Source organism: Streptomyces sp. NPDC003691 (genome assembly GCF_053981115.1).
Genome location: NZ_JBSFNQ010000016.1, coordinates 1 through 113,063, shown reverse-complemented (window position 1 = coordinate 113,063; position 113,063 = coordinate 1). Strand labels below are relative to the sequence as shown.

Genomic DNA, 113,063 nt, shown 5'->3' with positions numbered 1-113,063 from the left:
CGTCGTCCTGGCCACGGGCGTCACGTTCCTGTTCGAGGACTCGGGCCTCATCTGGGTCTGGCCGGCCCTGGTCACCGCGCCCGTCAGCCTCTTCCTGATCGCGGTCGGCGGCTCGGCCATACCGGACGGGACGCTGTTCTTCTGGCCCGCCTATCTGGGCCTGGTCGCGGCCGGTGCCCTGGTGCAGTCCACCGTCCTGGGCGCGCTCTGGCACGGACTGCGGCTCGGCGCCCGCAGGCTGACCACATCCGGCTGACCGTGTCCGGCTGACCTCGGTCCGCCTCCGTGCCGGTCCGTGCGATCCGCGCGGCCCAGAGCGGCTTCGCGCGGCTATGAAGCCGCCCGCGGACCGAACTCCGCCACCGCCTCCTCCACGATCCGGGCCAGCTGGGCGTGGTGGGCACCGCGCCAGTAGACACGGGAGCAGTCGGCGCACTGCGCGAAGACGTCGTACGTCCGCCGCGTCCCCTGCTCCAGTTGCTCCCGCACGGTGTCCTTGTCCGCCTCCACCAGCCGCCCGTTGCACGCCGTGCAGCGCGTCCAGGGCGCCAGCTCGGGGGCGAACCGGCCCAGGACGTCCCGCACCTGGTCGTCGGGGCGGTCGCTGTAGACGTACGCCCCGGCCCACAGCTCCCGGCGCCGCAGCAGCCCCCGGTCCCGGGAGAGCAGCACCCGCCGCTCCCGGGCGGAGAGCGCCGCCAGCGCCGGGTCGCCGATGTCCTCGCTCTCGTACGCCGCGTCCACGCCCAGCAGCCGCAGCCGCCGTGCCAGCGTGCCCAGATGGACGTCCAGCAGGAACCGCAGGGGCGCGCCCGGCACCTGCTGCGGGCGCTCGTGGGGGAACACCTCGACCTGCTCGCCCGCGCCCGGGATATGCGATACGGCGACCGTACGGCCGTCGACCACCAGCCGCCCGGCCTCCGTCAGCGGCACCCCCAGGGATTCGACGACGTGCCCGAGGGTCGAGGAGCCGTCGGTCGCCAGTTCCGACGGTCCCTCCCGGTGGGCCGACGGGACGAAGAGCCGCAGCTCGGGGGCGATGCTGAGATGGATACGCGGTCCGTTCACGCGGTCAGCATGTCACCGGATTCCGGGCCGGGCACCGGAATTGTCCGCCCCGGCGGCCGGGCCTCGGCTCGTTCCTACGCCCCGGACGGCGCCCCCGCCGGTATCTCCTCCGCCGGTATCTCCCCGGCCGCCGCCTCCCCCGGCCCGTCCTCCGGCCCGTCCTCCGGGCGCAGGTCCAGCCACCACTCGTTCGACCTGATGGGATTCCCCGCCGGATACTCGAACCCGACCTCGCCCCGCAGTTCGAAGCCCAGCTTCCGGCAGACCGCGTTCGACGCGCCGTTCGTCACCTTCGGATACGCGACCAGATACCGGTGCCGCCCCCGGGCCCGCGCCTCCGCCGCCACCAGCCGCATCGCCGCCGACGCCAGCCCGCGGCCCTGGAAGGCGACCAGGACCCCCCAGCCCGCCTCGTACACCGGCCTGCCGTCCGAGGTCGCCGTCTGCTCCCAGAAGCCGACCGTGCCCACCCGCTCGCCCGTCGCGGCCAGCACGATCGCGTACATCCGCCCCTTGCCCGAGGTGTCCGCGGTCAGTTCCACATATCTGCGGTGCCGGGAGAGCACCTTCTCCTCGCTCTCCGGACCGCCCAGCTCCACCGTCATCTCCGGGGCGTTCGCCGCGCGGAGCAGGGGGAGATCCGCCTCCGACCAGGGTTCGATCCGTACCGCGGCGTCTGTGGTCTCCATGACCACCAGACTAGGACGAGGGTCCGACAACGCCCCCGGAACCGCCCCCCGGCAACCCCCGCCGCCGACCAGCCCCGTACCGCCCCACCAGCCCCGTACCACCCTGTCAGCCCCGCTCCGCCCCCTTCCTCAGCACCTCGACGACGCTGCCGAAGCTGTCCTGTCCGTGCCCCTTCGCGTTCGCCTCCAGCATCAGCGTCTTCAGCAGCTCCGGCAGCCGGTTGTCCACGCCCCGCGCCTCCGCCGCGTGCAACTGGTGCTCGATGGTGGCGATCTGTACGTCGACAGTCGCGTCGTCACCCGGATAGGCACCCTCGTCGACCTGGGCGGCGTACCGCCGGACGAAGCTGTTCACCGTCCCCAGCCAGCGGATCGCGACCTCGGTGAAGTCGACCGCCTTCGTCCCTTCGGCCGTGACCACCGCCGTACCGTGCAGCCAGCCGGACATGGTGGCCCACATCAGCCCGAGCAGATTGACGTCGTAGAGGGCGGCCAGGCCGGGCTCGGTGCCCAGATAGAGCGGCTCCCCGAGGGCGTCCAGGGCGGCGTGGTGCACGTCGAAGACGGCCCGTTCGCCGCTGTACAGGAACATCACCTCGCGCGTCCCGACTCCCGGCGGAGTCGTCATGATCGCGCCGTCCAGGTAGGCCACCCCGTGCCGCGCGGCCCACTCGGTGGCCTCTCCGGCCTGCTCGGGCGACCCGCTGGTGAGATTGACCAGCGCCTTGCCCCCGAGCCCGGCCCCGGCCGGGTCCAGGACCTCGTACAGCGCCGGGTAGTCGAGGACGACGGCGAGCACCAGCGTGCTCGCGGCGACGGCCTCCGCCGGGGTACCGGCGAGCACGGCGCCCTTCGCCACGAGCGGCGCGGCCTTCTCCGGGCTCCGGTTCCAGACGGTCGTCGGATGACCGGCGGCCAGCAGCGCCTCGGCGATCGCGGTACCCATCCGGCCGAGGCCGAGGACGGTCACCGCCGGTCGGCCCGCGGTCTCCTGGCTCTCTCCGGCGGCGGTGTTGTTCGTAGCGGCAGACATGCCCGTATCCCCATCCATGGTGTGGTGCGGAGGACTTGACCTGCGCTTCCAGGTGAAGTCCCGTTCGGCTGCACCCACTTTCGCCCGCCGCCGCGGCCGTCGGCAGTGACAGTGGTGACGACTGTCACCAAATTCCTGCCACCTGCTCCTGACGCCCCGCCGGGGCATCCCCTAGCCTTCGAAGGCATGAGCGCTGGAACCGTCGCCGTCGTCGCCCCCGGGGAGTTCGGCGTCCCGTCCTGGGATCTGTACGAGCTGAGCATCCCGTGCACGGTCTTCGGCAAACCGCAGCCCGACCTCGCCGACTCCTGGTACGAGTTCCGGCTCTGCGGCACCGGCGAGACCGACCCGGACACGAACGACCCCGCGGCCTTCCAGGTCCGTACGGACTACGGGCTCGAAGGGCTCACCGGCGCGGACACCGTCATCGTCCCGTCCGTCCCCGACGCCTGTATGGACGGGGAGCGGCCGGTCTCCCCGGCCCTGGTCGAAGCGCTGCGCGCGGCGCACGAATCGGGCGCCCGGATGGTCTCCCTCTGCAACGGCGCCTTCGCGCTGGCGGCCGCCGGGCTGCTGGACGGCCGCCGCGCCACCTGCCACTGGCTGCACACCGCCCAGCTGGCCCGCCGTTATCCGAAGGTGCTGGTCGACGATTCGGTGCTGTACGTGGACGACGGTGACGTCCTCACCAGCGCGGGGCTCTCCGCGGGCCTCGACCTCTGCCTGCACCTCGTCCGGCGCGACCTCGGCGCCCGGATCGCCAACCAGCTCGCCCGCCGGATGGTGGTCCCGGCCCACCGGCCCGGCGGCCAGGCGCAGTTCATCGACCTGCCGCTGCCGCCGGAGGACGACGAGGGCCTCGCCCCGGTACTGGAATGGGTACGGGAGAACCTGGACCGCCCGCTGACCGTCGCCGGGATGGCGCGCCGGGCCGCCATGAGCCAGCGCACCTTCTACCGCCGTCTCCAGGCGGCCACCGGCACGACCCCGCTGCAGTGGCTGCTGGCCCAGCGGCTGGGCCGGGCGAGGGTGCTGCTGGAGTCCACCGACCTGCCGGTGGAGAAGATCGGCGAGCTGAGCGGCCTGGGGACGGCGAACAACTTCCGCCACCACTTCCTGCGGCAGGTGGGGGTCACCCCGGGCGACTACCGCCGGGCTTTCCCCCGTACACCCGCACCCGCCTTCGTCCCGGCGCCCGCCCCGGGGCCGGGCCCGGGTTCCGGTCCGAGTTCGGGCCCGGGCTCCGGCCCGGGTTCCGGTCCTGGCTCGGGTTCCGGTCCGGCTGCGGGCCCGGCTCTCGCGGCGCTCGGGACACCCGGGGCGCCGCCGGCCCCGTAGCGCCGCCGGGCCCTCAGAGCCGCCGCCCGCCGGACCTCAGGGCCAGACCAGGCAGTACGGCTGGTGCCCCGCCTCGTGCAGCCGGTGCGAGAAGTCCTGCCACTCGTGGAGCAGCCGGTAGACGTTGAACGCGTCGCGCGGGCCGCCGCGGTCGGGGACCGTGGACCAGATGAACGCCGCCGCGCCGACGGACTCCTCGCCGACGCCGCGCAGCGGGTCGACGACGGTCATGGGCAGCTTGACGACCGCGTAGTCGGGATGGAGGACGACCAGCTCCAGCGGGGGGACCCGGTGCAGGGGCATGCCTTCTATACCGGTGAGGACCATCGCGGCTATGGTCTCGGGCTTGATCTTGGTGAAGAGCCCGCCCATGCCCAGCTCGTCGCCGCCCAGCTCCTCGGGGCGCATCGAGATCGGCACTCTCGCCGCCGTAGCGCCGTCGGGTGCGCCGAAGTACTTGTACGTCACTCCCACGCGGGCGCTCCTGCCTGACATGGCGCCCGCGTCGAAGGCGTTCGCACGTGCGTTCGCATCTGCATGTGCGTCGGAGTGGGGGTCCCCGGCACCACCGCGCCGGTGCCTTCCCCGTCCGGTGGGCTCGGGGCCCCGGTCACCGGTCCCCTCGCCCAGTCCGCCACCGCGATACATATCTCCACCCGACCACTCGCCGGCCCCGCCGTGCAACCCGATCATCGTGACAGTTGCCTCCCCCGCGGACGAACGGTGAAACACCCTGTCCGCGAGGAACGGCGAGGGCCTCTGACACCATGGATTCCATGAGTCTTCCCTGTGTGGCCCCAGTTTCGCAGATGCGAGGAGGCTGACGCCGTTTCGTAATACGAGGAGTACCCCCTCCTCGCTCAACCGTGGCCGAGATCAACCGCCCGACGGGCCCCCGGCCGCCCCCACCCTCGAATCGCAGATCAGGACAGAGTGGCCAAAGTGTCGTATCCGTACGAAGCCCCAGTCTCCCAGGCGCTGTTCGACCGCGCCTCCGTCGTCACCCCCGGCGGTGTCAACTCTCCCGTGCGCGCCTTCCGTGCCGTGGGCGGTACGCCCCGGTTCATGGTGTCCGGCTCCGGCCCGTATCTGACCGACGCGGACGGCCGCGAGTACGTCGACCTCGTCTGTTCCTGGGGACCGATGATTCTCGGCCACTCCCGGCCCGAGGTCCTGGCCGCGGTCCAGGAGGCCGTGGCCCGGGGTACCTCTTTCGGTACGCCGGGTGAGGGCGAGGTCGCGCTCGCCGAGGAGATCGTGGCCCGGGTGGCCCCCGTCGAGCAGGTACGGCTGGTCTCGTCCGGGACCGAGGCGACGATGTCCGCGATCCGGCTGGCCCGCGGCTTCACCGGCCGCGCCAAGGTGATCAAATTCGCCGGGTGCTACCACGGTCATGTGGACGCGCTGCTGGCCGCCGCCGGTTCCGGGGTCGCCACCTTCGGGCTGCCCGACACCCCGGGTGTCACCGGTGCCCAGGCGGGCGAGACCGTGGTGCTGCCCTACAACGACCTCGAAGCCGTCCGGGCGGCCTTCGCCGCGCACCCCGGCGAGATCGCCTGTGTGATCACCGAGGCGTCCCCGGGCAATATGGGCGTCGTCCCGCCGCTGCCCGGCTTCAACCAGGGCCTCAAGGACCTCTGCCGGGAGAACGGCGCGCTGTTCATCTCCGACGAGGTGATGACCGGCTTCCGGACGAGCCGCGCCGGCTGGTACGGCGTCGAGGGCGTCGAGCCGGACCTGCTGACCTTCGGCAAGGTCATGGGCGGCGGCTTCCCGGCCGCGGCCTTCGGCGGCCGCGCGGACGTCATGGGCCATCTCGCCCCGGCCGGACCCGTCTACCAGGCGGGCACCCTCTCCGGTAACCCGGTCGCCACCGCCGCCGGGCTCGCCCAGCTCCGGCTGCTCGACGAGGCGGCGTACGAGACCGTGGACGCGGTCTCCGCCGAGATCCAGGCGCTGGTCACCGAGGCCCTGGCCAAGGAGGGCGTGGCCCACCGGCTCCAGACCGCGAGCAATATGTTCTCGGTCTTCTTCACCGCCGACGAGGTCCGGAACTACGACGACGCGAAGCGGCAGGAAGCCTTCCGCTTCAATGCCTTCTTCCACTCCATGCTCGCGAACGGCGTCTACCTGCCGCCGTCCGCCTTCGAATCGTGGTTCGTCTCCACCGCGCACGACTCCCGCGCGGTCGAGCGGATCGCCGCCGCCCTGCCCGCCGCCGCCCGCGCCGCCGCCGGGGCCACGGCATGAGCGGGGCGCCCGGCGTTCCGGTGAACGGGGGAGCCGGACGCGAGGCCGCGGGGGCCGCGAACGGACAGGTGGCCGTACGGGCGGACGGGAAGCCCGTCCGTACCGTCGTCCATGTCCTGCGGCACGGCGAGGTCCACAACCCCGACGGCGTCCTCTACGGCCGCCGCCCCGGCTACCACCTCTCCGAGCTGGGCCGGCAGATGGCGGACACGGTCGCCGAATCCCTCGCCGGACGCGATATCAGGCATGTCGTCTCCTCCCCGCTGGAGCGCGCGCAGGAGACCGCGGCCCCGGTCGCCGAGGGACACGGTCTGGAGATCGTCACCGACGACCGGCTGATCGAGGCGGGCAACGTCTTCGAGGGCAAGACCTTCGGGGTCGGGGACGGCGCCCTGCGCAAGCCGGGCAACTGGCGCCATCTCACCAACCCGTTCCGCCCCTCCTGGGGCGAGCCTTATATCGAGCAGGTCGTACGGATGATGGGCGCGCTCGACAGCGCGCGCGACGCGGCCCGCGGCCATGAGGCCGTCTGCGTCAGCCACCAGCTGCCGATCTGGATCGTCCGCAGCTTTGTGGAGCACCGGAGGCTCTGGCACGACCCGCGCCGCCGCCAGTGCACGCTCGCCTCGCTGACCACGTTCACCTACGAGGACGACAAGATCGTCTCGGTCGCCTATACGGAACCGGCGCTGGACCTGGTCCCGCCGCATCTGCGGGCCGGGGCGAAGCCGGTCAAGGGGAAGTCGAAGGCCTTCGGCGCCTGACGCCGTCACGGGCCCGGGCAGCGGTGAGGCGCCCGGCCCCCCGGCGGCTCAGGTTCCCCGGCGGCTCAGGTTCCTCGGGCTCGGGCTCCCGGGCTCCGGTGACGCGCCGGCCCGGGACCGGACCCGCCCGGCCCCCCGGCGGCTCGGGATCCCGGGCCCGCAGCCCCTCGGCCTGGACCGGCCTGGACCGGCCTGGACCGGATCGGCCGACACCCGCCGGGACCGTACCGTCCCCGCCCGACGGAATTCCGGGGAAAAGGGTTCCGGATCACCCCCGACTGTTGATCCTTTGTCGCCGGACCGGGCCGAAAGTCCCGGGGCCGGATGTGCGGAACGACCCGTACATCCGGCCCTTCGGCATTTCCGGGCCTTGTCCAGGAACCGCCCCGCCGTTTCCGCCCTCTCATTTCACGTTCGTGGATAACCCGGACGGACCGGAAGAGGCGGGAACGATCAGCATGAATGACAACGGCCGTATACCGCTGAGCCGCAGGGGGCTTCTGGGAGCGGGACTCACCGTCGCCGCGGCGACCGGCCTCGCGGGCTGCGGAATGCTCACCGGCGAGGAGAAGAGCGGCGGCGGCGCAACGGCCGGGGGCGGCCGCCCGACGCCCAAGGGCTCGCCCTCCGGCCGCCCCGTCAAGCCGATAGGCGACGGTTCCACCGCCGATACGGGCCCCCAGCCCAACCAGCCCCCGCCGCCCGTCCGGCTGCTTCCCGGACAGGCCCCGCCGCAATTCGTGGTCTTCTCCTGGGACGGCGCCGGGGACGTCGGCGACGGACAGTTCCCCCGCTTTCTCAAGATCGCCGAAGAGTACGGCGCGAAGATGACCTTCTTCCTCTCCGGGATATACCTCCTGCCGGAATCGAAGAAGAATCTCTACCGGCCGCCGAACAACCGCGTGGGCGCCTCCGACATCGGCTATCTCACCGACCCCCATATCAAGGACACCCTGAAGCTGCTGCGGCAGGCGTGGCTCGACGGGCACGAGATAGGCACCCACTTCAACGGCCACTTCTGCGGCGAAGGCCCGCGCTCCGTGGCCCGCTGGACCCCCGCCGACTGGGAGAACGAGATCTCCCAGGCCGTGGACTTCGTCACCAAATGGCGCACCCACACCGGCTGGACCGACGTCGAACCGCTCCCCTTCGACTACCGCAAGGAACTGGTCGGCGGCCGCACCCCCTGTCTGCTGGGCCAGGAGAAGCTCCTGCCGACCGCGAAGAAGCTCGGCTGGCGGTACGACGCCAGCTCGCCCGGCGGCCGCCAGGTCTGGCCCGTCAAGCGCAAGGGCGTCTGGGATCTGCCGCTCCAGTCGCTGCCGTTCCCCGGCCGGGGCTTCGAGGTGCTCTCCATGGACTACAACTTCATGGTCAACCAGTCCGGCTTCTCGTCCAACGGCGTCACCGCCAAGCGCCCGGGCTGGCGCAAGCAGGCCACCGGTGCGTATCTGAAGGGCTTCGAGCGCGCCTACCAGGGCAATCGCGCCCCTCTCTTCATCGGAAACCACTTCGAGCAGTGGAACGGCGGCATCTATATGGACGCCGTCGAGAACGCGATCAAGGGGATGGCGGGCAAGAAGGACGTCCGGCTGGTCTCCTTCCGCCAGTTCTGCGACTGGCTCGACGTCCAGGACCCCCAGGTCCTCGCCAAACTCCGCTCCCTCGACGTCGGGCAGCGCCCCGAGGGCGGCTGGAACACTTTCCTTAAGGCCGTCTGACAAAGGGCGCCCTGTCCCCAATGGGGTGTTTGCGGGCATGGAGGGGGGCCGGAAAGATCGCCAAAACTCCCATGCGAAACTTTTCACATGAGCCATCGCCGTGCGCATCGCGCTGCCCTGACGGCCGCCCTGGTCGCGGCCGGGGCGCTCGCCCTGTCCGCCTGCACCGACGGCGGTACCTCCGGCGGCGGCGGGCAGACGAAGTTCGTCACCAACACCGGCGGCATCTCCACCGTCGCCAAGGCGGACCGTGAGCCCATCGCGGAGATCGCCGGCAAGACCCTGGAGGACGAGCCGCTCGACGTCGCCGACCTCAAGGGCAAGATCGTCGTTCTGAACGTCTGGGGCTCCTGGTGCCCGCCCTGCCGCGCCGAGGCGCCCGCCCTGGCCAAGGTCGCCAAGGAGACCAAGACCGACGGCGTCGAGTTCGTGGGCATCAACACCCGCGACTTCAACAAGGGCCCGGCCATCGAGTTCGAGAAGGACTACGGGGTCACCTACCCCAGCCTCTACGACCCCAAGGGCAAGCTGATCGTCAGCGGCTTCCCCAAGGGAACCCTCCTTCCGCAGGCCATCCCCTCCACGGTCGTCCTCGACCGGGACGGGAAGATCGCGGCGCGCTCCCTCAAGGCACTGTCCGAGAAGGAACTCCGCTCCATGATCGACCCGCTGATCGCGGAGAAGTGACCCCGTGACGTACGTGGAGCCGGCGGTCGTCCTGGCGTCGACCGACATCAACACCACCGTGCTCGGCGGCACCCTGCTGCTCGCCGTGCCGCTCGCGGTTCTCGGCGGACTGGTCTCCTTCTTCTCCCCGTGCGTCCTGCCGCTCGTCCCGGGCTACCTCTCGTACGTCACCGGGACCGGCGGCACCGACCTCGCCGACGCCCGCCGCGGCCGGATGCTGGCCGGTGCCTCCCTCTTCGTCCTCGGCTTCTCCGCCGTCTTCGTCTCGGGCGGCGCCCTCTTCGGCTACTTCGGCGCGACGCTCTTCGAGCACCAGGAGACCCTCACCCGGGTCCTCGGTGTGCTGATGGTGCTGATGGGCGCCTTCTATATGGGCGCCATGCCCTGGCTGACCCGCCGCGAGTACCGCTTCCACACCCGCCCGGCCACCGGCCTGGCGGGCGCGCCGATACTGGGCGCGCTGTTCGGCGTCGGCTGGACCCCCTGTATCGGCCCCACGCTCTCGGCCGCGATGTCGCTCGCCGCGGAGCAGGGCAGCGCGGGCCGCGGCGCCGCGCTCACCTTCGCCTACTGCCTCGGTCTCGGACTGCCCTTCATCCTCACCGCCCTCGCCTTCCGCAAGGCACTCGGCGCGTTCGCCTGGGTGAAGCAGCACTACGTCTGGGTGATGAGGATCGGCGGCATCATGATGATCGCGACCGGCGTGCTCATGCTGACGGGCGTCTGGGACGTCATGATGCAGCAGGTGCAGGTCTGGACGAGTGACTTCACGGTAGGGATCTGACCTCCATGAGCAACACGGATACGCAGGGCCGCGACCGGGCGGCCGAGCAGCCCGACGAGGAGTCCCGGGAGGCGGCGGCCGGAGCCCAGCTCACCACCGCCCCCCGCGAGGAACTGCTCGCCACGCTCAGCAGCGGCCCCTCCCTCGGGGTGATCGGCTGGGCCCGCTGGTTCTGGCGCCAGCTCACCTCGATGCGGGTCGCGCTGATCCTGCTCTTCCTGCTCTCCCTCGCCGCGATCCCGGGCTCCCTGATCCCGCAGCGCATGGTCGACGACCTCAAGGTGCAGACCTGGCAGGAGAACAACGAGTTCTGGACGCCGATCTTCGAGAAGCTCCAGCTCTTCGACGTCTACAGCTCGGTCTGGTTCTCCGCGATCTACATCCTGCTGTTCGTCTCCCTGATCGGCTGCATCGTCCCCCGGACCTGGCAGTTCGTCGGCCAGCTGCGCAGCCGCCCCCCGGCCGCCCCCGGCCGGCTGAACCGGATGCCCGCGTACACGACATGGCGTACGGACGCCGAGCCCGAGCAGGTCCGCGAGGCCGCGCTCGCCCTGCTCACAAAGCGCCGCTTCCGGGCGCAGATCACGGGCAACGCGGTCGCCGCCGAGAAGGGCTACCTCCGCGAGGCGGGGAACCTGGTCTTCCATGTCGCTCTGATCGTGATGCTGCTGGCGTTCGCCGCGGGCCAGCTCTTCAAATCGGAGGGCGGCAAGCTGATCGTCGAGGGCGACGGCTTCGCGAACACGCTCACGCAGTACGACGACTTCCGCTCCGGCTCCCTCTACGACACGGAGAACCTCGACCCGTTCTGGTTCGACCTCAAGAGCTTCGACGCGACCTACGAGAAGAGCGGCCCGCAGAAGGGGACCGCCCGCACCTTCGAGGCGGCCGTCCGCTGGGGCAAGCCGGGGCAGCCGGAGAAGGACGCGGTCATCGAGGTCAACAAGCCGCTGACCATCGACGGCAGCAAGATCCACCTTCTGTCGCACGGGTACGCGCCCGTGGTCACCGTCCGGGACGGCCGCGGCAAGGTCGTCCTCGACAAGGCCGCCGTGCCGCTGCTGCCGATCGACGGCAACATCACCTCCAGCGGTGCCATCAAGGTGATGGACGGCTACCGCGACAAGAACGGCAAGAAGGAGCAGCTGGGCTTCAAGGCCTGGTTCGTGCCGACGTTCGGCAGCAAGGAGGAGCACGGCTCGGGCACCTCGGCCCGCAACCCGATGTTCTCCACCTTCCCGGCGCTCGACTTCCCCGTCCTCGCGGTCAACGCCTACCACGGGAACCTGGGCGTCAACGCGGGTCTGCCGCAGAACGTCTACCAGCTCGAAACCCGCAAGCTCACCCAGTTCAAGGACGAGAAGGGCGAGATCCTCAAGGCCCTGCTGATGCCCGGCGAGTCCATGCAGCTCCCGAACGGCGCCGGCTCCATCACCTACGAGCGCACCGTCGAGTGGGCCAGCTTCCAGATCTCCGAGCGCCCCGGCAACGGCTGGGCGCTGGGGGGCGGCATCGCCGCGATCGGCGGTCTGGCCGCGTCGCTCTTCGTCCAGCGGCGCCGGATCTGGGTGCGGGCCGTCACCGGCCCGGACGGGGTGACCGTGGTCGAGATGGCCGGACTGGGCCGCAGCGAGTCCGCGAGGCTCCCCGAGGAGCTGGGCGGACTGGTGGAGATCCTGCACGGGCAGGCCCCTTCGGTGCCGGACCGGGCACCGGAGGAGAATGACGCCGGACCGGCACCGAAACCGGCGGCCGACGCCCCCGATACCACCGACACCACCGCCGCCACTGACGGGACCGACGTCCCCGACACCACCGACACCACCGACGGGACCGACCCCGCCGACCCTCACGATCCGGAAGTAACTGCCGAAGGGGCTGAGAAGTGAATCTCGCCGCCGCGACGAACGAGACCTTCGCCGAGTACAGCAATACGCTGATCTACTCCGCGATGGCCGTGTACACCCTCGCCTTCCTCGCGCACATCGCCGAGTGGATCTTCGGCAGCCGCAGCAAGGTCGGCCGTACCGCGGCCGCCCTGACCGCGGCCTCCGCCGGGTCGGGCGCGGCCGCCCCGGCCGTCCAGGTCCGCGGCAAGGAGAGCGGCAAGGACGGCGGCACCGCGGTCCTGGACAAGCCGAAGGTCGTCACCCGCTCCGCCACCGGCAGCCGTGACGTCCCGGACGGACCCGGCGCCGCGGGCGGTACCGAGCAGGGCGACCTCTACGGCCGGATCGCGATCTCCCTCACGGTCCTCGCCTGGGCCCTCCAGACCCTGGGCGTGGTCAGCCGCGCGGTCTCGGTCCAGCGGGTGCCGTGGGGCAACATGTACGAGTTCTCCATCACCTTCGGCGCGGTCGCCGTCGGTACCTACCTCGCCTTCCTCGCGGCGAAGAAGAACATCCGCTGGATGGGCCTCCTGCTCACCGGCACGATCCTGGCCGACCTCGGCCTGGCGACCACCGTCTTCTACACCGAGAGCGACCAGCTCGTCCCGGCGCTGGACTCGTACTGGCTGGTCATCCACGTCTCCACCGCCATCTTCTGCGGCGCGGTCTTCTACCTCGGCGCGGCCGGGTCGGTGGCGTACCTCTTCCGCGACTCGTACGAGGCCAAGCTCGCCCGCGGCGACCAGCCGAGCGCCTTCGCCACCTCGGTCCTGGACCGGCTGCCGTCCGCCGCGACCCTCGACAAGTTCGCCTACCGGGTCAACGCGGCGGTCTTCCCCCTCTGGACCTTCACGATCATCGCGGGCGCGATCTGGGCGGGCGACGCCTGGGGCCGCTACTGGGGCTGGGACCCCAAGGAGGTCTGGTCGTTCATCACCTGGGTCGCCTACGCCTGCTACCTCCACGCGCGCGCCACCGCGGGCTGGAAGGGCCGCAAGGCCGCGATCCTCGGCCTGATCGCCTTCGCCTGCTGGCTGTGGAACTACTACGGCGTGAACATGTTCGTGCAGGGCCTGCACTCGTACGCGTAGGACCCCCGCCGCCTCCCGGAAGCCCGTGCCGCGTTCACCGCGGCGCGGGCTTTCCGCGTCTCGTACGCAGCCGATGCGTACGGGCCCCCGATCTGGACGTTCCGTAAACACCTCGTGACTATCGGTGAGAGAGTGCAACGAGGCACGTGTGCGCGGGAGGTGTCCGTCATGACGGACGGGACGAACGGGTCGAACGAGCCCGAGAACCACGAGGAATCCGAGGACCACGAGAACCCCGAGGAACTCGAAGAAGACGAGGATGAACAGGACGCGGGCCCCTGCGGCCGGGAGCCCGAAGGGTCGGACAGCCTCAGGGTCTTCGGCGCGGTCCTCAAAGCCTTCCGCAAGAGAGCCGGACTCTCCCAGCCGGAGTTCGCCCCGATGGTGCGGTACTCGGTCCAGACGGTCGCCTCCGTCGAACAGGGCCGCCGGTTTCCGCCGAAGGACTATGTCGAGCAGTCCGAGGAGATCCTGGACGCCTTCGGGGCGCTGGAGGCCGGGGCGAAGTGTCTGTCGAGGCGACGGGGGCTGGCGCAGTGGTTCCGCCAGTGGGCGCGGCTTGAGGAGGAGGCGATCAGCCTCTACACGTACGAGAACAGGCTGATCCCGGGCCTGCTCCAGACCGAACCGTACGTGCGCACACTCTTCGACAGTCGGTTGCCGCCGCTGGGGGACGACAAGATCGAAGAGCAGTGGGCCGCGAGGGCTGAGCGCCAACGCCTGCTGAAGGACCGCCCCAACACCGCGTTCAGCTTCATCATCGAGGAACACGTAATCCTGCGTGGTACGGGCGGCCCCGAGGTCACCCGAGGTCAGATCGACCGCCTGCTGGAGGTCGCCCAGTACCGCAATGTCGAGCTCCAGATCATGCCGCTGGCCCGGGCGAACCATGCCGGACTGTCCGGCCCGATCCGTCTGTTGGAAACCCCGCAGAACAAATGGTTCGCCTACTGCGAGGGTCAGCGTGGCGGCCAGTTCATCTCCGAGTCCAAAGAAGTCAGCATTCTCCAGATGCGCTATGCCAGGATGCGTTCACAGGCCCTTACTCTGGACGACTCCGTGGGTCTGTTGAAGCGGATGCGAGGAGCGCAATGAGCATCGAAGAACTGGTCTGGTTCAAGAGCAGCTACAGCAGCGCTGATGGAGACGACTGCGTTGAGGTCGCCCTGTCCTGGCACAAGTCCAGCTACAGCGGCGGATCCGCCGGCGACTGCGTCGAGGTCGCCACCTGCCCCGGCACGGTCCACGTCCGCGACTCCAAGATCCAGGACGGCCCCCAACTGGCCCTCCCCCCGGCCGCCTGGAACACCTTCCTCACCTACGCCACCCGGCACTGACACCCCCGTACACCCGAGTGCCCCCGCCCGGACCAGGTCCGGGCGGGGGCACTCGTACATCCGCGGGGGAGGGCTACTTCGAGCCGTCGCTCCCGGGCTCCTCGTCCTTCGGGTCCTTGGGCTTGTCCTTCTTGCCCTCGTCGTCCAGGGACTTCAGGAAGTCCGGGTTGTCGTCCGGGGCGACCCAGCCGCCACCGCGGCGGCCCGAAGAGAAGGAGCCGCCGCCACCGCCGTAGGCGGGGGTACGGCGCGGGCGGCCCGCGACGAACCAGGCGATCGGGCCGAGGAGGACCTCGCCGAAGAGCAGGACGATGATCACCCAGGCAACCTTGGGGAGGTTGCGGACCTCCTTCTCCGGGGTGTTCAGCACATCGATGAAGGCATAGATCCACAGCGCCAGGACCAGCAGGAACGGCAGATACCGGAACATGCGCGGGCGGTCCTTCGGCGAGAGGCGGCGGGGCGCGGGCGGCCCCGGTGACGTTGCCAGGGTAGCCGGTACCGGATACTGGGCCCATGGCATATGAGGATCTTCGTTCCCTGCTCAGGGCCCTGGAGCGCGAGGGAGACCTCAAGCGCATCAAGGTCGAGGTCGACCCGCACCTGGAGGTCGGCGAGATCGTCGACCGGGTCAACAAGGCGGGCGGGCCCGCGCTGCTCTTCGAGAACGTGCGCGGGGCCTCGATGCCGCTGGCGATGAACGTCTTCGGGACGGACCGCCGGCTGCTGAAGGCGCTGGGGCTGAAGTCGTACTCCGAGATCTCCGACAAGATCGGCGGGCTGCTGAAGCCGGAGCTGCCGCACGGTTTCATCGGGGTGCGGGAGGCGTTCGGCAAGCTCGGGTCGATGATCCACGTACCGCCGAAGAAGGTGAAGGACGCCCCCGTACAGGAGGTCGTCCTCGAAGGCGACGAGGTGGACCTGGACCTGCTGCCCGCGCTGTTCACCTGGCCCGAGGACGGCGGCTCCTTCTTCAACCTGGGGCTTACGCACACCAAGCACCCGGAGACCGGGGTACGGAACCTGGGGCTCTACCGGCTCCAGCGGCACGACCGCCGGACCATCGGGATGCACTGGCAGATCCACAAGGACTCGGCCAACCACTACCAGGTCGCGGCCCGGCGGGGCGAGAAGCTGCCGGTCGCCATCGCCTTCGGCTGCCCGCCCGCCGTGACGTACGCCTCCACCGCGCCGCTGCCCGGCGATATCGACGAGTACCTCTTCGCGGGCTTCGTCCAGGGCAAGCGCATCGAGATGGTCGACTGCAAGACCGTGCCGCTCCAGGTGCCCGCGCAGGCCGAGGTGGTCATCGAGGGCTGGCTGGAGCCGGGGGAGATGCTGCCCGAGGGTCCCTTCGGCGACCACACCGGCTTCTACACGCCGCAGGAGCCGTTCCCCGCGCTGAAGATCGACTGCATCACCATGCGGAAGCGTCCGCTGCTCCAGTCGATCGTGGTCGGCCGGCCGCCGACGGAGGACGGTCCGCTGGGGCGGGCCACCGAGCGGTTCTTCCTGCCGCTGCTGAAGATCATCGTGCCGGACATCGTGGACTACCACCTGCCCGAGGCCGGCGGCTTCCACAACTGCGCGATCGTCTCCATCGACAAGCGCTACCCCAAGCACGCGCAGAAGGTGATGTCCGCGATCTGGGGTGCGCACATGATGTCCCTGACGAAGCTGATCATCGTGGTGGACAAGGACTGCGATGTCCACGACCTCCACGAAGTCGCCTGGCGGGCCTTCGGGAACACCGACTACGCCCGTGACCTGACTGTCGTGGAGGGCCCGGTCGACCATCTCGACCACGCCTCCTACCAGCAGTTCTGGGGCGGCAAGGCGGGTATCGACGCCACCACGAAGTGGCCCGAGGAGGGCTATACCCGGGGCTGGCCGAACATGGTCGAGTCCGACCCCGGCACCGCGGCGCTGGTCGACCGGCGCTGGAAGGAGTACGGCCTGTGACGGCGGCCGGGTCCGCCGTCGGAACGGGCGAGGGAGCCGCGGGCCCGGCGGGCGGCGGCAAGGTGCGGGCCTTCCTGAAGCTCGTGATGATCGAGCACTCGGTCTTCGCGCTGCCCTTCGCCTATATCGCGACCCTCACCGCGATGTACCAGGTGGACAAGAGCGTCCACTGGGCCGAACTGCTGCTGGTCACGGTGGCGATGGTCGGTATGCGGACCTTCGCCATGGCCTGCAACCGGATCATCGACCGCGAGATCGACGCCCGCAATCCGCGCACCGCGGGCCGGGAGCTGGTCACCGGCGCGGTGAGCGTACGGTCCGCCTGGACCGGCGCGCTGATCGCGCTGGCCGTCTTCCTGGCCGCGGCCGCCGCGCTGAACCCGCTCTGCCTGATGCTGGCGCCGCTCGCCGTCGTACCGATGGTGGTCTATCCGTACGGCAAGCGGTTCACCGACTTCCCGCACGCCATTCTGGGGCTGGCCCAGGCGATCGGGCCGATCGGCGCCTGGCTGGCGGTGACCGGTGCCTGGTCCTGGGACGCGGTCATCCTCGGCCTCGCGGTCGGTATCTGGATCGGCGGCTTCGACCTGATCTTCGCCACCCAGGACGTGACCGCCGACCGGGCGGAGGGCGTCCGCTCCTTCCCGGCCCGCTTCGGCGTCCCGGCCGCCCTCCACGGCGCCCGCCTCTGCCATCTCGTCACCCTGGCCCTGCTGGTCTGGTACGCCCTGGCGACGGACGCGGGAGCCTTCTTCTGGGTGGGGCTGGCGATCGTCGCGGGGGCGTTCGTCTACGAGCACACCATCGTCCGGCCGCACGACCTGTCCCGGCTGAACCGGGCGTTCTTCACGGTCAATGGGTTTATCGGAATTACCCTTTTCGTGTGCGCTCTGGCGGATCTGGCGGTGCGCGGTCTGACGGTGTAGCCAGGGCGCGACACGGTTCCGTACGGCGGCGAGGTCACGGTGGATACAACGCTGGGGGAGCTGAGCTTCGATACCTCGGTGCTGCTGTCTGGCCCCGGCGAGTAGGTTCCCGCCCGGCCGAAGCGTACGGGTACGTCCTGACACATCGGCTATGACGGGCGCCGGATAGGCTCCCCGTGTGGAGCCAGCACAAGTGCCAGCACGAGAAGAGCCGCGGGACGGGGTCCGGCGGCCGTGGGTCGTCGGGGTGTCGGGCGCGTCCGGGACGCCGTTCGCCGCCGCCGTGCTGCGGGGGCTGATCGACGCCGGTGAGGCCGTGGACCTGGTGGTGTCGCGCGCGTCGCGGCTGACCCTGCTCGACGAGACCGGGATCGCCTTCCGGGACGCCCACTGGCAGGACGGCCTGCGGGAGTGGCTGGGCCGGGGCGCGGACGGGAAGCCGCGGGTCTTTCCCGAGGCCGATCTGACGGACGTCCGCTACTGGAGCGCGGGCGACCTCGCGGCCGGGCCGTCCTCCGGGTCGTACCCCGCAAAGGGGATGCTGATCGTGCCCGCGTCCACGGCCGCCGTCGCCGGAGTGGCGCTCGGGCTCTCCAAGGATCTGCTCCAGCGGGTCGCGAGCGTGACCCTGAAAGAGCGCAGGCCGCTGGTGGTGGCCGTACGCGAGACCCCGCTCAACGGGCAGACCCTGCGGCACCTCGTCACCCTCGACGACGCCGGAGCGGTCGTCCTGCCCGCCTCGCCCGCCTTCTACGCCGGGGCCACGCATATCCAGGACCTGGTGGACTTCGTCGCCGGGCGGGCGCTCGACGCGGTGGGTGTGCCGCACACGCTCTACCGGCGGTGGGAGGGCGAACTCGGCGCCGCCGCCCGCGGAGACGGGGACAGGGCGGACGGGGAGAAGCCGGACGGGGACAGGGCACACGGGCAGCAGGAGCACGGGCAGCAGCCGGGGCCGCCGGCCTGAGGCGCTGAACGGGGGGCCGTCCCACGCGTGCCCGGCGCGTACCCGGAAGGACGGACGGACCAACGGGCCACCTGACCAGTGGGCCGCGGACGGACCCCGGGGCGGCAGACGGAGACATTCCTAGACGTATTCGGGATCGCAGGGGGAGCCTCCTGCGTGCCTTAGTTTCATTCTGATACTCGCTGGATTGCTGAATAATGGAAGGCACCAGGTTTATGGACGCGGTGGACAGGCAGCTCATCCAGGCCCTACGCGAGAACGGCAGGGCCTCTTACGCCGAGCTGGGACGGCTCGTCGGACTCTCCGGGCCCAGTGTCACCGACCGGATCAACCGGCTGGAGGCGGCGGGTGTCATCACCGGCTACCGCGCCACCGTGGACGCCGCCTCCCTCGGGCTCGGTGTCACCGCCCTGATCGGTATCTCCCTCTCCGACGCCGCCGATCACGAGGACGTCGCCCGCAGGCTCCGCGACCTCGACGAGATCGAGGACTGCTGGTTCATCGCGGGCGACGACTCCTACATGCTCAAGGTGCGGGCGTCCGACGTCGACGGTCTGGAGAAGACCATCCGCCGCCTCAGCGGCACCCGGGGCGTCTCCCGCACCCGGACGACCATCGTGCTCTCCACCAAGTGGGAGAACCGGGTCGGGGACCTGCCCGCCCAGGAGTGACCCCGCCACGGCCCGGCGACCGGCGCGGCGGGGGCACTCCCGTCCGCCGGGCGCGGGCAAAGTACCGTGGACGGGGCCCGAGGTACGAGGCTCGATGGATGAGGAAAGTGGGAGGCGGGCGCATGGACGCTGGGCTCAAGCGCGAGCTGGAGGAGAAGGTCCTCGCCGGTGAGCGGCTGACCCGTGAGGACGGGATCGCGCTCTACGACTCCGACGACCTGGCCTGGCTCGGCGGCCTCGCGCACGAGGTGCGGACCCGGAAGAACGGCGACGTCGTCCACTTCAACGTCAACCGTCACCTCAATATGACGAACGTGTGCACCGCGTCCTGCGCGTACTGCTCGTTCCAGCGGAAGCCGGGCGAGAAGGACGCGTACACGATGCGCATCGAGGAGGCCGTCCGCCTCGCCAAGGCGATGGAGAACGAGAACCTCACCGAGCTGCACATCGTCAACGGGCTCCACCCCAACCTCCCCTGGCGCTACTACCCGCGCTCGCTGTCCGCGCTGAAGGAGGCCCTGCCGAACGTCTCCCTCAAGGCGTTCACGGCCACCGAGATCCACCACTTCGAGACCATCTCCGGGCTCTCCGCCTCCGAGATCCTCGACGAGCTGATCGAAGCCGGTCTGGAGTCCCTCACCGGCGGCGGCGCGGAGATCTTCGACTGGGAGGTCCGGCAGCACATCGTCGACCACCGGACCCACTGGGAGGACTGGTCGCGCATCCACCGCCTGGCGCACAGCAAGGGTCTGAAGACCCCGTGCACCATGCTGTACGGGCATATCGAGGAGCCCCGCCACCGGGTGGACCACGTTCTGCGGCTGCGGGAACTCCAGGACGAGACCAACGGTTTCCAGGTCTTCATCCCCCTCCGCTACCAGCACGACTTCGTCGATATGAAGGACGGCAAGGTCCGCAACCGCCTCCAGGCGCGGACCACGATGGCGACCGGCGCCGAGGCGCTGAAGACCTTCGCCGTCTCCCGTCTCCTCTTCGACAACGTGCCGCATGTGAAGGTCTTCTGGGTGATGCACGGCGTGCAGACCGCGCAGCTCGCGCTCCAGCACGGCGCCGACGACATGGACGGCTCGGTCGTCGAGTACAAGATCACCCACGACGCCGACAACTACGGCACGCCGAACAAGCTCACCCGTGACGATCTGCTGGAGCTGATCCGCGACGCCGGCTTCCGGCCGGTCGAGCGGAACACCCGGTACGAGATCATCCGCGAGTACCCGGGCCCGGACGCGGACCGGCGCGAGTCGCCGCAGCCGATGCGGGTCTGAGGACGGGACGCGGCATGGCCGGGGGAGCGGGCGGGGAAGCGGGAGCGCGGATGCGGGAGCAGGCGCAGGTGCGGGTGCGGGAACGGACGGGGAAGGCCGCGGAGTCCCTGGCGTACACCCTCGACCCGCCGGTCGGCCCCGCGCTCCGCGACGGGATCCTCGCCCTGTGGGCCGACGTCAGCAACGCGGGCGGCGCCGTCGGCTTCGTACCGCCGGTGTCCGAGGACGACATACGGCCCGAGCTGGTCCGGCATCTCGCCGGGCTGGCCGAGGGCCGGATGCGGCTGCTCGTCGGGCACGACGCGGACGGGCGGGTCGCGGCCACCGCGTTCTTCGCCTTCAACGGCCACCGGCTGATGACCCACTGGGCCTGGCTCTACACGGTCATGGTCCACCCCCGGCTCCAGGGCCGGGGCGTCGGCCGGGAGCTGATGGCGGCCGCCGAGAAGGCCGCGCGGGGCTTCGACGGGATCGACGCGCTGCGGCTCGGCTGCCGCGGCGGCCTCGGGCTGGAGGACTTCTACGCCTCCTGCGGATTCCGGGAGGTCGGCCGGGTGCCGGGCGCGATCCGGGTCGCGGACGGCGACGACCGCGACGACATCACGATGCTGCTGGCGCTGCGCTGAGCCGGGGCGCCGGGCCGGGCGCCCCGGTGCCGCGGCGGCCGGTCGTTCGGGCCGCTGCGGTGATCGGAATCGGTGCGTGCTTCACTGGACGGGCACGTCCACACATGTCGCGTACGTGAACATCGCGTATGCGCGGAAGAGGGAGAAGGGCACCGTGTCTGCCAAGTCGAGCGCCGCGATCAAGTACACCGGCCTGCGTCTCGCCGTCTTCGCCGGCTGCTTCGCGGTCATGGCCGTCCTGGTCCACTTCGGCATCCTGCCCAAGGGGCTCGGCGACTCCAACTTCGTCTGGGTGGTGCTGCTGGCGCTGCTCGTCTCCGCGCCGCTCAGCTTCGTCCTGCTGCGCAAGCAGCGCGACGCGATGTCCGAGCAGATCGTCGACGGGGTCGACCGGGCGAAGGAGAAGCTGGCCGCGCACCGCACGAGCGAGGACGGCGTCGCCTGACGTCCGGCGGCACCGAGCCGCCGGCGTCGCCCGGCACGCAACACGCAGCAACACGCAGCAACGCGTAGCAACACGCAGCAACGCAGGCGTCACAGACGTCATATAAAACACGCGTATCGCGTCCATATCGGATGTGTCACACATCCCGGGTGAGGATCTTGACCTCTCGCCCGGGATGTCCGTTTTTTTACATGTTTTTCGCAGGTTAACGGCGGTGGCGGGATGGGAATCGGAGGCAATCCGGCCCGCTTACCCCCAAGCAGACCTTTGAGGACCTCAAAGGTGCGGTGTTAATGTGTTCCCCATGCAGACATCAGTGCGCCTCCGCCATGCCGCGAGCCCCCCGCTCGTGGCGCGCCTGCATGTCGATCTCTGCCGCTGTATGTCCGCGGTCTGTCACCGCTCGACCTGACCCCGGCATTCCTTTCAGCGGCAGCCCGACCCTGGCCCTTCTCGCGCACGGGCGCCGCCTTCCGCTCACCCCTTCCTCAGCCATCACTGGAGTGTGTCCGTGTCCGCGAACACGACGTCCCCCACCGCCGACCGGGAGCCCGAGGCTTCCGGCGCCGGCTCCCGACTGCCGAGAGTCCCCTTCTGGGCCCAGATCATCATCGGTCTGGTGCTCGGTGTGCTGCTCGGCTGGCTCGCCCGCCACCAGGACATCGCCTGGCTGAAGGACACGCTGGAGCAGATCGGCGGAATATTCGTCCGGCTGCTGAAGCTGGCCGTCGCACCGCTCGTGTTCTTCGCGATCCTGGTGTCGATCACCAATCTGCGGAAGGTCAACAACGCCGCCCGGCTGGCCTCCCAGACGCTGCTCTGGTTCCTGATCACCTCCCTGATCGCGGTTGCCATCGGTATCACGATCGGCCTGGTCACCAACCCGGGCGAGGGCACCGGCCTGACGCCGAAGGACGGCAAGCTCCCCGAGAAGTCCGGCTCCTGGATCGACTTCCTGACCGGCATCATCCCGACGGACATCATCACGCCCTTCGCCGAGCTGAAGGTCCTCCAGATCGTCTTCCTCGCCGCCTTCGCGGGTATCGCCGCCCTGGCGCTGGGCGAGAAGGCCAAGCCGGTCCTCACCCTCAGCGAGTCCGTTCTGGAGCTGCTCCAGAAGGCCCTGTGGTGGGTCATCCGCCTCGCCCCACTGGGCACCGTCGGTCTGATCGGCTACGCCATCGCCGACTACGGCTGGGACCTGATCAGCAAGTACGCGACCTTCACCGCCGACGTCTACATCGGCTGCATCCTGGTCCTCTTCGGTGTCTACCCGCTGCTGCTCGCGACGGTCGCCAAGGTCAACCCCGTCCAGTTCTTCAAGGGCGCCTGGCCCGCGATCCAGCTCGCCTTCGTCTCCCGCTCCTCGGTCGGCACCATGCCGGTCACCCAGCGGGTCACCGAGCGCCTGGGCGTTCCGAAGGAGTACACCTCCTTCGCCGTGCCGTTCGGCGCCACCACCAAGATGGACGGCTGCGCCGCGATCTACCCGGCCCTCGCCGCGATCTTCGTGGCGCAGATCTTCGACATCCAGCTCGGTGTCCAGGACTACCTGCTGATCGCCTTCGTCTCCGTGGTCGGCTCCGCGGCCACCGCCGGCCTCACCGGCGCGACCGTGATGACCACGCTGACCCTCTCCACCCTGGGCCTCCCGCTGGAGGGCGTGGGCCTGCTGCTGGCGATCGACCCGATCCTGGACATGATCCGTACGGCCACGAACGTGGCGGGCCAGGCGCTCGTCCCGGTGATCGTCGCGGCCCGGGAGAACATCCTCGACCACGACCAGTACAACTCGGCCAGCGCCTCCCCGATCGACGAGATCGCGCCGTCCGACGCGGAGCGCAAGGTCTCGGTCCCGGCCACCGTCTGACCCCGCTCGCCCTTTGCCCACCGGGCCCCCGCTCTCCCCCTCACGGAGAGCGGGGGCCCGGTGCGTTGCGGGGCGTCTTTGGCTCGTTGCTGACCTTGTGGCGGGCCGTAGGCTTACCGATGGGTAGCGGGGGCGCCCGACGGGCCGCCGGGCCGTCGGCGGGGACCGGGGTGAAGGGGAGCGGGCCATGGCTACGGGTGCGGGCGGGGGCGCCGGGACGAGGGCCGGGGGAGTAGCCGGAACCGGGGCCAGGACCGGGACCGGGACCGGGACCGGCGGGAGGCGGATGCCGCGGGCCGTACGCGAACAGCAGATGATGGACGCCGCGGTACGGACCTTCGGGCGGCGCGGCTACCGCGCGGCGTCCATGGACGAGATCGCCGAACTCGCGGGCGTCTCCAAACCGCTCGTCTACCTCTATCTGCGGTCCAAGGAAGAGCTGTTCACCGCCTGTATCCGGCGGGAGGCGGAGGCGCTGCTCACCGCCGTCGAGCGGGCGGTCGAGCCGGGTCTGCCGGCGGACCGGCAGCTGTGGGCGGGGCTCACGGCCTTCTTCACCCATGCCGCGGGGCACCCGGACGCCTGGTCCGTGCTGCACCGGCAGGCGCGGACGCACGGCGAGCCCTTCGCGCTGGAGGTCGCCGCCATGCGCGGGAAGATCGTCGACTTTGTGGCGGTGCTGCTGGAGGCGGCGGCCCGGGAGGCCGACTCCCCGGGTCCGCCCGGGGAGCGCGATATCGCCGGGCTGGCGCAGGCGCTGGTGGGGGCGGCGGAATCGCTCGCGGCCTGGGTCAACGAGAGCGGTGCGGGCGGGGCCGGGACGGACGGGAGCGGTACGGGCGGGAGCGGTACGGGCGGGGCCGGTGCGGACGGGACGGCCGGCGGTGCCGTCTCGGCGAAGGAGGCCGCCGCCACGCTGATGAACTTCGCCTGGGTCGGTCTGGGTGATCTGATCAAAGGCGAGCGCTGGTCGCCGCACTGACGCGGGGTACGGGTGCGCGGCGCGCGGGCGGGTGCGGGGGCAGGGGCAGGGCTGCCGGTGGTCGGGCGGCCGCGTGCGGGTGGGGTTGCCGGTGCTCGGGGCCAGCGGCCGGGTCGGCGCCATGATTTCGGTGCATAACCGGCAAAGGTGATCAAACGCTAATAGGCTCCCCGTCTGTCATGCGGAGGCCCTCCGGGCCGTACGCCCGCGCCGACGGACGGAGACCGACCGATGGTGACGCACCAGCCCCGCGACCCCGGCGGCGCCTGCGGCGGCGGGGTCGCCGGATGACCGTCGCCCCGGAGCCGTCCCTGCTGACCGCCCCCGCCACCGCGGCCCGGGCCGTCTTCACCGGCGGTCCCGCGGCACCCGAACGGACGCTTCTCGACATCCTCGCGGCCACGGCCCGCGCCCACCCCGACGCACTTGCCGTCGACGACGGCGGCGGCAGCCCGCTGACCTACCGGTCGCTGCTGGCGGAGGTGGATGCCGTACGCCGCGATCTCGCCGCCCGCGGCGCGGTCCGGGGCACTCGGGTCGGCGTCCGGGTCCCCTCCGGCACCGCCGATCTGTACGTCTGCGTCCTGGGGGTCCTCGCGGCGGGCGCGGCGTACGTCCCGGTCGACGCGGACGATCCCGGGGAGCGGGCCCGGGCCGTGTTCGCGGAGGCGGGGGTGGTGGGTGTCCTGGGCCCCGGCCGGCTCCTGACCTGCGCGGACGGCCGGGGAGCGGAGGGAGGCCGGGGTACCGCGGGGCGCGAGGACGCCGCAGGGCCCCCGGACCCCTCGGATCCCCCGGACACCATGAGTACCCCGAACCCCCTGAGTCCCCCGAGTCCCCCGGACCCCCCGGACCCCCCGGACCCCCCGGATCCCGACGGCTCCGGGGGCCCTCCGCGCCCCGGCGACGACGCCTGGGTGATCTTCACCTCCGGTTCGACGGGCAGGCCCAAGGGCGTCGCGGTCACCCACCGGGCGGCCGCCGCCTTCGTGGACGCCGAGGCCCGGATCTTTCTGCGGGAAGCGCCGCCGGGCCCCGGGGACCGGGTGCTCGCGGGCCTCTCCGTGGCGTTCGACGCGTCCTGCGAGGAGATGTGGCTGGCGTGGCGGCACGGCGCCTGTCTGGTGCCCGCGCCCCGGGCGCTGGTCAGGGCCGGTGCGGAGCTGGGGCCGTGGCTGGCCGAGCGCCGGATCACCGTGGTCTCGACCGTGCCGACGCTGGCCGGGCTCTGGCCGGCCGCCGCGCTGGACGGCGTACGGCTGCTGATCCTCGGCGGCGAGGCGTGCCCGCCCGAGCTGGCCGCCCGGCTGGCCGTGCCGGGGCGGGAGGTGTGGAACACGTACGGGCCGACCGAGGCCACCGTCGTCTCGTGCGCGGCCGTGCTGGCCCCGGGCGGCGGACCGGTCCGGATCGGGCTGCCGCTGGACGGCTGGGAGCTGGCCGTGGTCGACGGGCGGGGCGAACCGGTGGCGATGGGCGAGAGCGGCGAGCTGATCATCGGCGGCGCGGGCCTGGCCCGCTATCTGGACCCCGCCCTGGACACCACGGCGTACGCCCCGCTCCCCGCGACCGGCTGGCCCCGCGCCTACCGCTCGGGCGACCTGGTCCGGGCCGACCCCGAGGGCCTGGTCTTCCTGGGCCGTGCCGACGACCAGGTCAAGATCGGCGGCCGCCGGATCGAACTGGGCGAGATCGACACCGCGCTGCGGGCCCTCCCGGGCGTCACGGCGGCCGCGGCCGCGGTCCGTACGACCCCAGCGGGCAGCAGCGTCCTGGTGGGCTATGTGGTCCCGGGCCCGGGCGCCCCGGATCCGGCGGTCGCCGGTGCTTCCGGCGGTGTGCGCGGTCCCGGCCCGGGCGCGTCCGGAGTGCCGGACGCCGGACCCCGGCCCCGGCGGTCCGGCGCGGGTGGTTCCGGAGCCCCGGAAGACGAGGGGCCGCCCGCGGCCGGGGGCGGGGCGTTCGACCGGGAAGCGGCCGCGGCCCGGTTGCGGCGGGTCCTGCCCGCCGAGGTCGTACCCGTACTCGCCGTGGTGTCGGCGCTGCCCGTACGGACCTCCGGAAAGGTCGACCGGGACGCGCTGCCCTGGCCTCTCACCTGCCGGGACGAACCGCGGGCCGACGGGCTCACCGCCACCGAGGCATGGCTCGCCGCCCGGTGGGAGGAGCTGCTCGGGGTGCCCGTCCCCGGCGCCGGGGCGGACTTCTTCGCCCACGGCGGCGGCAGCCTCGCCGCCGCCCGGCTCGTGGCCCGGATCCGGGAGCGGTACGGCACCGGGTCCGTCGGCGACATCTACCGGTATCCCGTCCTCGGCGCGCTCGCCCGCCTCCTCGACGAACGGCGCGGCCCGGCGGCCCCCGCGGACCGGCCACCGGACGCGCCCGCCGTCCGGCCGGTGCCGCTCCGGGCCCGGGCCGTCCAGTGCGCCGTCCTGCCGCTGCTGCTCGCCGTCGGCGGGCTGCGCTGGGCCGTCCTCGCCGCGGCCGCGGCGAACGTCGTCGGCGCCGGACCCGGCATCTCCTGGTGGTGGATCGCCCTGGGCTGGCTGCTGCTCGCCGGTCCGCCCGGCCGGATCGCCGTCGCCGGGGGCGGCGCCCGGCTGCTGCTGCGCGGGGTGCGCCCGGGCACGTACCCCCGCGGCGGCTCCGTCCACCTCCGGCTCTGGGCCGCCGAACGGCTCGCCCAGCTCGCCGGGGCCGGACAGCTCGCGGGCTGCTGGCTGGTCTACTACGCCCGCGCCCTCGGCGTACGCGTCGGCGAGGACGTCGATCTGCATGCCCCGCCGCCGGTCACCGGGCTGCTGCGGCTCGGCCGGGGCGCGGCCGTCGAACCCGAGGCCGACCTCGCGGGCCACTGGCTGGACGGCGACCGGCTGCACATCGGAGCCGTCCGGATCGGCGCGGGCGCCGTCGTCGGGGCCCGCAGCACCCTCTTCCCCGGCGCCCGGATCGGCAAGCGCGCCGAGATCGCGCCCGGCTCGGCGGTGACCGGCACCGTACCGGCGGGGGAGCGCTGGTCCGGAGTGCCCGCCACCCGCACCGGCCGGGCCCGCGGCCGCCGCGCCGAACTGCCCCGCCCGCCGCGCCGGGCCCGCTGGACCGCCGTCTACGCGCTGACGTCCGTGCTCCTCGGACTGCTGCCCGCGGCCGCCGCGCTCCCCGCGCTGCTGGTGCTCCGCCACGCCCCGGGCCCCGCCACCGGCCTGCTGCTCGCCACCCTCACCGGGGTGACGGTGTACGCCCTGCTGATCCTGGCGGGCGTACGGGCGCTCGGCGCGGGGCTCCGCGAGGGCAGCCACCCCGTCCACGGCCCGGCCGCCTGGCGCGCCTGGGCCGTGGAGCGGCTGATGGACACCGCCCGGGCGCATCTCTTCCCGCTCTACGCCAGCCTCGCCACCCCCGGCTGGCTGCGGGCCCTGGGCATGAAGGTCGGCCGGGGCGCCGAGGTCTCCACAGTGCTGGCGCTGCCCGCGATGACGACCGTCGGCGACGGCGCGTTCCTCGCCGACGACACCATGATCGGCTCCTACGAGCTGGGCGGCGGGCGGCTCCGGATCGCCGCCGCCCGGGTCGGCAAACGCGCCTTCCTCGGCAATTCGGGCATGGCGGCCGCGGGCCGCCGGGTCCCCAAACACGGTCTGGTCGGGGTGCTGTCGGCCGCTCCGAAGCGGGCCGAGGCGGGCAGCTCCTGGCTCGGGATGCCGCCGATCCGGCTGCGGCGGACACCCGAAGAGGGCGACCGGAGCCGTACCTACTCCCCTCCCGTACGGCTGCGCTGGGCGCGGGCCGCCGTCGAGCTGTGCCGGATCGTCCCGGTGCTCTGCTCGGCCGCCCTCGCCGTCGCGGGCGTATTCGCCTTCGCGGCGGCCGCCGGGGCGTACGGGGTCCCGGCCGCCGCCGCGCTCACCGGCCCGCTGCTCGCGCTGGGCGGGGTGGTGGCCTGCGCGGTCACGGCCGCCGCGAAATGGCTGCTCGTCGGGGGCTTCCGGGCGGGGGAGCATCCGCTGTGGTCCGGGTTCGTCTGGCGCGGCGAACTCGCCGACACCTTCGTCGAGGTGCTCGCCGTGCCCTGGCTGGCCGGTGCCGTCGGCGGCACCCCGCTGATGAACCTCTGGCTGCGGATCCTCGGCGCCCGGGTGGGGCGGGGCGCGTGGTGCGAGACGTACTGGCTGCCGGAGGCCGATCTGGTGACCGTCGGCGCGGGCGCGAGCGTGAACCGCGGCTGTGTCCTCCAGACCCATCTCTTCCACGACCGGATCATGCGGCTGGGGCCCGTCGAACTGGGCCCGGGAGCCACCCTCGGCCCGCACGGCATCGCCCTGCCCGGCGCGGCCGTCGGCGCGGGCGCGGTGGTGGGCCCGGCCTCCCTCGTACTGCGCGGCGAACGGATCCCGCCGGGCACCCGCTGGCTGGGCAACCCGGTCGCCGCCTGGCCGCCGCCGCACCCGCACGGACCGGAGGGCCCGCAGTGAGCGATTCCTACCTCCCGCAGCACGGCGACGACGGCTACCGCGTCACCGCCTACGACCTGGACCTGGAGTACGTTCCGCACACCGGCCGGCTCGCGGGCCGTGCCACCGTGCACGCCGTGGCCGCCCGCGGCCTCCCGGTCCTCGCCCTGGACCTCGGCGCCTTCCGGCTCCACAAGGTCCTCGTCGACGGCCGCCGCCCGGCCCGCTGGACGCACCGGGCGGGCAAGCTGCGGATCACCCCCGGGAAACCGGTACCTCCCGGCACCGCGTTCACCGTGGAGGTCCGCTACCAGGGCGTACCGCAGCCGGTGCGGACCCGGGAGTGGGGCGAGCTGGGCTGGGAGCAACTGGACGAGGGCGCTCTGGTGGCCTCCCAGCCGCACGGCGCGCCGTCCTGGTTCCCCTGCAACGACCGGCCCGACGACAAGGCGGTGTACCGGATCGCGATGACCGCGCCGACCCCGTACACCGTCGTCGCCAACGGCCGGCTGGTCTCACGGACCGCTGGGGCGTCCACCACGCGCTGGGTGTACGAGCAGTCCGCGCCCATGGCCACCTATCTGGCGACGGTCCAGATCGGGCCGTACGAACGCGTGCCGGTACCGGGAGCGGATGAGCCGGGCGCCGCCGAGCAGGGGGCCGGTGCCGAGGCGGCCGCCGGTGGCCGGGAGGCAGCCGGGCCCGGAGTGCCGCAGTCCGCTGCCGTACCGCGGCCCCTGCTCGGCCGGTTCGCCCATGACTTCGCCCGCCAGGGCCGGATGATCGCCCTGTTCGAGGAGTGCTTCGGCCCGTACCCCTTCGATTCCTACGGTGTGGTCGTCGTCGCGGACGACCTCGACGTGCCGGTCGAGGCCCAGGGCCTCGCCGTCTTCGGCGCCAACCATGTGGACGGCGCGCGCGGCAGCGAACGGCTGATCGCGCACGAGCTGGCCCACCAGTGGTTCGGCAACAGCCTCACCGTCGCCGACTGGCGGCATATCTGGCTGAACGAGGGGTTCGCGAAGTATGCGGAGTGGCTCTGGTCCGAAGCGTCCGGCGGTCCGGCCGCCGCCGTGCTCGCGGCCCGCTCCCGGGCCCGGCTCGCCCTGCTGCCGCAGGATCTGCGGCTGGCCGATCCGGGACTGCGGCGGCTCTTCGACGACCGGGTGTACGAGCGGGGTGCCCTCACCCTGCACGCGCTGCGGACCACGGTCGGGGACCCGGCCTTCACGGCCCTGCTGCGGGAGTGGACGGCGGTGCACCGGCACGGGCTGGTGACGACCGAGGGGTTCACGGCCCTTGCGGAGCGTCACGCGGGGGCGGGCGCGGCGGGCGGAGCGGAGGCGGTGGCGCGGCTGTTCCGGGCCTGGCTCCAGGAGAAACGGCTCCCGGAACTGCCGGTGCCGAGCGGTCCGGTGCCCGAGCCTTTGTGAACGGTCGTGCGAATAGTTCCGCCGACCGGGCGAAAATTCCGGAAAATTTAACGGAACTTTCCATTCCGGCGATCGGGAATTCTTCCGATATTCCCGGAGAGTCCGGTGGGAGAGTATGTGCCGCAACCACCCGGTCCGGGAGATCCCGAGGGAGATCCGGTCAGGGAGATCCAGCCCGGGATCCAGCCCGGGATCCAGCCCGGGATCCAGTCCGGGAAAGGCAGAAGCCCCGTTCCTTGCGGACGGGGCTCCTTGGGTACTGCTAAGTCGGACGCGATCGCCGACGCCCTGGCATTAGGCCGGGGTGACGTTCTCCGCCTGCGGGCCCTTCGGACCCTGGGTGACGTCGAAGTTCACGACCTGGTTCTCCTCGAGGGAGCGGAAACCAGACGCGTTGATCGCGGAGTAGTGGACGAAGACATCCGGGCCGCCGCCGTCCTGGGCGATGAAGCCGAAGCCCTTTTCAGCGTTGAACCACTTGACGGTTCCGGTAGCCATAAGCCCTCCTTGGGCCAAAGGGTTGCCCTGCTCCAGAACCTGCAAACAAGTCTGAAAACTACAAAAGCCTGCGGGTTACATGCTCCGCAGGCTCTGTACTGCAAGGGAAACCAAACTGCAACTTGCGTTGAGCGTAGCACGCAGGGTCTGGAGAGCGGTAGAGGTGAAGATCACGTCACCCGGACGCTTGAAACCGCCGCCCATTCGCTGACGCGTCCCAGCTCACGAGGGGGCGCGCCGGGGAGTACGGGGAGGTGTCCCGCCGGCCGGCGCGCAACCCCCGGTTCGCTCCCCGCCCGCGCCCCGCCCGCGCCCCGTCGCGCGGGAACCCCGGTACCGGCGGTTAGCCTCACGAGGTGGACATCTCAGAGGACCGCCAGGACCACCGGGGGCGCCATGAGCGCCATGACCGCCGGGACGGCACCGCGGGCGCCGAACGCGCCGCTGTCACCGTCCCCGCCGCTGCCACCGTTCCCGACGCCCGCCCGGCCGCCGACCGCGGCCGGGTCAGGCCGCGCGTAGGGCATATCCAGTTCCTCAACTGCCTGCCCCTCTACTGGGGCCTGGCCCGCACCGGCACGCTCATCGACTTCGACCTGACGAAGGACACCCCCGAGAAGCTCAGCGAACGGCTGGTGCGCGGGGAGCTCGACATCGCGCCCATCACCCTCGTGGAGTTCCTGCGCAACTCGGACCGGCTGGTGGCCTTTCCCGATATCGCGGTCGGCTGCGACGGCCCGGTGATGTCGTGCGTCATCGTCTCCCAGGTCGGTCTGGAGCGGCTGGACGGTGCCCGGGTCGCCCTCGGGTCCACCTCCCGCACCTCCGTCCGCCTGGCCCAGCTCCTGCTGGCCGAGCGGTTCGGCGTCGCGCCCGACTACTACACCTGCCCGCCCGACCTCGGGCTGATGATGCAGGAGGCGGACGCCGCCGTCCTGATCGGTGACGCCGCGCTGCGGGCGTCCCTCCACGAGGCCCCGCGGCTCGGTCTCCAGGTCCATGACCTGGGGCTGATGTGGAAGGAGTGGACCGGGCTGCCGTTCGTCTTCGCGGTCTGGGCGGCGCGCAAGGACTATCTGGCCCGCGAACCCGAGGTCGTCCACGAGGTCCACCGGGCGTTCCTCGACTCCCGCGACCTGTCGCTCCAGGAGGTCGCCAAGGTCTCCGAACAGGTCGCCCGCTGGGAGGCGTTCGACGCGGAGCTGCTGGAGCGGTACTTCCGGACCCTCGACTTCCGTTTCGGTCCGGAGCAGTTGGCCGGAGTCCGGGAGTTCGCCCGCAGGACCGGGCCGACCACCGGCTTCCCGGCCGATGTGACGGTCGAACTCCTCCGGGACGGGCGGGGGTAGGGCCGCCGCTCCTCTCCCGTATCCCTGCGCGCCCGCACCGCACCACACCGCACCATGCGGGATCGCGCCGGATCCACCGTCCCTCGTTGCCTGCCGCGGTGCCCTCTCCGTAGGTTGCGGGGGAGACGTGATCCACGGTCGCGCGTCGGCGGGTCCGGCCCGCCGCGCCGGGGGAGTACGGGGGGTACGGATGCAGCCGCTGGGGCCCGACGAGCCATCCGCCATCGGTCCTTACCGACTGCTCGGGGCGCTGGGCGCGGGCGGAATGGGCCGGGTCTATCTGGGGCGCAGCGAGGGCGGCCGTACGGTCGCGGTCAAGGTCGTCCATCCGCACGTCGCCCATGACGAGGCGTTCCGGGCCCGGTTCCGGCGCGAGGTCGCGGCCGCCCGGCAGGTCGGGGGCCGCTGGACCGCGCCCGTCCTGGACGCCGATCCCGATGCCGCCGTCCCCTGGGTGGCCACCGGCTTCTTCGCCGGTCCCGACCTCTCGGCGGCGGTCGGGGAGCACGGGCCGCTGCCCGGCCGCGCCGTGCGCGGCCTCGGCGCCGGACTTGCCCAGGCCCTCGCAGCCGTCCACGCTCTGGGGCTCGTCCACCGCGATGTGAAGCCCTCCAACGTCCTGCTCACCCTCGGCGGACCCAAACTGATCGATTTCGGCATCGCCCGCGCGATGGACGGGAACTCCGTTCTGACCTCCACCGGTGTCACGGTCGGCTCGCCCGGCTTTATGGCCCCCGAGGCGATCCAGGGCAGGGACATCACCGGCGCCGCCGATGTCTTCTCGCTGGGCGCGGTGCTCGCGTACGCGGTGTCCGGGCAGACCCCCTTCCGGGGCGGCAGCACCGCGACCCTGCTCTACAAGGTGGTCCACGAGGAGCCCGAGCTCGGTCCGATGGACGGTGAGCTGCGCGAACTGGTGCTCCGCTGCCTGGCGAAGGAGCCGGGGACGAGGCCCGGGCCGGAGGAGGTCGCCGTGGCCCTCGCCCCGGAGGGCCCGGCCGCGCTGCTGGGCTCCGGCTGGCTGCCGGGGCCGCTGGTGGAGCAGCTCTCCCGGCTGGCGGTGGGGCTGCTGGACCTGGACACGGCTGACGGCGGCGGGGCCGGGCCCGTACCGCCGTCGACGCCCGATCCCCGGATGGCGTACGGCCGTACGCCACCGCTCCCGCCGCGGCCCTCCGTCGCCGTCTCGGCCTCCCTGGGGACCGTCACCTCCGTCCCGGTCGTGGAGCCGGCCGCCCCGGAACCGGCTGCCCCGGACGGCGCCGGGCGCCGCCGCAGGGTCACCTGCTCGGTGACGCTGACCCTCGCGCTCGCCCTGGGCGTACTGCTGCTGGCGATCGGCCCGCTCCGCGATCTGCTGCCCGGCGGTGGGACGAACGACGACGCCGCGGTCGAGAAGCCGCAGGCGAACGTCTCCGCGACCTCCTCCGCCGCGCCCCCGAAGGGTCCGGACCGTATCCCGGAGGTGTTCCTCGGGACCTGGGAGGGCGGGATCACCCCGCAGTCCGCGGACCCCGGCGAGCCCACCGGGACCATTGCCACCGTCATCAGCGGCGCGGCCGCGGTCGGCCGGAACGCCGGTACCACCAGCCAGAAGTCCCCGTCCGGCGAACTCGTCTGCCGCTACCACCTGGAGGTCCAGAGCATCAGCGCCACCCGGCTGGTCGTGAACGCCTCCGGCACCGAGGGCGAGTGGTGCTGGTCGGGCACCCAGCGGTTCACCTTCCAGCTCACGGCCGGGCCCCGGGGGAAGCGGCTCGCCTTCAGCGGCACCGGCACCTCGGTGAAGACCGAAGCCCTGCTGGAACGCGCCCGCTGACCCGGAAGCGTCCGCAGGTCCTCGGACCCCCGCCCCGGGCGCCCTGCGGGCGGGCCCGGGGCGGTTCGGGGTGCTTCCGCCCCCCTGGCGTAGGCTGGACCGGCCCGTCAAAGAGCCCGTACGCGATCCGGATCCGACCGGTCCGCCGCCGTACGAGCCCAGAAAAACCGCCGAAAGGTGACACCCGGTGACCGAGAAGGCCGACCTTCAGTCCGTGCTGGACCGTGCTGCCGACGGCGGGCGCATCACCCCCGAAGAGGCGCTCGACCTCTACCGTTCCGCGCCGCTGCACGCCCTCGGCCGGGCCGCCGACGCCGTACGCCGCCGCCGGTACGCCGGTACGGAGCACATCGCGACGTACATCATCGAGCGGAACATCAACTACACCAACGTCTGTGTGACGGCCTGCAAGTTCTGCGCCTTCTACGCGGCCCCCAAGGACACCGCCAAGGGCTGGACCCGCGATCTCGACGACATCCTCCGCCGCTGTGCCGAGACCGTCGAACTCGGCGGCACGCAGATCATGTTCCAGGGCGGCCACCACCCCGACTACGGCGTCGAGTACTACGAGAAGCACTTCTCGGCCATCAAGAGCGCCTTCCCCGAGCTGGTGATCCACTCCCTCGGCGCCTCCGAGGTCGAGCACATGGCCCGGATCTCCGGGGTGTCGGTGGAGGACGCGATCCGCCGGATCCACGAGGCCGGGCTCGACTCCTTCGCGGGTGCCGGGGCCGAGCTGCTGCCGGCCCGGCCGCGTACGGCCATCGCACCGCTGAAGGAGTCCGGCGAACGCTGGCTGGAGATCATGGAGACCGCCCACGGGCTGGGCGTCGAATCCACCTCCACCATGCTGATGGGCACCGGCGAGACCAACGCCGAACGCATCGAGCATCTGCGGATGATCCGGGACGTACAGGACCGGACCGGTGGATTCCGGGCCTTTATCCCGTACACCTACCAGCCCGAGAACAACCGTCTCAAGGGCCGCACCCAGGCGACGCTCTTCGAGTATCTGCGGATCATCGCCGTCGCCCGGCTCTTCATGGACAACATCGCCCATATCCAGGGCTCCTGGCTGACCACCGGCAAGGAGGTCGGCCAGCTCTCCCTCCACTACGGCGCGGACGACCTCGGGTCGATCATGCTGGAGGAGAACGTCGTCTCCTCGGCGGGCGCCCGGCACCGCTCCAACCGCCAGGAGATCATCGACCTGATCCGCAGGTCGGGACGGGTCCCGGCGCAGCGGACCACCACCTACGAGCACATCGTGGTGCACGAGGACCCGGCGGACGACCCGGTCGACGAGCGCGTGGTCTCCCATATCTCGTCCACCGCCATCGAGGGCGGCACGGCCCACCCCGAGCTGAAGCTCCTCCCCACCACCACCTGACGGCGGCCGGAGCGTGCTGACCATCCACACCGCGGAGCTGCTGCTGCCCGGCGGCGGCCTCGCCGCGGTGCCGGACGGCGCCGTCGCCGTCCGCGGCCGGGAGATCGCGGCGACCGGGCCCTACGAGGCCGTGGCCGCCGCCTGCCCGGGGGCCAGGGTCCGCCGCTGGCCCGGGGTGCTGACGCCCGGACTGGTCCATCCGTACGGCGCCCGGCTGCTGGAGTCCGCCTACCACCCGGACCCGCGCGAAGCGGACGAACTGGGCACCGAACCGCTGACCGGGGACGCGCTCACCGCACTCGGGATGGACGACACCCGCCGGGGCGCGAGCGCCCGGCGCGGGGCACAGCGGCTGCTGGCCCACGGGGTGACCGCGATCCACGGGCCCCTGCGGCGGGCGGTGGTCGCGGACGCGGTGGCGCGGACCGGGCTGCGGGTCCTGCCCGGGGAGCCGGAAGCCGCCGGTGCCGATTCCACCGGTGGCGCCTGGTCCTGCCGGCCGCCGGCGGGCGCCGCGTACGCCGGGGTGCTCGACGCCCGGGCCGTGGGGCAGCGGGCGGACCTCGCGGTCTTCGAAACGGCCGACGGTGCGGTCTTCGACACGGCCGGCGGTGCGGCCGTCGGTGCGGCCGTCGAGCCGGACTTCGAGGGGGCCGGGGCCGCCTGCCTGGCCACGGTCCTGGCGGGGAAGCTGGTCCACCGGCGGCGGTGAGGGCGCCGGGCGCGGTGCCGTGCGGTGCGGGGTGTACGCCGGGGCGGCGGGCGCGGGCAGGGCCCGGGGGGCTGCCGGACGCCCCGGGCGGCGCGGGCGGCCTGCGACCCCGCCTCCCCGGTGTCCGCGGGCCGCGCGGCAGAATGGGCAGCGTGAACCGAGCCTCCTTGGACAAGCAGCCGCACGAAGTCGCCTCCATGTTCGACAAGGTGGCGAAGAACTACGACCTCACCAACGACGTCATCTCGCTCGGCCAGGACCGCTACTGGCGCAAGCAGGTCGCCGCCGCCGTCGCCGCCCGCCCGGGAGAGAAGGTCCTCGACCTGGCCGCCGGGACCGGCACGTCCTCCCTGCCGTTCACCCGGACCGGCGCGTACGTTGTCCCCTGCGACTTCTCCCTGGGCATGCTGGCCGAGGGCAAGAAGCGCAACCCCTGGCTTCCGCTGACGGCGGGCGACGCCATGAAGCTGCCGTTCCAGGATGGTGTCTTCGACGCGGTGACCATCTCCTTCGGGCTGCGCAACGTCCAGGACACCGAGGCGGCGCTGCGCGAGCTGTACCGGGTCACCAAGCCCGGCGGGCGGGTCGTGATCTGCGAGTTCTCCCACCCCACCTGGGCGCCGTTCCGCACGGTGTACGAGGAGTACCTGATGCGCGCGCTGCCGCCGCTGGCCCGCCGGGTCTGCTCCAACCCGGAGGCGTACGAATACCTCGCCGAGTCCATCGAGGCCTGGCCCGAGCAGGCCGAACTGGCGGCGCTGCTGCAGAAGGCGGGCTGGGAGAAGGTGGCCTGGCGGAACCTGACGGGCGGGGTGGTCGCCCTCCACCGGGGCGCCAAGCGCTAGCTGTAGCGGGGTGGGGCAGGGCCGCGCCGCGGCGGGCGGGGCTGTTCGTCCGGCCGCGGGCCGTGGGCGCTTCTCGCGCAGTTCCCCGCGCCCCTTTTCTGCGCTTGCCGGCCCCGTTCGGCGCGGGTGCGGGTGCGGGTGCGCTGCGGCGGGCTGTTCGTCCGCCCCCACGCCCCTGTGCACCCGCTCCTCGTTCGGTGCGGGTGCACAGCGTGTGAAGGACTACCACCCGGGCCGGGCCGGTGCGGGGCTCAGGGGCTCACCGCGGGCGGGTCGTCCGGGGCCGGGGTGCCCAGGTCACGGCGCATCGCGCCGCGCAGGGCCGTCAGGGACTCCTGGTAGGAGCTGCGGACCTCCGTATAGCCGTCGTCGCCCGAGACCACGCCCTCCGCGAGGCTGTCCCGGATCAGCCGCAGCCTGCGGAAGGCGAGTTCCGAGGCGGCGTACACCGGGGGCGACGCGGTGATCGACATCTGGTAGCGGAGCGCGTAGCACGGCTCCATCGCCTTGCGCGCCGCCACCGCCCGCTCCGCCCGCGGCATCCCGAGGTCGCGGCCGAGCGCGCGGAAGCCGTTGCGGGTGTCGGCGAGGGCCGCCAGATACTCGCCGTACAGCGACCGCCGCATATCGGCCGCGCGTTCACCGCGCTCCTGGCGCCAGCGCTGCCGTTCCAGCAGGGCCGCCGAAGCGGTCGCGATGACCGCGCCCACCACGGCGCTGACGAGTGTGAGTAATTGTGTGGACACCGGCGGCCGTCTCAGGCCGCCGTGTCCGCTTCCCGGGCACCGAGTTCGAGCCGGAAGGTGTGGCCCCAGCGGTCGGTGTCCGGGACCGCGTACCGCTCGGCCTGCCGCATGCCCAGTCTGCGGGTCACCGCTATGGAGCGCTCGTTGCGGTGGTCGACCAGCGCGACGACATCCGGCACGCCCGCCGCCCGGACCCGCTCCAGCGTGGTGCGCGCGGCCGCCGTCGCATAGCCCCGGCCCCACACGTGCCGGGCCAGCCGCCAGCCGATCTCGATCTCGCCGTACGGGCCGAAGCCCTGCTGGGGCCACGGCTGGGCACCGGTGAAGCCGATCGCGTCACCGGATTCGTCAAGGATCGTCCAGAGACAGAAGCCCCGTTCGGCGTCGTGCCGCCGCTGGCGTGCCGTCAGCTCCTCGTAGTACGACAGCTCGGCCCCCCGGCCGCCGTGGAACCTCATGACCTCGGGATCGTTGAAGATCCGGTGCCACGCCACGGCGTCCTCGTCGGTCGGGACGCGCAGGCGGACGGCGGGGAGGACGGTGCTCATGAGGGGGAGCCCTTCGGTCGGCTGATCGGTACGTCCACATAGACTGCCCATGTCCCGTGCCGTTCAGCACGCCCAATTCCGAGACTCGGGAGAGACCAGCCGTGACGCAGCCCCTCACCGAACACTCCGCGGATGTGATCGTCGTCGGGGCAGGCCCGGCCGGCGCGACGACCGCGTACTACCTGGCCAAGGCGGGACTGGATGTCCTGCTGCTGGAGAAGACGGCGTTCCCGCGCGAGAAGGTCTGCGGCGACGGGCTGACCCCGCGCGCCACCAAGCAGCTCGTGGCGATGGGCATCGATATCTCCGAAGAGGCCGGCTGGCTCCGGAACAAGGGCCTCCGGATCATTGGCGGCGGAGTACGGCTCCAGCTGGACTGGCCCGAGCTGGCCTCGTACCCGGACTACGGACTCGTCCGCAAGCGCGACGACTTCGACGAGCAGCTCGCCCGGCAGGCCCAGAAGGCGGGCGCCCGGCTCTACGAGCGCTGCAACGTCGGCGCCCCCGTCATCGACGAGCGGACCCGCCGGATCATCGGTGTGCACGCCAAGCTCGGCGAGGAGAAGACCCCGGTCACCTTCCACGCCCCGCTGGTGGTCGCCGCCGACGGCAACTCCTCCCGGCTGTCGCTGGCGATGGGGCTGCACCGCCGCGAGGACCGTCCGATGGGCGTCGCCGTCCGCACCTACTTCACCTCCCCGCGCCACGACGACGACTATCTGGAGTCCTGGCTGGAGCTGTGGGACCGGCGCGGCCCCGGCGAGGACCGGCTGCTGCCCGGCTACGGGTGGATCTTCGGCATGGGCGACGGCACCTCCAACGTCGGCCTCGGCGTGCTGAACACCTCCGACTCCTTCAAGGAGCTGGACTGGCGCGAGGTGCTCAAGGCGTGGTGCGCCTCGATGCCCGAGGAGTGGGGCTACACCGAGGAGAACATGACGGGCCCCATCCGCGGCGCCGCCCTCCCGATGGCCTTCAACCGCCAGCCGCACTACACCCGCGGGCTGCTGCTCGTCGGTGACGCGGGCGGGCTGGTCAACCCGTTCAACGGCGAGGGCATCGCGTACGCCATGGAGTCCGGGCAGCTCGCCGCCGATGTGATCGTCCAGGCGAAGTCCCGCGCCACGGCCGCCCAGCGCGAACTGGCCCTGCACCGCTACCCCAAGGTCCTCAAGGACACCTACGGCGGCTACTACACGCTCGGCCGGGCCTTCGTGAAGCTGATCGGCAACCCCACGATCATGAAGCTGGCGGCCCAGCGCGGTCTGACCCACCCCATGCTGATGCGCTTCACCCTGAAGATGCTGGCCAATCTGACCGACCCGACCGGCGGCGACGCCATGGACCGGATCATCAACGGCCTGTCGAAGGTCGCGCCCAAGGCCTGACCGGTCGCGTGGGCTGCACGGCACGAAGCCGGGCAGCCCGGCGCGACGACGACCGGGCGCTCAGACGTTGACGATCTTCACCTTCGGCGCGCCGGGAAGCTCTTCGGCTGCCTTGCACAAGGCCGGGATGTGCGATCTGTCGGACGTGACCAGCAGGACCGGCGGTGCACAGAGCGCGGCCGTGGCCACTACGAGAGCGTCCACGAGACATTCGTGTCCGTCGAGCCCCGAGATGTCCAGCAGCTTTTTCGCGGCATCCGTCACGGCGTCGTCGACCGGTTTCACGTCGAATCGGGACAGCAGGAACTGGAGCCGTTTGGCGGCCTCGCCGGTTCGGCGTACTTCCAGGGGCGTCAAGGCCGACAGTGCCACGCGGCGCCCGCTCTGCTGGGCGACCTCGATGCGCGCCCGCATCCCCTCGTCGCCGTCGACGTGGAGCGACAGCCCCTGGGCGTCCAGGACGAGTGTGCCCTCGCTGCCGGCTTTGATCTTGAGGCGTTTGCTCACCATTCCTGTTCCGCCTGCCGCCGGGCTTCCGCGGAAACAGGGCCGAAGGCCTTCCGGTCGGCGGCCACGACCTCGCGGAGCTTCTGTGCGGCGAGCCACTCCTCCAGGGCCTCGGCCACCACGGAGGAGAAGCCGTTCTTGCCGGTGCGCTCTTCGACTTCCTTGATCAGAGATTGCGCCAGCGATACGGATCTCTTGCCTGCCCGCTCGGCGGGCTGGGGGGTGGCGTGGCTGCTCATACCTAAAACGTAACACCGGCGGTAGGAAATTTCTTCTGCGATCCCGACTCCGGTGCGGTCGCCGGGCCCACCCCGAGGCCTGACCCCCGGATCTCCCCGGCAGCGGGGCCGCGGCTTGACCTTCACACCGTGTGAAGGCGTGGACTGGCGGAACGGGCCACGAGCCCACCAGGTCCACGAGAGAGGTCCGGCCATGTCACCGCTGCTCCCTTCGTACGCGGGCTCCGGCCCGTACTGCTACACCCACTCGCTGATCATGACGGCGGGGGCCGCGACCGGTCGGCCCCTGCCGCCGCCCGGGGTGGTGGAGACCCTCACCGGCTCGCCCTTCGGCTTCCAGCTCATCGCCGGTTCGCTGCCGCTGTTCGACCCGTACGCCTGGGATCCCGAAATCGGCCTCGACCAGGCGGTCCGGCTGCTCGGTCTGGTCTGCGAACGGACGGCCGGCGGTACCCCGGAGGAGGCACTGGAGCGGCTCCGGTCGGCGGTGGCGCACGGACCGGTGCTGGCCGGGCCGGTCGATATGGGGCTGCTGCTCTACCGGCCGGGGACGCCGCAGCCCGGACAGGGCGACCATTATGTGGTGGTCCTGGAGATGGGCTCCGACGGAACGGTCCTGCTGCACGACCCCGAGGGCCATCCGTACGCCACCCTCGGCGCCGCGGCCTTTCTGGAGGCATGGCGCGGCGACACCGTGGCGTACACCGGCGAACCGTTCATCATGCGCTCCGGGTTCGCGCGCGAACGTGAGGTCACCGCGGAGCGCGCGCTGCGGGACTCCCTGCCGCTCGCGGCGGGCTGGCTCGGCGGCCGCGGCGATCTGCCGGTCCCGCCGGGGACGCTCGGCGGCGCCGAGGGCATCGAGGGCTTCGCCCGGCTGGTGAAAGCCGGACTCGGCACCGGGCTGCGGCAGTTGCTGGCGCATTTCGCCGTACGGGTCGGGGCGCGCCGGATCTCCGACGCGGCGGACTGCCTCGCCGGTCTCGGCCTGGCCGACGCGGCCGGTACCGCCCGGGAGCAGGCGCGGCTGATCGGAGGGCTCCAGGGACCGGTGGTGACCGGCGACGACACCGCGCTCCTCGCCGGACTGGAGGAGCTGGCGCCGGGGTACGAGCGGCTGCGGCGGGCGCTGGAGCAGGCACCGGGCTGAAGGGGAGCACAGGGCTGAAGGAGGCACAGGGCTGAAGGAGGCACGGGACCGGCCGGCACGGGGGACCGGCCGGTCCCGGCTCATCTCTCGATGCGGTCCCGGAAGTTGAAGCAGCCCTCCAGCTCCGCCGTCTGCCGTCCGCCCGCGACATCCACGGAGAGCACCGCGAACGCCATCCGGTGGCTGTCCCACTTGTCGGTGACCCGGTCGATCGTCAGCCGCACCGGCACCCGGGTCTGCGCCACCTCCCGCCGCAGCGACAGCTTCAGGGAGGTGACCACGATCCGCTTGCGGGCCTCGGGCAGCGCCACCTTGGGGAGCGTGGCGAGCGCCGGGACATGGTCGTTGGTGTAGGCGTACAGCATCGACGCCAGGGTGTGGTACGAGACGATCTGCGCCAGAATCGACCCCTGGAGCACGGGCCGGTACGGTGCCCGGTCGCTGACGTCCGCCGTCAGATCGACATCGAACACCCCGTGGTAAGCGTCCCCGTCGTAGCTCATGTCGGTGGCCGCCCACGGGGTGTGGCACCAGACGGCGGCGAGGTCCTCGTTGATCTCCAGAAAACTCGGCAGGGCACGCACGGCGGTCCCCTCTCGGAGGGTGTGACGGACGACGGTCGGACCGCTGGTCTACCCACCGGCCCCGGGGACGGACCGGACGCGCCGGGCGAACCACCCGATCCGGGGAGCGCACGGGGCAAGCGGGGTCATACGGCGTCCGACCGGGTATCCGGCGCGCCCCGTTACTGACCGGAAGGTGAGTAACCCACCAAAGAGTCGGTACTTGTCGGGAGCGCGGCAGGCGCCGGAGGATGACGGAGGCCGCCCGTCCGCGGCCTCTCCCCTTACTCCCGTCCGGAAACGGAGTTCCTCCGGCATGCCCGCACACCCTTCCGCGGCCCCTGTGCCCGCTCCCGCCCCCGGTCCTGCTCCCGTCCCGGTGACCGTCGTCGGTCTCGGTGCCATGGGCAGCGCCCTCGCCGCCGCCTTTCTCGCCGCCGGACATCACGTCACCGTCTGGAACCGCAGCCCCGGCAAGGCCGTGCCACTCGTCGCACGGGGCGCGGTCCACGAGCCCGGTATCGCCGCCGCCGTCGCCGCGAGCCCGCTCGTGATCGCCTGCCTCTCCACGTACGACACGACCCGCGCGGCGCTCGCACCCGCCGGGGGCGTACTCCGCGGCCGTACCCTCACCACGCTGAACAGCGGTTCCCCGGACGGGGCGCACGCCATGGCGGAGTGGGCGCGGTCCCGTGGCGCGCGTTTCCTCGACGGCGCCGTGAAGAACGTGCCGCAGGCGGTCGGCGCGCCGGACACCCAGCTCGTGTACGCGGGAGACCGGGCGGTCTTCGAGGAGTACGCGCCCGTGCTGCGAGTCCTCGGCGGCGACACCGTCCACCTCGGCGAGGAGCCCGACCTTGCCGCCCTCTACGAGTCGGCCGTCGGCGCCACCCTGCTTCCCGCCCTGATCGGCTTCTGCCACGGCGCGGCCCTGCTCACCGGCCGGGGCCGGACGGCCGCCTCGATGGTGCCGTTCAGTGTGAAGTGGCTGGAAATGATTGCGTCGATCCTGCCGGCGCTCGCCGAGGAGATCGACACCGGTGGCTACGACCGGCCGTTCTCGTCGATCGGGGTGTTCCGCGACGGTATGGCGGACGACCTCGCGCTGACGGCGGCGGCCGGGCTGGACCACGGCTGGCTGGACGCCCTGTACGACGTGGTGCGCCGCGCGGTCGCCGAAGGGCGCGAGGGCCAGAGCGTCTCGGCCCTCACCGAGGTGCTGCGCACGCCCGGGGTACAGCACAAGCCCGGGGTGCGACACGTATGAACCGACCGCCGGAGCGGAGCCACCGGCGGGGGCGGCCGGGCGGGTGTCCGCACCTAGGGTGGAGCCATGAACTCCGTTCCCCGCAGCACGAGTCCCCGGTACGCGAAATGACCCCGCGGCACTCCGGGATCGGTAAGGCCCCCGCCCCCGACACGGCCGCCGCCCCCGCCGGCGCGCCCGTGTCCGTACCGCCCGGTGTGGCCGGCTACCTGGGCGGACTGTTCTCCCTCGACGGCCGGACCGCCCTGGTTACCGGTGGCAGCTCCGGAATCGGCCGGGCCATCGGGGAGGCGCTCGCCCTGGCCGGGGCGCGGGTCGTGATCGTGGCGCGGCGCCCGGCCGAACTGGCCGCCACGGCAGACGCGCTGACCGCGGAGGGCTGCCGGGCGGCGTGGGTGAGCGCGGACCTCGGGGACCGTACGGCCCTGCGGGGCGCCGCCGAGGAGGCGGTCACCCACTTCGGGGAGCCCGACATTCTGGTCAACGCGGCCGGAATCAACCTCCGTCCGCCGATGGGGGACCTCACCGACGAGGAGTGGGACACCACCCTGGCGGTCAATCTGACCGCCCCCTTCCTGCTCGGCCGACGGTTCGGGCCCGGGATGGCGGAGCGCGGCCACGGCCGGATCATCCACATCAGCTCGCAGCAGGCGCACCGCGCCTTTGTGCGGAGCGGGGCGTACGGGGTCTCCAAGGGCGGGCTGGAATCGCTGGCCCGCTCGCAGGCCGAGGCATGGTCCCCGTACGGCGTCACCGTCAACACCCTGGTGCCGGGCTTCGTTCTGACCCCGCTGAACGCCCGTCTCGCCGACGACCCGGAGCAGGTCGCCCGGCTCGCCGCCCGCACGATGACGGGGCGCAACGGCCTCGCGGAGGACTTCGCGGGGGCGGCCGTCTTTCTGGCGAGCGGCGCCTCGGCCTATCTCACCGGGCAGTCGGTCTTCGTGGACGGCGGTCTCTCGGTCCACTGAGGACCGCCGCCGAACCGCCGCCGAACCGCCGCCGGACCGCCGCCGGACCGCCGCCGGACCGCCGCGGGACCTCGCCGACCCGCCGGGGCCGCCGGACCCGTGAACCGGGCCCGCCGGACCCCGCCGGGACCGGTTCGCGAATCCGGGCACAAGGACGAGGGCCGCGGCTCCGCCCCCGAGCGGGGGAGCCACGGCCCTCGGTACATACGTCACACGGCCGCCGGACGCGCCCTCGGCGCGCGCCGGACGGACCGGAGCACGCGGATCAGAGCACCCGGACCGCGCCGGTCGCCGGGTAGCCCGAGAGGTCCTGGATGACGACGCCCTTGCGCGGGTTGGCCGCGTCGAGGTACTTGCCGTCGCCGATGTAAACGCCGGTGTGGTAGGCGTTGCCCTTGGCGCCCCAGTAGAGGATGTCCCCGACCTGGAGGTTGTTGGTGCCGACCTCGGTCCCCTCCCTCGACTGGTCCGCGGCGATACGCGGCAGCTCGACATTGGCCTGACGGAACGCGGCGCGCACCAGGCTGGAGCAGTCCCAGGAGTTGGGGCCGTCGGCGCCGAGCACATAGGCGTCGCCGACCTGGGCCTTGAGGAAGTTGATGACGGCGGACATGGAGCCCGAGGTCTTCGTGGAGGACGACGGCGCCTTGTTGCCGGACGCGGAGAGGGTCGTACGGGCGGCGTCGCGCGAAGCCCGCTCCTCCTCGGCGCGCTTCTTCGCCTCGGCCTTCTCGGCTTCCGCCTTGCGGAGCGCCTCGGCCTTGGCCTTCTTGGCGGACTTGGACGCCTCGGTGGCGGCCGTGTCCTCGCTGGTCTGCAACTGCTGGTCCAGGACGACCTGCTGCGAGGTCGCGGCGGACTGCTCGACGACGTGGGAGAGGGACGACGCCACGTCGAACGCGGGCATCTCCATGGTCTCGGTCACCGGGTCGGCGTGGGCCGTCCCGGCCGCACCGGCCACGGCGATGGTGCTGAGGACGCCACCGGCAACCCCCGCCCGGAGCGCGACGACGGAGGCGTTGCGCTGGCGCGGCTTGCGGTGGCTGGGTATGTGAGCGGTGTGGGGCATGGGTACACCGTTATCAGTCGTACATAGTTGCCATCAAGAAACGTGGGTTGCGCCACAGTTACGACCGGAATCCATCAATCCGCTTCTTCTGGAAGCTCATTGACGCCTTAACCGGCAATACGGACATTCACTCTCCCGTCTGTGAGCATGCAGTTTCTATGAATAGTCCGAATTGCCCCGGGCTACCACTCTGATGCCCTGATGGCCAAGCCCGCTTTTCCGGCGGCCTGTTGGGTGTGGCGCAGGTCACACGGCGATTGCTTTCAGCCGCCGGTGGCCCGTGCCGGGTGCCTGTCGCCCCGCTTTGCCGACACGAGTTCGTGAACCCGTGCACGCATCCGCGCCGCGGCTACCCGGGGTGACCGCCCGCTACCGGAGCGGCCCGGTCCGGGGGAGCGGAGCCGTACCGTCCGCCCGTCGCTCCCGCCGTGCCGTCGCCGGACCCGTGCCGGATCCGAGCCGTCCACTTCTGTCCATGACGGTCCCCTCCCGAGTGAGGCGGTACCGATGTGCCGCCTTTTATCACTCGAAGCGGTCCATCGCCAATTTGCCCGAATGGCCGCGCGCTTGATAGAGGGTCACCCCTCTCACCAGCGGGAACGTCGGCCCATGTGACGCGCCGTGATCTTTCGCGCGCTTCCCGTATGAAGATCGTCCATCACATGTGCACAAGATCGCTCTCCGGGTGGTGGAGATCACAAAGGCGATGGGTGACCCCGTGTCGCAGATCACAGACCGGCGGGCATAAGATGCGGGGCAGCCGGGCTTGTGAACTGCCTCACATGTACGCGATCTTCGAGGCGGTCAGCAGCCGAACGGCCCGGCGCGGTCCACGGTCAGCGACGACTGGAAGGAGCGAGGAGGGTGAATGCCTACGTGCCCATCCTTGTACTCGGCGCCCTCGGGGCAGGGTTTGCGATCTTCTCCGTGGTCATGGCCACGCTGATCGGCCCCAAGCGCTACAACAGGGCGAAGCTCGAAGCGTACGAGTGCGGTATCGAGCCCACCCCCACACCGGCGGGCGGCGGCCGTTTTCCGATCAAGTACTACCTGACGGCGATGCTCTTCATCATCTTCGACATCGAGATCGTCTTCCTCTATCCCTGGGCCGTCAGCTTCGACGCCCTCGGCCTGTTCGGTCTCGTCGAGATGCTGCTCTTCGTGCTCACCGTCTTCGTCGCCTACGCCTATGTGTGGCGTCGCGGCGGCCTGGAATGGGACTAGGGCTTAAGGGGCATCCATGGGACTCGAAGAGAAGCTGCCGAGCGGCTTTCTGCTGACGACCGTCGAACAGGCCGCGGGCTGGGTGCGCAAGGCATCCGTCTTCCCGGCCACGTTCGGACTGGCCTGCTGCGCCATCGAGATGATGACCACCGGCGCCGGCCGCTACGACCTCGCACGCTTCGGCATGGAGGTCTTCCGCGGCTCACCCCGCCAGGCCGATCTGATGATCGTCGCGGGCCGTGTCAGCCAGAAGATGGCACCCGTCCTGCGCCAGGTGTACGACCAGATGCCCAACCCCAAGTGGGTCATCTCCATGGGTGTCTGCGCCTCGTCGGGCGGCATGTTCAACAACTACGCCATCGTGCAGGGCGTCGACCACATCGTTCCCGTCGACATCTACCTGCCGGGCTGCCCGCCGCGCCCCGAGATGCTGATGGACGCGATCCTCAAGCTCCACCAGAAGATCCAGACCTCCAAGCTCGGGGTCAACGCGGAGGAAGCGGCCCGCGAGGCGGAGGAGGCGGCGCTCAAGGCGGTGCCGATGATTGAGATGAAGGGTCTGCTCCGGTGAGTGACGTACCGAACCCCGAGAAGGAGCTCAGCGAGCAGAACCTTCCCGGACAGCGTGGTGAGCACGGCGAGGAGATCCGCGTCCAGCGCGGCATGTTCGGAGCCGACAACGGCGGCGACACCTCCGGCTACGGCGGTCTGGTCCGCTCCGTACGCCTGCCGGGCCCGGCCGCCCGCCCCTACGGCGGTTACTTCGACGAGGTCGCCGACGAACTCGAAGGCGCCCTCGAAGAGCAGGGCATCGTCCCCGAGAACGCCATCGAGAAGACCGTCGTCGACCGGGACGAGCTGACCTTCCACATCGCCCGGGAGCATCTGCTCGCCGTCGCCCGCACCCTGCGCGACGACCCCGCCCTCCGGTTCGAGCTGTGTACGGGGGTGAGCGGGGTGCACTACCCGGACGACAAGGGCCGTGAACTGCACGCGGTCTACCATCTCCGCTCGCTCACCCACGGCCGGCTGATCCGGATCGAGGTCTCCGCGCCCGACGCCGACCCGCATGTCCCGTCCCTGGTCGCCGTCTATCCGACGAACGACTGGCACGAGCGCGAGACCTACGACTTCTTCGGACTGGTCTTCGACGGCCACCCCGCCCTCGCCCGGATCATGATGCCGGACGACTGGCAGGGCTTCCCGCAGCGCAAGGACTATCCGCTCGGCGGTATCGCCGTCGAGTACAAGGGCGCCCAGATCCCGGCTCCTGACCAGCGGAGGTCGTACTCGTGAGCACATCCTCAAGCGCCTCGTCCACCGCGCGCGAGACCACCGAGGGCCCCGTCTACACGGTCACCGGCGGCGACTGGGACGAGATCGTCGAGACCGCCGCCAAGGCGGACGACGAGCGGATCGTCGTCAATATGGGCCCGCAGCACCCCTCCACCCACGGAGTGCTCCGGCTGATCCTGGAGATCGACGGCGAGACGGTCACCGAGGCCCGCTGCGGGATCGGCTACCTCCACACCGGAATCGAGAAGAACCTCGAATTCCGCACCTGGACCCAGGGCACCACCTTCGTCACGCGCATGGACTATCTGACGCCGTTCTTCAACGAGACGGCGTACTGCCTGGCGGTGGAGAAGCTGCTCGGCATCGAGGACCAGATCCCCGAGCGCGCCGATGTCATCCGGGTCCTGCTGATGGAGCTGAACCGGATCTCCTCGCATCTGGTCTGCATCGCCACCGGCGGTATGGAACTCGGCGCCACCACGATCATGATCTACGGCTTCCGGGACCGCGAACTCGTCCTCGACCTGTACGAGCTGATCACCGGTCTGCGGATGAACCACGCCTATATCCGCCCCGGCGGACTCGCCCAGGACCTGCCGCCCGGCGCGGTGGACCAGCTGCGCGAGTTCGTCCGGACCATGAAGAAGAACCTGCCGCAGTACGACGCGCTGGCGACCGGCAACCCCATCTTCAAGGCCCGGATGCAGGACGTCGGCCATCTCGACCTCACCGGCTGTATGGCCCTCGGCGCCACCGGCCCGATCCTGCGCGCCGCCGGACTCGCCCACGACCTGCGCAAGACCGACCCCTACTGCGGCTACGAGACCTACGAGTTCGACGTCCCGACCGCCGACACCTGCGACTCCTACGGCCGGTTCCTGATCCGGCTCGAAGAGATGCGCCAGTCGCTGCGGATCGTCGAGCAGTGCATCGACCGGCTGGCCCCCGGCCCGGTCATGGTCGCCGACAAGAAGATCGCCTGGCCCGCGCAGCTCGCCCTGGGCCCCGACGGCCTCGGCAACTCGCTGGACCACATCAAGAACATCATGGGCACCTCCATGGAGGCCCTGATCCACCACTTCAAGCTGGTCACCGAGGGCTTCCGGGTCCCGCCCGGCCAGGCGTACGCGGCGGTGGAATCCCCCAAGGGGGAGCTGGGCGCCCATGTGGTCTCCGACGGCGGCACCCGCCCGTACCGGGTCCACTTCCGGGACCCGTCCTTCACCAACCTTCAGTCCATGGCGGCGATGTGCGAGGGCGGCCAGATCGCCGATGTCATCGTCGCCGTCGCGTCCATCGACCCCGTGATGGGAGGCGTCGACCGATGACGGCACAGTCGTCGAACCCGGGGGTGCAGCTCGGGATGCCCCAGCTCCCCGCACCCGACTATCCGGCCGAGGTCCGCGCCCGGCTGGAGACCGACGCCCAGGAGATCATCGCCCGCTATCCCGACTCGCGTTCGGCGCTGCTGCCGCTGCTGCACCTGGTGCAGTCCGAGGAGGGGTACGTCACCCGGACCGGGATGCAGTTCTGCGCCGACACCCTCGGCCTGACCACCGCCGAGGTCACCGCGGTCGCCACCTTCTACAGCATGTACCGGCGGCGGCCCTCCGGCGACTACCAGGTCGGCGTCTGCACCAACACGCTCTGCGCGGTGATGGGCGGGGACGCCATCTTCGAGACGCTCAAGGAGCACCTCGGCGTCGGCAACAACGAGACCACCGAGGACGGCGCGGTCACGCTGGAGCACATCGAGTGCAACGCGGCCTGCGACTTCGCCCCCGTGGTGATGGTCAACTGGGAGTTCTTCGACAACCAGACACCCGAGTCCGCCAAGCGCCTCGTCGACGACCTGCGCGCCGGACTCACCGTCGAACCCACCCGCGGCGCCCCGCTCTGCTCCTTCAAGGACACCGCGCGGATCCTGGCCGGCTTCCCCGACGAGCGCCCCGGCGCCGTCGAGGCCGGCGGCGGTGCCGGCCCCGCGTCCCTGATCGGGCTCCGGCTCGCCAAGGGCGAGGGACTGCCCGCCCGGGTGGTCTCCCCGCGCCCCGGCGCCGACCCGTCCGCCACCGGCCCGGCACAGCCCCCCGCCGGACCGGCCACCGAGGAGGGGGAGTGATGACCTTGTCCACCGAGTACGGAGACCAGGCCGGAGCGGGCACCGGCGGCGAGAGCAGTCCCGAGAAGCTCCTCGCGCCCGTCCTCTCCGCCTTCTGGGACGACCCCGCCTCCTGGACCCTGGAGACCTACCGGCGGCACGACGGCTACCAGGGCCTGCGCAAGGCCCTCGCCATGACCCCCGACGAGGTCATCGCCTATGTCAAGGACTCGGGCCTCCGCGGCCGCGGCGGCGCCGGCTTCCCCACCGGAATGAAGTGGCAGTTCATCCCGCAGGGCGACGGCAAACCCCACTACCTGGTGGTCAACGCCGACGAATCGGAGCCCGGGACCTGCAAGGACATCCCGCTCCTCTACGCCAACCCGCATTCCCTCATCGAGGGCATGATCATCGCCTGTTACGCGATCCGTTCGAACCACGCGTTCATCTACCTCCGCGGTGAGGTCGTACCCGTACTCCGCCGGCTCCACGAGGCGGTACGCGAGGCCTACGCGGCGGGCTACCTCGGCAAGGACGCCCTCGGCAGCGGAGCCGACCTCGACATCACGGTGCACGCGGGCGCGGGCGCGTACATCTGCGGCGAGGAGACCGCGCTGCTGGACTCCCTCGAAGGACGGCGCGGCCAGCCCCGGCTGCGGCCCCCCTTCCCCGCGGTCGCCGGTCTCTACGCCTGCCCCACCGTGGTGAACAACGTCGAGTCCATCGCGTCGGTTCCCGCGATCCTGCACCGCGGCAAGGACTGGTTCCGCTCGATGGGCAGCGAGAAGTCCGCGGGCTTCACGCTCTACTCGCTCAGCGGCCATGTCGCCAACCCCGGCCAGTACGAGGCCCCCCTCGGGATCACCCTGCGCCAGCTGCTCGACATGAGCGGCGGGATGCGGCCCGGCCACCGGCTGAAGTTCTGGACCCCCGGCGGCTCCTCCACCCCGCTGCTGACCGAGGCCCATCTCGACGTCCCCCTCGACTACGAGGGCGTCGGCGCCGCCGGGTCCATGCTCGGCACCAAGGCCCTCCAGTGCTTCGACGAGACCACCTGCGTCGTCCGGGCCGTCACCCGCTGGACCGAGTTCTACGCCCACGAGTCCTGCGGCAAGTGCACCCCCTGCCGCGAGGGCACCTACTGGCTGGTCCAGCTGCTCCGCGACATCGAGGCGGGCCAGGGCGCCGCAGGCGACCTCGACAAGCTCAACGACATCGCCGACAACATCAACGGCAAGTCGTTCTGCGCCCTCGGCGACGGCGCAGCCTCCCCGATCTTCTCGTCGCTCCAGTACTTCCGCGAGGAGTACGAGCGGCACCTCGACGGCCGCGGCTGCCCGTTCGACCCCGCCAGGTCGACCGTCTGGGCCGACCGGAACCCCACCACCACGGAGGTGAACGCATGACGGTGACCACCAGCGCTCCCTCCGGGGGCGACCAGGCCCCGGTGCCGCCCCAGGACCTGGTGACGCTGACGATCGACGGCACCGAGATCAGCGTCCCCAAGGGCACCCTGGTCATCCGGGCCGCCGAACTCCTCGGCATCGAGATCCCCCGCTTCTGCGACCACCCCCTCCTCGACCCGGCCGGCGCCTGCCGCCAGTGCATCGTCGAGGTCGAGGGCCAGCGGAAGCCGATGGCGTCCTGCACCATCACCTGTACCGACGGCATGGTCGTCCGGTCGCAGCTCACCTCGCCCGTCGCCGAGAAGGCGCAGCAGGGCGTGATGGAGCTGCTGCTGATCAACCATCCGCTGGACTGCCCGGTCTGCGACAAGGGCGGCGAGTGCCCGCTCCAGAACCAGGCCATGTCCCACGGCGGCGCCGACTCCCGGTTCGAGGGGAAGAAGCGGACGTACGAGAAGCCGGTGGCGATCTCCACCCAGGTACTGCTGGACCGCGAGCGCTGCGTGCTCTGCGCCCGCTGCACCCGCTTCTCCAACCAGATCGCCGGCGACCCGATGATCGAACTGATCGAACGGGGAGCGCTCCAGCAGGTCGGCACCGGAGAGGGCGACCCCTTCGAGTCGTACTTCTCCGGGAACACCATCCAGATCTGCCCGGTCGGCGCGCTGACCTCGGCCGCGTACCGCTTCCGCTCCCGCCCGTTCGACCTGGTCTCCTCGCCGAGCGTCTGCGAGCACTGCGCCGGCGGCTGCGCCACCCGCACCGACCACCGGCGCGGCAAGGTGATGCGCAGGCTCGCCGCCGACGACCCCGAGGTCAACGAGGAGTGGATCTGCGACAAGGGGCGGTTCGGATTCCGCTACGCCCAGCGGCCGGACCGGCTGACCACCCCGCTGGTCCGCGGCGAAGACGGCGAACTCGCCCCCGCGAGCTGGCCGGAGGCGCTGGCCGCCGCCGCCGAGGGACTGACCGCGGCCCGCGGCCGGGCCGGGGTCCTCACCGGCGGCCGGCTGACCGTCGAGGACTCGTACGCCTACGCCAAGTTCGCCCGGGTCGCCCTCGACACCAACGACATCGACTTCCGGGCCCGGGTCCACTCCTCCGAGGAGGCCGACTTCCTGGCGGCCCGGGTCGCCGGCCGCGGCCGTGACCTCGACGGCACCGGAGTCACCTACTCCGTACTGGAACAGGCCCCGGCCGTCCTGCTCGCCGGATTCGAGTCCGAGGAGGAGGCCCCCGGGGTCTTCCTCCGGCTCCGCAAGGCCCACCGCACCCGCGGCCAGCGCACCTACGCCCTGGCCACCCACGCCACCCGCGGGCTGACCAAGGCGGGCGGCACCCTGCTGGCCGCCGCGCCCGGCACCGAGACCGAATGGCTGGACGCCCTCAGCGGCAACGTCGGTCTCGAAGGCGACGGCGAACGCGCCGCCGCCGACCTGCGCCGCGAAGGCGCGGTGATCGTCGTCGGCGAACGGCTCGCGGGCACCCCCGGCGGGCTGACCGCCGCCGTCCGCACCGCCACCGCCACCGGCGCCCGGCTGGTCTGGATCCCGCGCCGGGCCGGGGAGCGCGGCGCCGTCGAGGCGGGTGCGATCCCGTCCCTGCTGCCCGGCGGCCGCCCCGCCACCGACCCGCGGGCCCGTGAGGAGACCGCCGAGGTCTGGCGGGTCCGGGAACTCCCGCACGGCTACGGCCGGGACGGCGGCCAGATCATCGAGGCCGCCGCCACCGGCGAACTCGCCGCACTGGTCGTCGCCGGGGTCGAGGTCGCCGACCTGCCCGACCCGGCCCGCGCCCGCGAGGCCCTGGACGCCGTCGGCTTCCTGGTCTCCCTGGAACAGCGGCCCACCGAGGTCACCCGGCGCGCGGACGTCGTCCTGCCGGTCGCCGCGGTCGCCGAGAAGGCGGGCACCTTCCTCAACTGGGAAGGCCGGGTCCGGCTCTTCGAGGCGGCACTGAAGCCGGAGCAGATGACCCGCAGCCTGTCGCCCGGCGACGCCCGGGTGCTCCATATGCTCGCCGACGCCATGGACATCCACTTCGCCCTGCCCGATCTGAAGGCGGTACGGAGCGAGCTGGACCGGCTCGGCCCCTGGACCGGCCCCCGGGCCGGCGAACCGCTGGAGACCGGCCGGCCCGTACCCCGCGCCGGGGAGGGCGAGGCGATCCTCGCCGGCCACCGGCTCCTGCTCGACCAGGGCCTGCTCCAGCAGGGCGACGAGGCCCTCGCGGGCACCCGGCACGCCGCCGTCGCCCGCCTCTCGGCCGCCACCGCCGCCGAGACCGGGGTGAAGAACGGCGACGAGCTGACCGTCACCGGGCCCGCCGGGTCCGTGACCCTGCCCCTCGAAGTGACCGAGATGCCCGACCGGGTGGTCTGGCTGCCGCTCAACTCCACCGGCGGCGGCGTCGCCTCGGACACCGGAGCGCTGCCGGGCCGCCTGGTCAGGATCGGCCCCGCCGCCGCGGCGGCGACGGATGCGCCGGAGGTGCGCTCATGACCGGCCCGACGCTGAACGTCATCGCGGCCGAGGACCTGTCGATGTTCGGCCGCGACCCCTGGTGGCTCATCCTCATCAAGGCCGTGTTCTGCTTCGCGTTCCTGATGCTGACGGTGCTGTTCTCCATCGTCTGGGAGCGCAAGGTCGTCGCCTGGATGCAACTGCGCATCGGCCCCAACCGGCACGGCCCCTGGGGCATGCTCCAGTCCCTCGCCGACGGCATCAAGCTGATGCTGAAGGAAGACGTCATCGTCAAGCGCGCGGACAAGGTCGTCTACGTCCTCGCACCGATCATCGCCGCCATCCCGGCGTTCATGGCGATCGCCGTCATCCCCTTCGGGCCCTCGGGCAACGAGGTCTCCATCTTCGGCCAGCGCACCACGATGCAGCTCACCGACCTGCCGATCGCGATGCTGTACGTGCTCGCCATCGCCTCGGTCGGGATCTACGGCATCGTGCTCGCGGGCTGGTCCTCCGGCTCCACCTACCCGCTGCTCGGCGGGCTCCGCTCCTGCGCCCAGATGATCTCGTACGAGATCGCCATGGGTGCCGCCTTCGCCTCGGTGTTCCTCTACTCCGGGTCGATGTCGACCTCGGCGATCGTGGAGGCGCAGGCCGACCGCTGGTTCATCGTCCTGCTACCGGTCTCGTTCATCATCTACGTGGTCACCATGGTCGGCGAGACCAACCGGGCCCCGTTCGACATGCCGGAGTCCGAGGGCGACCTGGTCGGCGGCTTCAACACCGAGTACAGCTCCATCAAGTTCGCGATGTTCATGCTGGCGGAGTACGTCAACATGGTCACCGTCTCCGCCGTGTCCGTCACCCTCTTCCTCGGCGGCTGGCGCGCCCCGTATCCCATCTCCACCTTCTGGGAGGGCGCGAACCACGGCTGGTGGCCGCTGCTCTGGTTCGTCATCAAGGTGCAGTTGCTGCTCTTCTTCTTCATCTGGCTGCGCGGCACGCTCCCACGGGTCCGCTACGACCAGCTGATGAAGCTGGGCTGGAAGGTCCTCATCCCGGTGTCGGTGGTCTGGCTGATGCTGGTCGCCACCGTGCGGGCGCTGCGGAACGAGGACTACGACTTCCAGCGGATCCTGCTCTACGTGGGCGGCGCGATCATCGCCGTACTGCTGCTCTCGTTCATCGCGGACATGTTCCGCGGCGGGCGGGAACGGCGGGCCGAGGCGGAGGCCGCGAAGGAGCCGCCGGCGGCCTTCGACCCGATGGCGGGCGGCTATCCGGTACCGCCGCTGCCCGGCCAGAGCCTGCCGCCGGTGCCGCGCAGGCGGCCGAGGCGGGAGCGCGAACTCATTGTCAGTGGCGGGGTCAATACTGTGAGTGACGGTCCGGACGGCGGACAGGCGCGTGACGGAAAGGAGGCCGACGGTGTCTGAGCGAGCGGAGGGTTCCCCGGGTTCCGAGCTCTCGAAGGGGGCCTCGGACGCACCGGGGGCCCCGGAGCCGGGCGCGGAGCAGGGGGAGAGGTTCCTGAATCCGGTCGCCGGCTTCGGCGTGACCTTCAAGGCCATGTTCAAGAAGCGGCTGACCGAGCAGTATCCGGAGCAGCAGAAGGTCACCGCGCCGCGGTTCCACGGCCGGCACCAGCTGAACCGCCATCCGGACGGGCTGGAGAAGTGCGTCGGCTGCGAGCTGTGCGCCTGGGCCTGCCCGGCCGACGCGATCTACGTCGAGGGCGCGGACAACACCGAAGAGGAGCGTTACTCGCCCGGCGAGCGCTACGGCCGCGTCTACCAGATCAACTACGCCCGCTGCATTCTCTGCGGGCTCTGCATCGAGGCCTGCCCGACCCGGGCGCTGACGATGACGAACGAGTTCGAACTGGCCGACAGCTCCCGCGAGAACCTGATCTACACCAAGGAGCAGCTGCTCGCCGGCCTGGACGACCGGATGGTCGACACGCCCCACGCCATCTACCCCGGAATGGACGAGCAGGACTACTACCGGGGGCTGGTCGCCGAGGCCGCGCCCGGGACGGTCCAGCAGGTCGCCACCTCCAAGGGGGAGAAGGGCGAGGAGGTGGACGCATGACCGGCCTGCGCACGACGGGGCTCGACCCCGCCGGTCTGACCTCCCTGGCCGCCGCGTCGACCACCTCGACCGGCGAGGCCGTGCAGTTCTGGATCCTCGGCACGGTCGCCGTGATCGGCGCCCTCTGCACGATCCTGATGCGGCGGGCCGTGCACAGCGCGCTCTGCCTCGCCGGGACCATGATCATCCTGGCGGTGTTCTACCTCGCCAACGGCGCCTACTTCCTCGGCGTCGTCCAGATCGTGGTCTACACCGGCGCGATCATGATGCTGTTCCTCTTCGTGGTGATGCTCGTCGGTGTCACCGCCGCCGACTCCCTGACGGAGACCCTGAAGGGACAGCGCTGGCTGGCCGTGCTCTGCGGACTCGGCTTCGGCACCCTGCTGATCGCCGGTATCGGCCATGCCTCGCTCCGGACCTTCAACGGCCTCGGCACCGCGAACAGCGCCCACGGCGGCAATGTCGAGGGCCTGGCCGCGCTGCTGTTCACCAAGTACGTCTTCGCCTTCGAGATCACCGGCGCCCTGCTGATCACGGCCGCCGTGGGCGCGATGGTGCTCACCCACCGGGAGCGCACCGAGCGCGCCCTGACCCAGCGGGAGCTGGCCGAACAGCGGGTCCGCGAGGGCAAGCACCTGCCGCCGCTGCCCGCCCCCGGCGTCTACGCCCGGCACAACGCGGTGGACATCCCCGCCCTGCTGCCCGACGGCACCCCCTCCGAACTCTCCGTCAGCAGCACCCTGCGCGACCGCGGCCAGATCCGCGATGTCTCCGCGGAGGCCATGGCGGACCTCAGGGCGCTGGAACAGCGGTCCGAGGAGCGGCTCGGCCGGGAGCCCGGCAATGCCGCGGTCGCCGGGCCCGGGGCCACGGCCGGCCGGGACACCGGCGCCGAGGGCGGAAGCGACCGCGACCGGGACGAAGAGGAGGCCAGTCGGTGAATCCGGTCAACTACCTCTATCTCGCCGCTCTGCTGTTCACCATCGGCGCGGCCGGGGTCCTGATCAGGCGGAACGCCATCGTGGTGTTCATGTGCATCGAGCTGATGCTCAACGCCTGCAATCTCTCGCTGATCGCGTTCTCCCGGATGCACGGCAATCTCGACGGCCAGATCATCGCCTTCTTCACGATGGTCGTCGCCGCCGCGGAAGTCGTGGTGGGGCTCGCGATCATCGTGTCGCTGTTCCGTTCCCGCCACTCGGCCTCGGTCGACGACGCCAGCCTGATGAAGCTGTGAGGGGCTGAATCGTGGAGAACCTGATTGCGCTGCTCATCGCGGCGCCCCTGTTCGGAGCGGCGGTGCTGCTGTGCGGCGGCCGCCGGCTCGACCGGGCCGGCCACTGGATCGGTACGGCGCTGGCGGCCGCTTCCTTCGTGGTCGGCGCGGTGCTCTTCGCCGATATGCTCGGCCGCCCCGCGGACGACCGGCTGCTGCACCAGAAGCTGTTCAGCTGGATCCCGGTCGAGGGCTTCCAGGCGGACATCGCCTTCCAGCTCGACCAGCTGTCGATGACCTTCGTACTGCTGATCACCGGTGTGGGCACACTGATCCACATCTACTCCATCGGCTATATGGAGCACGACGAGCGCCGGCGCCGCTTCTTCGGCTATCTGAACCTCTTCCTGGCGGCGATGCTGCTGCTGGTCCTCGCCGACAACTATCTGCTGCTGTACTTCGGCTGGGAGGGCGTCGGTCTCGCCTCGTACCTCCTGATCGGCTTCTGGCAGCACAAGCCCAGCGCGGCGACCGCGGCGAAGAAGGCGTTCCTGGTCAACCGGGTCGGCGACATCGGCCTCTCGATCGCCATCATGCTGATGTTCACCACCTTCGGCACCTTCGCCTTCGCCCCGGTGCTGGCCTCGGCCGACGAGGCGAACTCCGCGACGCTCACCGGTATCGGGCTGATGCTGCTCCTCGCCGCCTGCGGCAAGTCGGCGCAGGTACCGCTCCAGTCCTGGCTCGGGGACGCGATGGAGGGCCCGACCCCGGTCTCGGCCCTGATCCACGCGGCGACGATGGTGACCGCGGGCGTCTATCTGATCGTCCGCTCCGGCGCGATCTTCAACGCCTCGCCGGACGCCCAGCTCGTGGTGGTCATCGTCGGCGCCGTCACGCTGCTCTTCGGTGCGATCGTCGGTTGCGCCAAGGACGACATCAAGAAGGCCCTCGCCGGGTCGACGATGTCCCAGATCGGCTACATGATCCTGGCCGCCGGGCTCGGCCCGATCGGCTATGTCTTCGCGATCATGCACCTGGTGACGCACGGCTTCTTCAAGGCCGGGCTGTTCCTCGGCGCGGGCTCCGTGATGCACGGCATGAACGACGAGGTCGACATGCGGAAGTACGGCGGCCTGCGGAAGTACATGCCGGTCACCTTCGTCACCTTCGGCCTCGGCTATCTCGCCATCATCGGCTTCCCCGGGCTGTCCGGCTTCTTCTCCAAGGACCTGATCATCGAGGCCGCCTTCGCCAAGGGCGGCACCGAGGGCTGGATCCTCGGCGGGGTCACCCTGCTGGGCGCGGCCATCACCGCCTTCTACATGACCCGCGTGATGGTGCTGACCTTCTTCGGCGAGCAGCGCTGGCAGCCCGACGAGAAGGGTGAGCTGCCCCATCCGCACGAGTCCCCGAAGACCATGACGATCCCGATGATCGTGCTGGCCTTCGGCTCGGTCTTCGCGGGCGGCTTCTTCGCCATCGGCGACCGCTTCCTCCACTGGCTGGCCCCGGTCACCGGCGAGAGCCACGGCAATCCGCCGGTCAGCGCCCTCACCGTGACCGTCGCCACGGTCGTGGTGATGGTCGTCGGCGTCGGTATCGCCTGGGCGATGTACGGACGGCGGCCGGTGCCGGTCACCGCCCCGCGCGGTTCGCTGCTCACCCGGGCCGCCCGCCGCGACCTCCTCCAGGACGACTTCAACCATGTGGTCCTGGTCCGCGGCGGCGAGCACCTCACCCGCTCCCTGGTCTATGTCGACCACTCCCTGGTGGACGGCGTGGTCAACGGCACGGCGGCGTCCGTCGGCGGACTCTCCGGCCGGCTGCGCAAGCTCCAGAACGGCTACGTCCGCTCGTACGCCGTCTCGATGTTCGGAGGTACGGCGGTGCTGATCGCCGCGACCCTGCTGATGAGGGCGGTGTAACTGCGATGTCCTTCCCGCTCCTTACGGCGACGGCGGTGGTCCCGGCAGTCGGGGCGATCGTCACCGCCGCCGTGCCCGCGGCGCGCAAGGAGGCAGCCAAGTATCTGGCGCTGCTGTTCTCCCTGGCGACGCTGGTGCTGGCGGCGATCGTCCTGGTCCGGTTCGAACCGGGCGGGGCGCGCTATCAGCTGACCGAGTCCCGTGCGTGGATCGCCGACTTCGGCGTCCGGTACGAACTGGGCGTGGACGGTATCGGCGCGGTGATGATCGCGCTGACCGCGCTGCTGATCCCCTTCATCATCCTGGCCGGGTGGAACGACGCGGACCCGGTGGAGACCGGCAGTTCGCGCTGGCGTCCCACCCAGGGCTTCTTCGCCCTGATCCTGATGGTCGAGGCGATGGTGATCCTCTCCTTCGAGGCCACCGACGTCTTCCTCTTCTACATCCTCTTCGAAGCCATGCTCATCCCGATGTACTTCCTCATCGGAGGCTTCGGGGACCGGGCGCACCAGGGCACCGACGAGAACGCGGCCGCCCAGCGGTCCTACGCGGCGGTCAAGTTCCTGCTGTACAACCTGGTCGGCGGGCTGATCATGCTGGCCGCGGTGATCGGGCTCTATGTGGTCGCCGGGAGCTTCTCGCTCTCGGAGATCGCCGAGGCCCGGGCGAGCGGCCAGCTGGACATGGCGACCAACACCGAGCGGCTGCTGTTCCTCGGCTTCTTCTTCGCCTTCGCCATCAAGGCGCCGCTCTGGCCGCTGCACACCTGGCTGCCCAACGCGATGGGCGAGTCCACCGCGCCCGTCGCGGTGCTGATCACCGCCGTCGTCGACAAGGTCGGCACCTTCGCGATGCTCCGCTTCTGTCTCCAGCTCTTCCCGGAGGCATCGCAGTGGGCCACCCCGGTCATCATCGTGCTGGCGCTGGTCAGCATCGTCTACGGGGCGCTGCTCGCGGTCGGCCAGCGCGATATCAAGCGGCTGGTGGCCTATGCCTCCATCTCGCACTTCGGGTTCATCGTCCTGGGCATCTTCGCGATGACCTCCCAGGGGCAGTCCGGCGCCACGCTCTACATGGTCAACCACGGCATCTCGACGGCCGCGCTGATGCTGGTCGCCGGCTTCCTGATCTCCCGGCGCGGCTCCCGGCTCATCGCCGACTACGGCGGAGTGCAGAAGGTGGCGCCCGTTCTCGCGGGGACCTTCCTGATCGGCGGTCTGGCGACCCTGTCGCTGCCCGGGCTGGCGCCCTTCGTCTCCGAGTTCCTGGTGCTGGTGGGCACCTTCTCGCGCTATCCCGTCGCCGGGATCGTCGCGACCTCCGGCATCGTGCTGGCCGCGCTCTACGTCCTCGTCCTCTACCAGCGGACGATGACCGGCCCGGTCAAGGAGGAAGTCCGGAACATGCCCGATCTGCGGCCGCGTGAACTGGCCGTGATCACCCCGCTGATCGCGCTGCTCCTCCTCCTCGGTGTCTACCCCAAGCCGGTGACGGAGATCGTGAACCCGGCGGTGGAGCACACCCTGTCCGACGTACAGCAGAAGGACCCCCGGCCGGAGGTGGAGGCCAAGTGAGCCCGACATCTGTCCACACCCTGTGGACAACGGCGGCCGAGCCGATCGACAAGATCAACGCACCCGATATCGAGTACGGCCAGCTGGCACCCATCCTGATCGTCGTCAGCGCGGCGATCGTGGGCCTCCTGCTGGAGGCGTTCCTGCCGCGCAGGGCCCGCTACACCGCCCAGGTGGCGCTGGCCTCGGTGGCGCTCGTCGCCGCCTTCGCCGCGGTGATCGCCCTCGCCGAGGGCGGCTACGGCACCTCCAAGGTGAACATCGCCGCCATGGGCGCGATCGCGATCGACGGTCCGACGCTCTTCCTCCAGGGCACGATCCTGCTGGTCTCCCTGGTCGCCGTTTTCACCTTCGCGGAGCGCAAGCTCGACCCCGAGACCCACGGCAGCGCGGTCGACTCCTTCGTCGCCCAGGCCGCTGCCGTCCCCGGCAGCGACGGCGAGAAGGCGGCGGTCCGGGCGGGCTTCACCACCACCGAGGTCTATCCGCTGGCACTGTTCGCGGTCGCGGGCATGCTGGTCTTCCCGGCCGCCAACGACCTGCTGACGCTCTTCATCGCGCTGGAGGTCTTCTCCCTCCCGCTCTATCTGCTCTGCGCCCTCGCCCGGCGCAAGCGGCTGATGTCGCAGGAAGCGGCCGTCAAGTACTTCCTGCTCGGGGCGTTCTCCTCGGCGTTCCTGCTCTTCGGCGTCGCCCTGCTCTACGGCTACGCGGGCTCCGTCTCGTACGCGAAGATCGCCGATGTCGTGGACGGCAGCGTCCGGACCATCGACCCGGCGCTCGCCGGCACCATGGGCAACGACGCACTGCTGCTGATCGGTTCGGCGCTGGTCCTGATGGGCCTGCTCTTCAAGGTCGGCGCGGTCCCCTTCCATATGTGGACCCCGGACGTCTACCAGGGCGCCCCCACCCCGGTCACCGGCTTCATGGCCGCGGCGACCAAGGTGGCCGCCTTCGGGGCCCTGCTGCGCCTGATGTACGTGGTGCTGCCGGGCCTGAAGTGGGACTGGCGGCCGGTGCTGTGGGGCGTGGCGATCCTGACCATGCTGGCCGGCGCGATCATCGCCATCACCCAGACCGATATCAAGCGGCTGCTGGCCTACTCCTCCATCGCCCACGCCGGGTTCATCATGGCCGGTGTGATCGCGGTGTCGCCGGACGGCATCTCGTCCGTCCTCTTCTATCTGGGCGCCTACTCCTTTGTGACCCTCGGCGCCTTCGCGGTCGTCACCCTCGTCCGCGACGCGGGCGGCGAAGCCACCCATCTCTCCCAGTGGGCCGGCCTCGGCCGGCGCTCCCCCCTGGTGGCGGCGGTCTTCGCGATCTTCCTCCTGGCCTTTGCCGGAATCCCGCTCACCTCCGGCTTCTCCGGAAAGTTCGCCGTCTTCAAGGCGGCTGCGGAGAGCGGCGCCGGGGCGCTGGTCGTGGTCGGTGTGATCTCCTCCGCGATCGCCGCGTTCTTCTACATCCGGGTCATCGTGCTGATGTTCTTCAGCGAACCGAAGCCCAACGGCCCCACGGTCGCGGTCCCCTCGGCCCTGACCGTCGGCGCCATCGGCATCGGCGTCGCGGTCACCCTGGTCCTGGGCGTCGCCCCGCAGTACTTCCTGGACCTGGCGAACCAGGCGGGCGTCTTCGTCCGCTGACCCGGCCCGACGCGTACGCCCCGGGGCCCGGCATCCTGAATCGGATGCCGGGCCCCGGGGCGTCGGTGCGTGCGACTCAACCGCGCCGGGAGCGGCGGGGGGTGATCTCGGTGAGGTCGAGGTCGACCGGGAAGGGCACGGAGACCTTCAGCCGGTCGTGGAAGATGCCGGTGGCCACGTACTGCCCGGTGGCCGGCTCCCGTTCGAAGACGTAGACGACGGCCCGGCCCTCGTCGTTCTCCACCCGCCAGTAGTGGGGGATCCCGGCGCGGGCGTACTTGAGGGGCTTGGTCTCACGGTCCCGGCTGACGGATTCGGGGGAGACGACCTCGACGGCGAGAAGGACGGAGGAGGCGGGGAGTCGGGTCTGGCAAAGATCCGTGATCGCGTGCGCCTCCACCACCGAGACATCCGGTTCGGGCCGGTTCTGACGGTCGATGTCGATGGTGAACCGACAGAGTACTTCGCAGCCGGGCGGGGGCCGTTGCCCCAGTGCCCGGGCGAGGCAGCTGATCGTCCTGGTGTGGAACAGGTTCTGCCGACAGGCGAAGACCAGGCTGCCGTCGATCAGTTCCGTATGCGGGGGCAGGCCCGGGAGGGTATCCAGATCGTCCGCCGTCCAGCCGCCGTCCGGCGGCCTCGGCCAGCAGTGCTCCGGGCAGAGCCGTCCGAGTCCTGCTTCCGTATCGTCCGCCATACGCGCAGTGTGCCGATGCGATCAGCGCACCGGGCGGGAAGGGGGAGGACCCCCTTCCCGCGGGTGAACGAGTGACCGGAGCTGACGCCGTCCGGTTCAGCGGGACGGCGTGATGCGGCCCGTGACCTCGCCGAGGCCGGTGCGGGTGCCGTCGGGGCCCGGGGCCCAGGCGGTCAGGGTGACCGTGTCGCCGTCCTCCAGGAAGGTGCGCTTGCCGGTGGGGAGTTCGAGGGCGTCGCGGCCGTTCCAGGTCAGCTCCAGCAGGGAGCCCCGCTGGTGGAGCTCCGGGCCGCTGACCGTGCCGGAGGCGAAGAGGTCGCCCGTGCGCAGCGAGGCGCCGTTCACCGTCATATGGGCCAGCTGCTGGGCCGCCGTCCAGTACATGGTGGCGAACGGCGGCTCGGCGATCACCTCGCCGTTGACGGCGACCGAGATCCGGATGTCGAAGCCGCCCGGCTCCTCCTCGGCGGAGTCGTCGAGGTAGGGCAGCGGCGGGACGTCCCGGGCGGGCGGCGCGGTGCGGGCCGCGTCCAGGGCTTCGAGCGGGGTGACCCAGGCCGAGACCGAGGTGGCGAAGGACTTCCCGAGGAACGGGCCCAGCGGTACGTACTCCCATGCCTGGACGTCCCGCGCCGACCAGTCGTTGAGCAGCGAGAGCCCGAACACGTGCTCACGGAAGTCGGCGAGCGGCACCGGGCTGCCGGGCGCGGTCGGGGTACCGACGAGGAAGGCGACCTCCGCCTCGATGTCGAGCTTCGCCGACGGTCCGAACACGGGCGCCGGATCCGCCGGGGCCTTGCGCTGTCCCCGGGGCCGTACGATCTCCGTCCCCGAGACCACCACGGTGCCCGCGCGGCCGTGGTAACCGATCGGGAGGTGCTTCCAGTTGGGGGTCAGCGGCTCGCTGTCCGGGCGGAACATCCGGCCCACATTGGTGGCGTGGTGCTCGCTGGCGTAGAAGTCGACGTAGTCCGCGACCTCGTACGGGAGATGGAGCACCACGGAGTCCAGCGGGTGCAGCAGCGGCTCCACGGCGGCCCGGTGGGCGGGGACCGTCACCCAGGCGGTCAGTGCCCGGCGGACGTCCCGCCAGGTGGTGCGCCCGGCCGCGAGCAGGGGGTTGAGGGAGGGGCGGTCCAGGAGCGCGGCGTAGGGGGAGCCGAGGGCGAGTGCGGCCGCTCCCGCGTCGAGCACGTACCGTCCGATGCGGACACCGATCCGGCGGCGGTCCGGTTCGGCGGGGGTGGTGAAGACGCCGTAGGGGAGGTTGTGCGGGCCGAAGGGGTCGCCCTCCGCCAGGTCGAGCGGGCTCTGCTCGGACACGGTGCCTGCCTCGCTTTCCATGCTGCTCTCGGCGTTCGCGGGTTCGCGATTGCGGGTCACACGTTACGTGGGGGACGCACGGGACCGGCAGGGTGCCGCTATCCCGCCATCCGGGGGAAACGTTTCACCCAACTGCGGTGGAAGACCACCTCCCCGCGCGACGGTCCGCCCCCGCGGTGCTCCCGGCAGATCACCTCGTCCTCGGCGACGAAGTCCGCCGCGTCGCAGAAGAGGACCGAGCGGACCTCGACGGTGATGTCCCAGGCCGCTTCGGGCCGGTGGAAGCGGAGCGTCCGGGATGTTTCGGCGCGGGCGGAGAGCGGATCGTCCGACCGGACCGACCGCACCTCCCGGGCCTCCTCGAAGACTTCGAGACCGTCCGGGTGGACCCGGCTCGCGCCCTCCGCGCCCCAGCGGCGCGGGTCGGTGTCGAGCCGCCATTCGTCCGTGCCGAGGTCCCGGGTCAGGGCCCGTTCCGGGCGGCGTTCCCCGGGGGCGGTGAGCGGGGCCGGGGAGACGATGCCGAGCGGTTCCACCCGCTCCGGCGGACCCGGGTGCCGGGCCGGTGCCGCAGGGCCCCCGTACACCGGAAGGTCCAGCCGGGAGCCCTCCGGAAGCAGGACGAACCCGGCCGACGAGCCGGGCGCCGGCCAGACCCACGGCCAGTAGGCGGAGGAGACCGCGAGCCGGAGGCGGTGACCGGGCGGTACGGCGTACCCCGCCGCGGCCAGCTCCAGCGGCACGTCCTCGACCGCCCCCGGGGGCCAGGCGCGGGACCGCTCGGGGCCGTGGCGGGCCGCCAGGTTCAGCACACCCCGGGTGATCAGCGAGGACGAGCCGTCGGGCGCGAGATCGCACAGCCGTACGGCGAGCTGCCCGTGGGGGACGTCCATCCGGAGCCGCAGCGTCACCCGGGGGCGGCCCAGCACGGTGACGCCGTCACCCGGGACGGGGAATTCGAAGCACACGGAGCGCGCGTCCTCCTCCCGCTGATCGGGCGGAAGATCCGACGTCCGGCCCGTCTCCGGGAGGGGGCGGCCCGCGTCCGCGCCGGTGTGCTGCGGGGAGACGACGGGGACGGGGGTGCCCCGGAGGGCGAAGGAGACCGTCCGGATGTCCGGGGAAGGCCAGACGGGGAGCGCGATCCAGCGGCCGGGGGATGGGGAGGGGGAGAGGTCGGGGGAGGGTGCGCCGGGCGTGGTGGCGCCGGGCGTCTCGCCGGGCTCGGCGGGGGTGGTGGGGCCCCTGGGGGTGGTCGAGGACATGGCGCCGGGGCCGGTGATACGGACCAGCAGCGCGGGGTCGGGGGAGGGTTCGGGCCCGTTGTCGGAAGGGACGACGGGTGCGGCGCGGCGTGGGGCCGGTCCGGGCGGGGTGTCACCGGCCCCGCCGTCACCGGGGGCCGGTCCGGCCGGGGCGGGGCCGTACCCGGGAAGAGGGGAGGGGGCGCGGCCGGGGCGCCCGGCCGCCGGGGGTGCGGGGTTCAGATGCCGTTCCCACCAGCGCAGCGTCTCGTGGAGGAAACCGGTCGCGGGGCCCGGCCCCGGCTCGTCGGGGTAATGGTGCGCCCAGGGGCCGATCAGCCCCCGCACCCGGTCCGGGGGCAGGGCGTCCAGCAGCGCGAGCACGGTGTCGCGGAAGGGGGAGTACCAGCCGCTCACGGCGAGCACGGCGGCCCGGACCGAGCCGGTGGCGGGCCCCGCGGCGGGCCCGGGCCCCGGGCCCGCCGCGGGCGCCGACCAGACGCCCCAGTGGTCGTCGCGGAGCTGGTGCGCCAGGGCGCCGTACAGCGGTGGCTCCACCGCCGCCGTCCGGGCCGTCCACAGTTCCCGCCAGCGGTCCCCCGCGTACAGCGGGTCCGGCGGGGCACAGAGCGCGGCCAGCAGTGCCGTGGAGCGCGCGTGCAGGGCGTCGGCCGCGACGGCGCCGCCGAGCAGGGCGCCGTCCTCGCCGTACGGGTCGAGACAGGCGTCGGCCACGACGACCGCCCGGAGCCCCTCCGGGGCCAGCGCCGCGGTCCGCAGGGCGATCGCGGCACCCGGCCCCAGACCGAACATGCCGATCCGGCCGTTGCTCCACGGCAGCGCCGCCAGCTCTCCGACGACCCGGGCGGCGTCCGCGGCGTCCGCCGCCGCGTCGAGGGCGAGCGAGCGCCCGGACCCGCCCCACCGGCCGGTCGGCAGGCCCTCGCCGGCGCCGTGGCCCCGGGCATCGACGCGTACGGAGGCATAGCCGTGGGCCGCGTACCAGGGATGACGCCGGGCGTCGCGGGCCGCGGTGGCATCGGTGAGCCGCTCGGGGGCGTATTCGAGCAGCACGGGGACGGGGGTGTCGGTGACCGGGCGCCGGACCCGGGCATGGAGATGGACGCCGTCGGCGAGCGGGATACGGAGGTCGTCCTGCCGGATTTCGTACGGCCCTGCTTCCGGTCCTGCTTCCGGTCCTGCTTCCGGCCCGGCTCCCGTTCCCGGTCCGGTTCCTGGCCAGGCTCCCGGCCCGGCGTCCGTTCCCGTTCCCGTTCCCGCCCCGGCTTCCGGCCCGGCGGCGGAGACGGCCCCGGAGCCGGGCCGGTCATGGCCGTGCGGGCCGGGGGTGTACGGTCCGTGGGCGGGCGCCGGGCCGGTACGGGTGGGGTCGTCGTGAGAGGTGTGGTCGTACGGTTCGGGGTGCTGGCGCATGGCGTGGCCTCGGTGCGCGGGTACGGGTGCGCCCTGGCGGCGGTCCGGAGCCGTCCGGTCCCCGGTCGGGGGCCGGGAAACGGGCTCGGGACGGGGCCGGAACGGGCCGTCCCGGCGGCGTCTCCGGGACCGCCCCGGAGCCGTTCGCGGGGGCGGGCGAAGCGGCCGTCGTCGATACCGCCGAAAGGGCTCACCTCTGGTCGTATCTACTGATCACGAACATACCGGCGGCGGCGGGAAGGCGCCCACGGTGATCCAAACGCGACCGGATACGCTGACTTGAGTGAATCCGGAGACACATCGACAATCCGTGTGATTATCAGCAGACAGGAGACCCCCTCGTGACCGTCGTCGGACCGTTCGGGCTGAGCGTGCGGGACCAGGCTCTCGAAGCCGATGTCCAGAACGGACTGTCGGCCGTGGAGGCGGGTCTGCTCGAAGCCACCAAGAGCGAGGTGCCGTTCATCACCGAGGCGGCCCAGCATCTGGTGCGCGCCGGGGGCAAGCGCTTTCGGCCGCTGCTGGTGATGCTCGCGGCGCAGTTCGGCGATCCGCACGCGCCCGGAATCGTACCCTCCGCCGTCGTCGTCGAGCTGACCCATCTGGCGACGCTCTACCACGACGACGTGATGGACGAGGCCGACGTCCGGCGCGGGGTGCCCAGTGCCAACGCCCGCTGGGGCAACTCCGTCGCCGTCCTCACCGGCGACTTCCTCTTCGCCCGCGCCTCCCATATCCTCGCCGATCTCGGTCCCGAGGCCGTCCGTATCCAGGCCGAGGCATTCGAGCGGCTGGTCACCGGCCAGATCCTGGAGACCGCGGGACCGCGCGACGGACGCGACCCGGTCGAGCACTACCTGGACGTCATCGGCGGGAAGACGGGTTCGCTGATCGCGGTCTCCGGCCGCTTCGGCGCGATGATGTCCGGCGCCGACGAGGGCGTCACGGACATCCTCACCCAGTACGGCGAGCGTCTCGGGGTGGCCTTCCAGCTCGCCGACGACGTCCTCGACATCGCCAGCGACTCCCACGAGTCCGGCAAGACGCCCGGGACCGACCTCCGCGAGGGCATCCCCACCCTGCCGGTGCTCCACCTCCGGGCCCGGGCCGCGGCTGAGGGCCGTCCCGAGGACCTGGCGCTGGTCGCGCTCCTCGACGGCGATCTGACGGACGACGCACGGCACGCCGAGGTGCTCGCCGGGCTGCGCGCCCACCCCGCCCTGGAGCGCGCCCGGAAGGACACCATCCGGTACGCCGAGGAGGCCCGCGCGATGCTGGCCCCGCTGCCGGAGTGCTATGCGAAGGCCGCGCTGGAAGAGCTGTGCGACGCGGTGGTGCACCGGGCGGGCTGAGCGGCCCTTCCACCCGCCGCCGGGCCGAGCGGCCCCTTCCCCCGCCGCCGGGCCCGAGCGGCCCTTCCGCCCGCTGCCGGGCCGCGCCGACGCGGTCTGCCGTTCCGGCGTCCGTCCGGTCAGACTTGCTCCCATGACCTCGACGAAGACCTCTCCGACGGCGGACCCGGCCACCGACCGACTGCTCTCCCGCTTCACCGAGGAACTGCGGTCCGTGGTGCGGCCGGTCGCGGTCTGGGCCCATGGATCCGTCGCCGCGGGCACGGACTACCGTCCCGGCCGCTCCGACCTGGACCTGATCGCGGTTGTCGAACGGCCGTGCACCCGGCAGGAGGAGCGGCGGCTCGCCGCCTTCCACCGCGGCCTGGAGGGCGCCGGGCCGGTCGCGGAGAAGCTGCACTGCAGCTATGTCGCCGTGACGGAACTGGCGGACCCCCGGCACGAGCACCTGACCTGGGCCCACCGGGAGCTGTTCCGGCGGCCCGTCACCCCCGTCACCCGGAGCGAACTCCACCGCTTCGGCCTGGTACTGGACGGCCTGCCGCCGACGGGGCTCCTCCCCGAGGTGACGGAGCGGCAGCTCCGGGAGTTCATCGTGCGGGACCTGACGGAGTACTGGCTGCCGCACCTCGACGACGAGAAGCTGTTCCACGCCGACATTTGGGTCGACTTCGGGATGCTGACCCTCGCCCGGGCCGTGGTCACCCTCCGGGACGGCCGGCTGATCAGCAAGGCCGAGGCGCTCGGTGTCCTGGCCCGGCTCGGCGCCCCCGCCGCGGTCGTCGCGGACGTACGGCGGCGGAGGTACGCCGACGACCCGGCCGGCGCCTCGGACGAATGGCGGGCCCGGCGGGCCGAGCTGACCCTGGAGTTCCTGCGGCCCCGGGTCCACCGCATAGCCGCAGGCCACGACTTCGGCGGGGCGCCGGACCCGGACTCCGCAACAGGGATGCCCCCGACGCCGGTCCCGGGGTTCTCCCCCATACGAGGGGGCTGAACGGGGGAGCCGGGGCCCCGGCCGTCATCCTTCAGCAGTACGCCCAATTGCTCCCGCGGATTGACGCCCGGACGCCGGTGATTTGGTCAGATGGAACCACTGCTCGGGAAGCACGGCACAGCACTGCAGGGCATGCACACCGTCGCGCCGCACGCGACAGCGCCGGACCACGGCGCGCGCACGGCGGCGCCTCGCACCGCACCGGCACTGCGCCGTACCGCTTCCGAACGACCACGTGAACCACGTGACCACGGAGGTAGGCCACACCATGGCACCGAACGACGACAGCGCACGGACCGGCCAGGAGACGGGGGAGCCCGGCAACCGGCGTCGCCGCGCGGCGCGCTACGCCCTTCCGGTGGCGGTCGCCGGAGTCGCGGCGGCGACCATCGGGCTCGTCCCGGCCCTCGCCGCCTCCGGAGACCCGGACCTGCCGCAGATCACCGCCCAGGAGCTGATCGAGAAGATCGCGGCCTCCGACACCCAGCAGCTGTCCGGCTCGGTGAAGATCAGCACTGATCTCGGGCTCCCCGGTATCGCGGATGTCGCGGGCTCCTTCCTCGGCGGCGCGGGCCACGGCGGCGGGGGCGCCGGCAAGGACGGCGGGGGTTCGTCGGCGGCCCCGGACGCCAAGCTGGCGCAGCTGGCCACCGGCAAGCACACCCTGCGGGTGGCGATCGACGGCCCCGAGCGGCAGAAGGTGTCGATCGTCGAGAAGACCTCCGAGTACAGCCTGATCCGCAACGGCGACGAGGTGTGGGCGTACGACAGCGCCTCGAACGAGGTCTTCCACCACAAGGGCACCGGGACCGGCGGCGGGAAGGCCGGGAGCGGGAAGGCCGGCGGCGCGGCGAAGCACTCCACCGCGCCGAAGGAGCTGCCCACGCCCAAGACGCTCGCCGCCGAGGTGCTGAAGGCCGCCGAGAAGTCGACATCGGTCACGGTCGACGGCACGGTCCGGGTCGCCGGGCGCTCCGCCTACCAGCTCGTCGTCGAGCCGAAGGGGAGCGGATCGACGATCGGTTCGGTGAAGATCGCGGTCGACTCGAAGACCGGAACGCCGCTGAAGTTCACCGTCGTTCCGTTCTCCGGGGGCAAGGCCGCCGTCGACGTCGGCTTCACCAAGGTCGACTTCGGTAAGCCCGCCGCCTCGAACTTCGCGTTCACCCCGCCCAAGGGCGCCACCGTGAAGGACGCGGAGGACCTGCGGAAGGAAGCGGAGAAGGCCGGCGCGGCCGCGGAGAAGAAGGCGGACGGCAAAGGGCGGAACGGCGGCTTCGGCCCCGGATCCGGCTTCGGCGGCCTGGGCGACCTCGGCGGTCTCGGCGAGTCCGGCGACACCAAGGTGATCGGCGAGGGCTGGAACGCCGTCGCCAGGATCGGCACCCCGGCCGCCGCGGGTGCCACCGGCTCCGGGGGCGGCGCGCTGCCGCCGGAGGCCGACAAGCTCCTCGGCTCCTTCAGCGACTCGGTCAGCGGGAAGTTCGGCTCGGGCACGGTCTTCAAGACCCGCCTGGTCAATGCCCTGATGACGGACGACGGCACGGTGTACGTGGGTGCCGTCACCAAGGACGCGCTGGTGAAGGCGGCGAACGCCGACCGCTAGAACGTGCCGGCGGAGTAGCGCCGTCCGTCCGGAGGCGGACCCTGCGCGGGCCGGCCGGATCCCCCGGGTGCCGCCTTCGGGCGGTGCCCGGGGGTATGCGCCTGTCCGCCCGGCCGGTGCGCCGCGGGCGTACGGTGGACGGAACCGGCGGCCGGTCCCGGGTGCCGGGCGTCCGGGGGCGTACCCGGGCGGGCGCGGGCATGACGTACGGCGGGAATCGGGGGACGGAATGACAGCGGTCATCGAGACGCGGGGGCTCACCAAGCGCTTCCGGGGCGGCCAGCTCGCCGTCGACCGGCTCGACCTCACCGTGCCCGCCGGCAGCGTCTTCGGCTTCCTCGGGCCGAACGGCTCGGGCAAGACCACCACCATCCGGATGCTGATGGGGCTGATCGAACCGACCGCCGGCCGGGCGACGGTGCTCGGCGAGGCGATGCCCGCCGCGGCCGGCCGGGTCCTGCCGAAGGTGGGCGCGCTGATCGAGGGCCCGGCTCTCTACGGCTTCCTCAGCGGCCGGGACAATCTGCTCCGGTTCGACGCCGCGGACCCCACCGCCGACCCCCGCACCCGGCGCGCCCGGGTCGCCGCCGCCCTGGAACGGGTGGGCCTGGCCCCGGCGGCGGAGAAGAAGGCCAAGGCGTACTCCCTGGGGATGAAACAGCGCCTCGGACTGGCCGCGGCCCTGCTGCGGCCCCGGCAGCTCCTCGTACTCGACGAGCCGACGAACGGGCTCGACCCGCAGGGCATGCGGGAGATCAGGGCCCTCGTCAGGGAACTCGCCGCCGACGGCACGACCGTCTTCCTCTCCTCCCACCTCCTCGACGAGATCGAACAGGTCTGTACCCATGCCGCGGTGATGGCCCGGGGCAGACTGCTCACCCAGGGCTCCGTCGCCGAACTGGCGGCGCGGGCCCGGGGGCGGCTGACCGTGCTCACACCGGATACGGAGGAGGCCGCCCGGGTGCTCAAGGAACGGGGCATCACCGAGGTCGCCGCCGAAGCCGGGAGCGACCGGGTCACCGGCGATCCGCCGGGCCCCGGGGCCGAACTCGCGGAGCTGACCGCGGCGCTGGTCGCGGCGGGGGTGCGGGTGCGCGGATTCGGGGTGGAGCGGGCGTCGCTGGAGGACGCGTTCGTGGCGCTGACGGGAGAGGGATTCGATGTCGCGGGCTGAGACGGACCGGCCGGTGCCGGACCCGGTGACGGGGCCGGTGCCGGGTCCGGGCCTGGTGGCGGATCCGGTGGTGGATCCGGTGGTGGAGGGGCCCGCCGCGGTCGCCGGGACCGGGGGCGCCGGGGGCGCGGAGGCCCGCGGGGCGCTGTGGACGCTGGGGCTGTTCCGCTCGGAGCTGCTGATCACCCTGCGCCGCTGGCGCACGATCGCCCTGCTCGGGGTGCTCGCCGCCGTACCGGTGCTGATCGGTGTCGCCGTACGGATCGAGACCGGCGGGGGAGGCGGCGGTGGCGGCGGCGAGGGCGGTGGGGAAGGCCCCGCTTTTATCTCCCAGGTCACCAACAACGGTCTGTTCCTGGTCTTCGCCGCGCTCGCCGCCACACTGCCGGTGTTCCTGCCGATGGCGGTCGGGGTGATCGCGGGCGACGCGGTCGCGGGGGAGTCGGCCTCCGGCACCCTGCGGTATCTGCTGGTCGCCCCCGCCGGACGGACCCGGCTGCTGCTCGCCAAGTTCACGACGGCGCTGGCGTTCTGCCTGCTGGCGACCTTTGTCGTGGCGGCGTCCGCGCTGGTGGTCGGGGCGGTCCTGTTCCCCCTCGGGGACGTCACGACGATCTCGGGGACGCGGATCTCCTTCGCGGACGGGCTGCTGCGGGCCGCGGCGGTCGCCCTGGTCGTCGCGCTCTCACTGGCGGGGGTCGCCGCGCTCGGGATCTTCGTCTCCACCCTGACCGGCAGCGGGATCGCGGCCATGGCCACCACCGTCGGCCTGGTGATCACCGTGCAGATCCTGGGCTCGATCCCGCAGTTGGACGTGGTCCACCCGTATCTCTTCCCGAACTACTGGCTGTCCTTCTCGGATCTGCTGCGCGATCCGGTCCACTGGGCCGAAATCCGGAAGAACCTGGGGCTCCAGGCGCTGTATGTCGCGGTGCTGGGATCGGCGGCCTGGGCGCGGTTCACCACCAAGGACATCACGGCCTGACGGCCCGGGCGCACCGGCCGGGCCGCACACGACCGCATGCGCGTGTCCAGGGGACACACGCATGCGGCGGTGGGGGGCGGCGGGTCCGGGGCGGCCCTCGCGGGCCGCGGCCGGGGCCCTGGCTAGAAGGTCAGCTTCCAGCTGTTGATGTAGCCGGTGTCCTGGGCGCCGATGTCCTGGACGCGCAGCTTCCAGTCGCCGTTGGCGGCCTCGGCGGAGGCGTTGACCGTATAGGTCGCGATGACGTTGTCCGCGGAGTCGTTGCCGCTGGAGTTCTTCAGCCGGTAGGCCGTACCGTCCGGGGCGAGCAGATCGACCACCAGGTCGCCGCGCCAGGTGTGCCGGATGTCGACGCCGACGGAGAGAGCGGCGGGCGCGTTGCCGGTCCGGCCGGAGACGGTGACCGTGGAGGTCACGGCCGCGCCGTTGTCCGGGATCGCGACATCGGCGGTGTTCTCGTAGACGTCGCCCGGCGGGACCGATCCGGTGCCCAGGGTCCAGATCGCATGCGCGACCGCGTCGCTGTTCCGGTCGAGGGCGGTGTCGTTGATGTTCGCCGTGGTGTCGCAGGAGGAGTGGTAGCAGCGGTCGAACGCCTGGCCCGAGGTGCCGCCCCACTTCTGTGCCTGCGCGGCGGTCTTGGTCCGGCCCGCCCCGGTGAACAGCCCGCCGACCCGGATGCCCACGTTCTTGAAGGAGGCGTGGTCCGAGCGTCCGTCGCCCTCGGTCTCGATCTCGGTGGGGACGCCGAGTCCGGCGAAGTAGTCCTTGAAGACCTTCTCCAGCTGGACGTCGTCGTCATAGACGAAGTAACCGGGGTTCGGGGACCCGACCATGTCGAAGTTGAGATACGAGGAGACCTTGGCGCGCTCGGCGGTCGGCAGGTTGTTCACGTAGTAGCGGGAGCCGACCAGGCCGACCTCCTCCGCGCCCCACCAGCCGAACCGCAGGTGCTTGGTGGGCTGGAGCCCGGCCCGGGATACCGCGAGGGCCGTTTCGAGGACGGCGGCGGAGCCGGAGCCGTTGTCGTTGATCCCGGCGCCCGTGCTCACGGAGTCCAGATGGGCCCCCGCCATGAGGACCTGGTTGGGGTCGCCGCCGGGCCAGTCGGCTATCAGGTTGTAGCCGGTGGCACCGCCCGAGGTGAACTGCTGGATGGTGGTCGTGTATCCGGCCGCGTCCAGCTTGCCCTTCACATAGTCCAGCGAGGCGCGGTAGCCCGGGCGGCCGTGCGCGCGGTTGCCGCCGTTCGCCGCGGCGATCGACTGGAACTGGGTGAGGTGCGCCTTCACATTGGCGAGCGGTATGTCGGGCGGGGCGAGGGCCGCCGCGGTGGTCGTCGGGGCGGCCGTGGTGGCGCCGGCCGGTGCTGTCGCCGCCGGGGTGGCGGTGGCGAGCAGCCCGGCCAGGGCTATCGCGGCCCCGGCGACGGCGCGCCCGGATATGCCGGAAAGGCTGGGTGCGGAGAGTCTCATGTGGGGGCTCCGGAGCTTCCGTACGGGGACAGGACGGAGTGAGCGGACCGCACCGGAGTGGCGGATTCCGGGGCGTTGGAGCGGGTGGTGCGCGGTGCTCAGAGTCCGGGAGAGCCCGATGGACCGTCAAGAGCAGAAACCGGTCAGTCGTGTTCGTATACAGAACATCGATGGTCGCTGAGTGATCGGTTTCCGCTCTTGTCCGTTCGGGTGTCGGGTATCAGGTCTGGGTGCTGGGTGCTGGGTGCTGGGTGCTGGGTGTGCAGTCGGGCAGGTGTGCCAGTGTCAGGTGCCCTCGGGGTCGGCCATGGTCGTCCAGACGCCGATCGGCTGGTGCTGCTCGTACAGCACCGTCGCCCCCAGCCCCCGGAGCCGTTCGACTTCCGCCTCCCTGCGGTCCTGGCCCGGGTGCGGATCGAGATGGAGGCGGTTCTTCACGGTCTTGGGCTCGGGGATCCGCTGGAAGAGCAGCTGGCGGCCCACGCCCTTCGCCTCGTCGTACGGGTCGCCCGGATGGCGGACGGCGGCGTAATCGCGCCACACGTCCCGGCCGTACCGCCGCTCGGTCGAGCCCTCCGGCAGATACCCCTGGGCGCGCGGTCCGGCGATCAGGACGCTGTGGTCCTCGACCAGGTAACCGAGGGCGGTGGCCCGGAAGTCGGCCCGGGCGAGCGGGTCGGCGGCGTCGATGGTGAGCTTCCAGTGCAGCGTCCGGTGGTCGACGCGGCGGCCGCGCATCCGCCGCCGGTGCCCCGTTTCGGGCCGGGCGCGACCCGGGACTGGGTGCCCGGTGCCACCGGGCTCCAGGTGCTGTCGGCGGTCGCGCGGGATGCGGTGGACCTCTTCACCGGGCCGTACGCGCGCCGGATCCGCGAATGCGGTACGAGCAACTGTCTGCTGCTGTTCGCCGACACCTCACGGCCCGGCCGGCGGCGCTGGTGCTCCATGGAGCGGTGCGGCAATCGCAGCAAGGTGCGGGCGCACCGGGCCCGGCGGACCGGGGCGGAGGAAGAGCGCGGCGGGGGCGCGGAGAGCGTGTGAGGCGCGGGGTGCCGGGGCGCGGGCCCCGGCGCACAAGGCGCCACGGACGGGCGGGGGCGCGTCGGTTCGCGCGCCGCGGCCCGGTGTGTTGCGAACGGCCCGGTTCCGTGAACGGCCCGGTGTCGCGCATGGTTCGGCGGGGTGCCGGGTCCCGAGGGTGGGGAGCCCCTCCGGACCCGCTCCGCCTGCTCCCCGGCCGCGCCGTACGCGGCCGGGGGAGCGGTTGCCGCACAGGCGGCGGCCGGCTCGGCGGCCGGGGATCAGCCGCGGAGGATGCGGCCGTCCTTGTCGGTGCGGTCGTTGCTGGTCAGGAAGAGGATGCCGTCGATCAGCGCCCAGACACCCAGACCACCACAGGTGAGGAGCTGCGCCACACCCATGCCGACGTTGCCGACGTAGAAGCGGCCGATACCGAGGCTGCCCAGGAGGATCTGGAGAACACCAGCGGTGATCTTGGACTTGTCGGAGTAGGGGCGGCCCTGCGGGTCGTAACCGTACGGGGCGTCCGGAGTGGGGACGGTCATGAAGATCTCCTGGATGAGCGGAAGAGGAGAACCGGAATGGCATATTCCGGTTCAGGGGAGTGGAAAGCACCGCTCAAGAACGCATGCTGAATGCCCCCCTATGTAAGGGCAGGTTAAAGGAGGCATTAGCCCAAACGGGCGGCGGGTCCAATGATCGTGGCCGTTCCGTGATCAACCGAATGTTTGCGGATTGCGTCCCGCCGGCCTCGCGACCGTGAACGGTGCCGCCCGCCGGATCAGACGGTGTTGCGCACCACGGTCCACGCCACGGCGGTCGACAGCACCAGGACCTGCGCCCGTTTGCTCAGCCGCAACCGCCAGCGGCGCCCGCGCAGTCCCTCGTACGCCCAGCGGCCCAGCAGTGCGAGCGCGAACGGCGCGACGAGGAGCAGCATCCGGTTGTCGGCCCAGGCCGCGGTGATATCACCGTGCATCAGGTCGTAGGCCATCCGCGTACCGCCGCAGGCCGGGCAGAGCAGACCGGTCACCAGACGGAACGGGCAGCGGGGCAGCCACTGCCCGGCCTCGTGCGGATTGGTGCCGTACAGATAGACCGTGCCCGCCGCCCCGGCGGCGAACAGGGCCAGCGGAGCCGCCGCCGGATGCCGCAGGGCGCGCAGCGCCGCGGCCGGGCGCCGCTTCCGGGCCGCACCCGGCTGTACCGCGTCCCGGCCGTCGTGCCCGGGGAGGCTCTCGTGACCGGGGCGGTCGCCGTCGGCCGAAGGGTGCGTCGTCATCGTTCCTGCCGCCGGTGCTGTGCCGTCCGGGTGCCGCTGATGCCCTGGGCGGGTTGTACGGCGGGTTGTACGGCTGGTTGTACGGAGGGCGTGCGCCTGGCTTCCTGCGCCGTCTGCTGTGCCGCCTGGGCTTCCCGGGCCTCACGGGCGGCCTCTGCCTCACGGGTGTCGTACGACGTCCGGGCCGCCGCGATCTCGCCGCGGTGCTCCTCGGTCCAGGTGACCAGCGACCGGATCGTGGTGTGCAGGGTGCAGCCGAGCGCGGTGAGGCCGTACTCCACACGCGGCGGTACGACCGGATGGACGGTACGGCTGACGAGCCCGTCCCGCTCCAGCTGGCGCAGTGTCACGGTCAGCATCCGCTGGCTGATCCCGTCGATTTCGCGGCGCAGTTCGCTGAAGCGCACGACCCGGCTGTCGAGCAGCGCGATGACCAGGAGCGACCACTTGTCGGCGACGCGGTCCAGGATCTGCCGCACCTCGCAGTCCCCGCGGGTGTCCCACTGGAAGGGGTCCGGGTCCCCGTCGTCCTCGAACTCGGTCACTCCCAGGTAACCCGGTGACGTCAAAGTGCCTCCTTCCGCAGGTCGTCATGCTGCCCGAAGATCGGGGTGGTTACAAGAGGGAACCGACCCCCGTAGCGGTAACCACCCTCTTCCCCCTGCACCCGTCCCGTCCCACACGCAGCCGGGGCACCGCCGTGTTCCCGGCCTGCCCCGACGCGCCCGCATACCCCTTCCGGAGCCGGCCGATGTCCTCCCTGCCCGTCGTACCCCCAGCCTCTTCCGCACCCCCGGCCGCTCCGGGGCCGGGCGCCGGTGCCCGGCCGCCGGCCATGTCCGGGCGGGCCCGGGCACTGCTGGCCGTCCTCTGCGGCACGGTCTTCCTGGAGGGCATCGACGTCGCGATGCTCGCCGTCGCCGTGCCCTCGATCCGGGCCGACCTCGGACTCTCCACCGGTACGGCGGCCTGGGTGGTCAGCGGTTACGTCCTCGGCTACGCGGGCTTCACCCTGCTCGGCGGCCGCGCCGCCGATCTGCTGGGACGCCGCCGGATGTTCCTGTTCTGGCTCGCCGTCTTCACCGCCTTCTCGGGGCTCGGCGGCCTCGGCACCGAGGGCTGGATGCTGGTCGTCTCCCGGTTCGTCACCGGAGTTGCGGCCGCCTTCCTCACCCCCGCCGCCCTGTCCGTCATCACCACCTCGTACGAGGAGGGGCCGCTGCGCACCCGGGCCCTGATGTTCTACGCGGCGACCTCGGGCGCCGGATTCGCGCTCGGCCTCGTCATCGGCGGGCTGCTCACCGAGGCCGGCTGGCGCTGGGTCTTCTTCGCCCCCGTCGCCCTGGCCATACCGATGCTGGCGGCGGCGGCCGTACTGCTGCCCGCGGACCCGGCCCCGCCGCGTACCGAGGGGTTCGACGTCGCCGGAGCCGTGACCGCGGCGGGCGCGATGCTGCTGCTCGTCTACGGAATCGTCCGCCTCGAACACGGCCTCGCGGGGTGGGTTCCCACCCTCGCCGCCCTCGGCGCGGGGGCCCTGCTGACGGCGGTGTTCGTCCGCGTCGAGCGCCGGGCCGCGGTACCGCTGATCCGCCTCGGCTTTCTGCGGAACACCCCGGTCGTCCGGGCCGACGCCGGGATGCTGCTCTTCTTCGGGGCGTTCTTCGGCTTCCAGTTCATGGCCACCCTCTACTTCCAGGAACTGCGCGGCTGGTCGTCGCTGAAGACCTCGTTCGCCCTGCTGGCGATGTGTGTCGAGGTGCTGATCGTGCCCACGGTCACCCCGCGGCTGGTGAACCGTTACGGCACGGCCCGGGTGATCTACGCGGGCTTTCTGGCGGCCGTCGGCGGATACGCGCTGTTCCTGCCGGTCGCCGAGGACTGGGCGTACGCCGCGATGCTGCCCTCGTTCCTGCTCACGGGCATCGGCTTCAGCCTGGCGTTCGGGCCGCTGACCGTCGCCGCCACCGACGGGGTCGCGGACGAGGAGCAGGGGCTGGCCGGAGGGCTGCTCCAGACCGCGATGCAGTTCGGCGGCGCGTTCGGGATCTCCGCGGTCACCGCCGTCTACGGACTCGCCGGGGGCGGTGCCCGGATCGAGGCCCTCCGGGCGGGGCTGGTCGTACCGCTGGTGATGGTGGCCGCGGGAACGCTGCTGGCGGCGGCCGGGCTGCGGAACGGCCGGGAGTCCGGCCGGGCTGTTGAACGGCCCGGGCTGTCGAACGGTCCGGGCTGCGGAATGGTCCGGTGAACGCCCGCCGGATGTCCGAGCTGCGATGAATGTCACGCCTGTACCTGCTTTTCCGGCACGTACGGTGGGACGATGGACCGCCCCTCCCCGCCGCCCGGCCCCGGCCCGGCCCCCGACTGCCCGCTCGTGGGCGTGGTGGCGGCCTATCTGCCGCGGCTTGCGGAGTTCGCCTTCGACCCGGGGCTCGTGGCCGCCGTCGACCAGCACGCGGCAAGCGTGCGGGACACCCTGGTGCCCCGGCAGCGGGCGGCCGGCGGGGGCGGGCGCCCCGGTTCCCGTACCGCCGGGTGGGCGGTATCGGAAGCCGTACGGCGCGAGGATCTGAGCGACTACGTGCTGGGGTTCACGGACTGGCTCGCGGAGACGGAGTGGACCGAACCCGTGGGGTACGACTTCGCCACGCTGCGGCTCACCGCGGTCTGCTGGCTGGTGCGGGAGCACGATCTGCTGGCCCGGTAAGACCCGGTAAGACCCGGTAAGACCCGGTAAGACCCGGTGGGACTGGTGGGACCCGCGCTGAGACTCGGCGGCGCGGACGCGGACCGGGCCCTGAGCCGTACGCCGCCGTACGCCGCCGTACGGGGCCGTACGGGGCCGGACCCGCTCGGGCCCGGCCCCGTATGTCCGCATCGGCGGCCCGTCGGGTGGGGCCGCCCCCGGCCCGCACCGGTGCCCGGCCCGGTCACATCGGGTCGAAGGGGCCCTCGTCGCCCCGGCGGCCCGTCCCGCCGGAGCCCTCGCGGCCCGTCTGCCCGGCCTGACCCGTCTGCCCCGGCCGTCCCGTCGCACCCGGAGTCGTGCGTGCGCCCGGCGCGGGCTGTCCGGCCGCCGCGTCGGACCGGCCCGCCTGGTAGGCGCTGATACTGTCCCGGGCCGAGCCCGACGACTCCGCCTCGGCCCGCGAGAGCCAGTTCTCCCAGCGCGAGCGCATCGGCCCGATCAGACCGCCGCCGACACCGACGATCAGGATGCCGGCGACCGTGCCGAGCACTGCCAGCAGCAGCGGGCCCGTGATCGCGGTGGCGATCCCCGCCTGACCCAGCGCGGCGATCGCGCCGAGCGCCACGATGAACGCCCAGGCGACGGTCGCCAGGACCTTTCCGTACGAGGTACCGCTGAGCGCGTCGTTGATGATCTCCCGCACGGCGCGGGCGATGGCCATCGCCACCACCACGATCACCAGCGCCACGATGGCCCTCGGCAGCCAGGCGACCACGGCGTTGATCATCACGCTGATGGGGTTCGGGCCGAAGACGCCGAACGCGAGCTGGAGCACGATCAGCAGCAGCCCGTAATAGATGATCTTGGTGAGGATGCCGGTGGCGTCGTACGAGGAATTGCGCAGGGCATGGGCCGCGCCGCTCCGCTCGGCGAGCTTCTCCGAGCCCACCCGACGCAGCAGCCGGTCCACCACCCGGGCGATCAGCTTGGCTATGAACCAGCCGATCAGCAGTACGGCGAGGAAGCCGATGAGCTTGGGTATGAACCTGGCCACCGCGTTCCAGGCCTCGGAGAAGCCCGCGCCGAAATCGACGGAAAGGGCCAGGGGCAGGGGCTGGGACATATCCGCACTCCGTCCGCTGACGGCCCCGGACGGCCCGGGACGCCTTCCTCCGGTCGTAACACCGGAGGGGTGCGGCGGCCCGGGGCGGGCGGGCGGATGTGGGCCGGTCGGGTGGTGGATTGGGCCACTGCGGTGGGGTGTGTCCGGGGCGCCGGACGGCTCGGGCGGTGGGCCCGGTGCTGGGCGGGGGCGCCTGCCGGACGGTTCAGGCGGTGGACCCGGCGCGGGGTGCGGGCGCCGACGCGGGACGTCCGTCCGGACGGGGCGCCTCCGGCCCCGGAATCCCGGGCTCCGCCTCTGCCTCCGCCGCCCGCAGCCGGTCCGCCCGGGCCCGCGTACGCCGCGCCGTGCGCAGCGCGTCCCAGGTCAGCACCGTCAGCGCCAGCCACACCAGGGTGAACCCGGCCCACCGCTCCGCCGGCATCGACTCGTGGAAGTACAGCACTCCCAGCAGGAACTGGATGATCGGCCCCAGATACTGGAGCATCCCCAGCGTCGACAGCGGCACCCGGATCGCCGCCGCGCCGAAGCAGATCAGGGGCACCGCGGTCACCAGGCCGGTCGCGGCGAGCAGCAGCGCGTGCCCGACGCCCTCGTTCCCGAAGGCCAGGCCGCCCTGTGCCGCCAGCCAGATCAGATAGCCCAGGGCCGGGACGAAGAGGATCGCGGTCTCCGCCGCCAGCGACTCCAGTCCGCCGATATTGGTCTTCTTCTTCGCCAGGCCGTAGACGGCGAAGGAGAAGGCCAGTACGAGGGAGACCCAGGGCGGCTGCCCGTAGCCGACCGTCAGGACCAGTACCGCGAGAACACCGATACCGACCGCCGCCCACTGCACGGAACGGAGCCGCTCCTTCAGTACGAGGACGCCGATCGCGATGGTGACGAGCGGATTGATGAAGTAGCCGAGGGACGCCTCCACCACCCGGCCCGTGTTCACCGCCCAGATGAAAACGCCCCAGTTGACGGAGATGACCACCGCGGCCACCGAGATGAACCCGAGCTTCCGGCGGTCGCGGAGCAGCTCGCGTATCCACTGCCAACGCTTCAGTACGAGCAGGGCCAGGGCCACGACGACCAGCGACCAGGTCATGCGGTGGGCGAGGATCTCGGTGGCGCCCGCGGGTTTCAGCAGTGGCCAGAAGAGCGGGACCAGGCCCCACATGCCGTAGGCGCCGATCCCGTACAACAGTCCCGCTCGCTGCTCGCCGTCCGCTGACACTGGATCCTCCCGACCCGCCGCGCGGTACGGGCCCGGGGTCTCGCCCGCGTCCCGTCCGTCCGCATACTGCCGACGACGGTACGCGCACCGGGGCCGGGCTGTCATGCCCGTATCGACATACGGTCATGACCGGAGTGGAGCATTCGGGCCCGGGCGGGCCGAGGCGCTCCGGGCCGAGACGAACGGAGACGGGCGGAGCCGAGCCGGGCCGGGCAGAGCCGGGGCGCTCCGGGCCCAGGCCGGTGGTGCGGAACCCGGGCGGCGGCGGGGCCGGGGCGCCACCGGTGAACGAGCGAAGCCGCCCCCTGCCGCGGGATGCGCGGTGGGGGGCGGCTTCGGCGGACCGGTTTCTCCGGACCGGCCGCTGTCGCGGCGGTACGGACCGGACGGGTCCGAGGTCGGCCGGGACAGGACGGGCCGGGTCAGCCGACGACGGTCCAGGTGTCGTTGCCCGCGAGCAGCGAGGCCAGATCGCCCTTGCCCTTCTGCTCCACGGCCTGGTCGAGCTGGTCGGCCATGAGGGTGTCGTAGACCGGGCGCCGGACGGAGCGCAGCACACCGATCGGGGTGTGGTGGAGGGTGTCCGCGTCGGCCAGCCGGGAGAGCGCGAAAGCGGTGGTCGGCGAGGCGCTGTGCGCGTCGTGGACCAGGATCCGCGATTCGTTCTCCGGGGTGACCTCGACGACTTCGAGATCGCCCGTCGCGGGGTCCCGTACGACACCCTTGGCGCCGTCGGTGCCGAAGCGGATCGGCTCCCCGTGCTCCAGACGGATCACGGCCTCCTCGGCCTGCTGCTTGTCCTTGAGGACCTCGAAGGCACCGTCGTTGAAGATATTGCAGTTCTGGTAGATCTCCACCAGGGCGGTGCCCTCGTGGTCGGCGGCGGCCCGCAGTACCGAGGTGAGGTGCTTGCGGTCGGAGTCGACCGTCCGCGCGACGAAGGTGGCCTCCGCGCCCAGCGCCAGCGACACCGGGTTGAAGGGGGCGTCCAGCGAGCCCATCGGAGTCGACTTGGTGATCTTGCCGACCTCGGAGGTGGGGCTGTACTGGCCCTTGGTCAGTCCGTAGATCCGGTTGTTGAAGAGCAGGATCTTGAGATTGACGTTCCGCCGGAGGGCGTGGATGAGGTGGTTGCCGCCGATGGAGAGCGCGTCGCCGTCGCCGGTGACCACCCAGACCGACAGATCGCGGCGGGAGGAGGAGAGCCCGGTCGCGATGGCCGGGGCCCGGCCGTGGATGGAGTGCATCCCGTAGGTGTTCATGTAGTACGGGAAGCGGGAGGAGCAGCCGATGCCGGAGACGAAGACGATGTTCTCCTTGGCGAGCCCCAGCTCGGGCATGAAGCCCTGCACGGCCGCGAGGATCGCGTAGTCACCGCAGCCGGGGCACCAGCGGACCTCCTGGTCCGACTTGAAGTCCTTCATGGACTGCTTGGCCTCGGCCTTGGGCACCAGGGAGAGCAGACCGGAACCGGTGCCGGTCCCGGGGGCCGCCGGTCCGCAGGCGGCCGGGGCCGTCGGCGCGGACCCGGGGTGCGCGGCGGTCTCAGTCATCGATGGCCTCCTTGAGAACCGTGGCGAGCTGCTCGGCCTTGAACGGCATGCCGTTCACCTGGTTGTAGCTCTCCGCGTCGACCAGGTACTTCGCCCGGATGAGAGTGGCGAGCTGGCCGAGGTTCATCTCCGGCACCACCACCCTGCGGTAACGCCGGAGCACCTCCTCCAGGTTCCCGGGGAAGGGGTTGAGGTGGCGCAGATGGGCCTGGGCGATCGGCTCGCCCGCGGCGCGCAGCCGGCGGACCGCGGCGGTGATCGGGCCGTATGTCGAGCCCCAGCCGAGCACCAGGGTGCTCGCGCCGTCCGGGTCGTCGACCTCCAGATCGGGCACCGCGATCCCGTCGATCTTGGCCTGGCGGGTGCGGACCATGAAGTCGTGGTTCGCCGGGTCGTACGAGATGTTGCCGGTGCCGTCCTGCTTCTCGATACCGCCGATGCGGTGTTCGAGGCCGGGGGTGCCGGGTACCGCCCAGGGGCGGGCCAGGGTCTCGGGGTCGCGCTTGTAGGGCCAGAAGACCTCGGTGCCGTCGGCCAGTTCGTGGTTGGGGCCGGTGGCGAAGCGGACCCGCAGATCGGGCAGCTCGTCCGGCTCCGGCACCCGCCACGGCTCGGAGCCGTTGGCCAGATAGCCGTCCGAGAGCAGGAAGACCGGGGTCCGGTAGGCGAGGGCGATCCGGACGGCGTCCACCGTGGCGTCGAAGCAGTCCGCGGGGGTCCGCGGGGCGACCACGGGCACCGGCGCCTCGCCGTTGCGGCCGTACATCGCCTGGAGCAGGTCCGCCTGCTCGGTCTTGGTGGGCAGACCGGTGGAGGGGCCGCCGCGCTGGATGTCGATGATCAGCAGCGGCAGCTCCAGCGAGACCGCGAGGCCGATCGTCTCGGACTTCAGCGCCACCCCGGGGCCGGAGGTCGTGGTGACCGCGAGCGCTCCGCCGAAGGCGGCGCCGAGCGCCGCGCCGATTCCGGCGATCTCGTCCTCCGCCTGGAACGTCCGCACACCGAAGTTCTTGTGCTTGGACAGCTCGTGGAGGATGTCGGAGGCCGGGGTGATCGGGTAGGAGCCCAGGTAGAGCGGGAGATCGGCCTGCCGGGCGGCGGCGATCAGACCGAGCGAGACGGCGAGGTTGCCGGAGATATTGCGGTAGGTGCCGGTGGGGAACGCCTTGGTGGCGGGCGACACCTCGTAGGAGACGGCGAAGTCCTCCGTCGTCTCGCCGAAGTTCCAGCCGGCCCGGAAGGCGGCGATGTTCGCCTCGGCGATCTGCGGCTTCTTGGCGAACTTGGTCCGCAGGAAGCTCTCCGTGCCCTCGGTGGGACGGTGGTACATCCAGCTCAGCAGCCCCAGCGCGAACATGTTCTTGCTGCGCTCGGCCTCCTTGCGGGAGAGCCCGAAGTCCTTCAGCGCCTCGATGGTCAGCGTCGTCAGCGGCACCGGGTGGACGTGGTACGCGTCCAGGGAACCGTCCTCCAGCGGGGACACGTCGTAGCCGACCTTGGCCATCGCCCGCTTGGCGAACTCGTCCGTGTTGACGATGATCTCGCCGCCGCGCGGCACATCGGCGATGTTCGCCTTGAGGGCCGCGGGGTTCATCGCGACCAGCACATTGGGCGCGTCGCCGGGAGTGAGGATGTCGTGGTCGGCGAAGTGGAGCTGGAAGCTGGAGACGCCGGGCAGGGTCCCGGCGGGGGCCCGGATCTCGGCCGGGAAGTTCGGCAGCGTGGAGAGGTCGTTGCCGAAGGAGGCGGTCTCCGAGGTGAAACGGTCTCCGGTGAGCTGCATACCGTCGCCGGAGTCGCCCGCGAACCGGATGATCACCCGGTCCAGCTTGCGGACCTCCTTCACCGGCGCCACGGCGGTCGTGACGAGGCCGGCCTCGGCCTCGGAAACGCGCGGCCCGCCGACTACCGCCTCGGTGGCGTCGCCGGTCCCGCCGGCCCCGTCGGCCTCGTCGGCGTGCTCGGCTGGGCTACTGACCTGGCTGGTCACTGAACTGGACCTCCCTTGAGGCGGCTGCTGGGGCCGGCCGTCCCACTGGCCGTTCCACGTGCAACCCTACGTCGGTAAGGGTCACCTTCCCCGTGCCGCTCATATGCTGGACTGGAATGTGAGACGCCTCTTTGTCCTGATATGGCATATTTCACCCCGCCTCGGGGATTCGTCCGGCGGGACACTCCCGGCTCGTACTTTGGTAGTAGGACCCGTCCCGCCGTCCGGATTCTGACGAGCCTTCAGCCCCCGCTACGAGTTGAGATAGGTGAGCACGGCCAGCACCCTCCGGTGATCCCCGTCACTGGGGGAGAGGCCGAGCTTCTGGAAGATGTTGCTCACATGCTTCTCGACCGCGCCCTCGCTGACCACGAGCTGCTTCGCGATCGCCGAGTTCGTCCGCCCCTCGGCCATCAGACCGAGGACCTCGCGCTCCCGGGGCGTCAGCCTGGCCAGCACGTCCTGTTTCCGGCTGCGGCCCAGCAGCTGGGCCACCACCTCGGGGTCCAGCGCCGTGCCCCCGCCGGCCACCCGCACCACGGCGTCCACGAACTCGCGGACCTCGGCGACCCGGTCCTTCAGCAGATAGCCCACGCCCCGGCTGCTGCCCGCGAGCAGCTCCGTGGCGTACCGCTCCTCCACGTACTGGGAGAGGACCAGAACGCCTATCCCCGGATGGTCCCGGCGCAGCCTCACCGCCGCGCGGACCCCCTCGTCCGTATGGGACGGCGGCATCCGGACATCGGCCACCACCACATCCGGCAGCATCCCCGCGGCGGCCAGGTCGCCGACCGTCTTCACCAGCGCGTCGCCGTCGCCCACCCCGGCGACCACATCATGACCGCGATCGGTCAGCAGTCTCGTCAGCCCCTCGCGGAGCAGCACCGAATCCTCGGCGATGACCACCCGCACCCTGTTGTCGTTCACCACAGCCCCGTTCCCCCACACTCGGTCCCGCCCGTCTGCTTGCGCACACCAGCATCCCAGTATCGGGACGGGCCCGGGAAAGCCTGTGGACAACTCACCGGCTCAGGGGGGAGTACCGGCCTGGAGCCCGCGGGCGCAGGGGTTGTACGGAACGGGCCCAGGGGCCGTACGAAAAGGGGTCCGGGGTGCCGGGGTGTACGGACCGGGAACCGGGGGCCGAGGGCGGAACGGCGAGGGGCGCGGGGGAGAGCAGGACAGCCCGCGCTCCCCCGTGCGGCCGCCGCACGGGGGAGCGTTGCCGGTGTCGGCCGGTATCAGCGGGTATTGGTCGGTCCTGCCCCGGGACCGGGCTGCCGTCCGCTGCGGCTACCCGCGCCAGGGCAGCTCCGCGGTCACCATGGTCGGCCCGCCGGCCGGTGAGTCGACCGCGAGGACCCCGTCCACCGAGTCCAGCCGCTCGGCCAGCCCCGCCAGCCCGCTGCCCGCGGTCACATCGGCGCCGCCCTTCCCGTCGTCGCCGACCTGGATCATGAGCCGGTTCTCCGAGCGCCATACCTCGACGGTCGCCCTGCGTGCCTGCGAGTGCTTGCTGACGTTCTGCAGGAGTTCCGAGACGGTGAAGTAGGCGATGCCCTCGATCGCCGCGGCCGGCCGGGACTCCAGATCGACATCCACGGAGACCGGGACGGTGCAGCGGGAGGCGACGGAGGAGAGCGCCGCGTCGAGCCCGCGGCCGGTGAGGACGGCCGGATGGATGCCCCGGGCCAGGTCGCGCAGTTCCTGGAGGGCGAGCTTCACTTCGCCGTGGGCCTCGTCCACCATCGACGCCGCCGTGTCCGGGTCCTCCAGCAGCTTCTCCTTCGCCAGCCCGAGGTCCATCGCCAGCGCCACCAGCCGGGCCTGGGCGCCGTCGTGGAGATCGCGCTCTATCCGGCGCAGGTCGGCCGCCGCGGTGTCCACCACCACGCCGCGGTCCGACTCCAGCTCGACCACTCGCTCCGCCAGCTTCGACGGGCCCAGCAGCCCCGAGACCATGAACCGGTCCACATAGGCGAAGCCCCGGATCAGCCAGGCCGAGACCAGCACCGTGCCCAGACCGGCCAGGGAGGTGGCCCCGATCTCGAACGGGGTGTCCAGATACAGCTCGGTGTCCTTGCCGTCGCCGTAGAGCATGATGCCCGGCTGGTCCCAGTGGGTCGGGAACAGCCACTGCCACAGCGGGTACAGCAGCAGCGACCAGCCCACGGTCCAGGCTGTCAGGACCGTGGTGAACGCGGTCACCGCCCACGGGAAGTGGAGCAGGGAGTAGAGCAGATGGCGCCAGGACGCGCCGCTCTTGAGCACCGCGCCGATCCACGACATCAGCCCGTTCGTCCGGGGGCGCAGCGGCTCCGGAGCGTCGACCTGGATACCGAGGAGCAGCCGGGCCCGGCTCCGCTCCAGCGCCCCGAACGCCCGGCAGGCCCCGAGTCCCGCCGCCAGGACAGGGATCCCCACAAAGGTGACCAGCAGCCCGGCGCCCAGCGACATCGTCGTCACCGTGAAGGTGAAGACGATGATGCTGATCGGGAGATTCAGCATCAGGTACCAGAACTCGCGCCAGGTCCGTCCCTCGAACGGCGCGCGCAGCGCCGACGGCACCACACGGCGGCGCTCGACATGACCCTCGTACCGCTGCGTTCGGTGTTCGGTTGCCATCGGGTTCGTTCCTTCTGCGATGCGGGCTCCGGTCATGTATTCAGGATGCGTCTTCGCAGGCCCGCCCCACCATGGTGGTCGGGGGACTCTTGGCAGGGGGGTTATCCCCACCCTCGCCCCCTCCGGGGCCGCGGATCCTCCCCCGGCCGGCACCCGCCCCGGCCGTACCGGAGCCGCAGCCCGCCGAGCCGACCGAACCTGCCGAACCGGCCGAACTCGCCGACCGCGCCGGACGCACCCGTACCCGCCGGGCACGCCGAACGCGCCGGTGCGGATGGCTCCGCCCGGCGCGCTCCGTCCAGCCCTCCGGTGGAACCACCGCAAGACCCCTGAATGCTCCCGAATGCTTCCTAATACTCCTGAATGCCCCTGAGGAATCCCCGTGTCCACGGGCTGGGGAGCTACCTCCGCCCCGCCGGCTCCACCCCCGCCCGGGACGGACCGCGGTCGCGCCACGGGATCTCCACCGTCACCGTTGTCGGACCGCCCGCCGGGGACTCCAGGACGAACAGCCCGTCCACCGCCCCCAGCCGCTCGGCCAGGCCCGCCATACCCGTCCCGCCGTCCAGCCTGGCGCCGCCCTGCCCGTCGTCCGTGACCTGGAGCATCAGCCGCCTCTCCACCCGCCAGACGTCCACCGCCGCCTGCCGCGCCCGGGAGTGCTTGCTGACGTTCTGCAGGAGTTCCGAGACGGTGAAGTAGGCGATGCCCTCGATGGCCTCCGCGGGCCGCTCCGTCAGATCGACCGACACCGACACCGGGACGGTGCAGCGGGAGGCGACGGAGGAGAGCGCCGCGTCGAGCCCGCGGTCGGTGAGGACGGCCGGATGGATACCGCGCGCCAGGTCGCGCAGCTCCTGGAGGGCGAGTTTCACCTCGCCGTGGGCCTCGCCGACCATCGCCGCCGCGGCTTCCGGGTCCTCCAGCAGCTTCTCCTTGGCCAGCCCCAGCCCCATGGCGAGGGCCACCAGCCGGGCCTGGGCGCCGTCGTGGAGATCACGTTCGATACGGCGCAGGTCCGCGGCCGCGGTGTCCACCACCACCCCCCGGTCCGACTCCAGCTCGGCGATCCGCCGCTCCAGCTCGTCCGAGGGGGAGAGCAGCCCCCGCACCATCACCCGGTCCGCGTTTCCCATACCGCGGGCGAGGAATCCGGCCACCGGCCAGAGCGCGACGACGCTCAGCAGCGTCACCGCGAACGTCAGCACGCCCCAGGGCAGGCGTATCAGGCAGTAGAGCGCGGCCCGCCAGCCGACCGGATCCTTCAGGGCCGTCCACAGCCGGCTGAAGAAGCCGCCGCCCCGGTGCGCGCCGGACAGCGGGCTGGGCTCCTCCACCCGTACCCCCAGCAGCACCCGTGCCCGGGCCCGCTCCGACGTGCCGATCAGCCGTGCCCCGGCCAGTCCCAGCGCCAGCACCGGCAGCCCGACCACCGTCAGGGAGAGCGCCGCGCCGAGGACGATCGTGAACGCTACGTAAAAGAAGTGCAGCAGCGACAGCGGAAAGTTGGCGAGGAGATGGACGATCTCCTTCCAGGTGTGCTCGCCGTAGGCGAAGCCGGGTGACGGCAGTGGTTCCGCGCTGCCGCCGGGGCCGGCCGCGGCTCCGGCCCCGGCCCCGCGCTCCGTTCCGCGAACGGCCGGAGGGCGCCCCGTTCCGGGACGGGAAGCGGAATCGCCGTAAGGCCCCTGCTCGGGGCCCCGGGCGGGGTCGGATGCGAGTTGTCCGGCAGTCATACCCGTCAGCCTGCCCGGCCGTGCCGCGCGGCGCCATGGGGGTACTCGGCCGACCCGGGCTGGGGTTAACCCCACCTCTGTCCGACGCGACTGCTTACCCTGCATTTAACAGGGCCTAGACTCCCGTGCGTACGGAACGTGGTTTCCGCGTGCATTCCACCGTGGACGAGGTCAGGGAGCGAGGGCAGAGGTGCCGGAACCGACCGTGGCCGGGCTCGCGGCGGAGCGGGCCGACGACTACTTCGCCAGTTACTCCGTCGTCGGGCTGCTCGCGCTGATCGGCGTGATCTTCGTGGCGGTCGCCTTCGGCGCGGGACGCCTGCTGCGGCCCGTCGTGCCGACCCCGGAGAAACTGCTCACCTACGAATGCGGAGTCGACCCGGTGGGCGAGGGCTGGGCCCATACCCAGGTCCGCTACTACGTCTACGCGTTCCTCTACGTGATCTTCGCCGTCGATTCGATCTTCCTCTTCCCCTGGGCCACGGTCTTCGCCGCGGCGGGGTACGGAGCGACGACGCTCGTCGAGATGTTTATCTTCCTCGGCTTCCTGGCCGTGGGACTGCTGTACGCATGGAAGAAGGGCGTCCTGACATGGACGTGACCCCGCCCCCGCCGGGCACGCCGGAACCGTCCGGCGACCGGCCGGACCCGGTCCTCCTCCCGGAGCCCAAGCGGCTCGGGGTCCTTTCCCGCCTCGCCCCGGAACCCATGAAGGTCGTCCTGAACTGGGGACGCCGCTACAGCCTCTGGGTCTTCAACTTCGGGCTCGCCTGCTGCGCGATCGAGTTCATCGCCGCGTCGATGTCCCGCCACGACTTCATCCGGCTCGGCGTGATCCCCTTCGCGCCCGGACCCCGCCAGGCCGATCTGATGATCGTCTCGGGGACGGTGACGGACAAGATGGCCCCGGCCGTGAAGCGGCTGTACGAGCAGATGCCCGAGCCCAAGTACGTCATCTCCTTCGGCGCCTGCTCCAACTGCGGCGGCCCGTACTGGGACTCGTACGCGGTCACCAAGGGCGTCGACCAGATCATCCCGGTCGACGTGTACGTGCCCGGCTGCCCGCCGCGGCCCGAGGCGCTGCTCCAGGGCATCCTGAAGCTCCAGGAGAAGATCGCCCGGGAGTCGCTCGGCGAGCGGTACGCGGAGACCGGCCCGGCCCGGCCCTCCGCGGCGGAGCTGACCGGCTCGCTGGTCGCGCCGCCCACCCCGCCCGTGTCCGGCGGCGCGGGTGCCCCGGAAGGCGATGCCTCGTGACCGCCGCGTACGACCGGCTTCCCGACGCCGCCGCCGTAACGGAGCTGTTCGGGCCCGAGGCGACCGCCGAATCCGCGTACGAGCTGCTCACGGTCGACGTACCGGCCGCGTCCTGGCTCGCCGCCCTGGAAACCGCCCGCACCACGCTGGGCTGCACCTACTTCGACTGGCTGAGCGCCGTCGACGAGCCCGGTACCGGCTTCCGGGTCTGCGCGCACGTCGCCGCCCTCCCCGAGGGCCCCGGCGGCCGGGTCCGCAGACTGCTGGTGCGGACGACCGTCCCGCACGAGGAGCCCGTACTGCCGTCGGCGGTCGGGGTGTACGCGGGCGCCGAGTGGCACGAGCGCGAGACCCACGAGATGTTCGGCGTCGGCTTCACCGGCCATCCGCACCTGGTCCCGCTGCTGCTGCCGGACGGCTTCGAAGGCCATCCGCTGCGCAAGGACTTCGTCCTGGCCGCCCGGGTCGTCAAGGCCTGGCCCGGCGCCAAGGAGCCGGGGGAGGGCGCGGGCCACGGCGCCCCCAAGCGGCGGCAGATGCTGCCGCCGGGCGTCCCCGACCCCAACGAGTGGGGCCCGCTGAAGGGCCAGTTGCCCCCGGCCCCGGCCCGCCCGGCCCGGACGCCCCGCGCCGCGGCGGCCGCCGGTGACCGGCCCGTCCGGCGGACCCGCACAGCAGGAGAGGGCTCCGCGAGCCAGGCCCCCGGCGCACCGGAGGGCACCACCGCGGTGCCGCCCCGCCGGACCCGCAGTGTGAGTGAGGGCTCCGCGAGCCAGGCCGCGACCGGCGGCGCCCCGGCCGATGACACGGCCCCGGCGACGCCCGCCGCCCCCGAAACACCGGCCCGCCCGCCGCGCCGCAGCCGGACCGCGGCCGACGGCTCCGCGAGCCAGGCTCCGGCCGGCGATGCCCCGGAGGGCAACGCCGCGGGTGCCGGAGGTCCGGACGGGGAGACCAAGGACGGGAACACCGCGGACGGCACCGGCACGGCACCGGCGCCCCGCGCCGCCCGCAGCACGGACGCCCCCTGGCACCACGCGCGCCCGGCGTTCGACGACACCGAGGACGCGGCCGCCGCCGGTCCGGGCCCCCGCACCGGCCCCGCGACCCCCGAGTCCGCCCCGGAACCCGGTACCGAGCCCACGCCGGAACCCGCCCCCGCGCCGGAACCGGACCCCGGGACCCCGTCCCCCGCTCCCGAGCCCGCGCCCGAGGCCGAGCCGGAATCCGGTCCCGAGTCCGCCCCGGATACGACGCCGGACCCCGGGCCCCCGCCCGCCGCACCCCGCCGGACGGCCCCCGGTGAAGGCGGCGCAACGGACGACACCGATAACGACACCGCCGGAGGCGACCCCGCGTGAACGACGCCCTCGACGTCGCCGTCCGCCTGCTGATCGTCTTCGCCGTCTTCCTCACCTTCCCGCTGATCATCGGGCAGGCCGAGCACAAGGTCATGGCACATATGCAGGGCCGTCTTGGCCCCATGTACGCCGGTGGCTTCCACGGCTGGGCCCAGCTCGTCGCCGACGGTGTGAAGTTCGCGCAGAAGGAGGACGTGGTCCCGGCCGGTGCCGACCGCCGGATCTTCCAGCTCGCACCCGCCGTCGCGCTGCTGCCCTATCTCCTCGTCCTCGTCGCGGTACCGATCGGCCCCGGTGAGGGCGCGGTCGGCGAAGTCGTCGACGCGGGTATCTTCTTCGTCCTCGCGATCATGGGTGTCTCGGTGCTCGGCTCGCTGATGGCGGGCTGGGCCTCGGCCAACAAGTTCTCCCTCCTCGGCGGGCTGCGTACCGCGGCCCAGCTGCTGGCGTACGAACTGCCGATGCTGCTCGCGGCCGCGTCCGTCGCCATGGCGGCGGGCACGGTCTCCCTCCCCGGCATCCTCGACGCCTTCGAGTGGTGGTGGCTCCCCTGGCAGATCATGGGCGCCGTCGTCTTCTTCGTCGCGGGTCTCGCCGAACTCCAGCGCCCGCCCTTCGATATGCCGGTCGCCGACTCGGAGATCATCTTCGGCGCCTACACCGAGTACACCGGGCTGCGGTTCGCGCTCTTCCTGCTCGCCGAGTACGCCGGAATCGTGGTGCTCTGCGGACTGACCACCGTCCTCTTCCTCGGCGGCTGGCACGGACCGATGGGCGCCGACGGACTCGGCTGGGTCTGGACCCTGCTCAAGACGGCGGTCCTGGCGTTCATCGTGATCTGGCTCCGGGTGTCCTACCCGCGGATGCGGGAGGACCAGCTCCAGCGGCTCGCCTGGACCGTCCTCGTCCCCCTCGCCCTCGCCCAGATCGCCCTCACGGGCATCGTGAAGGTGGTGATCTGACCGTGCCCCCGATCCCCGGCTCGGGCCTGGCCAAGGGCCTCGCCGTGACCCTGCGCACGATGACGCGGAAAACCGTCACCGCGCAGTACCCGGACGTCCAGCCCGATCTGCCGCCCCGCACCCGCGGGGTGATCGGCCTCTTCGAGGAGAACTGCACGGTCTGCATGCTGTGCGCCCGGGAGTGCCCCGACTGGTGCATCTACATCGACTCCCACAAGGAGACGATCCCGGCGGCCGCGCCCGGCGGCCGGGAACGCAGCCGCAATGTCCTCGACCGCTTCGCGATCGACTTCTCCCTCTGCATGTACTGCGGTATCTGCATCGAGGTGTGTCCTTTCGACGCGCTGTTCTGGTCGCCCGAGTTCGAGTACGCGGAGACCGATATCCACGAACTCACCCACGAGCGCGACAAGCTCCGCGAGTGGATGTGGACCGTCCCCGCGCCGCCCGCGCTCGACCCCGCGGCCGAGGAGCCCAAGGAGATCGCGGCCGCCCGCAAGACGGCCGAGAAGCAGGCCGCCGCCCGCGCCCAGGAGACCAACCCGCCCGGTGAGGGAGGCGCGGAATGATCCCGCTCGCCGCCGCCGCGCCCCAGGGCTTCCTCTCGCCCACCGGCGTGGAGATCGCCTTTCTCCTCGTCGGTCTGCTGACCCTCGGCGCCGCCGTGATGACCGTCACCACCCGGCAGCTGGTGCACGCCGCCCTCTGGCTCGTCGTCGCCCTCGGCGGGCTCGCCGTCGAGTACCTGCTGCTGACCGCCGAGTTCATCGCCTGGGTCCAGGTCCTCATCTACGTCGGCTCCGTCGTCGTCCTCCTCCTCTTCGGACTGATGCTCACCAAGGCCCCGATCGGCCGCTCCCCGGACGCCGACTCCGGCAACCGGGCCGTGGCCCTGGCGGTCGCCGGGACCGCGGCCGCCGCCCTGGTCTGGGTGGTCGTGGACGCCTTCCGCACCACGTGGATCGACCTCGACGGGGCAGCCCAGGGCAGTACGGCGACCGTGGGCGAGATCCTCTTCCGGCACTGGGTGCTCCCCTTCGAGGCCCTGTCCGTCCTGCTCCTCGCCGCGCTGGTCGGCGCGATCGTGCTCTCCCGCCGACGCGCCGCCGAAACCGCCGCCGCCCCGCCCGAGGCCGGAAAGCTTCCCCGGGCCGGAGGGCCCTCCGCGCCCGGAAAGCCCTCCGCCCCCGTGAAGCCGTCCGGGACAGGGACCCCGCCCGCGGCCGCCGGGCCGTCCCGAGCCGGAACCCCGCCCGGCGCGGGACCCGCACCCACGGCCGGACCCCCGCCCCGCAACGGCGACCGGCCCGCCGCCGGTCCGGCGCCCGAGGGGGAGAACTGATGCATCTCGCCTATCCCGCCGTGCTCTCCGTCCTCCTCTTCTGCATCGGCATCTACGGCGTCCTCGCCCGCCGCAACGCGATCCTCGTCCTGATGTCCGTCGAGCTGATGCTCAACGCCGTCAACCTCAACCTGGTCGCCTTCGACGTCTGGCTCCGCGACGCCCTCCACTCCGGCCAGGCCCTCACCCTCTTCACCATCGCCATCGCGGCCGCCGAGATCGGCATCGGCCTGGCGATCGTGCTGATGGTCTACCGCAACCGCGGCTCCTCCGACATCGACCGGCTCCGGGACACCGCCGAGCCCCCCGGTGACGAACCGGACGACCCCGGTCTCGGCCCCGGACCCGGCTTCGACCCCGACCACCCCGGCACGGCGGCCGCCGGGCCCGCCGCTCCGGCGACGCAGAAGGCCGAGGCCACCGCGTGACCACGATCACCCTCGCCGTTCTCGTCCCCCTCCTGCCCTTCCTCGGCGCCCTCGCCGGACTGCTGCTCGGCCGCACCGCCCCCGGCTTCGTCCGCCCGCTGGCGGTCCTGCCGGTGCTGGGCTCCACCGTTCTCGCGGCCGTCGTAGCCGTCCGGCAGGGCGGCGACGCCCCGATCTCCGCGGCGACCCAGCTCACCCCCACCGGCTCGGTCCCCATCGACCTCGCCCTCTACCTCGACGGTTTCGCGGTCCTCGTCGCCGTCCTCGTCGGGGTCGTGGCGTCCTGCGTGCAGATCTACTCGACCGCCTATCTGCGCGACGACCCCCGCTACCCCTCCTACGCCGCGCTGGTCTCCCTCTTCACCTCCGCGATGCTGCTCGTCGTCTACTCCGGCGACCTGATGGTGCTCCTGGTCGGCTGGGAGATCATGGGCATCTGCTCGTACTTCCTCGTCGGCCACTACTGGGAGACCCCGGAGGCCCGCGCCGCGTCCCTGAAGGCCTTCCTGGTCACCAAGCTGGGCGACGTCCCCTTCCTGATCGGTCTCTTCGCCCTCGCCACCGACGCGGGCACCTTCCGGATCACCGGCATCCTGGACACCGTCGCCACCGGCGGCCTGGACCACCCCACCCTGGTGGCGCTGCTCCTCCTCGCGGGCGTCGCCGGCAAGTCCGCGCAGTTCCCGCTGCACATCTGGCTGCCCGACGCGATGGCGGGCCCCACTCCCGTCTCGGCCCTGATCCACGCGGCGACCATGGTCGCCGCCGGTATCTACTTCGTCGCCCGGCTCCTTCCGGTCTTCGCCGCCTCCGCCGCCGCGCTCACCGTGCTCGCCGTGATGGCCGCCGTCACCATGGTCGGCTCGGGACTGGCCGCCCTCGCCCAGGACGACATCAAACGCGTCCTCGCCTACTCGACCATCGGCCAGCTCGGCTATATGGCAGGCGCCCTCGCCGTCGCCGACCGCGGTGCCGCCGTCTTCCACCTCCTGTCCCACGGCGCCTTCAAGGCGCTGCTGTTCCTCGCCGCCGGAGTGGTCATCCACGCCGCGGGCACCAACTCCCTCGCCGCGATGAGCCGCACCGGCGGACTGGCCCGGCGCATCCCGGACGCCTACTGGACGATGACCGTCGCCCTGCTCGCGCTCGTGGCCATCCCTCCCTTCGCGGGCTTCTTCTCCAAGGAAGCCGTCCTCGTCGCCGCCGAGCACACCGCGCTCGGCGAGGGCCCGGGCACCGCGCCCGGCGCCGCGGGCTGGACCGTCCTGATCGCCGGACTGATCACCGCCCTCCTCACCGCCGCCTATGCCACCCGGCTCTGGCTGCTCGCCTTCCGCGGCCACGGCGCCGAAGCCCCCGACCACGGCCGGGAACCCCTGGCCATGACCTCCGTTCTCTGGCTGCTGGCGATCCCCTCCCTCGGATTCGGCGCCACCTACGGATACTTCGACGGCTGGTTCGACGGCCACGGACTGGCCCCCACCGTCACCACCGCCGTCCTCGGCACCGGCACCGCCCTCATCGGCGGCCTCCTCACCTACGGCGCCTGGCGGGCCCTCCGCCCCCGCGCCGCGGCCCTCCCGGAGCGGACCACCGCCGCGGCCCACGCGGCCCACCCCGACGCCCCGCCGTCCACCGTCGAAGCGGAGGCCATCGCCGCCCACGCCCCGGCCTACGGCTCCGTCGCCTACGCCCCCGACCCGGCCGACCCCGGCCGCAGACTCCTCGGCCCGCTCCACCGCCACGCCGCCAACGGCTTCCACCTCGACGCCGTCTGCCACACCCTGTTCGTCCGCCCCGTACTCGCCGGCGCCCGGCTGGTGAGCTTCCTCGACCGCGAAGTGATCGAGACCTACGTCCGCGGCACGGCCCTCGGCGCCAACGGCCTCGGACGCCTCGTCCGGCGCGCCCAGACCGGCAATATGCAGACCTATGTCAGCTGGCTGCTCGCCGGCGGCGCCGTCCTGGTGATCGCCGTCGTCGCCCTGTCCACCACGAACGCGGGGTCCTGAACCGTGATCGATATCAGCGAATCCGTGATGCAGGCCCTTCTCGCGTTCATCGTCGCCCTCCCGCTCCTCGGCGCCGCGGCCGCCCTGCTGCCCGCCCCGCCCGGACTCCGCGGCCGCAGCCCCGAACAGGCCGTGCTCCGCCACGGCGTCACCGTCACCGGAGCCGTCCTCGCCGCCGCCGTCGTCCTCGCCAGCGGCTTCGACCACGACCAGCCGTCGAGAATGCAGGCGACCACGGACATCAGCTGGATCCCCGCACTCGGCGTGCGCATCCACCTCGGTGTCGACGGCATCTCCCTGCCCCTTCTGCTCCTGACCGCGCTGCTGACCTTCCTCTGCGCGCTCTACACCTACTTCAAGCCCCCTGCCGGACCCTCCCCCAAGGCCTTCGTGGCGCTGCTGCTCGTCCTCGAAACGGGCACCCTCGCCACCTTCGCGGTCCTCGACCTGCTGCTGTTCTTCCTGGCCTTCGAGACGGTGCTCATCCCCATGTACTTCCTCATCGCCCGCTGGGGCGGCGAGGAACGGCGGGCAGCCGCCTGGAAGTTCATCCTCTTCACACTGCTCGGCTCGGTCGTCATGCTGCTCGGCTTCCTGCTGATCGGCCTGAAGACCGGCACCTTCGACATGGTGGCACTCGCCACTGACAACGGCCGCGGCCTCAGTACGTCCACGCAGGTCATCGCGGTACTGGCGATCGGTCTCGGCCTCGCGGTGAAGACCCCGATGTGGCCCCTGCACTCCTGGCTGCCCGCCGCCCACACCGCCGCCCCGACCGTCGGCTCCGTACTCCTCGCCGGAGTCATGCTGAAGATGGGCACCTACGGATTCGTCCGGATCGTCCTGCCCGCCGCACCCGACGGCATGCGGACCTTCGCGCCCTATCTCGCCGCCTTCGCCGCCGTCGGCATCGTCTACGGCTCCCTGGCCTGCCTCGCCCTCGCCCGCAAGGGCGCCTCCGGCGACCTGAAGAAGCTGATCGCCTACTCCTCCGTCGGCCATATGGGCTTCGTCCTCCTCGGCATCGCCACCATGACCCCGACCGGAGTGAACGGCGCGCTCTTCGCCAACATCGCCCACGGCCTCATCACCGGCCTGCTGTTCTTCCTGGCCGGAGCGGTCAAGGAGCGCTACGGCACCGCCGACCTCGACACCCTCGCCGGAGCCACCGGCGCCGCCCTCTACGGCCGCGCCCCCCGCCTCGGCGCCCTCCTCGCCTTCGCCTCCGTCGCCTCCCTCGGCCTGCCCGGACTGGCCGGATTCTGGGGCGAGATGCTCGCGCTCTTCGGCGCCTTCGACCCGGCGGAGGGCCTCAACCGCCCCGCGTTCCTCACCTTCATGGTGATCGGCGGCTTCGGCACCCTCCTCACCGCCGCCTATCTGCTGATCGTCGTCCGCCGCGTCTGCATGGGCGTCCCCGGGACCGACGGACCCGGCGCCCGGACCGTCCCCGACGTCCGGGGCTACGAACTCGCCGCCTGGTCCCCGCTCGTCGCCCTCACCGTCCTCGCCGGACTCTGGCCCGCGGTCCTCCTCGGCCTCACCGACCCGGCCGTGCAGAAGCTCCTCTCGGGAGGCTCGTCGTGACCCTCGCCACCCCCATCGCCGCCGACGGAGGGGTCGCCAGTCTCGTCCAGAACGTCGACTGGGTCACCATCGCGCCACCGGTCCTCGCGGCCGTCACCGGCCTGCTGATCCTGGTGGCCGACCTCTTCGTCCCCGAGCACCGCAAGGGCCTCCTCGGCCTCGGCGCCGTCGCGGGCCTGCTCGCCGCGATCGCCTCCCTCGTACCGCTGCGCGACGGCACCGGCCGCACCTTCTGCCTCACCACCGACGTCACCACCTGCAGCTACACCGCGGACCTCTTCACCCTCGCCGTCCAGCTGCTGGTCCTCGGCGGCGCCCTGCTCACCGCCCTGCTCTCCCTGCGCGAGACCCGCCACCGGCTCCCCGCCGGCGAATTCTGGTTCCTGCTGCTCTCCTCCACGGCCGGGGCCGCCCTGCTGCCCGCCTCCCGGGACCTCGCCACCCTCGTCGTCGCCCTCGAAGTGGCCTCCCTGCCCGCCTTCGCCCTGGTCGGCCTGCGCCGCGGCGACCGCCGCTCCAGCGAGGCCGCCCTCAAGTTCTTCCTCACCTCGGTGACCGCGACCGCCGTGACCCTCCTCGGCGTCAGCTTCGTCTACGCCGCGACCGGCAGCCTCCACCTCAGCCGGATCGCGACCGCGAACGTCCCCGGCGACCTGGACACCCTGGCCCGTACCGGCGTCGCCCTCACCCTCATCGGCTTCGCCTTCAAGACCGCGGCCGTCCCCTTCCACTTCTGGGTCCCCGACACCTACGTCGGCGCGCCGCTGCCCGTCGCCGCCTACCTCTCCGTCGTCGGCAAGGCGGTCGGCTTCTCCGGCCTGATCCTCGTCACCGTGATCGCCTTCCCCGGGTACGCCGACGTCTGGGGCCCCGCGGTCGCCGTGCTGGCCGCCGTCACCATGACCGCGGGCAACCTCGGCGCCCTGCGGCAGCGCGCCGACCGCGCCCTCGGCGCCGTACGCCTGCTGGCCTGGTCGTCCGTCGCCCAGGCGGGCTTCCTCCTGGTCCCCATCGCCGCGGCCGGGTACTCCAGCGACGACCAGATCGGCTCCACCATCGCGTACGCCCTCATGTACGCGGTCGTGAACCTCGGCGCCTTCGCGGTCGTCGCGGTCGTCGCCCGCACCCACCGGCTCAACCGGATCGCCGACTACCGCGGGCTCTACGCCACCCATCCGGTCACCGCCCTGACCATGGGCTTCTTCCTGCTCTGCCTGGCCGGACTGCCGCCGGGCGTGATCGGGCTCTTCGCGAAGGTGACGGTGTTCTCCTCGGCCGTCGACGCCGGTCTCGGCTGGCTGGCGGTCCTCATGGGCATCAATGTCGCCCTCGGCCTCGTCTACTACCTGCGCTGGACCGCGGTCCTCTTCCGGGCCCCCGCCGACGCCCCCGCGGCAGCCCCCGCCGGGCCCCCCGGGGAGGCCCCGGCACCCGCCCTCACCGGCACCGCCGTGGCCGTACCCGCCCCCTTCGCCGTGGCGCTCGCGCTCACCGCCGTCGCGGGAATCCTGCTCTCCGGCTCCCCCCAGCTCGTCCTGCGCTTCGCGGCCACCGGCCTCTTCTGAGACGGCCCCGACCGCCCGCGGCCCGCCCCGGACCGCCGCCGACCCGCCCGGTACGCCCACGGCCCGTCCCGCACCGGCCACGGTCCCGGCTCCGGCGCCGGCGCCGCCCCGGCCCCGCCCCGCCCCGCGCGGGGCCGGTACGCACCCGCGCTCACCCGATCGGCCCGTTCCGGCCCCGGGAGCGCCGGGGAACTCGCCCCCTTCGCCTGGCGTTGACCAGTACAGAAGGGTCCACTGGAGGGTGGAGCACCACCAGTAAGGGGTTCCCCTGCCGCACCATCTGGAGGGCGTACCGTGCACCGCCGGCACAACGGGCTGAAGACCGCCGTACTCCTCGGCGGACTGTCCGCACTCATCCTCGTCATCGGCAGTTTCTTCGGCCGTACGGGACTGATCGTCGCGCTCTTCGTGGCGCTCGCCACCAATGCGTACGCCTACTGGAACAGCGACAAACTGGCCCTGCGCGCCATGCGCGCCCGGCCCGTCAGCGAATTCGAGGCCCCCGCGCTCTACCGCATGGTCCGCGAGCTGTCGACGGCGGCCCGCCAGCCCATGCCGCGGCTGTACATCTCCCCGACGCAGGCCCCGAACGCCTTCGCGACCGGCCGCAACCCGCGCAACGCCGCCGTCTGCTGTACGGAGGGCATCCTCCAGATCCTCGACGAGCGCGAGCTGCGCGGTGTCATCGGCCATGAGCTCAGCCATGTCTACAACCGCGACATCCTGATCTCGTCGGTCGCCGGAGCCCTCGCCTCCGTCGTGATGTTCCTGGTGAACTTCGCCTGGCTGATCCCCGTCGGCCGCTCCGACGACGACGGCCCCGGCCTGCTCGGCATGCTGCTGATCATGATCCTCGGCCCGGTGGCGGCCGCGATCATCCAGCTCGCCGTCAGCCGCTCCCGGGAGTACGAGGCGGACGCCTCCGGGGCCCAGCTCACCGGCGATCCCCTCGCGCTCGCCAGCGCCCTGCGCAAGCTGGACGCCGGGACGAAGCAGCTCCCGCTGCCCCCCGAGCCCCGGCTGGAGACCGCGAGCCACATGATGATCGCCAACCCGTTCCGCCCGGGCCGGGGCGCCAAGCTCTTCTCCACGCATCCGCCCATGGCCGAGCGCATCGCCCGACTCGAAGAGATGGCAGGTAGGCAGCGATGAAAACCGTCCTGAACATCATCTGGCTCATACTCTGCGGCTTCTGGATGTTTCTCGGCTATCTGCTGGCGGGCGTCCTGCTCTGCATCACGATCATCGGTATCCCGTTCGGTATCGCGGCCTTCCGGATCGGCGTCTACGCCCTCTGGCCCTTCGGCCACACCGTCGTCGACCGCCGTGACGCGGGCGCGCCCTCGTGCATCGGGAACGTGCTCTGGCTGGTCCTGGCCGGCTGGTGGCTGGCCCTGGGGCATATCGTCACCGGCGTCGTCCTCTGCCTCACCATCATCGGCATCCCGCTGGGCCTGGCGAACTTCAAGCTGATCCCGGTCTCCCTGATGCCACTGGGCAAGGAGATCGTCCCGACCGACCAGCCCTTCGGCGTCCGCTGACGGCTCCGGCGGGCCCGCCCGCCCGGAACCGCTCCCTTCTTCGTCACTCGAACGGGTGTATTCATCCGTCTTCGGGATAGAAGCAGGTCAGGTCGGCGTTGACCGGGATGTAACAGACGCGTCCCACTCGACCGACCGCTCGCAACTCCCCGCCGGACCCCCGGCGTCATCGCCTGCGAGAGACCGCGCAACCGCGCCGCCACAACCGGGGCGCGACCTACGGACGGAAGGAAGTTCACAGCATGAGCGTTCTCGGCTGGATCGTCCTCGGGCTGCTCGCCGGAGCCATAGCCAAGCTGCTGCTCCCGGGCCGTGACCCGGGCGGACTGATCATCACCACCCTGATCGGTGTCGCCGGCGCCTCCCTGGGCGGCTGGATCGCGGCCGAGTTCTTCGACCGGTCCATCAGCAAGCAGTTCTTCGACGGCCCGACCTGGATAGCCGCGATAGGCGGCTCCCTGGTGCTGCTGATCGGCTACCGGCTGCTCTTCGGCAACTCCCGCCGCTGACGCCCCACGGGCCCGGACAGGGCGCCTGGCGGCCGGGCCCGGTCCAGCCGTATGCGTATCGGCCGCGTCCGCGCCCCCGCCCCGGTCGGCCCCGCTTCACCCCGGATCCGTCAGACCTGCTCCCGTAGGCCCGTCTCCCGCAGGGTGATGTTCAGCCGCCCCGTCCGCAGCCCGCATGCGGGATCACCCGTCCCCGGATACACCTTCGGCACCCCGTGGTACGCGAACCGCGAAGGGCCGCCGAAGACGAAGAGGTCTCCGGAAGCCAGCTCCACATCCGTATAGGGCCGACCCCGGTTCTCGGTATTGCCCAGCCGGAAGAGACAGCGGTCACCGATGCTCAGGGAGACCACCGGAGCGCCCGAGCGCTCCTCCCGGTCCTGGTGCATGCCCATCCGGGCGGCACCGTCGTAGTAGTTGATGAGCGCCGTGTCCGGGGTGTAGTCGGCGGCCCGCACCCCCATGGGCCAGGCGCCCTCGGGCCGGCCGCCACCCGGGCCTCCGTGCCCCGGCCCGTCCGCGCCGTCCACCTCGTCCGCAGCCACGCCGTACGCCGCCTCCAGCGCCGCCCGGCCCAACTCCACCAGCCACTCCGGCAGACCGGCGACCCGGGCCCCGTTCACATCGTCCGCGGTACGGCTGTAGCGGTAGGGCTGCCAGTGCCAGCCGAGACACACCGTCCGCACCGACATCACCCCGCCGCCGGGAAGCACGGTGTGCCGCAGCGGCACCGGCCCGCGGGCCCAGCCGCGGCACGCCTCGACCAACTGCCGCCGGTGCTCCGGCGGCAGCCACCCCGGCACATGCACCGCCCCGGGCGCGACCACCGAGGCCTCCCGGGGAAAGAGCTCCCCGGTCTCCCCGGCGCCCGACCCTCTGACGACACCACGGGCCGGACCTCCGGGTCTCCGTCCGTCCCCGGCCCGTCCGTCCCCGGCCCGCGCGCTCATGACAGCGGCGCGCCCTCAAGCACCAGGAGGTGTTCCTTGCGCTCCAGCCCCGCCGCGTATCCGCGCAGCCCGCCGTCCGATCCGACGACCCGGTGACAGGGCCGGACGATCAGCAGCGGGTTGCGTCCGATCGCGGTGCCCACCGCGCGTACGGCCGCCCCCGGGGCGCCGATCCGCCGGGCGATCTCGCCGTAGGTGGTGGTGGCTCCGTGCGGAACGGCGTCCACCTCCCGCCACACCCGGCGCTGGAAGTCGGTTCCCTCGTCGGCGTATTCGAGGGTGAAGCGGGTCAGCTCGCCCGCGAAGTAGGCGGCCAGCTGCGCGGCGATCTCCGTAAAGGCGGCCGGCTCGTGCCGCCAGCCCTCCCGTACGGTCGAGGCCCCCTTCTGCCCCGGCAGGGAGAGCGAGACCAGCGCGGTCCCCCCGGGCGCACCGGCGGACTCCACACCGACCAGCAGCATCTCGCCGAGCGGCCCGGCGACGGTCGTCCAGACCCTGGGAACGGTCGTGGCCGCGCCGGCGGACGGTGCGGCGGCCGTGGTGGTGACGACCATGGTTCGGTCCTCTCCTCGGAGTGTCCATGACTGCTGTACGTCTCCGAGTCTGCGCCTCCCCGGCGCAGCGTGCTGGCGGGATTCGGACATCACGCCGGAGGCCCCGCGCCACCCGTCTCCCGCCGCCGGAGCCCGCCCGTACAAGCCGTGTCCGGCGTCCGCCCCGGCAGGTCGGGGCGGACGGCCTCCCGGCGGCCGGACGCCCCGGCCGGGCGGTTCAGCGGTAGTTGACGAACTGGAGCGCGAACTCGAAGTCCTGGCCCTTGAGCAGCGCGATCACGGCCTGGAGGTCGTCCCGGCTCTTCGAGCTGACCCGCAACTCGTCGCCCTGCACCTGCGCCTTGATGCCCTTCGGGCCCTCATCGCGGATGATCTTCGCGACCTTCTTCGCGTTCTCCTGGCTGATGCCCTCCTCGATGGACGCGAAGATCTTGTACTCCTTGCCCGACAGCTGGGGCTCGCCCGCGTCCAGCGACTTCAGCGAGATACCCCGCTTGATCAGCTTCGACTGGAACACATCGAGGATCGCGGAGACCCGCTCCTCCGAGTTCGCCTGCATCAGGATCTTCTCGCCCGACCAGGAGATGGACGCTCCGACATTCTTGAAGTCGTAGCGCTGGGAGATCTCCTTGGCGGCCTGGTTGAGGGCGTTGTCGACCTCCTGCCGCTCGACCTTCGAGACGATGTCGAAACTGGAGTCGGCCATGTGCTGTGGCTCCTTGTATCGAGATGCGGAATCACGCGGCCCGGCTCCCGGACCACGCGGGCAAGCCTACGGGCTGCCCCCGCCCCGACGACTGATCAATCCGGTGGCGGAGCACCCCCGCGCATCGGGTATCGTTTACGACGTCGCAACGGAACACCGCACGACAGCGGTCTTCCACGGTTCTCTCCGGAGAGTCGGCGATTCCCATGGCGGTGTGCCCGAGTGGCCAATGGGAGCGGACTGTAAATCCGTCGGCTTAGCCTACCCAGGTTCGAATCCTGGCGCCGCCACGTGAAGAAGCACCCCCGTTCGGTTTTTCCGGACGGGGGTGCTTGCGTTTCTGCTGGTCAGGGCGAGGGGGTGGCTGCCAGGCGGAAGGAGAGTTCGATCTGCCACTTGTCCATGTCGGGCTCCACCCGCGGATCGGTGAGATAGGACTCCAGCCGGCAGCCCCAGCGCTCCGCGCCGCCCTCCAGCGGGGTCATGTCCCAGGTCAGGCCCTCGCGGTCGGCCCAGGCGCGCAGGGCGGTGATGGTGTCGAAGAGGCGGTCGGGGTGGCCCGTGTGGACGACGGTGGCGTACCGGCCCGCGGGGAGGGTGCCGGTCCGGATGTCGCCCTCGGGGGTCACCAAGGAGGCGAGCGGGATACCGGCCTCGACATCGGATTCCCCGGCCATGTCGACCGTACGGAAGCGGAAGAAGGGCGCCCCGGCGAACTCGGCGCCCTGCGCGGCCGCCCAGCCGATGACCTCCCCGAGGCGGTCGGCGATCACCGCGAAGTGGTCCATGCGCACCGAACCGCGGACGGCGGCGTAGCCGCGCTCCGGGCGGTCGGTGATCTCGGGCCGGAATCCGGGCCCGGCGGGGGTGTTGGTGTCGGAGTTCATGAAGGGTGGACCTCCCGGGGGCCGTGGACTCATCGCCCACGGCCCGTGAGCGGACGGAGCGGGTGATCTGTGGACCCGGACCCGGTGTGCCGCGCGGCCCGGGCCGGGCCCGTGAGCGGACCCGTGCGGAGGGGCCCGGCAGAGGGGCCGGCGGCGGGAGCGGGCGGGATCAGTTGCCCGCGATGTCCCGTACGGCAACGGCGACCGGCACCGAGCCGCCGATCAGCTCCAGGGTCAGCCCGGCCGTCGCCGGGGTGTCGAGCAGTTCCGCGAGGACCGCCGCGACATCGTCCCGGGTCACCGGCCCCCGACCCGTCGAAGCCGCCAGCCGGACCAGGCCGGTCCCGGCGTCGTCGGTCAGCGCTCCCGGACGCAGGATCGTCCAGTCGAGGCCGTCCCGGGCCCGGATGTCGTCGTCCGCGGCCCCCTTGGCCCGCAGATAGGCGTCGAACACGCCGTCGCCCGGGTGTCCGGCGTCCGCGCGCATGGACGAGACCACCACATAGCGGCGTACCCCGGCCCGTACGGCCGCGTCCGCGAAGAGCACGGCGGCGGCGCGGTCGACCGTGTCCTTGCGGGGGATCCCGCTGCCCGGTCCGGCCCCCGCCGCGAACACCGCGGCATCGGCGCCCCGCAGCACCCCGGCCACCTCGTCGACTCCGGCCGACTCCAGGTCCAGGACGACCGGTTCGGCGCCGGCCTCCCGCAGGGCGCCGGCCTGCCCCGGGGAGCGGATGACGCCCACCGCCTCGTGCCCGCCCGCCGAGAGCAGCCGCTCCAGCCGCAGGGCGATCTGACCGTGTCCTCCAGCGATCACAATGCGCATGGACACGACCGTACGCCGGAAGCCCCTCACCCGCCCGGCCGCGGGCACCCCGTCACCGCCCCGGGTGACCGTCCCGCGGCCGGCAGTACGTGCGCCCGCCGCCGAGGGGCCGGTAACCCGGCCCGGCGGCACGGGTGTCCCGCCCGAATGCGCCCCCGCCGCGCAGGGGCCGTCGGTATGCCACGGCCGGAGAGCGGGGCCGTCGGTCCGGAGCGCGAGGGCGGCCCTACGGGCGGCCCTGGCGCGGGAGTTCCAGCGCGACCGCCACCGCCGAGTCGCAGTACTCGCGTACGGCGCTGGTGCGGGCCACCACCCGGCCCCGGTGGATCACGATCCTGCTGTACGCGAGGGAGAGCACGCCCGAGATCCGTTCCCCGCGCACCGCCAGCAGCTCGGCGGGGAAGCCCGCTTCCACCCGGACCTCGGGCAGGCCCATCGCCTCCCGCGCGGCCGCGGCCACCGCCGTGTACGCGTCCTCGGCCCGCAGCCCGTCCCGGGACGCCAGCAGATAGGCCGCCTCCAGCGGATCGCCCCGGCCCACCGGGTTGGAGACGTCCCGCAGCGCCCCGCTGCCCGCCGCCACCCGCACCCCGGCCGCCCGCAGCAGCCGGACGGGGGCGCTGCCCCGCTGTTCCATCGCCCCGCAGCCGCCCTGCGGGAGGCAGACCACGGTGACCCCGGCCGCCGCCAGCTGGTCCGCGGCCCGGGCGGCGACCTCGTGGGGCAGATGGGCGAGTCCGGCGCAGGGCGCGATCGTCACCCCGGGCCGTACCCCGCCCGCCATGGCCGCCAGCCGGGCCAGCCGGGCCGGGTCGTCGCCGCGGGTGTGCAGATCGACCGGGCAGCCGTGTTCGGCGGCGACCTCCAGCAGTGCCTCCACATAGCCCGCCGGGTCCGGATCGGCGTCCGGGCAGCCGCCCACCACCGCGGCGCCCATCTTGACCGCGTCCCGCAGCATCGCCAGCCCGTCCGCGCCCGCGAGCCCGGTCAGCAGCCGGGGTACGGCCACCGCCGTCAGATCCGTCAGCCCGCGCAGCGAGCGGCGCGCCTGGAGCACCGCCTCCAGCGGCCCCAGCCCCTGGACGTCCCCGATGCGTACATGGGAGCGGAGGGCCGTCGCCCCGTGGCCGAGCTGGAGCAGCGCGGCCTCGGTGGCCCGTCGCTGCACGTCGTCGGGTTCGTACGAGACGGGGCCGGGCGCGTCGGCGGTCAGGGCGGTGTCGCCGTGGCCGTGGGGTTCGGCGGGCGCGGGCAGCAGCAGATAGCCGCCGAGGTCGACCCGGGCGCAGTACGGCGCGAGGCTGCCGGCCGTGCCGACCGCTTCGATCCGCCCGCCGCCGAGCCGGACGTCGACCGTGCGGCCGTCGGTGAGCCGGGCGCCGCAGAGCAGCAGGGCGGAGGAGTCGGCGGGCGCGCCGTCGGGAGGCCGCGGCTGGCTGTCGGGCATGGCGCGCTCCTGTGCAGTGCGGGTGAAGTCGGGCCCCTGGGGATCTCCTGTGGATCGGGCCGGGCGCGGGAACCGGCGAAGCCGAACGGGCCGGGCACAGGGAAGATCACGCAGTGCGCTTCGAGCCTAGGGGCGGCGGGGGCCCGCTTCGAGGAGGAGCGGAATAGTCGTACCGGCGTGGCCACGTGTGGCCTACGGGACGGGGGTGGCGCGGTGCGCGGGCCCGGCCGGCGCGCCCGGCACGGTGGGGTGCCGGGGCGGCAGGGCCTGCCGCCCGGCCCTGCTGCCGGGCGGCACGGCAAGGCGTGCGCGGGCCCGCGGGAAGGCCGTTTCGGGGGGCTCGGGCGGCTGTTCCCAGGGGTGCGGCGCGCCCGGAAAACGGCGTCCGGCGGCGCCCGCGGCGCCCGTGCGGCAGGGGACGGCGCATGATCCGGAACCGGCGCGCGGACGGGGTGGCGAAACGGATTTGGGTGAACGGCGACCGACCGTGTAATGTCTTCATCGCTCGCCCCAATAGCTCAGTCGGTAGAGCGTCTCCATGGTAAGGAGAAGGTCTACGGTTCGATTCCGTATTGGGGCTCTGATGTCGGAGACCCTCACCCGCAGGGTGGGGGAATCCGGTATCGAAGCGGTGTAGCTCAGTCGGTAGAGCAAGCGGCTCATAATCGCTGTGTCACCGGTTCAAGTCCGGTCACCGCTACAGAAAGTAGCCGATTGCGGGTTTGGTCCTTCGATCGGCTACTCTTTCATGCGTTTGTAATAACTGCCCATCCGTCCAAGGAGCACTCACGTGGCTGCCACCGACGTCCGCCCGAAGATCACGCTGGCCTGCGTGGAGTGCAAGGAGCGGAACTACATCACCAAGAAGAACCGGCGCAACAACCCGGACCGACTGGAGATGAAGAAGCACTGCCCGCGCTGCAACTCGCACACGGCGCACCGCGAAACGCGCTGAACCAGGCTCGTACACGAGGCCGTCCCCGTCCGGGGGCGGCCTCGTGTCGTTTTTGATCATCGCGTGCCGGAGAAACCCGGAGAAGCGTGTGCCGGGAATCCGGCGGGTGCGTGCGGAACACCCCCGCGCCGCCGGGCCCGGAACGGGGCGCGATCATTGGACCGCCGGCGGCCGACTGCCGCGGCCGGCGGCTGCACGATCATTCGCGGCAGATCCTTTCAGGAGGGAGAGCCAGCCGATGGCGCTCGACCAGTCCTTCGTGGGGCGGAGTTATCCCCCCACCCCGCCCTATGAGGTCGGCCGGGAAAAGATCCGCGAATTCGCGGACGCCGTCGGGGACGCCAATCCCGTGTACACGGATCCGGAGGCCGCCCGGGCGCTCGGCCACGCCGATGTGATCGCCCCGCCGACCTTCGCCTTCGCGATCACCTACCGGGCCGCGGGCGAGGTGGTGCGCGACCCGCAGCTCGGTCTCGACTACAGCCGTGTGGTGCACGGAGCGCAGCGGTTCGCGTACACCAGGCCGGTACGGGCCGGGGACCGGCTCTCCGTCGTCTCCACGATCGAGAGCATCAAGTCCATGGCGGGCAACGAGGTGCTCGACATCCGCGGCGAGGTGCACGACGCGGCGGGTGAGCACGTGGTGACCGCGTGGACCAAGCTGGTGGCGCGCGGCGCCGAGGAGGCGTGATGGCGGCGAAGATCTCCTTTGCGGACGTCGAGGTCGGAACCGAACTGCCGGCCCGTACCTTCCCGGTGGACCGGGCGGTGCTGGTGCAGTACGCGGGCGCGTCCGGCGACTTCAACCCGATCCACTGGAACGAGAAGTTCGCCCGCGAGGTCGGGCTCCCGGATGTGATCGCCCACGGAATGTTCACCATGGCCGAGGCGATCCGCGTAGTGACGGACTGGGCCGGGGATCCGGGCGCGGTCGTGGACTACTCGGTCCGGTTCACCAAGCCGGTCGTGGTGCCCAACGACGAGAAGGGCGCGCTGATCGAGGTCGCCGGGAAGGTCGGGGCCCTGCTGGAGGAGAACGCGGTCCGGGTCGACCTGACCGTGGTCAGCGACGGGAACAAGGTTCTGGGCATGGCCCGCGCGGTCGTCAGGCTGGCCTGAGCCGAGCCGAGCCGAGCCGGGGCGATTCGATTCGATTCGATTCGAGTGGGTTCGCTCCGGCCCCGTCCGGGGCGGGAGCGGATACGGCCGTCGGCAGGGCGAGGGGCGCTCTCCTCAGGAAGGGCGCCCCTCGCGTATGCCCGGCCGCCGCTCCGCCGTGCGGGACGGAGCCCGAGCCCGTACGGACGCCGTACGGGCTCCGCACGGAACCCGGTGCATGCCAGGGGTTGACGAGTTAGTAATAGGTCACTAACTTTCTCTCCATGGTCAGGATGAGCGCGGAGGAGCGGCGCGAGAGCGTCGTCAGGGCGGCGATCACCGAGTTCGCCACCGGCGGGTACAACGGCACGTCGACCGAGGCGATCGCCCGGCGGGTCGGGGTCTCCCAGCCGTATCTCTTCCGGCTGTACAAGAACAAGCGGGAGCTGTTCCTCGCCGCCACCCGGCGCTGCATGGAGGACATGGCCGCGGTCTTCGCCGACGCCCTGGAGGAGTCGCCCGACGGCGACCCCGAGAGCGTGATGGCCGCCGCGTACTTCCGGCTGATCGGCGACCGCGAGAAGCTGCTGATGCAGATGCAGGTCTATGTGGCGGTGGCGACCGCGGAGGCCGCGGGCGACACCGAGTTCGGTGAGACCGTACGGCGGAGCTGGCTGGAGATCTGGGATCTGGCGAGCGGCGCCCTGGGCGGCGACGGAGAGGTCGTCGGCCGGTTTATGAGCTACGGAATGCTGATCAACGTCCTGGTGGCCATGGGCTTCCCCGGCGACCACCGGGTCTGGCGCGACTACTTCGCCATGCGGCCCGGCTCCGCCGGGGAGTAGCCGGGCGGGGGAGGGGCGCGGAGGGCTCCCCTCCGCCGGTGTGCCGGTCCGGGGCGATCCATGAGCCAAAAAGTTAGTGAGCAATTACTAATAAAACTGCGAGGGGCACCTCGCCGAACGGAAAGTAGGGGGGCGACCGTGAAGCACACGGCGCACACACAGCACCACGACCCGTCGGACGGGCGCCGCGGCCGGACCGGCCGGGGCCCGCGCAGGCACCCCGACCACACCGACCACCGGGACCACCCGGGCCGGAGCGTCCGGCAGGCCCGGAACCCCCACCGGCACACCGCCCGGGCCGGCGGTGCCCCGGTCGGCGGCGCGCGGGGCGGGGCCGGCTGGACCCTGCTGATCACCTGCACCGCCGGATTCATGGCCTCGCTGGACAATCTCGTCGTCACCACGGCGCTGCCCGCCATCCGTGCCGACCTCGGCGGCGGACTCGCCGAACTCGAATGGACCGTGAGCGCCTACACCCTCACCTTCGCCGTACTGCTGCTCTTCGGCGCCGCGCTCGGCGACCGCTTCGGACGGCGCCGGCTCTTCATGGCGGGCCTCGCCGTCTTCACCGCCGCGTCGGCCGCCGCCGCCCTCGCCTCCGGCATCGGCGCCCTGATCGCGGCCCGCGCCCTCCAGGGCGTCGGCGGGGCCGTGATGATGCCCCTCACCATGACCCTGCTGACCGCCGCGGTGCCCCCGGCCCGCCGCGGCGCCATGCTCGGCATCTTCGGCGCCGCCAACGGCCTCGCCGTCGCCGGCGGCCCCCTCGTCGGCGGTGCCCTCACCGAGCATCTCTCCTGGCAGTGGATCTTCTGGCTGAACGTCCCCGTCGGAGTCGCGCTGCTGGTGCTCGCCCGGCTCCGGCTGGCCGAGTCCTACGCGCCGGACGCCCGGCTCGACGCCGTCGGCACGCTCCTCGCCAGCGGCGGCCTCTTCGGCATCGTCTACGGACTGATCAACGGTCATACGGACGGCTGGACCAGCCTCCCCGTCCTGGGCTCCCTGACCGCCGGCACCCTGCTGCTCGCCGCCTTCGTCCGGCACGGCACGGCCGCCGCCCACCCCATCCTCCCCATGCGGCTCTTCCGCGACCGCGGCTTCGCCGGGATCAACGCGGCGTCCGCCCTGATGTACCTGGGGATGTTCGGTTCCATCTTCCTGCTCAGCCAGTTCCTCCAGGGCGTCGTCGGCTACTCGCCGACCGAGGCCGGGCTCCGGATGCTGCCGTGGACCGCGATGCCGCTGCTCGTCGCACCCCTGGCGGGCATCCTCTCCGACCGGATCGGCGGCCGGCCCGTGGTCGCCGCCGGACTCGCCCTCCAGGCGCTCGGGCTCGGGCTGTACGCCCTGGTCCTGGAGCCCGGAGTGAGCTACCCGGCCCAGCTCCCCGCGCTGATCGTCAGCGGGATCGGCATGGCGCTCTTCTTCGCGCCCGCCGCCAGTGTGGTGATGTCCAGCGTCGGTCCCGCCGAGCAGGGCATGGCGTCCGGCGCCAACAACGCGCTGCGAGAGGTCGGCGGCGCGCTGGGGATCGCCGTCCTGGGCGCGGTATTCGCGGCCCGCGGCGGCTACGGGTCGCCCCGGATGTTCGTGGACGGCATCGTCCCGGCGCTGTGGATCGGCGCGGGGGTGGTGGCCGTCGCGGCGGCCACCGCGCTGCTGATCCCGGGCGGCCGGGGCGCCGCGGCCCCCGTCCCGAAGACGGAAGCCGAGACGGAAGCCGAGACGGACGCGGAGACGGAGGCAGAAGCCGAGAAGGACGCGGCGGCCCGCGAACGGGCGCGGACCGCGGTCTGAGCCCGGCGGCGCGGCGCCCCGGCCCCCGTTCCGTACCCTTGTCCGCGTGCAGGAACTTCACGATGCCCCCCTCGCCCCCCTGACCACCTTCCGGCTCGGCGGTCCCGCCACCCGGCTTCTCACGGCGACCACCGACGACGAGGTGGTCGCCGCGGTGCGCGAGGCGGACAGCGCCGGGACGCCCCTGCTCCTGATCGGCGGCGGCAGCAATCTGGTCATCGGCGACAAGGGGTTCGACGGCACCGCCCTGCGGATCGCCACCACCGGATTCCGGCTCGACGGCACCGCCCTCGAACTCGCGGCCGGCGAGGTGTGGACCGACGCGGTCGCCCGGACCGTGGCCGCCGGGCTGGCCGGTATCGAGTGCCTGGCGGGCATTCCGGGCTCCGCCGGGGCCACCCCGGTCCAGAACGTCGGCGCGTACGGCCAGGAGGTCGCCAGCACCGTCACCGAGGTCGTCGCTTACGACCGGCACCGCGGCGAGACCGTCACCCTCAGCAACGCCGAGTGCGGCTTCTCGTACCGCCACAGCCTCTTCGGAGATCTCAGACATGGCTGCGCGCCGTCCACAGCTCGGGGAAGACGTTCCGGCGGGCCCGCTTCTCCAGCCAGGCCACTCCGGCGGAGCCGCC

At 71.9% G+C, this 113,063-nt stretch carries 103 protein-coding genes, 3 tRNA genes and 3 pseudogenes (1 of these 109 running past the window's edge); 75 read left to right on the top strand and 34 right to left on the bottom strand.

Annotated elements, in window-relative coordinates; genetic code table 11:
• On the top strand, positions 1–256 hold the 3' portion of the coding sequence (locus tag ACWDR0_RS11110) for an SCO4225 family membrane protein (protein WP_456351360.1). It extends 101 nt beyond the left edge of the window; only the last 256 of its 357 coding nucleotides appear in the window; its start codon lies off the left edge, out of view; it ends in the stop codon at positions 254–256.
• Between the two features lie 74 nt (positions 257–330).
• On the opposite strand, the gene ACWDR0_RS11105 is transcribed toward ACWDR0_RS11110, so the two are convergent.
• The 3 genes from ACWDR0_RS11105 to ACWDR0_RS11095 form a co-directional block, all read right to left on the bottom strand.
• Positions 331–1,068, bottom strand: a complete 738-nt coding sequence (locus ACWDR0_RS11105) for a Mut7-C RNAse domain-containing protein (protein WP_456351359.1) — start codon at positions 1,066–1,068, stop codon at positions 331–333.
• 74 nt (positions 1,069–1,142) lie between these two features.
• A complete protein-coding gene (locus tag ACWDR0_RS11100) occupies positions 1,143–1,757 on the bottom strand; it encodes a GNAT family N-acetyltransferase (protein WP_456351358.1) in 615 nt (204 codons plus the stop codon).
• A 106-nt stretch (positions 1,758–1,863) separates the two neighbouring features.
• Positions 1,864–2,790 (bottom strand): NAD(P)-dependent oxidoreductase, encoded by a 927-nt coding sequence (locus tag ACWDR0_RS11095; protein ID WP_456351357.1) that lies wholly within the window; start codon positions 2,788–2,790, stop codon positions 1,864–1,866.
• 186 nt (positions 2,791–2,976) lie between these two features.
• Here ACWDR0_RS11095 and ACWDR0_RS11090 point away from each other — a divergent pair, with 186 nt between their 5' ends.
• Positions 2,977–4,128, top strand: a complete 1,152-nt coding sequence (locus ACWDR0_RS11090) for a helix-turn-helix domain-containing protein (RefSeq protein WP_456351356.1) — start codon at positions 2,977–2,979, stop codon at positions 4,126–4,128.
• Positions 4,129–4,164: 36 nt separating this feature from the next.
• On the opposite strand, the gene ACWDR0_RS11085 is transcribed toward ACWDR0_RS11090, so the two are convergent.
• A complete protein-coding gene (locus tag ACWDR0_RS11085; RefSeq protein WP_456351355.1) occupies positions 4,165–4,776 on the bottom strand; it encodes a hypothetical protein in 612 nt (203 codons plus the stop codon).
• Between the two features lie 285 nt (positions 4,777–5,061).
• Here ACWDR0_RS11085 and hemL point away from each other — a divergent pair, with 285 nt between their 5' ends.
• The 9 genes from hemL to ACWDR0_RS11040 all read left to right on the top strand — a co-directional run bounded on the left by hemL (position 5,062) and on the right by ACWDR0_RS11040 (position 14,651).
• Entirely contained in the window at positions 5,062–6,378 is a 1,317-nt protein-coding gene (hemL, locus tag ACWDR0_RS11080) for a glutamate-1-semialdehyde 2,1-aminomutase (RefSeq protein WP_456351354.1), read from the top strand.
• Positions 6,375–7,142 (top strand): histidine phosphatase family protein, encoded by a 768-nt coding sequence (locus ACWDR0_RS11075; RefSeq protein ID WP_456351353.1) that lies wholly within the window; start codon positions 6,375–6,377, stop codon positions 7,140–7,142. The genes hemL and ACWDR0_RS11075 overlap by 4 nt, the downstream gene beginning before the upstream one ends.
• A 458-nt stretch (positions 7,143–7,600) precedes the next feature.
• Positions 7,601–8,863: a hypothetical protein gene (locus ACWDR0_RS11070; protein ID WP_456351352.1), complete on the top strand. Its 1,263-nt coding sequence runs from the start codon at positions 7,601–7,603 to the stop codon at positions 8,861–8,863.
• A gap of 87 nt (positions 8,864–8,950) precedes the next feature.
• Positions 8,951–9,550 carry a TlpA family protein disulfide reductase gene (locus ACWDR0_RS11065; protein ID WP_456351351.1) on the top strand — a complete coding sequence of 200 codons (600 nt, stop codon included), beginning with the start codon at positions 8,951–8,953 and terminating at the stop codon, positions 9,548–9,550.
• A 4-nt stretch (positions 9,551–9,554) separates the two neighbouring features.
• Positions 9,555–10,334, top strand: coding sequence for a cytochrome c biogenesis CcdA family protein (locus ACWDR0_RS11060; protein ID WP_456351350.1), 780 nt, complete (start codon positions 9,555–9,557; stop codon positions 10,332–10,334).
• A gap of 5 nt (positions 10,335–10,339) precedes the next feature.
• Positions 10,340–12,223, top strand: a complete 1,884-nt coding sequence (gene resB / locus ACWDR0_RS11055; RefSeq protein ID WP_456351349.1) for a cytochrome c biogenesis protein ResB — start codon at positions 10,340–10,342, stop codon at positions 12,221–12,223.
• A complete protein-coding gene (ccsB, locus tag ACWDR0_RS11050; protein ID WP_456351348.1) occupies positions 12,220–13,314 on the top strand; it encodes a c-type cytochrome biogenesis protein CcsB in 1,095 nt (364 codons plus the stop codon). The genes resB and ccsB overlap by 4 nt, the downstream gene beginning before the upstream one ends.
• Positions 13,315–13,473: 159 nt before the next feature.
• Positions 13,474–14,409: a helix-turn-helix domain-containing protein gene (locus ACWDR0_RS11045; RefSeq protein WP_456351347.1), complete on the top strand. Its 936-nt coding sequence runs from the start codon at positions 13,474–13,476 to the stop codon at positions 14,407–14,409.
• Positions 14,406–14,651, top strand: a complete 246-nt coding sequence (locus ACWDR0_RS11040; RefSeq protein WP_456351346.1) for a DUF397 domain-containing protein — start codon at positions 14,406–14,408, stop codon at positions 14,649–14,651. Before ACWDR0_RS11045 ends, ACWDR0_RS11040 begins: the two co-directional genes overlap by 4 nt.
• Before the next feature lie 73 nt (positions 14,652–14,724).
• Here the strand turns inward: ACWDR0_RS11040 and ACWDR0_RS11035 are convergent, their stop codons facing one another.
• Positions 14,725–15,081 (bottom strand): PLD nuclease N-terminal domain-containing protein, encoded by a 357-nt coding sequence (locus ACWDR0_RS11035; RefSeq protein ID WP_456351345.1) that lies wholly within the window; start codon positions 15,079–15,081, stop codon positions 14,725–14,727.
• Positions 15,082–15,167: 86 nt separating this feature from the next.
• Between ACWDR0_RS11035 and ACWDR0_RS11030 the strand changes: the two genes are divergently transcribed.
• The 11 genes from ACWDR0_RS11030 to ACWDR0_RS10980 all read left to right on the top strand — a co-directional run bounded on the left by ACWDR0_RS11030 (position 15,168) and on the right by ACWDR0_RS10980 (position 30,270).
• A complete protein-coding gene (locus ACWDR0_RS11030; RefSeq protein WP_456351344.1) occupies positions 15,168–16,613 on the top strand; it encodes a menaquinone biosynthesis decarboxylase in 1,446 nt (481 codons plus the stop codon).
• Complete coding sequence (gene mqnP / locus ACWDR0_RS11025; protein ID WP_456351343.1) at positions 16,610–17,539, top strand: menaquinone biosynthesis prenyltransferase MqnP; 930 nt, start codon at positions 16,610–16,612, stop codon at positions 17,537–17,539. Before ACWDR0_RS11030 ends, mqnP begins: the two co-directional genes overlap by 4 nt.
• Positions 17,540–17,732: 193 nt before the next feature.
• Entirely contained in the window at positions 17,733–18,506 is a 774-nt protein-coding gene (locus ACWDR0_RS11020; protein WP_456351342.1) for a UbiX family flavin prenyltransferase, read from the top strand.
• 215 nt (positions 18,507–18,721) lie between these two features.
• Positions 18,722–19,177, top strand: a complete 456-nt coding sequence (locus ACWDR0_RS11015) for an Lrp/AsnC family transcriptional regulator (protein WP_146481725.1) — start codon at positions 18,722–18,724, stop codon at positions 19,175–19,177.
• Between the two features lie 122 nt (positions 19,178–19,299).
• Positions 19,300–20,463, top strand: a complete 1,164-nt coding sequence (mqnE, locus tag ACWDR0_RS11010) for an aminofutalosine synthase MqnE (protein WP_456351341.1) — start codon at positions 19,300–19,302, stop codon at positions 20,461–20,463.
• 50 nt (positions 20,464–20,513) lie between these two features.
• Positions 20,514–21,089 carry an N-acetyltransferase family protein gene (locus ACWDR0_RS11005; RefSeq protein WP_456351340.1) on the top strand — a complete coding sequence of 192 codons (576 nt, stop codon included), beginning with the start codon at positions 20,514–20,516 and terminating at the stop codon, positions 21,087–21,089.
• 154 nt (positions 21,090–21,243) lie between these two features.
• The gene (locus ACWDR0_RS11000; protein WP_456351339.1) at positions 21,244–21,534 is read left to right on the top strand and encodes a DUF4229 domain-containing protein; all 291 of its coding nucleotides are present in this window, start codon (positions 21,244–21,246) and stop codon (positions 21,532–21,534) included.
• Positions 21,535–22,045: 511 nt separating this feature from the next.
• Positions 22,046–23,404 (top strand): dicarboxylate/amino acid:cation symporter, encoded by a 1,359-nt coding sequence (locus ACWDR0_RS10995; protein WP_456351338.1) that lies wholly within the window; start codon positions 22,046–22,048, stop codon positions 23,402–23,404.
• Positions 23,405–23,690: 286 nt separating this feature from the next.
• Positions 23,691–24,386: a TetR/AcrR family transcriptional regulator gene (locus ACWDR0_RS10990; protein WP_456351337.1), complete on the top strand. Its 696-nt coding sequence runs from the start codon at positions 23,691–23,693 to the stop codon at positions 24,384–24,386.
• A gap of 287 nt (positions 24,387–24,673) precedes the next feature.
• Positions 24,674–28,858 carry a Pls/PosA family non-ribosomal peptide synthetase gene (locus ACWDR0_RS10985; RefSeq protein WP_456351336.1) on the top strand — a complete coding sequence of 1,395 codons (4,185 nt, stop codon included), beginning with the start codon at positions 24,674–24,676 and terminating at the stop codon, positions 28,856–28,858.
• Entirely contained in the window at positions 28,855–30,270 is a 1,416-nt protein-coding gene (locus tag ACWDR0_RS10980; protein WP_456351335.1) for a M1 family metallopeptidase, read from the top strand. Before ACWDR0_RS10985 ends, ACWDR0_RS10980 begins: the two co-directional genes overlap by 4 nt.
• A 294-nt stretch (positions 30,271–30,564) precedes the next feature.
• Here ACWDR0_RS10980 and ACWDR0_RS10975 read toward each other — a convergent pair whose 3' ends face one another.
• Positions 30,565–30,768: a cold-shock protein gene (locus tag ACWDR0_RS10975; protein WP_003967102.1), complete on the bottom strand. Its 204-nt coding sequence runs from the start codon at positions 30,766–30,768 to the stop codon at positions 30,565–30,567.
• Between the two features lie 527 nt (positions 30,769–31,295).
• Here ACWDR0_RS10975 and ACWDR0_RS10970 point away from each other — a divergent pair.
• The 5 genes from ACWDR0_RS10970 (at position 31,296) to ACWDR0_RS10950 (ending at position 36,883) form a co-directional block, all read left to right on the top strand.
• Positions 31,296–32,117 (top strand): menaquinone biosynthetic enzyme MqnA/MqnD family protein, encoded by an 822-nt coding sequence (locus ACWDR0_RS10970; RefSeq protein ID WP_456351367.1) that lies wholly within the window; start codon positions 31,296–31,298, stop codon positions 32,115–32,117.
• Positions 32,118–32,307: 190 nt separating this feature from the next.
• A complete protein-coding gene (locus ACWDR0_RS10965; protein ID WP_456351334.1) occupies positions 32,308–33,936 on the top strand; it encodes a serine/threonine-protein kinase in 1,629 nt (542 codons plus the stop codon).
• 187 nt (positions 33,937–34,123) lie between these two features.
• Positions 34,124–35,326: a cyclic dehypoxanthinyl futalosine synthase gene (gene mqnC / locus ACWDR0_RS10960; protein WP_456351333.1), complete on the top strand. Its 1,203-nt coding sequence runs from the start codon at positions 34,124–34,126 to the stop codon at positions 35,324–35,326.
• Positions 35,327–35,339: 13 nt separating this feature from the next.
• Positions 35,340–36,038 carry a hypothetical protein gene (locus ACWDR0_RS10955; protein ID WP_456351332.1) on the top strand — a complete coding sequence of 233 codons (699 nt, stop codon included), beginning with the start codon at positions 35,340–35,342 and terminating at the stop codon, positions 36,036–36,038.
• A gap of 152 nt (positions 36,039–36,190) precedes the next feature.
• A complete protein-coding gene (locus tag ACWDR0_RS10950; RefSeq protein ID WP_456351331.1) occupies positions 36,191–36,883 on the top strand; it encodes a demethylmenaquinone methyltransferase in 693 nt (230 codons plus the stop codon).
• A 251-nt stretch (positions 36,884–37,134) separates the two neighbouring features.
• On the opposite strand, the gene ACWDR0_RS10945 is transcribed toward ACWDR0_RS10950, so the two are convergent.
• Together ACWDR0_RS10945 and ACWDR0_RS10940 are read right to left on the bottom strand one after the other, a co-directional pair.
• Positions 37,135–37,629: a hypothetical protein gene (locus ACWDR0_RS10945; RefSeq protein WP_456351330.1), complete on the bottom strand. Its 495-nt coding sequence runs from the start codon at positions 37,627–37,629 to the stop codon at positions 37,135–37,137.
• Between the two features lie 11 nt (positions 37,630–37,640).
• Entirely contained in the window at positions 37,641–38,177 is a 537-nt protein-coding gene (locus ACWDR0_RS10940) for a GNAT family N-acetyltransferase (protein ID WP_456351329.1), read from the bottom strand.
• Positions 38,178–38,278: 101 nt separating this feature from the next.
• Here ACWDR0_RS10940 and ACWDR0_RS10935 point away from each other — a divergent pair, with 101 nt between their 5' ends.
• The gene (locus ACWDR0_RS10935) at positions 38,279–39,565 is read left to right on the top strand and encodes a geranylgeranyl reductase family protein (protein WP_456351328.1); all 1,287 of its coding nucleotides are present in this window, start codon (positions 38,279–38,281) and stop codon (positions 39,563–39,565) included.
• A 60-nt stretch (positions 39,566–39,625) separates the two neighbouring features.
• On the opposite strand, the gene ACWDR0_RS10930 is transcribed toward ACWDR0_RS10935, so the two are convergent.
• Complete coding sequence (locus tag ACWDR0_RS10930; protein WP_456351327.1) at positions 39,626–40,075, bottom strand: DNA-binding protein; 450 nt, start codon at positions 40,073–40,075, stop codon at positions 39,626–39,628.
• Positions 40,069–40,311 (bottom strand): hypothetical protein, encoded by a 243-nt coding sequence (locus ACWDR0_RS10925; RefSeq protein WP_456351326.1) that lies wholly within the window; start codon positions 40,309–40,311, stop codon positions 40,069–40,071. Before ACWDR0_RS10925 ends, ACWDR0_RS10930 begins: the two co-directional genes overlap by 7 nt.
• A gap of 193 nt (positions 40,312–40,504) precedes the next feature.
• Here ACWDR0_RS10925 and ACWDR0_RS10920 point away from each other — a divergent pair, with 193 nt between their 5' ends.
• Positions 40,505–41,461 (top strand): hypothetical protein, encoded by a 957-nt coding sequence (locus ACWDR0_RS10920; protein ID WP_456351325.1) that lies wholly within the window; start codon positions 40,505–40,507, stop codon positions 41,459–41,461.
• An 80-nt stretch (positions 41,462–41,541) separates the two neighbouring features.
• Here the strand turns inward: ACWDR0_RS10920 and ACWDR0_RS10915 are convergent, their stop codons facing one another.
• Positions 41,542–42,045 (bottom strand): hypothetical protein, encoded by a 504-nt coding sequence (locus tag ACWDR0_RS10915; protein WP_456351324.1) that lies wholly within the window; start codon positions 42,043–42,045, stop codon positions 41,542–41,544.
• A gap of 295 nt (positions 42,046–42,340) precedes the next feature.
• Between ACWDR0_RS10915 and ACWDR0_RS10910 the strand changes: the two genes are divergently transcribed.
• On the top strand, positions 42,341–43,291 hold the full coding sequence (locus tag ACWDR0_RS10910) for an NAD(P)-dependent oxidoreductase (RefSeq protein ID WP_456351323.1): 951 nt from the start codon (positions 42,341–42,343) through the stop codon (positions 43,289–43,291).
• A 107-nt stretch (positions 43,292–43,398) separates the two neighbouring features.
• A complete protein-coding gene (locus ACWDR0_RS10905; RefSeq protein ID WP_456351322.1) occupies positions 43,399–44,262 on the top strand; it encodes an SDR family NAD(P)-dependent oxidoreductase in 864 nt (287 codons plus the stop codon).
• A 265-nt stretch (positions 44,263–44,527) separates the two neighbouring features.
• Here the strand turns inward: ACWDR0_RS10905 and ACWDR0_RS10900 are convergent, their stop codons facing one another.
• Positions 44,528–45,331 carry a C40 family peptidase gene (locus tag ACWDR0_RS10900; RefSeq protein WP_456351321.1) on the bottom strand — a complete coding sequence of 268 codons (804 nt, stop codon included), beginning with the start codon at positions 45,329–45,331 and terminating at the stop codon, positions 44,528–44,530.
• Between the two features lie 864 nt (positions 45,332–46,195).
• On the opposite strand from ACWDR0_RS10900, the gene ACWDR0_RS10895 reads away from it, so the two are divergent.
• Genes ACWDR0_RS10895 through nuoN form a run of 14 tightly spaced genes read left to right on the top strand, consistent with a single transcriptional unit; the run spans position 46,196 to position 62,275 of the window.
• Positions 46,196–46,555: an NADH-quinone oxidoreductase subunit A gene (locus tag ACWDR0_RS10895; protein WP_006347346.1), complete on the top strand. Its 360-nt coding sequence runs from the start codon at positions 46,196–46,198 to the stop codon at positions 46,553–46,555.
• Between the two features lie 16 nt (positions 46,556–46,571).
• Positions 46,572–47,126, top strand: a complete 555-nt coding sequence (locus tag ACWDR0_RS10890) for a NuoB/complex I 20 kDa subunit family protein (RefSeq protein WP_456351320.1) — start codon at positions 46,572–46,574, stop codon at positions 47,124–47,126.
• Positions 47,123–47,851 (top strand): NADH-quinone oxidoreductase subunit C, encoded by a 729-nt coding sequence (locus tag ACWDR0_RS10885; RefSeq protein ID WP_456351319.1) that lies wholly within the window; start codon positions 47,123–47,125, stop codon positions 47,849–47,851. Before ACWDR0_RS10890 ends, ACWDR0_RS10885 begins: the two co-directional genes overlap by 4 nt.
• Positions 47,848–49,179: an NADH-quinone oxidoreductase subunit D gene (locus ACWDR0_RS10880; protein ID WP_456351318.1), complete on the top strand. Its 1,332-nt coding sequence runs from the start codon at positions 47,848–47,850 to the stop codon at positions 49,177–49,179. Before ACWDR0_RS10885 ends, ACWDR0_RS10880 begins: the two co-directional genes overlap by 4 nt.
• Complete coding sequence (gene nuoE / locus ACWDR0_RS10875) at positions 49,176–49,973, top strand: NADH-quinone oxidoreductase subunit NuoE (protein ID WP_456351317.1); 798 nt, start codon at positions 49,176–49,178, stop codon at positions 49,971–49,973. Before ACWDR0_RS10880 ends, nuoE begins: the two co-directional genes overlap by 4 nt.
• Positions 49,973–51,358 (top strand): NADH-quinone oxidoreductase subunit NuoF, encoded by a 1,386-nt coding sequence (nuoF, locus tag ACWDR0_RS10870; RefSeq protein ID WP_456351316.1) that lies wholly within the window; start codon positions 49,973–49,975, stop codon positions 51,356–51,358. The genes nuoE and nuoF overlap by 1 nt, the downstream gene beginning before the upstream one ends.
• Entirely contained in the window at positions 51,355–53,859 is a 2,505-nt protein-coding gene (locus ACWDR0_RS10865; RefSeq protein WP_456351315.1) for an NADH-quinone oxidoreductase subunit G, read from the top strand. The genes nuoF and ACWDR0_RS10865 overlap by 4 nt, the downstream gene beginning before the upstream one ends.
• A complete protein-coding gene (nuoH, locus tag ACWDR0_RS10860; protein WP_456351314.1) occupies positions 53,856–55,256 on the top strand; it encodes an NADH-quinone oxidoreductase subunit NuoH in 1,401 nt (466 codons plus the stop codon). The genes ACWDR0_RS10865 and nuoH overlap by 4 nt, the downstream gene beginning before the upstream one ends.
• Entirely contained in the window at positions 55,249–55,911 is a 663-nt protein-coding gene (nuoI, locus tag ACWDR0_RS10855) for an NADH-quinone oxidoreductase subunit NuoI (protein ID WP_456351313.1), read from the top strand. Before nuoH ends, nuoI begins: the two co-directional genes overlap by 8 nt.
• A complete protein-coding gene (locus ACWDR0_RS10850; RefSeq protein ID WP_456351312.1) occupies positions 55,908–56,852 on the top strand; it encodes an NADH-quinone oxidoreductase subunit J in 945 nt (314 codons plus the stop codon). The genes nuoI and ACWDR0_RS10850 overlap by 4 nt, the downstream gene beginning before the upstream one ends.
• Positions 56,849–57,148, top strand: a complete 300-nt coding sequence (gene nuoK, locus ACWDR0_RS10845) for an NADH-quinone oxidoreductase subunit NuoK (protein ID WP_456351311.1) — start codon at positions 56,849–56,851, stop codon at positions 57,146–57,148. Before ACWDR0_RS10850 ends, nuoK (ACWDR0_RS10845) begins: the two co-directional genes overlap by 4 nt.
• Before the next feature lie 11 nt (positions 57,149–57,159).
• Complete coding sequence (gene nuoL / locus ACWDR0_RS10840; RefSeq protein ID WP_456351310.1) at positions 57,160–59,055, top strand: NADH-quinone oxidoreductase subunit L; 1,896 nt, start codon at positions 57,160–57,162, stop codon at positions 59,053–59,055.
• A 5-nt stretch (positions 59,056–59,060) separates the two neighbouring features.
• Positions 59,061–60,629, top strand: coding sequence for an NADH-quinone oxidoreductase subunit M (locus ACWDR0_RS10835; RefSeq protein WP_456351309.1), 1,569 nt, complete (start codon positions 59,061–59,063; stop codon positions 60,627–60,629).
• Positions 60,626–62,275: an NADH-quinone oxidoreductase subunit NuoN gene (gene nuoN / locus ACWDR0_RS10830; RefSeq protein ID WP_456351308.1), complete on the top strand. Its 1,650-nt coding sequence runs from the start codon at positions 60,626–60,628 to the stop codon at positions 62,273–62,275. Before ACWDR0_RS10835 ends, nuoN begins: the two co-directional genes overlap by 4 nt.
• A gap of 76 nt (positions 62,276–62,351) precedes the next feature.
• On the opposite strand, the gene ACWDR0_RS10825 is transcribed toward nuoN, so the two are convergent.
• The 3 genes from ACWDR0_RS10825 to ACWDR0_RS10815 all read right to left on the bottom strand — a co-directional run bounded on the left by ACWDR0_RS10825 (position 62,352) and on the right by ACWDR0_RS10815 (position 66,973).
• Positions 62,352–62,972 (bottom strand): Uma2 family endonuclease, encoded by a 621-nt coding sequence (locus tag ACWDR0_RS10825; RefSeq protein WP_456351307.1) that lies wholly within the window; start codon positions 62,970–62,972, stop codon positions 62,352–62,354.
• A 96-nt stretch (positions 62,973–63,068) separates the two neighbouring features.
• Positions 63,069–64,316, bottom strand: coding sequence for a fumarylacetoacetase (fahA, locus tag ACWDR0_RS10820; protein ID WP_456351306.1), 1,248 nt, complete (start codon positions 64,314–64,316; stop codon positions 63,069–63,071).
• A gap of 77 nt (positions 64,317–64,393) precedes the next feature.
• Entirely contained in the window at positions 64,394–66,973 is a 2,580-nt protein-coding gene (locus ACWDR0_RS10815) for a CocE/NonD family hydrolase (RefSeq protein ID WP_456351305.1), read from the bottom strand.
• A gap of 341 nt (positions 66,974–67,314) precedes the next feature.
• Here ACWDR0_RS10815 and ACWDR0_RS10810 point away from each other — a divergent pair, with 341 nt between their 5' ends.
• The 5 genes from ACWDR0_RS10810 (at position 67,315) to ACWDR0_RS10790 (ending at position 73,087) form a co-directional block, all read left to right on the top strand.
• Positions 67,315–68,325 carry a polyprenyl synthetase family protein gene (locus tag ACWDR0_RS10810; protein ID WP_456351304.1) on the top strand — a complete coding sequence of 337 codons (1,011 nt, stop codon included), beginning with the start codon at positions 67,315–67,317 and terminating at the stop codon, positions 68,323–68,325.
• 133 nt (positions 68,326–68,458) lie between these two features.
• Entirely contained in the window at positions 68,459–69,322 is an 864-nt protein-coding gene (locus ACWDR0_RS10805; RefSeq protein WP_456351303.1) for a nucleotidyltransferase domain-containing protein, read from the top strand.
• A gap of 268 nt (positions 69,323–69,590) precedes the next feature.
• Positions 69,591–70,928, top strand: a complete 1,338-nt coding sequence (locus tag ACWDR0_RS10800; RefSeq protein WP_456351302.1) for a LolA family protein — start codon at positions 69,591–69,593, stop codon at positions 70,926–70,928.
• A gap of 229 nt (positions 70,929–71,157) precedes the next feature.
• The gene (locus ACWDR0_RS10795) at positions 71,158–72,102 is read left to right on the top strand and encodes an ABC transporter ATP-binding protein (RefSeq protein ID WP_456351301.1); all 945 of its coding nucleotides are present in this window, start codon (positions 71,158–71,160) and stop codon (positions 72,100–72,102) included.
• On the top strand, positions 72,089–73,087 hold the full coding sequence (locus ACWDR0_RS10790; RefSeq protein ID WP_456351300.1) for an ABC transporter permease: 999 nt from the start codon (positions 72,089–72,091) through the stop codon (positions 73,085–73,087). The genes ACWDR0_RS10795 and ACWDR0_RS10790 overlap by 14 nt, the downstream gene beginning before the upstream one ends.
• A 122-nt stretch (positions 73,088–73,209) precedes the next feature.
• On the opposite strand, the gene ACWDR0_RS10785 is transcribed toward ACWDR0_RS10790, so the two are convergent.
• Complete coding sequence (locus tag ACWDR0_RS10785; protein WP_456351299.1) at positions 73,210–74,562, bottom strand: M28 family metallopeptidase; 1,353 nt, start codon at positions 74,560–74,562, stop codon at positions 73,210–73,212.
• A 285-nt stretch (positions 74,563–74,847) separates the two neighbouring features.
• Positions 74,848–75,300 carry a VOC family protein gene (locus tag ACWDR0_RS10780; RefSeq protein ID WP_456351298.1) on the bottom strand — a complete coding sequence of 151 codons (453 nt, stop codon included), beginning with the start codon at positions 75,298–75,300 and terminating at the stop codon, positions 74,848–74,850.
• Here ACWDR0_RS10780 and ACWDR0_RS10775 point away from each other — a divergent pair.
• Positions 75,277–75,603: pseudogene (locus tag ACWDR0_RS10775) on the top strand (CGNR zinc finger domain-containing protein); the annotation flags it as partial. The gene ACWDR0_RS10780 and the pseudogene ACWDR0_RS10775 overlap by 24 nt on opposite strands.
• 260 nt (positions 75,604–75,863) lie before the next feature.
• Here ACWDR0_RS10775 and ACWDR0_RS10770 read toward each other — a convergent pair.
• The 3 genes from ACWDR0_RS10770 to ACWDR0_RS10760 form a co-directional block, all read right to left on the bottom strand.
• A complete protein-coding gene (locus ACWDR0_RS10770; RefSeq protein WP_456351297.1) occupies positions 75,864–76,127 on the bottom strand; it encodes a TM2 domain-containing protein in 264 nt (87 codons plus the stop codon).
• 236 nt (positions 76,128–76,363) lie between these two features.
• On the bottom strand, positions 76,364–76,747 hold the full coding sequence (locus ACWDR0_RS10765) for a DUF2752 domain-containing protein (RefSeq protein WP_456351366.1): 384 nt from the start codon (positions 76,745–76,747) through the stop codon (positions 76,364–76,366).
• Between the two features lie 113 nt (positions 76,748–76,860).
• A complete protein-coding gene (locus tag ACWDR0_RS10760) occupies positions 76,861–77,409 on the bottom strand; it encodes a winged helix-turn-helix transcriptional regulator (RefSeq protein WP_456351365.1) in 549 nt (182 codons plus the stop codon).
• A gap of 206 nt (positions 77,410–77,615) precedes the next feature.
• Between ACWDR0_RS10760 and ACWDR0_RS10755 the strand changes: the two genes are divergently transcribed.
• Complete coding sequence (locus ACWDR0_RS10755) at positions 77,616–79,115, top strand: MFS transporter (protein WP_456351296.1); 1,500 nt, start codon at positions 77,616–77,618, stop codon at positions 79,113–79,115.
• 72 nt (positions 79,116–79,187) lie between these two features.
• Positions 79,188–79,574, top strand: coding sequence for a DUF6401 family natural product biosynthesis protein (locus ACWDR0_RS10750; protein WP_456351295.1), 387 nt, complete (start codon positions 79,188–79,190; stop codon positions 79,572–79,574).
• Between the two features lie 223 nt (positions 79,575–79,797).
• Here the strand turns inward: ACWDR0_RS10750 and ACWDR0_RS10745 are convergent, their stop codons facing one another.
• The 7 genes from ACWDR0_RS10745 to ACWDR0_RS10715 form a co-directional block, all read right to left on the bottom strand.
• Entirely contained in the window at positions 79,798–80,679 is an 882-nt protein-coding gene (locus tag ACWDR0_RS10745; RefSeq protein ID WP_456351294.1) for a membrane protein, read from the bottom strand.
• A 205-nt stretch (positions 80,680–80,884) separates the two neighbouring features.
• Positions 80,885–81,898 carry an EamA family transporter RarD gene (rarD, locus tag ACWDR0_RS10740; RefSeq protein WP_456351293.1) on the bottom strand — a complete coding sequence of 338 codons (1,014 nt, stop codon included), beginning with the start codon at positions 81,896–81,898 and terminating at the stop codon, positions 80,885–80,887.
• A gap of 422 nt (positions 81,899–82,320) precedes the next feature.
• Complete coding sequence (locus ACWDR0_RS10735) at positions 82,321–83,322, bottom strand: 2-oxoacid:ferredoxin oxidoreductase subunit beta (RefSeq protein WP_456351364.1); 1,002 nt, start codon at positions 83,320–83,322, stop codon at positions 82,321–82,323.
• Positions 83,323–83,443: 121 nt separating this feature from the next.
• Positions 83,444–85,441: a 2-oxoacid:acceptor oxidoreductase subunit alpha gene (locus tag ACWDR0_RS10730; protein WP_456351292.1), complete on the bottom strand. Its 1,998-nt coding sequence runs from the start codon at positions 85,439–85,441 to the stop codon at positions 83,444–83,446.
• Between the two features lie 252 nt (positions 85,442–85,693).
• Positions 85,694–86,353, bottom strand: coding sequence for a response regulator transcription factor (locus tag ACWDR0_RS10725; protein WP_456351363.1), 660 nt, complete (start codon positions 86,351–86,353; stop codon positions 85,694–85,696).
• A gap of 381 nt (positions 86,354–86,734) precedes the next feature.
• Entirely contained in the window at positions 86,735–88,066 is a 1,332-nt protein-coding gene (locus ACWDR0_RS10720; RefSeq protein ID WP_456351291.1) for a sensor histidine kinase, read from the bottom strand.
• Positions 88,067–88,467: 401 nt separating this feature from the next.
• Positions 88,468–89,802 carry a sensor histidine kinase gene (locus ACWDR0_RS10715; RefSeq protein WP_456351290.1) on the bottom strand — a complete coding sequence of 445 codons (1,335 nt, stop codon included), beginning with the start codon at positions 89,800–89,802 and terminating at the stop codon, positions 88,468–88,470.
• Positions 89,803–89,992: 190 nt separating this feature from the next.
• Between ACWDR0_RS10715 and ACWDR0_RS10710 the strand changes: the two genes are divergently transcribed.
• The 13 genes from ACWDR0_RS10710 (at position 89,993) to ACWDR0_RS10650 (ending at position 102,366) form a co-directional block, all read left to right on the top strand.
• On the top strand, positions 89,993–90,403 hold the full coding sequence (locus ACWDR0_RS10710; protein ID WP_456351289.1) for an NADH-quinone oxidoreductase subunit A: 411 nt from the start codon (positions 89,993–89,995) through the stop codon (positions 90,401–90,403).
• Positions 90,394–91,059 carry an NADH-quinone oxidoreductase subunit B gene (locus tag ACWDR0_RS10705; protein ID WP_456351288.1) on the top strand — a complete coding sequence of 222 codons (666 nt, stop codon included), beginning with the start codon at positions 90,394–90,396 and terminating at the stop codon, positions 91,057–91,059. Before ACWDR0_RS10710 ends, ACWDR0_RS10705 begins: the two co-directional genes overlap by 10 nt.
• Positions 91,056–92,420 (top strand): NADH-quinone oxidoreductase subunit C, encoded by a 1,365-nt coding sequence (locus tag ACWDR0_RS10700; protein WP_456351287.1) that lies wholly within the window; start codon positions 91,056–91,058, stop codon positions 92,418–92,420. The genes ACWDR0_RS10705 and ACWDR0_RS10700 overlap by 4 nt, the downstream gene beginning before the upstream one ends.
• The gene (locus ACWDR0_RS10695) at positions 92,417–93,382 is read left to right on the top strand and encodes a complex I subunit 1/NuoH family protein (protein WP_456351286.1); all 966 of its coding nucleotides are present in this window, start codon (positions 92,417–92,419) and stop codon (positions 93,380–93,382) included. Before ACWDR0_RS10700 ends, ACWDR0_RS10695 begins: the two co-directional genes overlap by 4 nt.
• 2 nt (positions 93,383–93,384) lie before the next feature.
• Positions 93,385–93,951, top strand: a complete 567-nt coding sequence (locus ACWDR0_RS10690) for a NuoI/complex I 23 kDa subunit family protein (RefSeq protein ID WP_456351285.1) — start codon at positions 93,385–93,387, stop codon at positions 93,949–93,951.
• Positions 93,948–94,724 (top strand): NADH-quinone oxidoreductase subunit J family protein, encoded by a 777-nt coding sequence (locus ACWDR0_RS10685; protein ID WP_456351284.1) that lies wholly within the window; start codon positions 93,948–93,950, stop codon positions 94,722–94,724. Before ACWDR0_RS10690 ends, ACWDR0_RS10685 begins: the two co-directional genes overlap by 4 nt.
• Positions 94,724–95,152 carry an NADH-quinone oxidoreductase subunit NuoK gene (gene nuoK / locus ACWDR0_RS10680; RefSeq protein WP_456351283.1) on the top strand — a complete coding sequence of 143 codons (429 nt, stop codon included), beginning with the start codon at positions 94,724–94,726 and terminating at the stop codon, positions 95,150–95,152. The genes ACWDR0_RS10685 and nuoK (ACWDR0_RS10680) overlap by 1 nt, the downstream gene beginning before the upstream one ends.
• Positions 95,149–97,164 carry an NADH-quinone oxidoreductase subunit 5 family protein gene (locus ACWDR0_RS10675; RefSeq protein WP_456351282.1) on the top strand — a complete coding sequence of 672 codons (2,016 nt, stop codon included), beginning with the start codon at positions 95,149–95,151 and terminating at the stop codon, positions 97,162–97,164. Before nuoK (ACWDR0_RS10680) ends, ACWDR0_RS10675 begins: the two co-directional genes overlap by 4 nt.
• 3 nt (positions 97,165–97,167) lie before the next feature.
• Positions 97,168–98,751 carry a complex I subunit 4 family protein gene (locus tag ACWDR0_RS10670; RefSeq protein ID WP_456351281.1) on the top strand — a complete coding sequence of 528 codons (1,584 nt, stop codon included), beginning with the start codon at positions 97,168–97,170 and terminating at the stop codon, positions 98,749–98,751.
• Positions 98,748–100,316 (top strand): NADH-quinone oxidoreductase subunit N, encoded by a 1,569-nt coding sequence (locus ACWDR0_RS10665; RefSeq protein ID WP_456351280.1) that lies wholly within the window; start codon positions 98,748–98,750, stop codon positions 100,314–100,316. The genes ACWDR0_RS10670 and ACWDR0_RS10665 overlap by 4 nt, the downstream gene beginning before the upstream one ends.
• A 294-nt stretch (positions 100,317–100,610) precedes the next feature.
• On the top strand, positions 100,611–101,468 hold the full coding sequence (gene htpX, locus ACWDR0_RS10660; protein WP_456351279.1) for a zinc metalloprotease HtpX: 858 nt from the start codon (positions 100,611–100,613) through the stop codon (positions 101,466–101,468).
• The gene (locus ACWDR0_RS10655) at positions 101,465–101,857 is read left to right on the top strand and encodes a YccF domain-containing protein (RefSeq protein WP_456351278.1); all 393 of its coding nucleotides are present in this window, start codon (positions 101,465–101,467) and stop codon (positions 101,855–101,857) included. The genes htpX and ACWDR0_RS10655 overlap by 4 nt, the downstream gene beginning before the upstream one ends.
• A gap of 242 nt (positions 101,858–102,099) precedes the next feature.
• Entirely contained in the window at positions 102,100–102,366 is a 267-nt protein-coding gene (locus ACWDR0_RS10650; RefSeq protein WP_456351277.1) for a GlsB/YeaQ/YmgE family stress response membrane protein, read from the top strand.
• Between the two features lie 110 nt (positions 102,367–102,476).
• Here ACWDR0_RS10650 and ACWDR0_RS10645 read toward each other — a convergent pair whose 3' ends face one another.
• The 3 genes from ACWDR0_RS10645 to ACWDR0_RS10635 form a co-directional block, all read right to left on the bottom strand.
• Positions 102,477–103,193 (bottom strand): alpha-ketoglutarate-dependent dioxygenase AlkB family protein, encoded by a 717-nt coding sequence (locus ACWDR0_RS10645; RefSeq protein ID WP_456351276.1) that lies wholly within the window; start codon positions 103,191–103,193, stop codon positions 102,477–102,479.
• Between the two features lie 119 nt (positions 103,194–103,312).
• Complete coding sequence (locus ACWDR0_RS10640; RefSeq protein ID WP_456351275.1) at positions 103,313–103,870, bottom strand: methylated-DNA--[protein]-cysteine S-methyltransferase; 558 nt, start codon at positions 103,868–103,870, stop codon at positions 103,313–103,315.
• 217 nt (positions 103,871–104,087) lie between these two features.
• Positions 104,088–104,576 carry a YajQ family cyclic di-GMP-binding protein gene (locus tag ACWDR0_RS10635; RefSeq protein WP_456351274.1) on the bottom strand — a complete coding sequence of 163 codons (489 nt, stop codon included), beginning with the start codon at positions 104,574–104,576 and terminating at the stop codon, positions 104,088–104,090.
• 208 nt (positions 104,577–104,784) lie between these two features.
• Between ACWDR0_RS10635 and ACWDR0_RS10630 the strand changes: the two genes are divergently transcribed.
• Positions 104,785–104,866: transfer RNA gene (locus ACWDR0_RS10630), tRNA-Tyr, on the top strand.
• Positions 104,867–104,923: 57 nt separating this feature from the next.
• On the opposite strand, the gene ACWDR0_RS10625 is transcribed toward ACWDR0_RS10630, so the two are convergent.
• The 3 genes from ACWDR0_RS10625 to ACWDR0_RS10615 all read right to left on the bottom strand — a co-directional run bounded on the left by ACWDR0_RS10625 (position 104,924) and on the right by ACWDR0_RS10615 (position 107,736).
• Complete coding sequence (locus ACWDR0_RS10625) at positions 104,924–105,463, bottom strand: GyrI-like domain-containing protein (RefSeq protein ID WP_456351273.1); 540 nt, start codon at positions 105,461–105,463, stop codon at positions 104,924–104,926.
• 169 nt (positions 105,464–105,632) lie between these two features.
• The gene (locus ACWDR0_RS10620) at positions 105,633–106,289 is read right to left on the bottom strand and encodes an NAD(P)H-binding protein (RefSeq protein WP_456351272.1); all 657 of its coding nucleotides are present in this window, start codon (positions 106,287–106,289) and stop codon (positions 105,633–105,635) included.
• A 226-nt stretch (positions 106,290–106,515) separates the two neighbouring features.
• Positions 106,516–107,736, bottom strand: coding sequence for an amidohydrolase family protein (locus tag ACWDR0_RS10615; protein WP_456351271.1), 1,221 nt, complete (start codon positions 107,734–107,736; stop codon positions 106,516–106,518).
• Between the two features lie 507 nt (positions 107,737–108,243).
• Here ACWDR0_RS10615 and ACWDR0_RS10610 point away from each other — a divergent pair.
• The 8 genes and pseudogenes from ACWDR0_RS10610 to ACWDR0_RS10575 form a co-directional block, all read left to right on the top strand.
• Positions 108,244–108,316 (top strand) — tRNA-Thr (locus tag ACWDR0_RS10610).
• Positions 108,317–108,363: 47 nt separating this feature from the next.
• Positions 108,364–108,436: transfer RNA gene (locus ACWDR0_RS10605), tRNA-Met, on the top strand.
• Between the two features lie 90 nt (positions 108,437–108,526).
• Positions 108,527–108,691, top strand: a complete 165-nt coding sequence (gene rpmG / locus ACWDR0_RS10600) for a 50S ribosomal protein L33 (protein ID WP_003956487.1) — start codon at positions 108,527–108,529, stop codon at positions 108,689–108,691.
• A gap of 238 nt (positions 108,692–108,929) precedes the next feature.
• On the top strand, positions 108,930–109,382 hold the full coding sequence (locus ACWDR0_RS10595) for an FAS1-like dehydratase domain-containing protein (RefSeq protein WP_456351270.1): 453 nt from the start codon (positions 108,930–108,932) through the stop codon (positions 109,380–109,382).
• The gene (locus ACWDR0_RS10590; RefSeq protein ID WP_456351269.1) at positions 109,382–109,810 is read left to right on the top strand and encodes a MaoC family dehydratase; all 429 of its coding nucleotides are present in this window, start codon (positions 109,382–109,384) and stop codon (positions 109,808–109,810) included. Before ACWDR0_RS10595 ends, ACWDR0_RS10590 begins: the two co-directional genes overlap by 1 nt.
• A 263-nt stretch (positions 109,811–110,073) precedes the next feature.
• On the top strand, positions 110,074–110,634 hold the full coding sequence (locus ACWDR0_RS10585) for a TetR/AcrR family transcriptional regulator (protein ID WP_456351268.1): 561 nt from the start codon (positions 110,074–110,076) through the stop codon (positions 110,632–110,634).
• Positions 110,635–110,979: 345 nt separating this feature from the next.
• Positions 110,980–112,431: a DHA2 family efflux MFS transporter permease subunit gene (locus ACWDR0_RS10580; RefSeq protein ID WP_456351362.1), complete on the top strand. Its 1,452-nt coding sequence runs from the start codon at positions 110,980–110,982 to the stop codon at positions 112,429–112,431.
• Positions 112,432–112,477: 46 nt separating this feature from the next.
• Positions 112,478–112,969: pseudogene (locus ACWDR0_RS10575) on the top strand (FAD-binding protein); the annotation flags it as partial.
• Between the two features lie 7 nt (positions 112,970–112,976).
• On the opposite strand, the pseudogene ACWDR0_RS10570 reads toward ACWDR0_RS10575, so the two are convergent.
• Positions 112,977–113,063, bottom strand: a pseudogene (locus ACWDR0_RS10570) (tryptophan 2,3-dioxygenase); the annotation flags it as partial.

Excerpts from the sequence above, each read along its gene's own strand:
- ACWDR0_RS10640 (WP_456351275.1), bottom strand. The coding sequence starts at position 103,870 with ATGGTCGTCACCACCACGGCCGCCGCACCGTCCGCCGGCGCGGCCACG.
- ACWDR0_RS11070 (WP_456351352.1), top strand. The coding sequence starts at position 7,601 with ATGAATGACAACGGCCGTATACCGCTGAGCCGCAGGGGGCTTCTGGGA.
- ACWDR0_RS11100 (WP_456351358.1), bottom strand. The coding sequence starts at position 1,757 with ATGGAGACCACAGACGCCGCGGTACGGATCGAACCCTGGTCGGAGGCG.
- ACWDR0_RS10790 (WP_456351300.1), top strand. The coding sequence starts at position 72,089 with ATGTCGCGGGCTGAGACGGACCGGCCGGTGCCGGACCCGGTGACGGGG.
- ACWDR0_RS10785 (WP_456351299.1), bottom strand. The coding sequence starts at position 74,562 with ATGAGACTCTCCGCACCCAGCCTTTCCGGCATATCCGGGCGCGCCGTC.
- ACWDR0_RS10985 (WP_456351336.1), top strand. The coding sequence starts at position 24,674 with ATGACCGTCGCCCCGGAGCCGTCCCTGCTGACCGCCCCCGCCACCGCG.
- ACWDR0_RS10940 (WP_456351329.1), bottom strand. The coding sequence starts at position 38,177 with ATGAGCACCGTCCTCCCCGCCGTCCGCCTGCGCGTCCCGACCGACGAG.
- ACWDR0_RS10625 (WP_456351273.1), bottom strand. The coding sequence starts at position 105,463 with ATGAACTCCGACACCAACACCCCCGCCGGGCCCGGATTCCGGCCCGAG.
- ACWDR0_RS10990 (WP_456351337.1), top strand. The coding sequence starts at position 23,691 with ATGCCGCGGGCCGTACGCGAACAGCAGATGATGGACGCCGCGGTACGG.
- ACWDR0_RS11005 (WP_456351340.1), top strand. The coding sequence starts at position 20,514 with ATGCGGGAGCAGGCGCAGGTGCGGGTGCGGGAACGGACGGGGAAGGCC.
- ACWDR0_RS10920 (WP_456351325.1), top strand. The coding sequence starts at position 40,505 with ATGTCACCGCTGCTCCCTTCGTACGCGGGCTCCGGCCCGTACTGCTAC.
- ACWDR0_RS10965 (WP_456351334.1), top strand. The coding sequence starts at position 32,308 with ATGCAGCCGCTGGGGCCCGACGAGCCATCCGCCATCGGTCCTTACCGA.
- ACWDR0_RS10800 (WP_456351302.1), top strand. The coding sequence starts at position 69,591 with ATGGCACCGAACGACGACAGCGCACGGACCGGCCAGGAGACGGGGGAG.
- ACWDR0_RS10755 (WP_456351296.1), top strand. The coding sequence starts at position 77,616 with ATGTCCTCCCTGCCCGTCGTACCCCCAGCCTCTTCCGCACCCCCGGCC.
- nuoF (WP_456351316.1), top strand. The coding sequence starts at position 49,973 with ATGACCTTGTCCACCGAGTACGGAGACCAGGCCGGAGCGGGCACCGGC.
- ACWDR0_RS11035 (WP_456351345.1), bottom strand. The coding sequence starts at position 15,081 with ATGTTCCGGTATCTGCCGTTCCTGCTGGTCCTGGCGCTGTGGATCTAT.
- ACWDR0_RS10865 (WP_456351315.1), top strand. The coding sequence starts at position 51,355 with ATGACGGTGACCACCAGCGCTCCCTCCGGGGGCGACCAGGCCCCGGTG.
- ACWDR0_RS10735 (WP_456351364.1), bottom strand. The coding sequence starts at position 83,322 with ATGAAGGACTTCAAGTCGGACCAGGAGGTCCGCTGGTGCCCCGGCTGC.
- ACWDR0_RS10795 (WP_456351301.1), top strand. The coding sequence starts at position 71,158 with ATGACAGCGGTCATCGAGACGCGGGGGCTCACCAAGCGCTTCCGGGGC.
- ACWDR0_RS11085 (WP_456351355.1), bottom strand. The coding sequence starts at position 4,776 with ATGTATCGCGGTGGCGGACTGGGCGAGGGGACCGGTGACCGGGGCCCC.
- ACWDR0_RS10745 (WP_456351294.1), bottom strand. The coding sequence starts at position 80,679 with ATGTCCCAGCCCCTGCCCCTGGCCCTTTCCGTCGATTTCGGCGCGGGC.
- ACWDR0_RS10585 (WP_456351268.1), top strand. The coding sequence starts at position 110,074 with ATGGTCAGGATGAGCGCGGAGGAGCGGCGCGAGAGCGTCGTCAGGGCG.
- ACWDR0_RS11095 (WP_456351357.1), bottom strand. The coding sequence starts at position 2,790 with ATGTCTGCCGCTACGAACAACACCGCCGCCGGAGAGAGCCAGGAGACC.
- ACWDR0_RS11065 (WP_456351351.1), top strand. The coding sequence starts at position 8,951 with ATGAGCCATCGCCGTGCGCATCGCGCTGCCCTGACGGCCGCCCTGGTC.
- ACWDR0_RS10715 (WP_456351290.1), bottom strand. The coding sequence starts at position 89,802 with ATGACTGCCGGACAACTCGCATCCGACCCCGCCCGGGGCCCCGAGCAG.
- ACWDR0_RS10805 (WP_456351303.1), top strand. The coding sequence starts at position 68,459 with ATGACCTCGACGAAGACCTCTCCGACGGCGGACCCGGCCACCGACCGA.
- mqnE (WP_456351341.1), top strand. The coding sequence starts at position 19,300 with ATGGACGCTGGGCTCAAGCGCGAGCTGGAGGAGAAGGTCCTCGCCGGT.
- ACWDR0_RS10850 (WP_456351312.1), top strand. The coding sequence starts at position 55,908 with ATGACCGGCCTGCGCACGACGGGGCTCGACCCCGCCGGTCTGACCTCC.
- ACWDR0_RS10930 (WP_456351327.1), bottom strand. The coding sequence starts at position 40,075 with ATGGTGAGCAAACGCCTCAAGATCAAAGCCGGCAGCGAGGGCACACTC.
- ACWDR0_RS10595 (WP_456351270.1), top strand. The coding sequence starts at position 108,930 with ATGGCGCTCGACCAGTCCTTCGTGGGGCGGAGTTATCCCCCCACCCCG.
- nuoE (WP_456351317.1), top strand. The coding sequence starts at position 49,176 with ATGACGGCACAGTCGTCGAACCCGGGGGTGCAGCTCGGGATGCCCCAG.
- ACWDR0_RS11015 (WP_146481725.1), top strand. The coding sequence starts at position 18,722 with ATGGACGCGGTGGACAGGCAGCTCATCCAGGCCCTACGCGAGAACGGC.
- nuoH (WP_456351314.1), top strand. The coding sequence starts at position 53,856 with ATGACCGGCCCGACGCTGAACGTCATCGCGGCCGAGGACCTGTCGATG.
- ACWDR0_RS10825 (WP_456351307.1), bottom strand. The coding sequence starts at position 62,972 with ATGGCGGACGATACGGAAGCAGGACTCGGACGGCTCTGCCCGGAGCAC.
- ACWDR0_RS10705 (WP_456351288.1), top strand. The coding sequence starts at position 90,394 with ATGGACGTGACCCCGCCCCCGCCGGGCACGCCGGAACCGTCCGGCGAC.
- ACWDR0_RS10835 (WP_456351309.1), top strand. The coding sequence starts at position 59,061 with ATGTCCTTCCCGCTCCTTACGGCGACGGCGGTGGTCCCGGCAGTCGGG.
- ACWDR0_RS10635 (WP_456351274.1), bottom strand. The coding sequence starts at position 104,576 with ATGGCCGACTCCAGTTTCGACATCGTCTCGAAGGTCGAGCGGCAGGAG.
- ACWDR0_RS10905 (WP_456351322.1), top strand. The coding sequence starts at position 43,399 with ATGACCCCGCGGCACTCCGGGATCGGTAAGGCCCCCGCCCCCGACACG.
- ACWDR0_RS10615 (WP_456351271.1), bottom strand. The coding sequence starts at position 107,736 with ATGCCCGACAGCCAGCCGCGGCCTCCCGACGGCGCGCCCGCCGACTCC.
- ACWDR0_RS11040 (WP_456351346.1), top strand. The coding sequence starts at position 14,406 with ATGAGCATCGAAGAACTGGTCTGGTTCAAGAGCAGCTACAGCAGCGCT.
- ACWDR0_RS11090 (WP_456351356.1), top strand. The coding sequence starts at position 2,977 with ATGAGCGCTGGAACCGTCGCCGTCGTCGCCCCCGGGGAGTTCGGCGTC.
- ACWDR0_RS11075 (WP_456351353.1), top strand. The coding sequence starts at position 6,375 with ATGAGCGGGGCGCCCGGCGTTCCGGTGAACGGGGGAGCCGGACGCGAG.
- ACWDR0_RS11030 (WP_456351344.1), top strand. The coding sequence starts at position 15,168 with ATGGCATATGAGGATCTTCGTTCCCTGCTCAGGGCCCTGGAGCGCGAG.
- ACWDR0_RS10815 (WP_456351305.1), bottom strand. The coding sequence starts at position 66,973 with ATGCGCCAGCACCCCGAACCGTACGACCACACCTCTCACGACGACCCC.
- nuoK (WP_456351283.1), top strand. The coding sequence starts at position 94,724 with ATGCATCTCGCCTATCCCGCCGTGCTCTCCGTCCTCCTCTTCTGCATC.
- ACWDR0_RS10750 (WP_456351295.1), top strand. The coding sequence starts at position 79,188 with ATGGACCGCCCCTCCCCGCCGCCCGGCCCCGGCCCGGCCCCCGACTGC.
- ACWDR0_RS10720 (WP_456351291.1), bottom strand. The coding sequence starts at position 88,066 with ATGGCAACCGAACACCGAACGCAGCGGTACGAGGGTCATGTCGAGCGC.
- ACWDR0_RS10925 (WP_456351326.1), bottom strand. The coding sequence starts at position 40,311 with ATGAGCAGCCACGCCACCCCCCAGCCCGCCGAGCGGGCAGGCAAGAGA.
- resB (WP_456351349.1), top strand. The coding sequence starts at position 10,340 with ATGAGCAACACGGATACGCAGGGCCGCGACCGGGCGGCCGAGCAGCCC.
- ACWDR0_RS10685 (WP_456351284.1), top strand. The coding sequence starts at position 93,948 with ATGATCCCGCTCGCCGCCGCCGCGCCCCAGGGCTTCCTCTCGCCCACC.
- ACWDR0_RS10770 (WP_456351297.1), bottom strand. The coding sequence starts at position 76,127 with ATGACCGTCCCCACTCCGGACGCCCCGTACGGTTACGACCCGCAGGGC.
- ACWDR0_RS10975 (WP_003967102.1), bottom strand. The coding sequence starts at position 30,768 with ATGGCTACCGGAACCGTCAAGTGGTTCAACGCTGAAAAGGGCTTCGGC.
- ACWDR0_RS10910 (WP_456351323.1), top strand. The coding sequence starts at position 42,341 with ATGCCCGCACACCCTTCCGCGGCCCCTGTGCCCGCTCCCGCCCCCGGT.
- ACWDR0_RS10590 (WP_456351269.1), top strand. The coding sequence starts at position 109,382 with ATGGCGGCGAAGATCTCCTTTGCGGACGTCGAGGTCGGAACCGAACTG.
- ACWDR0_RS10620 (WP_456351272.1), bottom strand. The coding sequence starts at position 106,289 with ATGCGCATTGTGATCGCTGGAGGACACGGTCAGATCGCCCTGCGGCTG.
- ACWDR0_RS10900 (WP_456351321.1), bottom strand. The coding sequence starts at position 45,331 with ATGCCCCACACCGCTCACATACCCAGCCACCGCAAGCCGCGCCAGCGC.
- ACWDR0_RS10650 (WP_456351277.1), top strand. The coding sequence starts at position 102,100 with ATGAGCGTTCTCGGCTGGATCGTCCTCGGGCTGCTCGCCGGAGCCATA.
- fahA (WP_456351306.1), bottom strand. The coding sequence starts at position 64,316 with ATGGAAAGCGAGGCAGGCACCGTGTCCGAGCAGAGCCCGCTCGACCTG.
- ACWDR0_RS10780 (WP_456351298.1), bottom strand. The coding sequence starts at position 75,300 with ATGCGCGGCCGCCGCGTCGACCACCGGACGCTGCACTGGAAGCTCACC.
- ACWDR0_RS10655 (WP_456351278.1), top strand. The coding sequence starts at position 101,465 with ATGAAAACCGTCCTGAACATCATCTGGCTCATACTCTGCGGCTTCTGG.
- ACWDR0_RS10890 (WP_456351320.1), top strand. The coding sequence starts at position 46,572 with ATGGGACTCGAAGAGAAGCTGCCGAGCGGCTTTCTGCTGACGACCGTC.